This is a genomic window from Gordonia jacobaea, from assembly GCF_001186365.1.
GTDB lineage: Bacteria > Actinomycetota > Actinomycetes > Mycobacteriales > Mycobacteriaceae > Gordonia > Gordonia jacobaea.
Map to the genome: position 1 here is coordinate 1 of NZ_LDTZ01000024.1, position 115,343 is coordinate 115,343.

General features: G+C 63.3%; 98 protein-coding genes and 2 pseudogenes (1 of these 100 running past the window's edge). 54 read left to right on the forward strand and 46 right to left on the reverse strand.

What is annotated here, in order from left to right; translation table 11 throughout:
• Nucleotides 1-474 precede the first annotated feature (474 nt).
• On the reverse strand, nucleotides 475-1,560 hold the full coding sequence (locus ABW18_RS20070; RefSeq protein ID WP_082937919.1) for an HAD family hydrolase: 1,086 nt from the start codon (nucleotides 1,558-1,560) through the stop codon (nucleotides 475-477).
• A 257-nt stretch (nucleotides 1,561-1,817) separates the two neighbouring features.
• On the opposite strand from ABW18_RS20070, the gene ABW18_RS20075 reads away from it, so the two are divergent.
• The 9 genes from ABW18_RS20075 (at nucleotide 1,818) to ABW18_RS20115 (ending at nucleotide 10,760) form a co-directional block, all read left to right on the forward strand.
• Nucleotides 1,818-2,075: a glutaredoxin family protein gene (locus tag ABW18_RS20075; protein ID WP_049700770.1), complete on the forward strand. Its 258-nt coding sequence runs from the start codon at nucleotides 1,818-1,820 to the stop codon at nucleotides 2,073-2,075.
• Between the two features lie 131 nt (nucleotides 2,076-2,206).
• Entirely contained in the window at nucleotides 2,207-3,013 is an 807-nt protein-coding gene (locus tag ABW18_RS20080) for a redox-sensing transcriptional repressor Rex (protein WP_049700771.1), read from the forward strand.
• Nucleotides 3,014-3,047: 34 nt separating this feature from the next.
• Nucleotides 3,048-4,442 carry a glutamyl-tRNA reductase gene (locus tag ABW18_RS20085; protein WP_049700853.1) on the forward strand — a complete coding sequence of 465 codons (1,395 nt, stop codon included), beginning with the start codon at nucleotides 3,048-3,050 and terminating at the stop codon, nucleotides 4,440-4,442.
• A complete protein-coding gene (gene hemC / locus ABW18_RS20090) occupies nucleotides 4,439-5,365 on the forward strand; it encodes a hydroxymethylbilane synthase (protein ID WP_049700772.1) in 927 nt (308 codons plus the stop codon). The genes ABW18_RS20085 and hemC overlap by 4 nt, the downstream gene beginning before the upstream one ends.
• A gap of 52 nt (nucleotides 5,366-5,417) precedes the next feature.
• Entirely contained in the window at nucleotides 5,418-7,088 is a 1,671-nt protein-coding gene (locus ABW18_RS20095) for a bifunctional uroporphyrinogen-III C-methyltransferase/uroporphyrinogen-III synthase (RefSeq protein WP_049700773.1), read from the forward strand.
• 11 nt (nucleotides 7,089-7,099) lie between these two features.
• Nucleotides 7,100-8,077, forward strand: a complete 978-nt coding sequence (hemB, locus tag ABW18_RS20100; protein ID WP_049700774.1) for a porphobilinogen synthase — start codon at nucleotides 7,100-7,102, stop codon at nucleotides 8,075-8,077.
• 361 nt (nucleotides 8,078-8,438) lie between these two features.
• Entirely contained in the window at nucleotides 8,439-9,488 is a 1,050-nt protein-coding gene (locus ABW18_RS20105; RefSeq protein ID WP_049700775.1) for a DUF998 domain-containing protein, read from the forward strand.
• Nucleotides 9,475-10,044 (forward strand): hypothetical protein, encoded by a 570-nt coding sequence (locus ABW18_RS20110; protein ID WP_082937907.1) that lies wholly within the window; start codon nucleotides 9,475-9,477, stop codon nucleotides 10,042-10,044. Before ABW18_RS20105 ends, ABW18_RS20110 begins: the two co-directional genes overlap by 14 nt.
• Nucleotides 10,041-10,760, forward strand: coding sequence for a hypothetical protein (locus tag ABW18_RS20115; protein WP_049700777.1), 720 nt, complete (start codon nucleotides 10,041-10,043; stop codon nucleotides 10,758-10,760). The genes ABW18_RS20110 and ABW18_RS20115 overlap by 4 nt, the downstream gene beginning before the upstream one ends.
• A gap of 16 nt (nucleotides 10,761-10,776) precedes the next feature.
• Here the strand turns inward: ABW18_RS20115 and ABW18_RS20120 are convergent, their stop codons facing one another.
• The gene (locus ABW18_RS20120; protein WP_049700778.1) at nucleotides 10,777-12,828 is read right to left on the reverse strand and encodes an acyl-CoA dehydrogenase family protein; all 2,052 of its coding nucleotides are present in this window, start codon (nucleotides 12,826-12,828) and stop codon (nucleotides 10,777-10,779) included.
• A gap of 57 nt (nucleotides 12,829-12,885) precedes the next feature.
• Nucleotides 12,886-14,457 carry a hypothetical protein gene (locus tag ABW18_RS20125; protein WP_064866542.1) on the reverse strand — a complete coding sequence of 524 codons (1,572 nt, stop codon included), beginning with the start codon at nucleotides 14,455-14,457 and terminating at the stop codon, nucleotides 12,886-12,888.
• Between the two features lie 216 nt (nucleotides 14,458-14,673).
• On the opposite strand from ABW18_RS20125, the gene ABW18_RS20130 reads away from it, so the two are divergent.
• A complete protein-coding gene (locus ABW18_RS20130; protein ID WP_416259122.1) occupies nucleotides 14,674-16,359 on the forward strand; it encodes an AMP-binding protein in 1,686 nt (561 codons plus the stop codon).
• A 13-nt stretch (nucleotides 16,360-16,372) separates the two neighbouring features.
• On the opposite strand, the gene ABW18_RS20135 is transcribed toward ABW18_RS20130, so the two are convergent.
• The gene (locus ABW18_RS20135; RefSeq protein WP_231894150.1) at nucleotides 16,373-16,948 is read right to left on the reverse strand and encodes a hypothetical protein; all 576 of its coding nucleotides are present in this window, start codon (nucleotides 16,946-16,948) and stop codon (nucleotides 16,373-16,375) included.
• A 198-nt stretch (nucleotides 16,949-17,146) separates the two neighbouring features.
• Between ABW18_RS20135 and ABW18_RS20140 the strand changes: the two genes are divergently transcribed.
• The 3 genes from ABW18_RS20140 (at nucleotide 17,147) to ABW18_RS20150 (ending at nucleotide 20,389) form a co-directional block, all read left to right on the forward strand.
• Nucleotides 17,147-17,836, forward strand: coding sequence for a TetR/AcrR family transcriptional regulator (locus ABW18_RS20140; RefSeq protein ID WP_049700857.1), 690 nt, complete (start codon nucleotides 17,147-17,149; stop codon nucleotides 17,834-17,836).
• A 157-nt stretch (nucleotides 17,837-17,993) separates the two neighbouring features.
• Nucleotides 17,994-19,103, forward strand: coding sequence for a GGDEF domain-containing protein (locus ABW18_RS20145; RefSeq protein WP_064866540.1), 1,110 nt, complete (start codon nucleotides 17,994-17,996; stop codon nucleotides 19,101-19,103).
• Nucleotides 19,104-19,225: 122 nt separating this feature from the next.
• Nucleotides 19,226-20,389, forward strand: coding sequence for an acyl-CoA dehydrogenase (locus ABW18_RS20150; RefSeq protein WP_049700780.1), 1,164 nt, complete (start codon nucleotides 19,226-19,228; stop codon nucleotides 20,387-20,389).
• An 82-nt stretch (nucleotides 20,390-20,471) separates the two neighbouring features.
• Here the strand turns inward: ABW18_RS20150 and ABW18_RS20155 are convergent, their stop codons facing one another.
• Nucleotides 20,472-21,062: a YdcF family protein gene (locus ABW18_RS20155; protein ID WP_049700781.1), complete on the reverse strand. Its 591-nt coding sequence runs from the start codon at nucleotides 21,060-21,062 to the stop codon at nucleotides 20,472-20,474.
• Nucleotides 21,063-21,450: 388 nt separating this feature from the next.
• On the opposite strand from ABW18_RS20155, the gene ABW18_RS20160 reads away from it, so the two are divergent.
• Nucleotides 21,451-22,305 (forward strand): endonuclease domain-containing protein, encoded by an 855-nt coding sequence (locus ABW18_RS20160; RefSeq protein ID WP_231894151.1) that lies wholly within the window; start codon nucleotides 21,451-21,453, stop codon nucleotides 22,303-22,305.
• Between the two features lie 146 nt (nucleotides 22,306-22,451).
• Here the strand turns inward: ABW18_RS20160 and ABW18_RS20165 are convergent, their stop codons facing one another.
• Genes ABW18_RS20165 through gabT form a run of 3 tightly spaced genes read right to left on the reverse strand, consistent with a single transcriptional unit; the run spans nucleotide 22,452 to nucleotide 27,281 of the window.
• Nucleotides 22,452-23,918, reverse strand: a complete 1,467-nt coding sequence (locus ABW18_RS20165; RefSeq protein WP_049700782.1) for an NAD-dependent succinate-semialdehyde dehydrogenase — start codon at nucleotides 23,916-23,918, stop codon at nucleotides 22,452-22,454.
• Nucleotides 23,896-25,866 carry a primary-amine oxidase gene (locus ABW18_RS20170; RefSeq protein WP_197494495.1) on the reverse strand — a complete coding sequence of 657 codons (1,971 nt, stop codon included), beginning with the start codon at nucleotides 25,864-25,866 and terminating at the stop codon, nucleotides 23,896-23,898. Before ABW18_RS20170 ends, ABW18_RS20165 begins: the two co-directional genes overlap by 23 nt.
• Nucleotides 25,867-25,901: 35 nt before the next feature.
• The gene (gabT, locus tag ABW18_RS20175) at nucleotides 25,902-27,281 is read right to left on the reverse strand and encodes a 4-aminobutyrate--2-oxoglutarate transaminase (protein ID WP_049700860.1); all 1,380 of its coding nucleotides are present in this window, start codon (nucleotides 27,279-27,281) and stop codon (nucleotides 25,902-25,904) included.
• Nucleotides 27,282-27,385: 104 nt separating this feature from the next.
• Here gabT and ABW18_RS20180 point away from each other — a divergent pair, with 104 nt between their 5' ends.
• The 9 genes from ABW18_RS20180 (at nucleotide 27,386) to ccsB (ending at nucleotide 37,413) form a co-directional block, all read left to right on the forward strand.
• On the forward strand, nucleotides 27,386-28,888 hold the full coding sequence (locus ABW18_RS20180) for a PucR family transcriptional regulator (protein WP_197494496.1): 1,503 nt from the start codon (nucleotides 27,386-27,388) through the stop codon (nucleotides 28,886-28,888).
• Nucleotides 28,885-29,811, forward strand: coding sequence for an SGNH/GDSL hydrolase family protein (locus ABW18_RS20185; RefSeq protein ID WP_049700784.1), 927 nt, complete (start codon nucleotides 28,885-28,887; stop codon nucleotides 29,809-29,811). Before ABW18_RS20180 ends, ABW18_RS20185 begins: the two co-directional genes overlap by 4 nt.
• Before the next feature lie 132 nt (nucleotides 29,812-29,943).
• A complete protein-coding gene (locus ABW18_RS20190) occupies nucleotides 29,944-30,879 on the forward strand; it encodes a type IV toxin-antitoxin system AbiEi family antitoxin domain-containing protein (protein ID WP_049700785.1) in 936 nt (311 codons plus the stop codon).
• 439 nt (nucleotides 30,880-31,318) lie between these two features.
• Nucleotides 31,319-32,653 carry a glutamate-1-semialdehyde 2,1-aminomutase gene (hemL, locus tag ABW18_RS20195; RefSeq protein WP_049700786.1) on the forward strand — a complete coding sequence of 445 codons (1,335 nt, stop codon included), beginning with the start codon at nucleotides 31,319-31,321 and terminating at the stop codon, nucleotides 32,651-32,653.
• Nucleotides 32,653-33,279: a histidine phosphatase family protein gene (locus ABW18_RS20200; RefSeq protein WP_049700787.1), complete on the forward strand. Its 627-nt coding sequence runs from the start codon at nucleotides 32,653-32,655 to the stop codon at nucleotides 33,277-33,279. The genes hemL and ABW18_RS20200 overlap by 1 nt, the downstream gene beginning before the upstream one ends.
• Before the next feature lie 14 nt (nucleotides 33,280-33,293).
• Nucleotides 33,294-33,899, forward strand: coding sequence for a TlpA family protein disulfide reductase (locus tag ABW18_RS20205; protein WP_049700788.1), 606 nt, complete (start codon nucleotides 33,294-33,296; stop codon nucleotides 33,897-33,899).
• A gap of 5 nt (nucleotides 33,900-33,904) precedes the next feature.
• Nucleotides 33,905-34,684 carry a cytochrome c biogenesis CcdA family protein gene (locus ABW18_RS20210; protein ID WP_049700789.1) on the forward strand — a complete coding sequence of 260 codons (780 nt, stop codon included), beginning with the start codon at nucleotides 33,905-33,907 and terminating at the stop codon, nucleotides 34,682-34,684.
• 13 nt (nucleotides 34,685-34,697) lie between these two features.
• On the forward strand, nucleotides 34,698-36,359 hold the full coding sequence (gene resB, locus ABW18_RS20215) for a cytochrome c biogenesis protein ResB (RefSeq protein ID WP_049700790.1): 1,662 nt from the start codon (nucleotides 34,698-34,700) through the stop codon (nucleotides 36,357-36,359).
• Nucleotides 36,360-36,405: 46 nt separating this feature from the next.
• Nucleotides 36,406-37,413 carry a c-type cytochrome biogenesis protein CcsB gene (gene ccsB / locus ABW18_RS20220; protein ID WP_049700791.1) on the forward strand — a complete coding sequence of 336 codons (1,008 nt, stop codon included), beginning with the start codon at nucleotides 36,406-36,408 and terminating at the stop codon, nucleotides 37,411-37,413.
• Nucleotides 37,414-37,449: 36 nt separating this feature from the next.
• Here the strand turns inward: ccsB and ABW18_RS20225 are convergent.
• Nucleotides 37,450-37,740, reverse strand: a pseudogene (locus tag ABW18_RS20225) (helix-turn-helix domain-containing protein); the annotation flags it as partial.
• A gap of 105 nt (nucleotides 37,741-37,845) precedes the next feature.
• Here ABW18_RS20225 and ABW18_RS20230 point away from each other — a divergent pair.
• Entirely contained in the window at nucleotides 37,846-39,120 is a 1,275-nt protein-coding gene (locus tag ABW18_RS20230; protein ID WP_003946207.1) for an IS256 family transposase, read from the forward strand.
• A 32-nt stretch (nucleotides 39,121-39,152) separates the two neighbouring features.
• On the opposite strand, the pseudogene ABW18_RS23250 reads toward ABW18_RS20230, so the two are convergent.
• From ABW18_RS23250 to ABW18_RS20240, 3 genes and pseudogenes are all read right to left on the reverse strand, one after another.
• Nucleotides 39,153-39,344 (reverse strand): annotated as a pseudogene (locus ABW18_RS23250) (helix-turn-helix domain-containing protein); the annotation flags it as partial.
• 125 nt (nucleotides 39,345-39,469) lie between these two features.
• Complete coding sequence (locus ABW18_RS20235; RefSeq protein WP_049700792.1) at nucleotides 39,470-39,673, reverse strand: hypothetical protein; 204 nt, start codon at nucleotides 39,671-39,673, stop codon at nucleotides 39,470-39,472.
• A gap of 69 nt (nucleotides 39,674-39,742) precedes the next feature.
• Nucleotides 39,743-39,964, reverse strand: coding sequence for a BldC family transcriptional regulator (locus ABW18_RS20240; protein ID WP_049700793.1), 222 nt, complete (start codon nucleotides 39,962-39,964; stop codon nucleotides 39,743-39,745).
• Nucleotides 39,965-40,130: 166 nt separating this feature from the next.
• Here ABW18_RS20240 and ABW18_RS20245 point away from each other — a divergent pair, with 166 nt between their 5' ends.
• Nucleotides 40,131-40,493, forward strand: coding sequence for a DUF4229 domain-containing protein (locus ABW18_RS20245; RefSeq protein WP_082937908.1), 363 nt, complete (start codon nucleotides 40,131-40,133; stop codon nucleotides 40,491-40,493).
• Nucleotides 40,494-40,530: 37 nt separating this feature from the next.
• On the forward strand, nucleotides 40,531-41,682 hold the full coding sequence (cds1, locus tag ABW18_RS20250) for an L-cysteine desulfhydrase Cds1 (protein ID WP_049700794.1): 1,152 nt from the start codon (nucleotides 40,531-40,533) through the stop codon (nucleotides 41,680-41,682).
• 8 nt (nucleotides 41,683-41,690) lie between these two features.
• Here the strand turns inward: cds1 and ABW18_RS20255 are convergent, their stop codons facing one another.
• The 3 genes from ABW18_RS20255 to ABW18_RS20265 are packed head-to-tail and all read right to left on the reverse strand — an operon-like array spanning nucleotide 41,691 to nucleotide 45,532.
• The gene (locus ABW18_RS20255) at nucleotides 41,691-43,439 is read right to left on the reverse strand and encodes an alpha/beta hydrolase family protein (RefSeq protein ID WP_049700795.1); all 1,749 of its coding nucleotides are present in this window, start codon (nucleotides 43,437-43,439) and stop codon (nucleotides 41,691-41,693) included.
• A gap of 3 nt (nucleotides 43,440-43,442) precedes the next feature.
• Nucleotides 43,443-44,387, reverse strand: a complete 945-nt coding sequence (locus ABW18_RS20260; RefSeq protein WP_049700796.1) for an amino acid--[acyl-carrier-protein] ligase — start codon at nucleotides 44,385-44,387, stop codon at nucleotides 43,443-43,445.
• A gap of 5 nt (nucleotides 44,388-44,392) precedes the next feature.
• Nucleotides 44,393-45,532: an acyl-CoA dehydrogenase family protein gene (locus ABW18_RS20265; RefSeq protein WP_231894152.1), complete on the reverse strand. Its 1,140-nt coding sequence runs from the start codon at nucleotides 45,530-45,532 to the stop codon at nucleotides 44,393-44,395.
• Between the two features lie 208 nt (nucleotides 45,533-45,740).
• Between ABW18_RS20265 and ABW18_RS20270 the strand changes: the two genes are divergently transcribed.
• The 7 genes from ABW18_RS20270 to ABW18_RS22265 all read left to right on the forward strand — a co-directional run bounded on the left by ABW18_RS20270 (nucleotide 45,741) and on the right by ABW18_RS22265 (nucleotide 52,058).
• Nucleotides 45,741-45,995 carry an acyl carrier protein gene (locus ABW18_RS20270; protein WP_064866531.1) on the forward strand — a complete coding sequence of 85 codons (255 nt, stop codon included), beginning with the start codon at nucleotides 45,741-45,743 and terminating at the stop codon, nucleotides 45,993-45,995.
• Entirely contained in the window at nucleotides 45,992-46,366 is a 375-nt protein-coding gene (locus ABW18_RS20275) for a holo-ACP synthase (protein WP_049700798.1), read from the forward strand. Before ABW18_RS20270 ends, ABW18_RS20275 begins: the two co-directional genes overlap by 4 nt.
• A gap of 46 nt (nucleotides 46,367-46,412) precedes the next feature.
• Nucleotides 46,413-47,090 carry an ABC transporter ATP-binding protein gene (locus ABW18_RS20280; RefSeq protein WP_197494499.1) on the forward strand — a complete coding sequence of 226 codons (678 nt, stop codon included), beginning with the start codon at nucleotides 46,413-46,415 and terminating at the stop codon, nucleotides 47,088-47,090.
• Entirely contained in the window at nucleotides 47,080-49,593 is a 2,514-nt protein-coding gene (locus ABW18_RS20285) for an FtsX-like permease family protein (RefSeq protein WP_152930155.1), read from the forward strand. Before ABW18_RS20280 ends, ABW18_RS20285 begins: the two co-directional genes overlap by 11 nt.
• Nucleotides 49,594-49,653: 60 nt before the next feature.
• Nucleotides 49,654-49,884, forward strand: coding sequence for a hypothetical protein (locus ABW18_RS20290; RefSeq protein WP_005208515.1), 231 nt, complete (start codon nucleotides 49,654-49,656; stop codon nucleotides 49,882-49,884).
• Nucleotides 49,885-49,906: 22 nt separating this feature from the next.
• Nucleotides 49,907-50,821 (forward strand): Clp protease N-terminal domain-containing protein, encoded by a 915-nt coding sequence (locus tag ABW18_RS20295; RefSeq protein WP_049700800.1) that lies wholly within the window; start codon nucleotides 49,907-49,909, stop codon nucleotides 50,819-50,821.
• Nucleotides 50,822-50,993: 172 nt separating this feature from the next.
• The gene (locus ABW18_RS22265) at nucleotides 50,994-52,058 is read left to right on the forward strand and encodes a type IV toxin-antitoxin system AbiEi family antitoxin domain-containing protein (protein ID WP_053117530.1); all 1,065 of its coding nucleotides are present in this window, start codon (nucleotides 50,994-50,996) and stop codon (nucleotides 52,056-52,058) included.
• 423 nt (nucleotides 52,059-52,481) lie between these two features.
• Here ABW18_RS22265 and ABW18_RS20305 read toward each other — a convergent pair whose 3' ends face one another.
• The 3 genes from ABW18_RS20305 to ABW18_RS20315 form a co-directional block, all read right to left on the reverse strand.
• Nucleotides 52,482-53,351, reverse strand: coding sequence for a 1,4-dihydroxy-2-naphthoate polyprenyltransferase (locus ABW18_RS20305; RefSeq protein ID WP_049700801.1), 870 nt, complete (start codon nucleotides 53,349-53,351; stop codon nucleotides 52,482-52,484).
• 124 nt (nucleotides 53,352-53,475) lie between these two features.
• The gene (locus ABW18_RS20310) at nucleotides 53,476-54,255 is read right to left on the reverse strand and encodes a hypothetical protein (protein ID WP_049700802.1); all 780 of its coding nucleotides are present in this window, start codon (nucleotides 54,253-54,255) and stop codon (nucleotides 53,476-53,478) included.
• A 60-nt stretch (nucleotides 54,256-54,315) separates the two neighbouring features.
• Nucleotides 54,316-55,419 (reverse strand): lipase family protein, encoded by a 1,104-nt coding sequence (locus ABW18_RS20315; protein WP_235434462.1) that lies wholly within the window; start codon nucleotides 55,417-55,419, stop codon nucleotides 54,316-54,318.
• Nucleotides 55,420-55,568: 149 nt separating this feature from the next.
• On the opposite strand from ABW18_RS20315, the gene ABW18_RS20320 reads away from it, so the two are divergent.
• The 3 genes from ABW18_RS20320 to ABW18_RS20330 are packed head-to-tail and all read left to right on the forward strand — an operon-like array spanning nucleotide 55,569 to nucleotide 59,742.
• Nucleotides 55,569-57,272, forward strand: a complete 1,704-nt coding sequence (locus ABW18_RS20320; RefSeq protein ID WP_049700803.1) for a glycosyltransferase family 2 protein — start codon at nucleotides 55,569-55,571, stop codon at nucleotides 57,270-57,272.
• Nucleotides 57,269-57,466: a hypothetical protein gene (locus tag ABW18_RS22815; protein WP_049700804.1), complete on the forward strand. Its 198-nt coding sequence runs from the start codon at nucleotides 57,269-57,271 to the stop codon at nucleotides 57,464-57,466. The genes ABW18_RS20320 and ABW18_RS22815 overlap by 4 nt, the downstream gene beginning before the upstream one ends.
• A complete protein-coding gene (locus tag ABW18_RS20330) occupies nucleotides 57,463-59,742 on the forward strand; it encodes an acyltransferase family protein (RefSeq protein ID WP_049700867.1) in 2,280 nt (759 codons plus the stop codon). The genes ABW18_RS22815 and ABW18_RS20330 overlap by 4 nt, the downstream gene beginning before the upstream one ends.
• Nucleotides 59,743-59,762: 20 nt before the next feature.
• Here ABW18_RS20330 and ABW18_RS20335 read toward each other — a convergent pair whose 3' ends face one another.
• Nucleotides 59,763-60,746: a glycoside hydrolase family 26 protein gene (locus ABW18_RS20335; protein WP_235434463.1), complete on the reverse strand. Its 984-nt coding sequence runs from the start codon at nucleotides 60,744-60,746 to the stop codon at nucleotides 59,763-59,765.
• 9 nt (nucleotides 60,747-60,755) lie between these two features.
• The gene (locus ABW18_RS20340; protein WP_152930156.1) at nucleotides 60,756-63,020 is read right to left on the reverse strand and encodes a hypothetical protein; all 2,265 of its coding nucleotides are present in this window, start codon (nucleotides 63,018-63,020) and stop codon (nucleotides 60,756-60,758) included.
• 237 nt (nucleotides 63,021-63,257) lie between these two features.
• Here ABW18_RS20340 and ABW18_RS20345 point away from each other — a divergent pair, with 237 nt between their 5' ends.
• Nucleotides 63,258-63,746 carry an excalibur calcium-binding domain-containing protein gene (locus ABW18_RS20345; RefSeq protein WP_083444482.1) on the forward strand — a complete coding sequence of 163 codons (489 nt, stop codon included), beginning with the start codon at nucleotides 63,258-63,260 and terminating at the stop codon, nucleotides 63,744-63,746.
• Nucleotides 63,747-64,033: 287 nt separating this feature from the next.
• Here ABW18_RS20345 and ABW18_RS20350 read toward each other — a convergent pair whose 3' ends face one another.
• Both ABW18_RS20350 and ABW18_RS20355 read right to left on the reverse strand, forming a co-directional pair.
• A complete protein-coding gene (locus ABW18_RS20350) occupies nucleotides 64,034-64,423 on the reverse strand; it encodes a DUF5313 family protein (protein WP_049700807.1) in 390 nt (129 codons plus the stop codon).
• 378 nt (nucleotides 64,424-64,801) lie between these two features.
• Nucleotides 64,802-66,175, reverse strand: coding sequence for an HNH endonuclease (locus ABW18_RS20355; RefSeq protein WP_083444476.1), 1,374 nt, complete (start codon nucleotides 66,173-66,175; stop codon nucleotides 64,802-64,804).
• A 354-nt stretch (nucleotides 66,176-66,529) separates the two neighbouring features.
• Here ABW18_RS20355 and ABW18_RS20365 point away from each other — a divergent pair, with 354 nt between their 5' ends.
• Nucleotides 66,530-67,189, forward strand: coding sequence for a CHAP domain-containing protein (locus ABW18_RS20365; RefSeq protein WP_152930157.1), 660 nt, complete (start codon nucleotides 66,530-66,532; stop codon nucleotides 67,187-67,189).
• Between the two features lie 241 nt (nucleotides 67,190-67,430).
• Here ABW18_RS20365 and ABW18_RS20370 read toward each other — a convergent pair whose 3' ends face one another.
• Both ABW18_RS20370 and ABW18_RS20375 read right to left on the reverse strand, forming a co-directional pair.
• A complete protein-coding gene (locus ABW18_RS20370; protein WP_049700810.1) occupies nucleotides 67,431-68,027 on the reverse strand; it encodes a thymidine kinase in 597 nt (198 codons plus the stop codon).
• Between the two features lie 198 nt (nucleotides 68,028-68,225).
• Entirely contained in the window at nucleotides 68,226-68,876 is a 651-nt protein-coding gene (locus tag ABW18_RS20375) for a TetR/AcrR family transcriptional regulator (RefSeq protein ID WP_049700811.1), read from the reverse strand.
• A gap of 1,358 nt (nucleotides 68,877-70,234) precedes the next feature.
• Between ABW18_RS20375 and ABW18_RS20380 the strand changes: the two genes are divergently transcribed.
• From ABW18_RS20380 to ABW18_RS22565, 8 genes are all read left to right on the forward strand, one after another.
• Entirely contained in the window at nucleotides 70,235-71,746 is a 1,512-nt protein-coding gene (locus ABW18_RS20380) for a sugar transferase (RefSeq protein ID WP_049700812.1), read from the forward strand.
• 1,558 nt (nucleotides 71,747-73,304) lie between these two features.
• Complete coding sequence (locus ABW18_RS20385; RefSeq protein ID WP_049700813.1) at nucleotides 73,305-74,570, forward strand: nucleotide sugar dehydrogenase; 1,266 nt, start codon at nucleotides 73,305-73,307, stop codon at nucleotides 74,568-74,570.
• Nucleotides 74,571-74,581: 11 nt separating this feature from the next.
• Nucleotides 74,582-75,796 carry a glycosyltransferase family 4 protein gene (locus ABW18_RS20390; protein WP_049700814.1) on the forward strand — a complete coding sequence of 405 codons (1,215 nt, stop codon included), beginning with the start codon at nucleotides 74,582-74,584 and terminating at the stop codon, nucleotides 75,794-75,796.
• A gap of 47 nt (nucleotides 75,797-75,843) precedes the next feature.
• Entirely contained in the window at nucleotides 75,844-76,878 is a 1,035-nt protein-coding gene (locus ABW18_RS23530; RefSeq protein ID WP_083444478.1) for a glycosyltransferase family 4 protein, read from the forward strand.
• A 101-nt stretch (nucleotides 76,879-76,979) separates the two neighbouring features.
• Nucleotides 76,980-77,936, forward strand: a complete 957-nt coding sequence (locus tag ABW18_RS23380) for a glycosyltransferase (RefSeq protein ID WP_083444479.1) — start codon at nucleotides 76,980-76,982, stop codon at nucleotides 77,934-77,936.
• An 83-nt stretch (nucleotides 77,937-78,019) separates the two neighbouring features.
• Nucleotides 78,020-79,144: a hypothetical protein gene (locus ABW18_RS22820; RefSeq protein ID WP_152930159.1), complete on the forward strand. Its 1,125-nt coding sequence runs from the start codon at nucleotides 78,020-78,022 to the stop codon at nucleotides 79,142-79,144.
• Between the two features lie 417 nt (nucleotides 79,145-79,561).
• Nucleotides 79,562-80,476 carry a hypothetical protein gene (locus ABW18_RS20400; protein ID WP_152930160.1) on the forward strand — a complete coding sequence of 305 codons (915 nt, stop codon included), beginning with the start codon at nucleotides 79,562-79,564 and terminating at the stop codon, nucleotides 80,474-80,476.
• A 31-nt stretch (nucleotides 80,477-80,507) separates the two neighbouring features.
• Complete coding sequence (locus ABW18_RS22565) at nucleotides 80,508-81,932, forward strand: polysaccharide biosynthesis tyrosine autokinase (protein ID WP_083444480.1); 1,425 nt, start codon at nucleotides 80,508-80,510, stop codon at nucleotides 81,930-81,932.
• 1,116 nt (nucleotides 81,933-83,048) lie between these two features.
• Here ABW18_RS22565 and ABW18_RS20410 read toward each other — a convergent pair.
• Together ABW18_RS20410 and ABW18_RS20415 are read right to left on the reverse strand one after the other, a co-directional pair.
• Nucleotides 83,049-84,896 carry a DUF4012 domain-containing protein gene (locus ABW18_RS20410; protein WP_235434466.1) on the reverse strand — a complete coding sequence of 616 codons (1,848 nt, stop codon included), beginning with the start codon at nucleotides 84,894-84,896 and terminating at the stop codon, nucleotides 83,049-83,051.
• A gap of 129 nt (nucleotides 84,897-85,025) precedes the next feature.
• Entirely contained in the window at nucleotides 85,026-85,448 is a 423-nt protein-coding gene (locus ABW18_RS20415; protein ID WP_049700818.1) for a hypothetical protein, read from the reverse strand.
• 462 nt (nucleotides 85,449-85,910) lie between these two features.
• Between ABW18_RS20415 and ABW18_RS20420 the strand changes: the two genes are divergently transcribed.
• A complete protein-coding gene (locus ABW18_RS20420) occupies nucleotides 85,911-86,684 on the forward strand; it encodes a hypothetical protein (protein WP_049700819.1) in 774 nt (257 codons plus the stop codon).
• Nucleotides 86,685-86,909: 225 nt separating this feature from the next.
• Here ABW18_RS20420 and ABW18_RS20425 read toward each other — a convergent pair whose 3' ends face one another.
• The gene (locus tag ABW18_RS20425) at nucleotides 86,910-87,191 is read right to left on the reverse strand and encodes a hypothetical protein (protein ID WP_049700820.1); all 282 of its coding nucleotides are present in this window, start codon (nucleotides 87,189-87,191) and stop codon (nucleotides 86,910-86,912) included.
• A gap of 130 nt (nucleotides 87,192-87,321) precedes the next feature.
• Between ABW18_RS20425 and ABW18_RS20430 the strand changes: the two genes are divergently transcribed.
• The gene (locus ABW18_RS20430) at nucleotides 87,322-87,744 is read left to right on the forward strand and encodes a hypothetical protein (RefSeq protein ID WP_049700821.1); all 423 of its coding nucleotides are present in this window, start codon (nucleotides 87,322-87,324) and stop codon (nucleotides 87,742-87,744) included.
• Nucleotides 87,745-87,766: 22 nt separating this feature from the next.
• Here the strand turns inward: ABW18_RS20430 and ABW18_RS20435 are convergent, their stop codons facing one another.
• Entirely contained in the window at nucleotides 87,767-88,135 is a 369-nt protein-coding gene (locus ABW18_RS20435; RefSeq protein ID WP_049700822.1) for a histone-like nucleoid-structuring protein Lsr2, read from the reverse strand.
• Nucleotides 88,136-88,295: 160 nt separating this feature from the next.
• Here ABW18_RS20435 and ABW18_RS20440 point away from each other — a divergent pair, with 160 nt between their 5' ends.
• Nucleotides 88,296-88,850, forward strand: a complete 555-nt coding sequence (locus ABW18_RS20440; RefSeq protein ID WP_049700823.1) for an arsenate reductase/protein-tyrosine-phosphatase family protein — start codon at nucleotides 88,296-88,298, stop codon at nucleotides 88,848-88,850.
• Here the strand turns inward: ABW18_RS20440 and ABW18_RS20445 are convergent.
• From ABW18_RS20445 to wecB, 4 genes are all read right to left on the reverse strand, one after another.
• On the reverse strand, nucleotides 88,844-90,205 hold the full coding sequence (locus ABW18_RS20445) for a sugar transferase (RefSeq protein WP_049700824.1): 1,362 nt from the start codon (nucleotides 90,203-90,205) through the stop codon (nucleotides 88,844-88,846). The genes ABW18_RS20440 and ABW18_RS20445 overlap by 7 nt on opposite strands.
• Before the next feature lie 28 nt (nucleotides 90,206-90,233).
• Nucleotides 90,234-91,547 carry an FAD-dependent oxidoreductase gene (locus tag ABW18_RS20450; RefSeq protein WP_049700825.1) on the reverse strand — a complete coding sequence of 438 codons (1,314 nt, stop codon included), beginning with the start codon at nucleotides 91,545-91,547 and terminating at the stop codon, nucleotides 90,234-90,236.
• Nucleotides 91,544-92,419 carry a glycosyltransferase family 2 protein gene (locus ABW18_RS20455; protein WP_083444481.1) on the reverse strand — a complete coding sequence of 292 codons (876 nt, stop codon included), beginning with the start codon at nucleotides 92,417-92,419 and terminating at the stop codon, nucleotides 91,544-91,546. The genes ABW18_RS20450 and ABW18_RS20455 overlap by 4 nt, the downstream gene beginning before the upstream one ends.
• Nucleotides 92,420-92,561: 142 nt before the next feature.
• Nucleotides 92,562-93,716: a non-hydrolyzing UDP-N-acetylglucosamine 2-epimerase gene (gene wecB / locus ABW18_RS20460; protein ID WP_338043853.1), complete on the reverse strand. Its 1,155-nt coding sequence runs from the start codon at nucleotides 93,714-93,716 to the stop codon at nucleotides 92,562-92,564.
• A 364-nt stretch (nucleotides 93,717-94,080) separates the two neighbouring features.
• On the opposite strand from wecB, the gene ABW18_RS20465 reads away from it, so the two are divergent.
• Both ABW18_RS20465 and ABW18_RS20470 read left to right on the forward strand, forming a co-directional pair.
• The gene (locus tag ABW18_RS20465; protein ID WP_049700827.1) at nucleotides 94,081-94,635 is read left to right on the forward strand and encodes a hypothetical protein; all 555 of its coding nucleotides are present in this window, start codon (nucleotides 94,081-94,083) and stop codon (nucleotides 94,633-94,635) included.
• Nucleotide 94,636: 1 nt separating this feature from the next.
• Nucleotides 94,637-95,602 (forward strand): polysaccharide deacetylase family protein, encoded by a 966-nt coding sequence (locus tag ABW18_RS20470; protein ID WP_049700828.1) that lies wholly within the window; start codon nucleotides 94,637-94,639, stop codon nucleotides 95,600-95,602.
• On the opposite strand, the gene ABW18_RS20475 is transcribed toward ABW18_RS20470, so the two are convergent.
• Nucleotides 95,545-96,945, reverse strand: coding sequence for a glycosyltransferase family 87 protein (locus ABW18_RS20475; RefSeq protein WP_049700829.1), 1,401 nt, complete (start codon nucleotides 96,943-96,945; stop codon nucleotides 95,545-95,547). The two genes, ABW18_RS20470 and ABW18_RS20475, sit on opposite strands and share 58 nt — an antisense overlap.
• Nucleotides 96,946-97,124: 179 nt before the next feature.
• Between ABW18_RS20475 and ABW18_RS20480 the strand changes: the two genes are divergently transcribed.
• Nucleotides 97,125-98,342: a lipopolysaccharide biosynthesis protein gene (locus tag ABW18_RS20480; RefSeq protein ID WP_235434468.1), complete on the forward strand. Its 1,218-nt coding sequence runs from the start codon at nucleotides 97,125-97,127 to the stop codon at nucleotides 98,340-98,342.
• A 32-nt stretch (nucleotides 98,343-98,374) separates the two neighbouring features.
• On the opposite strand, the gene ABW18_RS20485 is transcribed toward ABW18_RS20480, so the two are convergent.
• From ABW18_RS20485 to ABW18_RS20510, 6 genes are read right to left on the reverse strand one after another with little or no spacing between them, the layout of a single operon-like run.
• A complete protein-coding gene (locus ABW18_RS20485) occupies nucleotides 98,375-99,433 on the reverse strand; it encodes a glycosyltransferase family 4 protein (protein WP_049700831.1) in 1,059 nt (352 codons plus the stop codon).
• Entirely contained in the window at nucleotides 99,430-100,494 is a 1,065-nt protein-coding gene (locus ABW18_RS20490) for a glycosyltransferase (protein ID WP_049700832.1), read from the reverse strand. Before ABW18_RS20490 ends, ABW18_RS20485 begins: the two co-directional genes overlap by 4 nt.
• The gene (locus tag ABW18_RS20495; RefSeq protein WP_152930161.1) at nucleotides 100,491-101,534 is read right to left on the reverse strand and encodes a right-handed parallel beta-helix repeat-containing protein; all 1,044 of its coding nucleotides are present in this window, start codon (nucleotides 101,532-101,534) and stop codon (nucleotides 100,491-100,493) included. Before ABW18_RS20495 ends, ABW18_RS20490 begins: the two co-directional genes overlap by 4 nt.
• A 50-nt stretch (nucleotides 101,535-101,584) precedes the next feature.
• Nucleotides 101,585-102,937 (reverse strand): O-antigen polymerase, encoded by a 1,353-nt coding sequence (locus ABW18_RS20500; protein WP_049700834.1) that lies wholly within the window; start codon nucleotides 102,935-102,937, stop codon nucleotides 101,585-101,587.
• Nucleotides 102,934-103,791 (reverse strand): glycosyltransferase, encoded by an 858-nt coding sequence (locus tag ABW18_RS20505; RefSeq protein WP_049700835.1) that lies wholly within the window; start codon nucleotides 103,789-103,791, stop codon nucleotides 102,934-102,936. Before ABW18_RS20505 ends, ABW18_RS20500 begins: the two co-directional genes overlap by 4 nt.
• 5 nt (nucleotides 103,792-103,796) lie before the next feature.
• The gene (locus ABW18_RS20510; protein ID WP_152930162.1) at nucleotides 103,797-105,119 is read right to left on the reverse strand and encodes a GumC domain-containing protein; all 1,323 of its coding nucleotides are present in this window, start codon (nucleotides 105,117-105,119) and stop codon (nucleotides 103,797-103,799) included.
• 463 nt (nucleotides 105,120-105,582) lie between these two features.
• On the opposite strand from ABW18_RS20510, the gene ABW18_RS20515 reads away from it, so the two are divergent.
• On the forward strand, nucleotides 105,583-106,893 hold the full coding sequence (locus ABW18_RS20515; protein WP_049700837.1) for an ISL3 family transposase: 1,311 nt from the start codon (nucleotides 105,583-105,585) through the stop codon (nucleotides 106,891-106,893).
• Between the two features lie 151 nt (nucleotides 106,894-107,044).
• Here the strand turns inward: ABW18_RS20515 and menE are convergent, their stop codons facing one another.
• The 5 genes from menE to ABW18_RS20540 form a co-directional block, all read right to left on the reverse strand.
• Nucleotides 107,045-108,358, reverse strand: a complete 1,314-nt coding sequence (gene menE / locus ABW18_RS20520) for an o-succinylbenzoate--CoA ligase (protein WP_416259118.1) — start codon at nucleotides 108,356-108,358, stop codon at nucleotides 107,045-107,047.
• 10 nt (nucleotides 108,359-108,368) lie between these two features.
• Nucleotides 108,369-108,713, reverse strand: coding sequence for a DUF3349 domain-containing protein (locus ABW18_RS20525; protein ID WP_049700838.1), 345 nt, complete (start codon nucleotides 108,711-108,713; stop codon nucleotides 108,369-108,371).
• Between the two features lie 140 nt (nucleotides 108,714-108,853).
• Nucleotides 108,854-109,180 carry a DUF3349 domain-containing protein gene (locus ABW18_RS20530; RefSeq protein ID WP_049700839.1) on the reverse strand — a complete coding sequence of 109 codons (327 nt, stop codon included), beginning with the start codon at nucleotides 109,178-109,180 and terminating at the stop codon, nucleotides 108,854-108,856.
• A gap of 44 nt (nucleotides 109,181-109,224) precedes the next feature.
• Complete coding sequence (locus tag ABW18_RS20535; protein ID WP_049700840.1) at nucleotides 109,225-109,512, reverse strand: hypothetical protein; 288 nt, start codon at nucleotides 109,510-109,512, stop codon at nucleotides 109,225-109,227.
• Nucleotides 109,513-109,557: 45 nt separating this feature from the next.
• Nucleotides 109,558-110,790: an inorganic phosphate transporter gene (locus ABW18_RS20540; protein ID WP_235434470.1), complete on the reverse strand. Its 1,233-nt coding sequence runs from the start codon at nucleotides 110,788-110,790 to the stop codon at nucleotides 109,558-109,560.
• Nucleotides 110,791-111,300: 510 nt separating this feature from the next.
• On the opposite strand from ABW18_RS20540, the gene ABW18_RS20545 reads away from it, so the two are divergent.
• Nucleotides 111,301-112,371, forward strand: a complete 1,071-nt coding sequence (locus ABW18_RS20545; protein WP_049700874.1) for an LLM class F420-dependent oxidoreductase — start codon at nucleotides 111,301-111,303, stop codon at nucleotides 112,369-112,371.
• A 25-nt stretch (nucleotides 112,372-112,396) separates the two neighbouring features.
• Here ABW18_RS20545 and ABW18_RS20550 read toward each other — a convergent pair whose 3' ends face one another.
• Nucleotides 112,397-114,157, reverse strand: a complete 1,761-nt coding sequence (locus ABW18_RS20550; RefSeq protein WP_049700841.1) for an endo-1,4-beta-xylanase — start codon at nucleotides 114,155-114,157, stop codon at nucleotides 112,397-112,399.
• A gap of 505 nt (nucleotides 114,158-114,662) precedes the next feature.
• Nucleotides 114,663-115,343, reverse strand: partial view of a GDP-mannose 4,6-dehydratase gene (locus tag ABW18_RS20555; RefSeq protein WP_049700842.1) — the 3' portion only. It continues 312 nt past the right edge of the window; only the last 681 of its 993 coding nucleotides appear in the window; its start codon lies beyond the right edge, outside the window; it ends in the stop codon at nucleotides 114,663-114,665.

The window sequence follows — 115,343 nt, forward strand, 5'->3', positions numbered from 1 at the left end:
AAGGGTTTTTCCCCTAGTTTTGGCCGTCGAGCCCGCGGGTGGTTTCTAGGGGAAAGGTTCTTTCCTCGGGTTGTGGCGCACCGGCCGGCGGAAGTTTCTAGGGGAAAGGTTTTCTCCTCGGGTTTTGTACTCGTCCCCGCGAAGTTTGCGGGGGAGAGGTCAGGAAGTGCCGGAAAGATTCCTTCCCCTACTTTCTGCGGGCGGGGCGTCGACGGTGCGGCGCGCCGTTTCGACGGTGCGGCAGGCTGTTTCGGGAGCTGCTGGCCCGAAGTTTCTAGGGGAAAGGTTCTTTCCTCGGGTTTCGTACTCGTCCCCGCGAAGTTTCCGGGGGAGGTGTCAGGAAGTGCCGGAAAGATTGCTTCCCCTACTTTCGACGCCCCGGCTGGCAGGAGGTTTCTAGGGGAAGAATCCTTCCCCTACTTTCCGCCGGCGCGCGCCGAAACCCGAAGCCCGACGCCCGACGACCCCTCGGCGTCAGCCCTTGTTGCGCAGCAGCTTCACGGCGCCGGCGCTCGCGGCGCCCGCGGCCCCGACGACCAGTGCCGTCGACGCCCCGTACTTTGCGGCCTTGCGGGCGGTACGGAAGTCGTACATCTCCCAGCCGCGCACCTTTGCGACGTCGCGCAGGTCAGCGTCGGGATTGATCGCGACGGCGCGCCCGACCAGTGACAGCATCGGGACGTCGTTGTGTGAGTCCGAGTACGCGGTGCACCGCTTGAGGTTCAGTCCTTCGCGAATTGCCAACGCGCGCACGGCATGTGCCTTGCCCGGGCCGTGCAGGATGTCGCCGACGAGTCGTCCGGTGAACTTGCCGTCGACGCTCTCGGCGACGGTGCCGAGTGCACCGGTAAGGCCTAGGTGGTCAGCGATGGTCTGTGCCAGCTCGACCGGAGTCGCGGTGACCAGCCACACCTGCTGACCGGCGTCGAGATGGCGCTGAGCCAAAGCCCTTGTGCCAGGCCAGATCTTGTCGGCGATGTACTCGTCGTAGATCTCCTCGCCGAGTCTGGCGAGCTCGGCTGTCTCGCGACCGGCGATGAACGACAACGCCTTTTCCCGACCCTCTGCGACGTCTTGGGCGTTCTCTTTGCCCGTGATGCGGAACTTCGCCTGCGTCCACGCGAAGTCGAAGATGTCGGAGTACGAGAAGTACTTTCGCGCGGCGAGTCCGCGCGCGAAGTGCACGATCGACGCTCCCTGCACCAGCGTGTTGTCGACGTCGAAGAACGCCGCGGCGGTGAGGTCGACGTCGACGTCGGGTTCGGTTTCGCTCGGTGGCCGGGCGCGCAGCGAATCGACGGCCGCCTGCGCCGACGCCTCTCCCGCGAGGGCCTGTCGCAATTCCTGCGCGGTCTGCCGGAACCGTCCGGTGGCCGCGGTAGCTCGCTCGGAGATCCAGGTCGTGACCCGGCGGGATTCTTCGTCGTCGAACTCGTCGTCGGCATGGATCTCGTCGTCATCGTCGCCGACGGAACCGTCGACGTCGTCGGCGTGCGACTCCCAGTCCTCGCCACTGCGGACCGGCCGCGCCTCGGCATCTGCGGAATCGGACGCGCCCACGCCGCCCGAAGGGGCCTCGCTACCTGGCGTTCCGCCGTCTGAGGCGCCCTTGTGCGGAGTGTCGCCGACGTCGGACACCTCGGACCCGGAATCGGGAACCTCGCCGTTCGGCTCCTCGCCCTCAGAGGTCACGCCCACCCTCCACCTCTCACGAATGCACAACCACTCAACGAATGCCGCCTCGCTCAGGCCTGCTCACCAACAGAGTAGTCATGGTGTCAGACTGTTCTGGCACCAACGTCGAAGGAGTTCGTTCGATGTCCATCACGCTGCTAACCCGCGACGGCTGCTCGGCCTGCGAGGCCGCCCGCGCCGACCTGGATCGGATCTGCGGCGAGCTGTCCGTCGAGTTCGACATCGTCGACGTCGACGCCGCCGCGAACTCCGGCGACGTCGAGCTACGCGCCGAGTACGGCGACCGTCTGCCCGTCGTCCTGCTCGACGGCGAAGAGCACAGCTACTGGGAGGTCGACGAGCCGCGGTTGCGCGCCGACCTCGACGCCGCCAAGCGCTGAACGCCCGAGCGCGCGGCGAAACCCTGAACCCGCGAACTCCCCGAACTCCCGCCGCGGGTCGCGTGCCGAGCGTCGAAGGCCGCGTATTACGCTGATCCTTCGGTCGGGTTAGTCGAAAGTGAGTGTGCGCAATGGCTATCGGGTCGGCGTCTGATCGCATCCCCGAGCCGTCGGTGACGCGCCTGGCCACCTACCTCCACGTTCTGCGCTCCCTGGGGCAGCGGGGCATTCTGATCGCCTCCAGCGGCCAACTGGCGACCGCGGCGGGAGTCAACCCGGCCATCCTCCGCAAAGATCTGTCCCATGTCGGCGCCAACGGCGTACGCGGCGTCGGATACGACGTCGGACGCCTCACCGCCCGCATCGCGCTCGCACTGCACACCGACACCGTCCACACCGTCGTGCTCGTCGGCGCAGGCACCCTCGGTCGCCTACTCGTCGCGCACACAGCCACCGACCGCACCTTCCGGGTCGTCGCGATGTTCGACGACGATCCGGACGTCATAGGGACCGTCGTCGACGACGTGGTGGTCTCCCCGTGCGCCGGTCTCGCTTCTCTTGCGAACGATCCGTCGATCGGCCAGGTCGACATCGGGGTGATCGCCACCGGTCCTGACAAGGCACAACGCGCAGCTGACGCGTTGATCGCCGCGGGAATCCGGCAACTGCTGAACGTGACCGCCGCAACGTTGTCGACGGACTCCGATGTCGTCGTCAGACAGGTTGATCTAGCCTTGGAGTTGCAGGTGCTGACGTTCCACGCGTCACGCACCCCGTTGTCTGTCGGGGAAGATGGGCAGCAGGGCCATGTCGACCTGCCTGTGGACGTGCCGCTCAGGGCCAAGGGGCCCGGCGACGATCTGGCTGTTGACCAACTGCCGGGGGTCGGCGTCGCGGACGTGCCCAGAACAGACATACGGAGTGTGGGTCAAGGATGATGAGTGCGAGATCTGCGATGGAGACGGTGACGCGGTGAGTGTTCTGCTGTTCGGAATCAGCCATCGGAGCGCACCCGTCGACGTTCTGGAGCGACTCGCGGTCGCCGACCATGACCGGCCCAAGCTCGTCGACGACCTGCTGTCGTCGCGTGCGATCTCCGAGGCGATGCTCGTCTCCACCTGCAATCGCGTCGAGATCTACGCCGTCGTCGACGCATTCCACCCCGCACTCGAAGCCGTTGGTGACGTGCTCGGCGACCATTCCGGGCTTTCCATCAACGACCTCACCCGCCACGCGTACGTCCGCTACTCCGAGGCCGCCGTCGAGCATCTGTTCACCGTCGCCGCAGGCCTCGACTCGATCGTCGTCGGCGAGCAGCAGATCCTCGGTCAGATCCGCAACGCCTACCTCGACGCCGACGCCAACAAGACCACCGGCCGTACCCTGCACGAGCTCGCCCAGCACGCCCTGCGCGTCGGCAAGCGGGTGCACTCCGAGACCGGAATCGACCGCGCGGGGGCGTCGGTCGTGTCGGTTGCGCTGCATCGCGCCCAGCATCTGCTGCAGAAGGCGGCGCCAGAGATCGATCCCGAGCAGTCGCTGCGCAGAGCCGTAGTCATCGGCGCCGGCGCCATGGGGGGTCTTGCGACCGCCCAGTTGGCCCGTGAAGGCGTCCGCGAGCTTGTCGTGGTGAACCGGACCGTCGCCAACGCGGAGCACCTCGCAGGCAATATCGCGGCCAATCATCCCGGAGTCGCCGTGCGCGGCGTCGGATTCGACGATCTGCCTGCCGTAATGGCCTCCGCGGACGTCGTCGTCGCATGCACGGGTTCCATCGGGACCGTCGTCGGCGTCGGCGAGGTGCATTCGGCACTGGCCGCACGTACCGCTGTGCAGCCGCTGATCATCTGCGACCTGGGGCTGCCCCGCAACGTCGATCCCGCCGCGGCGCGCCTGCCCGGCGTCCACGTCATCGACATCGAGAGTCTGCGCGGCGATTCCGAGGCACAGGCCGCGCACGACGACACCGCCGCTGCCCGCTCGATCGTCGGCGGCGAGCTCTCCGACTACCTGACCCTGCAGCGTCAGGCCGAGGTCACGCCGACCGTCGCGGCGCTGCGTCAACGCGCAGCCGACGTCGTCGAGGCGGAGATTCTCCGGCTCGAGACCCGCCTGCCCGACCTCGAGGGCGCTCAGCGCGACGAGGTCGCCAAAACTGTTCGACGCGTCGTCGACAAACTGCTGCATGCCCCCACTGTCCGGGTCAAACAACTCGCGTCGACGCCCAACGGCGACCACTACGCCGAGGCGCTGCGTGAACTCTTCGAGCTCAAGCCGGGCGCTGCCGAGGCCGTCTCGGCGCCGGAGAGCGGTCTGGGCGACAAGCATGGCGTCGGCGAAACGTCGGCCGATCAGGGAGAGCGTTGAGCCCCATTCGCATCGGTACGCGAGGCTCGCTGCTCGCCCGTACCCAGTCTCAGACCATCGCCGACGCCCTGACCGCCAACGGGCATCCCGCAGAGCTGGTCATCATCAAGACGGCGGGTGACGCGTCGGCGGCCCCGGTCGCCGAGATCGGCGTCGGAGTGTTCACGACGGCCATCCGCAACGCGCTGCATGCGGGCGAAGTCGACGTCGCCGTCCACTCCTACAAGGACCTGCCGACAGCACCCGATCCGGGCCTGGTAGTCGCGGCCGTCCCGCCCCGGGAAGATCCACGAGATGCGCTGGTCAGCAGGGGTAACCTCGTACTCGGGGCGCTTCCTCCCGGCGCGACGATCGGCACGTCCTCCCCGCGAAGGGCGGCACAGCTTAAAGCATTGGGTCTCGGTTTGGAAATCCGCCCCCTAAGAGGCAACCTAGATTCTCGGTTGGGCAAAGTCGCCGGCGGCGAACTCGACGCAGTCGTTGTCGCCCGTGCCGGACTCGTCCGCATCGGCAGGGCCGAAGAGGTCACCGAAGCGTTCGATCCCGTGGTGCTGTTACCAGCACCGGCGCAGGGTGCACTGGCAGTTGAGTGCCGCTCCGACGATGCCGAACTGGTGAGAATTCTCGCCGAGTTGGACGACGAGGCCACCCGCGTGGCGGTCGACGCCGAGCGTGCGGTATTGGCGGCTCTCGAAGCCGGATGTACCGCACCGGTCGGTGCGATAGCCGAAGTGGTCGAGTCGATCGATGAGGACGGGCGCATCTTCGCCGAACTGTCGCTCCGTGCGGCGGTGGCGGCCGAGGACGGATCCGATGTGATCCGCGCTTCGGTGGTGGGTCCGGTCGACAACGCCACACAACTCGGACGAGGCCTCGCCGCCGAACTGCTGGATCTGGGAGCGGGCGAACTCGTCAACTCCTGAGCAGCAGAGAAGAACTGCAGCCCTCTCGACGAGGGCAGGAGAGTGCGAACGCATGAGCCGTACGAAGAAGGCCAATCCGGGTCGAATCCTCTTCGTGGGATCGGGTCCCGGCGATCCCGAACTGCTAACCGTGCGTGCGCGGACAGTGATCGCGAATGCGACGACCGCCTTCATCGATCCCGACGTTCCAGCAGCCGTCGTGGCGATGATCGGCTCCGCCCACCGGCAGGAGCTCGCGGAATCCGCGCGTAAGAGCACCAAGAACGACACGAAGAAGGCCGACGAGGCCACCGACGAGAACGAGTCCGACGACTCGGCGACCGCCGCGGACGACACCGTCGAGGAGCAGGACCAGATCGTCCATCCCGCACTCGGCGATCCCGCTGAGGTCGCTCGCACCCTCGTCGCCGCGGCGAAGGAGGGCGACGACGTCGTCCGCGTCGTCTCCGGTGATCCGCTGACGACCGATTCGGTGCTGTCCGAGGTCAACGCCGTCTCGCGCACCTCGGTCGCATTCGAGGTGCTGCCAGGACTGCCTGCGGCTTCCGTGGTCCCGAGCTACGCGGGCATGCCGCTGGGTTCGAGCCACACCGAGGCCGACGTCCGCGCCGAAGGCGTCGACTGGGCCGCGCTCGCCGCAGCACCGGGACCGCTGGTGCTGCACGCGACGTCGGGCCATCTGGCCGAGACCGCGAGCGCACTGACCGAGCACGGTCTCGCCCCACAGACGCCCGTCGCGATCACGATCAACGGCACCACCTGCGCACAGCGCACCATCGAGGCGACGCTGGCCACGCTCAACGAGCAGGGCAACGCGCTGAGCGGACCGCTGATCCTCACGATCGGCAAGGTCGTCAGCCAGCGCGGCAAGCTCTCCTGGTGGGAGTCGCGCGCACTCTACGGCTGGACCGTGCTGGTGCCCCGCACCAAGGACCAGGCAGGCGACATGAGCGAACGCCTCGTCAGCCACGGCGCTGTGCCCAAGGAAGTGCCGACCATCGCGGTCGAGCCGCCCCGCAGCCCTGCTCAGATGGAGCGCGCCGTCAAGGGACTCGTCGACGGTCGCTACCAGTGGGTCGTGTTCACCTCGACCAACGCGGTGCGTGCCGTGTGGGAGAAGTTCGCCGAGTTCGGACTCGACGCCCGCGCGTTCTCCGGGGTGAAGATCGCCTGCGTCGGCGAAGCGACGGCCGAGAAGGTCCGGACCTTCGGCATCAACCCCGAGTTGGTTCCGTCCGGCGAGCAGTCGAGCCTCGGACTCCTCGAAGACTTCCCGCCGTACGACGACGTCTTCGACCCGGTCGACCGAATCCTGTTGCCACGCGCCGACATTGCCACCGAGACCCTCTCGGAGGGTCTGCGCGATCGCGGTTGGGAGATCGACGACGTCACCGCGTACCGCACCGTGCGGGCAGCACCGCCGCCCGCCGAGACGCGCGAGATGATCAAGACCGGCGGATTCGACGCCGTCTGCTTCACCTCGAGCTCGACGGTCCGCAACCTGGTCGGCATCGCCGGAAAGCCGCACGCGCGCACCATCGTTGCGTGCATCGGCCCCAAGACTGCCGAGACCGCAACCGAATTCGGACTGCGCGTCGACGTTCAGCCGGAGTCGGCGTCGGTGACCGAACTGGTCGACGCCCTCGCCGAGCACGCCGCTCGCCTGCGGGCCGAGGGCGCGTTGCCTCCTCCGCGCAAGAAGTCGCGGCGGTCGCGGTCGTAGAGGTGGGGCGTATGGCACCGGTTATTCGTCCCCGCAGGTTGCGCACCACACCGGCGATGCGTCGGTTGGTCGCGCAAAACGCGCTGCGCCCAGCCGATCTCGTGCTGCCGATGTTCGTCGCCGACGGCATCGACGATCCGCGTCCGATCGGATCGATGCCCGGCGTCGTGCAGCACACGCTCGACTCGCTGCGTAAAGCGGCCGACGAAGCCGTGCGCGCGGGCGTCGGCGGGCTGATGCTCTTCGGTGTTCCCAAGGCCGAGGACAAGGACGCGATAGGGTCCGGCGCTGATGATCCGGACGGCATCCTCAATCGCGGATTGCGTGTTCTCGCAGACGATCTCGGTGATTCGACCGTGCTGATGGCCGACACCTGCCTCGACGAGTTCACCGACCACGGGCACTGCGGCGTGCTGTCCGACGACGGCCGAGTCGACAACGATGCGACGCTCGAGCGCTACGTGTCGATGTCGCTCGCGCAGGCTCGTGCCGGTGCGCACCTTCTGGGTCCGTCGGGGATGATGGACGGCCAGGTCGCCGAGATTCGTGCCGCGCTCGACGCCGAAGGTCTCACCGACACAGGCATTCTCGCGTACTCGGCGAAGTATGCGTCCGCGTTCTACGGCCCGTTCCGCGAGGCTGTCGGCTCGTCGCTGCAGGGCGATCGTCGTACCTACCAACAGGATTCGGCCAACCGCACCGAGGCGCTCCGCGAAGTGCACCTCGACCTCGACGAGGGCGCCGACATCGTGATGGTCAAGCCCGCCATGAGCTACCTCGACATCGTCCGCGACGTCGCCGAGATCTCCGACGTTCCCGTCGCGGCCTACCAGATCTCGGGCGAGTACTCGATGATCACCGCCGCCGCCGAGCGCGGCTGGATCGACCGCGACGCCGCCATCCTCGAGTCACTGACCTCGATCAAACGCGCAGGCGCCTCGATCATCCTGACGTACTGGGCGACCGAGGTCGCCGCCAAGCTGGCCTAGGCCGCTTTACCGCTGGTCGCGCGGCGCGCGCTTTCTCGCTGGTCGAGCGGGCCCGAGCGCAGCGAGGTCCCGAGTCGAGACCACACGCGCCGGCCGCCGGACCCGTCCTCGCTGGCTGGACGGCGCGGCCACAACCGCTGGTCGAGCGGGCCCGAGCGCAGCGAGGACCCGAGTCGAGACCACCTCGCGCAGCCGTCGGGTATCGGCGCCGGTCGTGGTCTGGCGTGCGTACACAATCGTGACGTCAGCGGGGGGTGATCGAAATTATTGTCGTGGCCTCGCGCTGGCGTCCGAGTTGTGTACGCGGCCGCGCTCCGCAGGTCCTCATCGCGCACCAAGCTGCGTTCATTACGCTGGAGCTATGTCGCATTTTCTCGATCCGCGTCGCGACCCCGCGTCCGCGCAGCCCGACGGGCAGAACAAGCGCCCGAAGCTGCCCGACTCGGTGGCAATCGCGTGTGAGCTGTGGATTGTCGTGGTCATCGCCAGGATAGTCACGGCCGTCGCGCAGTATCCGACCCTGCGCGACATGATGAACCAGCGAGCCTCCGACCTCCCCGCCGATACCCCGCGCGCAGAGGTAGACCTCATGACGTCCTCGGGCTTCCTGATCGCGATTACGGTGATCACCGCGGTGGTCCTGTCCGCGATCTCGTTGACCTTCGTCTGGTTTGTGCGCAAGGGATACAACTGGGCGCGGGTCCTGCTTGGTGCGATGGGAGTTTTCGTTCTCATCGACATGGCGTTCTCGCTGATCGGGGGCGTCGATCCCTGGTGGACCGGAATCCCCCTGACCATCGGTGGCATCGCTGCGCTGGGCGCGACCATCCTCTTGCTGAGACGTGAGTCCGACGCCTACTGCCGCGCGATGGCCGACTACCGCCGACCGCAAACCACGCCGCCCGGGTACCCCGCGCCTCCCGCGTACCCACCCCAGTACCCGCAGGCCCCGCCTTACTCTCAAGCTCCGCCGTACCAGCAGACACCGCCATACCAGCAGACACCGCCGTACCCGCAGGTCGCGCCTCCGTCGTACGGACAAGCACCCGACCAGCCTCCGGCCGGTGGCCAGTATCCCGACAACGCCTACTATCCCCAGAACTCGCCGACGCCGACGTCCTGGGAAGAAGAGGCGCGACTCCGGGGCTGGCAGCCGCCGACGACCACCGAGGCGGCATCACCCCAAAGCACGTCACCCCAGAGCACGTCACCCCAAAACGCAACACCCCAGACCGGATCGCTGCAGAAAGATCCGAATACAGTCGGCACGCCGTCGGGAACGGGCCACGGCGACTACGCTTCCGAAGAGGGGGACCGATCCGTCGAGGCGCGTCTCCACAGCCGCGAGAACGAGTCGACGCCGCACAGCGAGCCGTCGACAGACAGAAAGCAAAGCAGTGACCCTTCCTGACGCAAGTAAACGCCCGAAGATGGTGACCTGGGCGTATCGATGCTGGATAGCGTCCGGCGTTCTGTTGGGACTGCTCGGTGTCGTCTACATCCTGGCAGGCATCTTTGCCGACGGCCCGACGCTGCTTCCGATCGGGATCGGGATCATCGTGATCGCGGTCGGCGTGGCGTACGTGCTGCTCGGCAGCAAGGCCTACGTCGGGGATGCTCGTTGGCGCTCCTCGTTGGCGGCGCTGACGCTGGTCGTGGTGATCATGCTGGTGTTCCTCAGTTTCGGCGATCCTGCCCTGGCGTTCACGCTGCTCGCAGCAGTCATCGGACTCTTGGGATCGTTGTTCGCCTACCGGCCGGAAGCCGACGCGTGGTTCAACGCCGGCAGCCCACCCGAGTGCCCGGAGAAGTCGACGTCGGGCAAGGGTAAGTCGGGCGGCAAGGGTCGCGTCGCGAACGGCAAGAGCAGGCCGGGCGGTAATACACGCCCCGCCGAGAACCGATCGGGCGCCAACGGCGCCGCCTCCGCGCGGAACAAGCAGGACCGGAAACGGGACAGAGCGTGAGCTCTGCCGCTGACGATCCCGCCGATGGCAGCGCAGAACCCGCAGAGTCAGCGGATAGCAGCGTCGAGCCTGAAGGCGATGTCGGTAGCGAGGAATCGACCGACGGCAACAAAGCCCCCACCGACGAGTCCGAAGAAGCCGCACAACCCGAACAGACCGCAGATCTCGCCGACCCCGAGGAACCCGCCGAGCCCGAGGACCCCGCAAACCCGATCCCGGCGCCCGAGGATCGTGGCGAGACGTTGTTCGTCGAGCAGGGCGGAAGTTGGTGGGTCGTGGCGATCGGTCCGGTGCTCGCGGGTGCCGTGCTCGCGATGGACATCGCAGGCCCCGGCCGCGTGCACTGGCTGTGGATTTCGGTCCTCGGAGCGATCATCACGCTGTTCTCGATCGTCCAGGTGTATGCGGCGCGCCGTCACGTCGGCGTCGAACTGACCGAGACCACGCTGCAGCAGGGGACACTGCTGATGGCGCTCGCCGACATCGAGAAGATCTACCCGGCCAACAATGGCGCCGAACACGAGAAGTGGGAGAGCGCTCCGGCGCTCGGAGAACTCGCGGGTGTTCCGCGACGGCGCAAGGGCGTCGGCGTGAAGCTCGTCGACGGCAAGCTCGCCCAGGCGTGGGCCCGCGACGTCGAACGATTCCGGCAGGAACTCACCGAGGCGCACCTCGCGGTGCAACTCGGTGTGTCCCCGCGGGGGCCGAGCAGCTAACCCAGCCCCCGACCACTCAGTGGTTGTCGATCATCGGCGCGCCCATGAGTTCCTCGGGGATGCCGAATGCGTCGACGAGCGTCGCCGCGTGGGGACGAAGGTCTTGGCAGAGTTCATTGACGCCGCGTCGAATCGCCTTGGCGCGCTCCACGGAGATGTGGCGATGCATCATGAACCAGCCGAGGTCGGCCTCGAGGGCCGAGTAGACGAACAGATCGCACACCTTGCCGAGTACCTCGGCCGCGGCGCGTGAATCGCAGTCGTTGATGGCTTGTACGAACGCCTCCAGCACGATCCGCTCGGTGCGAGCCTGCCCGACCTTGAGCAGATGGTCCTGCGCGTTGTTGAACACCTCGAACGCATCGTTGTCGTCGTTGGTAGCTCGACGCAGACGCTGCGCGCAGGTGCGCACCAGATGGTCCTCGCGGTTGCGGAAGAGTCGAAGCTGAGTACCACGGTTGGTCAGCGCCGACTTCTCGGTGTCTTCGTCCGAACTCTCCAGGAGTGTCTGAACCACTTGTCGCGCAGCGGTTTTCTCGACGACGACGTCGCGCGCCATCGACGCGATGAACCGCACCCAACCGCCTGCCGACAGGCCTTGGACGTCGTCGGCGTAGGCCGAAAGCACTTCCTTGGCGATGAGCTGGGTGAGCACGGTGTTGTCGCCCTCGAACGTGGTGAAGACGTCGATGTCGCCGCGGATGATCGAGATCTGGTTCTCGTCGAGATAGCCTGCGCCGCCGCATGCTTCGCGAGCGACATTGATCGCGTGAGATGCGTGCCATGTCGCGTACGCCTTGAGTCCTGCGGCGTTGGCTTCGAGCTCGCGCTGGCGACCCGCCTTGGAATCGTCGGCAGAGCCGTCGGGCGATTCGGCCGGGGTGTCGGACTGCACCTCGTGAAGTTCTTCGGTGAGCTCGTTCTGTGCGAATGCGATGGCGTACGACTTCGCGATGAGCGGCAGCAGCTTTCGCTGGTGACCGAGATAGTCGAGGATGACGATCTCTTCCTCGTCGCCCGGGGCGTCGAATTGCCTGCGCACCAAGCCATATCGTGTGGCGATCGCCAACGCCTTACGCGACGCGGCTCCGGCGGTGGCCGCAACCGTGATCCGACCGCGGATGAGTGTGCCGAGCATGGTGAAGAAGCGTCGGTTGGGGTTCTCGATCGGCGACGAGTACGTGCCGTCGTCCTCGACGTCGGCATAGCGGTTGAGGAGGTTGTCCTTCGGTATGCGCACCTCGTCGAACATGATGCGTCCGTTGTCGACGCCGGGCAGTCCGCCCTTGTAGCCGCAGTCGCTCGTCGTCACACCGGGAAGGTCGTTGCCGTCGGCGTCGCGGATCGGCACCACAAAGCAGTGCACGCCATAGCTTTCCGGCTCCTGGCCGGGACCGGCAGTGATCAACTGCGCGAAAACCGATGCCATGCGGGCGTGTTCGGCAGCGCCGCCGATGTAATCCTTGCGGGCCGACGGTGTCGGCGAGTGGATCACGAATTCCTTGGTGGCTGCGTCGTACGTCGCGGTCGTCTCGAGTTCCTGCACGTTGGAACCGTGCCCGGTCTCGGTCATGGCGAAGCAGCCGAGGAGGTCGAGGCTGATGGTGTCGGCGACGTACTTCTCGTGATGCCTTGCGGTGCCGAGGTTTTCGACGGCGCCGCCGAACAGTCCCCACTGCACTCCCGCCTTGACCATCAGGGACAGGTCGGCGTAGCCGAGCATCTCGATCGCGGTGATCGACGCCCCGACGTCGCCTGTGCCGCCGTGGTCGGCGCCGAATCCGGCAGCCGCGAATCCTTCGTCGGACAGTTCGCGCATCTCCTCGAGGATGCGCGCACGCGCCTGTTCGAGAGTTCGCGACGGATCGGGAAGCAGGTCGGCGCGGTTGGCGCGTCGTCGAACTTCATCTCGGGTGGCTCGCCAGCGTCCGTCGAGTACGTAGCGCAGGTTGTCGACGAGCAGACCGCGTTCGGCTTCGGACAGTTCGCTGGTGTCGGCGACTGCCGTGTCGATGCTGGGGTCGTCGTCGGTTGCTGGCGTCGAGGGACTCTCGGTTGGGGTCGACATGAGCTCTACGTTACGGATCGATTCCGACCGTGGGGGTCGATACCCGCGAGGACAGGCTTATGACGCGCGATGAACACCGACGGCCCGGTGCTTTCCGCCTGCGAAACCGTCGACGGCAGCATGTTTGCCCGGCGCCGCGTGAGCGCTCGAATGCTGGCCGAACGGCAACAGCGGGGCGACCGCGTCGGACACCTGCTTGCTGACATCGGCGACCTGCGTCCGGAGCGTCGAGAACGGGTCTGTCGGGGCCGGACGCGTTGCCGGCTTGGCGTGAGCAACCTGTGGCGCGGCGGAGTTCGGTGCCGTCGAGGGAGCCACGCGCTCGTCGTAGCCCTGGGTGGCACGCGTGCTGCTCATCGTGACCTGGCTGCGTACCTCGACACGAGGTTGACTCGACGCCGACTTTGGCTGCGCGCCAAACGATTCCGCGATTTGATCGAGGAAATCCTGTCCGGACTCCAGCGTGACCCCGAATGCCTTCTGCAGGCCCTCGATGTTGATCGCGATGTTCTCGTTGATCTGCTTGCCGACCGCGTCCATGTTCTTGTAGAACTCCGCGGTGCTCTCGCGCAGAGCCTCCGGTGTGGTCGCGGCGCGGGCGTCGGCGAGCAATTGCTGCTGGACCTTCGGGTCCTGCCCATTGCGCACCTCGATGTAGTCGAGGCGTGACTTCTCGTCGTAGTCGGGTCGGTTGTACACCCAGTTGTGCTCGGTCTGTGGTTGCCCGAAATCGAAGAACGAGTAGTAGTTGCCGAACAGATACTGTTTCGGCAGCGAATCCGGCGCGCCCTTGATCCCGCCGAGCTGGCAGGGGAGGCAGTACGTGCCCTCGACGTTGGGGTTCAGACCGATCCACGACGCCTTGCCCAGGCGATTGAGTGCCTTGAGCCACTGGTCGGCGGTGGGCGCGGGTCGATAGCCGGTCGGGTCCTGCGTCAGCGTTTCCCAGATTGCCTTCTGCGGTCCCCACGGGTCGAGCTTGTAGTACTTGCCGGACCAATCCGGCTGGATCTCGACAACCTTGCCCTCGGGAGTGGTGTAGGTCTCGTGGTTGGGATCGATGGTGTTGCGGATCTCCGGGAAGCGATAACCCAACACCAACTGCCAGGTGGGCACCTGCCCGTACTGGTCGAAGTAGAAGACGTCCGAACACGGACCGGGGATGCCGGTGCAGTTCTCCGTCATGGGCGCGTTGGCGGCCATGGTGATCCACCACTGTTCGAAATTCGCCTGTGCGACAAGCGGAATCGGCACCATCATCAGGGTGGTGCCTTCGAGCTTCTGCTTGTCCTGCTGGTCGAACCCGATGACGTTGGTCGGGATGTAGAGCCACCAGTTACTGGAATTCTCGAGCGCTTCACTCGTCTTGTTCATGCCCTCGTACTCGACGGCAGGCATGTTGGCGATCGTCTGAAGGAGGTTCGTCGGAATGTTCGCCACGGAGTTCCCGGCGAGCCGCACGCCGTTGTCGGCGGTCACAGTCGGCACCTGAACGTCGGGGGGAGTGGGCGTATGCGACGCCAACGCCGAGACGACGCCGACTCCGACAAGTGCAGCCCCCAACGCGGTGACCGGTCGCGACCCGCCGGTCCGTCGAGACATGCTTGTGGCGTCGACGTCGGTTTTCATCAGATGCGTCCCCCCATGGAACTCCGTCTGGCTTTGAGTAGCGATTGACTGTTGTCGTGTTGTGCCCTGCCTGGCGTGAGCATCCGCGACGTTGCGACCCCCGATGCCACCTCCTTCCGGGGGTGGCGTGCACACGAGTGTGGTCCATATCGTAGGAGCACGTCAACGTCGCGGGCCTCACCCCGCGTGTCATCGATGCCAAGCAGGGAGAACACTGTGTCGTCACAGACAACCGATGTCGCTGTCACCGCGCAACTCGACGCCGAATTCGGGCGCATCGACTCCGGGACCGCCAATCGCTCGGAAATGACGCCCCTTCGCTTCCTGCAGCGCTCGGTCGAGGTGTTCGGCGATCGCACCGCCATCCGTTACGGGGCGCGTTCGGCGACCTACTCGGAGTTCGGCGACGAGGTGCAGCGCCTTGCCCGGGTCCTCGAGTCGACGATCAGGCCAGGTGAGCGGATCGCCTACCTGGCACCCAACGTGCCCGAGTTGCTCGTCGCGCACTTCGCGGTGCCGCTCGCAGGCGGAGTTCTCGTCGCACTCAACTCACGCCTTGCAGGCCCCGAACTCGTCTACATCCTCAATCACGCCGGCGTCACCACACTGTTCTTCGACGCCGAGTTCCGACACACCGTCGCTTCCATCGCCGACGAAGTTCCTGACGTGACGTCGTACGTCGAGATCACCGACCTCGAGTTCGGTCCAACGCCGAGCGACGTCGAATCGTCGGGCATCAGTGGACTTCGCTCGTACGCTGACTTTCTCGCAGGCGCCGAGGAGCTTGATTCGACGCCGCTCCCGTGGACTGTCGACGACGAAGACCGTGTCATCAGCATCAACTACACGTCGGGGACGACGGGCAAGCCCAAGGGTGTGATGTACACGCATCGGGGCGCCTACCTCAACTCGCTGGGCGAAATGCACCACAACCAATTCACCGGCAGCACAAGGTATTTGTGGACGCTCCCCATGTTCCACTGCAACGGCTGGTGCACGCCCTGGGCGGTCACCGCTGCGTCGGCGATGCACGTGTGTCTACGTCTGGTGCGCGCAGACGCGGTGTGGGACGCCATCGATGACCTCGGAGTCACGAATCTGTGCGGTGCGCCAACGGTTCTCATCACGATCGCCGGATCGCCACGCGCGCATCGCCTCGACGCGCCGCTCCGGATCACCACGGCGGGCGCACCGCCGTCTCCGACGGTGATCGCAGCGCTTGCGGCGCTCGACATCGGTGTCGTCCACGTATACGGCCTCACCGAAAGCTATGGCCCGTACACGATCTGCGAGTACCAGGAAGCCTGGGACGATCTCGACCCCGCCGACAGGGCCGCGAAACTATCGCTGCAGGGTGTCGGAATGGTTCAGGCAGAACCCGCGCGTGTCGTCGAGCGCGGCGTCGTGCCACTTGTCGACGTGCCCGCCGACGGCTCGACGATCGGTGAGATCGTGTTGCGCGGCAACAACATCATGGCCGGGTACTTCAAAGATCCCGACGCGACTCGACAAGCGTTCGAGGGTGGATGGTTTCACACCGGCGACCTCGGCGTCATGCACCCGGACGGCTACATTCAGCTCCGCGATCGAGCCAAGGACATCATCATCTCGGGCGGCGAGAACATCTCGACGATCGAGGTCGAACAAGCGCTCGTCAGCCACGACGCGGTGCTCGACGTCGCGGTCGTCGGTGTCCCCGACGAGAAGTGGGGCGAACGGGCGAGGGCGTATGTGCTCCTGAAAGAGGGGCGGTCGCTGAGCTCCGACGAGTTGATCGAGTATGCACGAACTCTGTTGGCGGGCTACAAGATTCCACGCGACATCATCTTCGCCGACGAGTTGCCGCGCACGTCGACAGGCAAGGTGCTCAAGTTCGAGCTACGCAAGAACGCCGCGAATTGACCTGCGCCGCCGATCACATCGCGTAGCGCGCGAGCAGGTCGGCGCCGACGGCAGGCGGTACGAGTTCTTCGGGGAAGACCATGGCGGGTGTCGCGAACTGGCGGGTCCTCACCACGAACATGGTCCCGAGGTGTGCGACTCCGGTGATTGCCGACGCGTGCACAGAGTTCGTCGTCGGGCCCGCCGTCAGGGTGAGGCGATCGAACGAGAACTCACTCGACATCGGCGTGCCCGCAGGAGCGAATCTCGCCCACACGGCGATGATCCGACGGTAGGCAAAGAACGGCAGCGCGAGCGTGAGCACGAGGAGTGCGCAGCCATAGATCAGTACCGAGGACGACGAGTCGTCGCTTGCCGCCATGAACGCACCGAAGACGACGAGCAGAACGCCGAACCCGCCGAAGACAGCAGCCTGGACGACGAGCTGACGGCGCAGACCGAGCAACAGGGATTTCGCCGCCCGCGACGACATGTCGGGTCCTGCGATCATCTGGCTGCGCACCACACCCGGGGGTGGAGGCGGCGTCGTCGCGTCGAAGCGGGGGATTGACGGCAAAGTGTCGGGTCCTTGCGACGACGGAACGGTCACGCGATCTCCTCTGACTGGCGAGTGGTCGTCGAAAATGTAGCCGAGAACACCCGGGTCGACGCCGTCGTCGGCCCGGGTGTCGTTCGGCTGACCAAGCGCGAGGTTCTCCGCCGACCATCGGACAATCGGTGTTCCTTTCGCACACGTCGGACGGCCGCGTGTTGGCACAACGGGATGGCCACCAGCGATACTGAATCCATGGCACCGAGTGACACAGCGGGCGGATCGGTCGATCTCCGAACCCAGGTCGTCGCGGCGTCGATCCGTCTGTTCAGCGAAAACGGCTACGAGTCGACGACGGTCGATCAGATCGCGGCCGCCGCGGGCGTGTCGCGCCGAACCCTGTTTCGACAGTTCCGGTCGAAAGAGGACATGATCTTCGCCGACCATGAGGAACTGCTGACCGACGTGGCCGCGCAACTCGCCGACAGCGACGACGTCGACCCGCCGACTGCGGTGTGCGCAGCAGCCGAGCTGGTGTTCACGCACTTTCACAACACCCGTGACCTGGCGGTTCGACGCATGGACGTCGTATCTAAGGTGCCGACTCTGCGCGAGCGCGAGTTGGTTACGACGTATCGGTACCAGCGGGTTTTCGAGGAGTATCTGCGCAGTCGGCTACCCGACGAGTCGCCGGTCGACATCGTCGCGTTCGCCGCAGCGATCACCTCGGCGCACAACTACCTGCTGCGGTCGATGATCCGCGGCGACGCGGACGCGACGCTCGGTCGGTTGCGTCGAGACCTCGAACGGATTCGGATGGCCCTCGGTGCCAGCGGACGACCCGAGGTAGCTGTGATCACCTTCCCCGCAGGCGCGTCGGCACTCGAAATCTCGCGGGCGGTCAGCGAAAAGATCGGCTCGACGATCCCCGACTCCGGCACCTGACACTCTCCGATCGCCTGATCGGATGAATACGAGCGGGTCGCGAGTGATTCAAGCGCGAAATGGTCGCTGAAGTGCCATGATGTGGTCCGTGGTCGGCGTTGCCTGCCATGTGCTGTAGGTGGCGCGGCACCCGGGGGAGCAGTTTCGAGGAGTCTCCGTGAGTGTTCAGACTCAGCGGTACTCGCACGCGCTGCGTCGGGCGTGGATGGCGCCCGACGGTTACGACGCCGTGGTTGCGTCGATCAAATCCAGCGGGATGGGCGCACTTGTGCGCGGCTGCGTCGGCATGAGCGTTGTGCTCGTGGCGATCGGCGCAATGCTGTTGCTCGCGGTCGATGGTGGACCTGACACCACCATCGCACGAGCGGTCCTCGTCGCCGACAACGTGATTGCCCTGATCATCGGGATCAGTTGGCTGATCGCTCCGTCCTGGCCGTCGCGTCGGGGCTCTCTCATTCGCGTCTACGCGATGTGCATGTTGTACGGACTCTCGCTGTTCGTGATCGGGATGCCGCTCGTCGGGTTGGTCGGCTCATGTGCGTATGCGGCACTGGCCGCGTATGTCTCGCTTTTCCACAGTGTCCGACATCTGGCGGTGATCCTGGTTGTCGCGGGCGTGTTCATCTCCGTGCTGTATGCGCTGGTTGTCGTCGATCATCACGCGATGCTCGGTCTATTCATCTGCATGATCGCGGCGGTCACGATCGTCACCGTTCCGTTCGGCCAGCAGGTGGCGGTACTCGTCTTGCGCGACGACGCCGCCGAGTCCGACCATGACCCGCTCACCCGCGCGCTCAATCGGCGGGGTCTCGAGCGCCGATTCGACCTGCTCATTCGCGATCTCTCCACCGAAGTCGAACGCCGCGCGATCTTCATCGCCATCGACCTGGACAACTTCAAACGCATCAACGACACGTTCGGCCACGGCACCGGAGACAGAATTCTCTGCGACGTCGTACGTGCGATCGGGGACGTCGTCTCGCCGCGTGCCCTGGTGGCTCGGACCGGCGGGGAGGAATTCGCCGTCGTGTGTCCGCAGCCTTCGCTCACACGAGTGGAGCAGATCGGCGATCTGATACGGCAAGCGATCGCACAGTCGTCGCCGCAGTACGACGTGCGCGCGAGCGTCGGGCTGTGTCTGGTGACGCTCTGGCCGACATCGACGGTGTCGTCGAGCGCCGACGTGCTCTGCGCTGCGCTCAGCTCGTCGGATGCGGCGATGTACCGCGCGAAGCGCGCGGGCGGTGATCGCGTCGAATGGACGTAAGGGTGGCACCGAGTGTCGACAATGGGCTTGGAGGGCGAGTAATATGACACTCAGTGTCGCGTTCATGGGAACGCATCATCATCCTAAAATCATGTCATCGTTGACTGAATGAGGAGGCTCTCATGGGGTATGCCAACCCCGATTTCGATCTATTCCAGCTGCCAGAAGAGCATCTCGCGCTCCGCGAGGCGATTCGAGCACTCGCGCTCAAGGAAATTGAGCCGCACGCGGCAGACGTAGACGAGCGTTCACGATTCCCCGAAGAAGCGCTGAAGGCGCTGACGACCTCGGGGTTCAACGCGATCCACGTACCTGAGCAGTACGGGGGCCAGGGTGCAGACTCGGTGGCCGCATGCATCGTGATCGAAGAGGTGGCCCGAGTGGACGCTTCTGCTTCGCTGATCCCGGCGGTGAACAAGCTCGGCACGATGGGCCTGATCCTCAACGGATCGGAAGAGCTCAAGCAGCAGGTCCTGCCTTCCATTGCCTCCGGCGAAGCCATGGCGTCGTACGCCCTGTCGGAGCGTGAGGCCGGTTCTGACGCAGCGGCGATGAAGACGCGTGCGCGCAAGGACGGCGACAACTGGGTCATCAACGGCACCAAGTGTTGGATCACCAATGGCGGCAAGTCCACCTGGTACACCGTCATGGCGGTCACTGACCCCGACATGGGTGCTCACGGAATCTCGGCGTTCATGGTGCACAAGGACGATCCGGGTTTCACGGTCGGGCCGCTTGAAAAGAAGCTGGGCATCAAGGGTTCGCCCACCGCGGAGCTGTACTTCGAAGACTGCACCATCCCCGCCGACCGCATCATCGGCGAGCCCGGTACCGGCTTCAAGACGGCACTCGAGACCCTCGACCACACCCGCCCGACGATCGGCGCGCAAGCCGTGGGTATCGCACAGGGTGCCCTCGACCAGGCCATCGAATACACAAAGCAGCGTCGCCAGTTCGACCGCCCGATCAGCACGTTCCAGGGCGTCGAGTTCATGATCGCCGACATGGCGATGAACATCATGGCAGCGCGCCTGATGGTCTACACCTCGGCCGCTCGCGCAGAGCGCGGCGAGAAGAACCTCGGCTTCATCAGCTCGGCATCGAAGTGCTTTGCCTCCGATGTCGCGATGCAGGTCACCACCGACGCCGTGCAGCTGTTCGGCGGCGCGGGCTACACGCGCGACTTCCCGGTCGAGCGCATGATGCGCGACGCCAAGATCACGCAGATCTACGAGGGCACCAACCAGATCCAGCGCGTCGTGATGAGCCGCGCGCTGCTGCGCTGACCTCCAATCTCGTTCGGCTACAACAGAATCAACGACGACGCCCCGCTCGGTTCGTGAGCGGGGCGTCGTCGTATCAGTGTCGTCAGCCTGCGTAGGCCGGTTGGAACAGCAGGTTGGCGCGCTGTGCCTTGGCGGCGTCGCGGAAGTTCTTCATCGCGCGCGGCATGTGGAAGTTATTGGTGACGACCACCGCTCCGGTGGCGCCCAGCGACTTGAGCATGCGGACAGTGAACTCGGCGTTCTGGACTGTCGAGGTCGACGCCGACTCGTTCACCATCTGCCACATCGGGACCCCGCGATGGATCAGGCCGATGTTCATGAACTGCGCTTCGGACACAGGCAGCCACCAGGTGTCGCCGCCGGACACGATCACACGGTTGAAGGGATGGGTGCGCGCAAGCCGGGCACCGACATTCATGCGCTGCTGCAGGATCGCGGGCGGCTGCCCCAACACCCCCTGCTTTGCGCCGAGCACCACGATGTATCGAGTCGGCGGACTCTGCCACAGGAACACACTGTTGGCGCTCAACAGGTCTGAGCTGCCGAGATCTACGCTGCCCGCGTTGATGTCGGCGTGGGCAGGAGCAGCGGCGACCGCGCCGCCCGCGAGAGCTGTCGTCAGGGCCAGCAGCACCGCGGCGCTACGCAGTCGGAGATCTGTTCGTAGACGCATGCGGCCATCCTACGGAGAAGGTTGTACGCGCTAAAGGCCACAAGGATCACTTCAGCAACAATTCTCACGAATGTAACGTTGCGATTGGGCGTGTCGACTGCGCGTTGCGTAGTGCCCACTCGACGCTCGGGAGCGTCGAGTGGGCGTCTCGTAGTGCCGAGTGGGCGCTTGAGATTGCCGAGTGGGCGTCCCGTAGTGCCGAGTGGGCGCTCGAGAGTGTCGACTGGGCGCTTGAGAGTGCCGAGTGGGCGTTGCGTCGTGCCGAGTAGGCGTAGCCAGGGGGCGTCGACTTGGACGCGCCAGAAATCGGATGGATCTAATCGCACTATCTCTGCGTCCAAGCACCATGACTCCATTTGATGCATCACCCGTAGATTCGCCTGAGGTCGTGAAGCGCAGGGCAACGCTCAGCGTCACCGGTATCAGCGCCAGCGAGTTCGACTCGACGTTCCGTCGACTTCGTGGCAGCGGCTACATACTCAAGTCGACGCTCATGACGGCTCGACAACGAATCGTCGCCGTTGCGCAGCAGGCTCAGGGCGACGTCGTGGTCGCTGGCATGGCAGCACTGATCATGCACGGAAGTGTTTGGTACGACGAGGATTTCACCATCGAGCTGATCCGCGGCACGAGCTGCTCCGGCCGACCCGCGAAGGGATCCGTCACTCATCGCCTCGACCTCGACCCTGCAGACATCGTGACCATCGACGGAATCAAGGTCACGAGCGCGATCAGGACGGCCTTCGACATCGGCCGCATTCGGTTCGCGTCACGCGCGCTCGGATACCTCGACGCCCTGGCACGCGCTACCGACCTCGACGTCGCCGCGCTGGAAAAGTACACAGCTACGCAGAAGGGTAGGCGCAACGTGGTGCAACTGCGGCGACTGATACCGCTGATCGACAGCCGAATCGAGTCGCCCACCGAGGCATGGCTGCTCTTGACCATTCTGGAGGGCGGACTACCGGCGCCCGACCTCCAGATCGAGGTTCGCGACGGAACAGGGGAGATCTACGCGCGCATCGACATGGGATACGAGGCACTCAAGATCGGCATCGAGTACGACGGCGAGTACCACACCAGGCCTGGTCAGCAGGTTCGCGACGCCGAACGTCGCGCACGGCTGCACGACGACGGATGGCTGATGATCTACGTCGACAAGGCCAAGCTCCGCGACAACCCGTACGCCGTCCTAGCCGAGATCCGACAGGCGCTTCACCGGCGAGGTGCGTATTTCGACTAGACCGGAGCGCCCAGTCGGCACGACGAGGCGCCCGGTCGACGCTCTCGAGCGCCCAGTCAACGGTCTGGAGCGCCCAGTCGACGCTCTGGGGCGCCCAGTCGACGCTCTGGGGCGCCCAGTCGGCACGACGAGCCGCCCAGTCGACCTCAGAGCGCGACGTACTTCGTGGTCAGGTACTCGTCGATGCCCTCGGAGCCGCCCTCGCGGCCGATGCCCGACTGCTTCACGCCGCCGAAGGGTGCTGCGACGTCGGAGATCACGCCGCGGTTGACCCCGACCATCCCGACGTCGAGCTTCGACGCGACGCGCATGCTGCGGTCGAGGTCGCGGGTGAAGAAGTAGCCGGCGAGGCCGTACACGGTGGAGTTGGCTGCGGCGATCGCCTCGTCCTCGGAGTCGAAGGTGCTGATCACCGCGACGGGGCCGAAGATCTCGTCGCGGGTGACGGGCGCGTACGCGTCGACCTGATCAATCACCGTCGCGGGGTAGAAGTACCCCTTCCCCTCGGGAGCCTTGCCGCCAAGGCGAACCCGACCACCATGTGCGACAGCACTTTCCACCGCTGCGGCGACCTTGTCGCGCTGCGCTGCGGTGACGAGCGGTCCGAGCGTCACGCCCTCCTCGTAGCCGGGTCCGAGTCGTACCGCCGACATCTTCTCGATCAACTTGTCGGTGAACTCCTCTGCAACCCCGGACTGGACCAGGAAGCGGTTCGCCGCGGTGCATGCCTCGCCGCCGTTGCGCATCTTCGCGAGAAACGCGCCTTCGACAGCCTTGTCGATGTCGGCGTCGTCGAATACGACGAACGGTGCGTTGCCGCCTAGTTCCATCGATGTCCGCTGCACCCGCTCTGCGGCCTGTGCCATCAGATTTCGACCCACCGGCGTCGAACCGGTGAAGCTGATCTTACGGATCCGGTCGTCGCTGATGATGGCCGACGCGACGCCGCGCGCGTCAGTGGTCGGCAGCACCGACAACACGCCCGCAGGCAGTCCTGCTTCGGCGAAGATCTCGGCCAGTGCCAGCATGGTCAAAGGTGTCTCGTGTGCTGGCTTGACCAGCATGACATTGCCGGCAGCCAATGCCGGGCCGATTTTGCGCGTGCCCATCGCCAGCGGGAAGTTCCACGGCGTGATCGCGAGCGACGGTCCAATAGGACCGTGGCTCACCAGGATTCGACCGGTGCCCGCCGGTGACTGCGTGCAGCGACCGTCGATCCGGACAGCCTCTTCGGCGAACCAGCGCAGAAACTCGTTGCCGTACTTGGTCTCCGAAAGGCTATCCGGCAGTGCGCGACCCAGTTCGAGCGTCATGAGCATGGCAAGGCTGTCGGCCCGGTCGGCGACCAATTCGAAAGCGCTACGCAGGATCTCGCCACGCTCGCGTGCAGGCGTCGCCGCCCATGAATCCGCGACGGCGACAGCGCGGTCGAGTGCGTGCACGGCGTCGTCGACGCTGGCGTCGGCAACCGCGGTCAGCGTCTCCTCGGTGGCCGGGTTGATGACGTCGAATGTCTTGCCGCCCTTGGCCTCGACCTCCTTGCCGTCGATCCAGAGGCCGGTAGGTATTCCGTCGAGTACGGCCTGCGGGTCAAGCACCTGGGTGCTGGTCATGCGAGTTCCCTTCGTGATGGCAGTGAGTCGGGGGCGACGCCTCGACGTCGAGAGAGGGGTTGCGATCGAAGAAGCCGAATGGCTTGAGCCAGAACGACACCGTGTCGGCCGGCATCACCGGCCAGTCCTCTGGACGGGTGATGTGATGGATTCCGAACGTGTACCACAGCACGACGTCGGTGTTCTCGATCGGTCGATTTGCCTTGGTCCACTCGCCGAGTCCGGTGTCGCGCTCGGACTGATTGACGAATTCGCCTGCGGGCCAACGCTCGTCGGGATGGTTCGGGGTCACCCAGAGCGAGTGTCCCATGACGGTTGCACGCTGGAAGATCGGCGACGCGGGGTCGAACATCGCCGGGAACGCGCCTGTCGGAACCAGCTTGTACGCGGGATTCAGGCCCAACGCTGTTGTCTTGTTGGGATTGGCGATCTTCCACGATTTCTGCGTCGCGAAGTTGGGGTCCTGCATGCCTTCCGACTCGGTCAGCAGCGGCGTGTTCCGTTGCACCAGGCCGAGACCGAGCGGATTGTCGGGGCCCATCGGCTCGACGAGAGTCTCGCTGGCGTAGACCGTGTTGTCGGACCCGTCGATGTCGAGATCCATTCGCGCAACGAGGAAATGCTGGTGGAACGGAGCGTACGTGCGGTTATCGACCGTCGTGCCGTGCGGATTCGACGTCAGGCCCGGCGGCATTGGTGTGGTCACCATGATGCCGGTGGCGCGTACCTCGCACTCGATGTTGCCGTCTTGATAGAAGCGCCAGTAGACGAGGTACTCGTAATTGGCAACTGTGACATGGAAACTCACCGTCAACCGACGCATACGACGCACCTCTGCGCCCGCGTCGTGATCGACGTGCTTCCACAGCACGGCGTTGTCTTCCTCGTGTATGCAGATCGCGTTCGTGATGGTGTACGGCTCGCCCGCACTGTTGTGCAGTGTGGCGTCGAGGTATCGGATCTCGCCGAGGCAGTCACAACCCAGCTCGAGCGACGTCGTCATGAAGCCGAGGCCCCACTCGCCGATGTCGAAAGCCGTACGGCGGTAATGGTCTTCGCTCGGATCGCGGTAGGGGACGACCATCTCGGCGAAGGAGAGACGATGCGCGATCTTGCGCACGTTCCCGCCGTCGTCGTAGGTGACGGTGTGCAGGGTCATGCCCTCGCGATAGTTGAAACCCACACGCAGCGACCACTTCTGCCACGTGAGCTGATTGCCGTCGAGCGTGAACGACGGCCCGTCGGGCTGGGTGATCTCCAGTGGCTTGAGCTCGGGCCGGTTGAAGGTGTCCCGAATGCGTTGTGGGATATGGCGCGGAACGTACTCGCCCATCACTTCCGGCTGGTCGAATCCGCCGGTGTCCTCGATGCGTAGCAGTTCCATCGTGTTCACGTCGATCACACAGTGCAGCCCCGACACCGGGTTCGCATACGGGTTGGAGCCCTCACTGTTGCGCACCCAGGTGTCCGACCAGCCGAGGCGTCGACCGCGGTACTCGTCGGGGATGACCGCGCCACCATAGGTCCACGTATCCATGAAAACGCCGTCCAGATCGGTGATCCCGCGTCGAGCCAGCGCCGCCTGGACGTCGGGGTGCGCGCGCAGGACGCGGTCGCATTCCTCGAACTCGTCGACGGTGAAGTTCGCCTGGACGTCGGGAATCAGCTCGAACGAGTCGACGCTGCCACCCGAGATCGACACGAACGACTTGTACGTCGTGTTCTCTCCTGTGTTGAAGCAGACGACCACCGCTCGACGCGGCGGAAGCGTGCCGTCGGCGTCGAATGCGGCGAGTTCGGTCTTGGTCGGCTCCGCGAGTTCGATTGACGCATAGCGCCAACCGTCGCCGACGCCCTGCTCGCTACCGAGTAGGGCTGTGACGGAACGGAATTCGTCGGCGGTCAGCGGATCGAGGGGATGCGGTTGGTCCAGGGGATGCGGGGACACGACTCTCCTTAGTGATCTGGCAACGAACTAGCAGGTCAGGCGTTGTCCTTGAGTGCCTGGCACAGCACCGCCAGGCCATCGCGCAGCAGGTCGTCGCCGATGACCAGCGGTGGCAACAGACGTAGCACGTTGCCGTAGGTGCCGCAGGTCAACGCGACGACGCCCTGGGCGAGCGCCGCTTTGGCCACCGCGGCGGTGAGGTCGGGATTGGGTTCGCGAGTCGCGGTTCCGTCTTCAGCGGGCGTCACCAGTTCGACGGCCATCATCGCGCCGCGACCGCGGATGTCGCCGATCACGGGCAGGCCCGCACCGTCGAGTTCGTCCTTGGTGGCCGAGAGTGCTTCGGTGATGATGGTCTCGATGTGTCGCGCACGGCCGCACAGGTCGAGCGATTCCATCTGGTCGATGGCTGCCAGCGCCGCAGCGCACGCAACGGGGTTGCCGCCGTAGGTGCCGCCGAGTCCGCCGCCGTGCACCGTGTCCATGATGTCGGCGCGTCCGGTCACCGCAGACAGGGGCATTCCGCCTGCGATGCCCTTGGCCATCGTGATGAGGTCGGGCGTGACGCCCTCCTGCTCACACGCGAACCACGTTCCGGTACGGGCGAATCCGGCTTGCACCTCGTCGGCGATGAACAGCACGCGGTGCATCGTGCACCACTCGGCAAGCGTCGAGAGGAATCCCGGTGCCGGAACGATGAATCCGCCCTCGCCCTGGATCGGTTCGATGACGATCGCGGCGGTGGTCTCCGCGCCGACCTGCTTCTCGATCATCGAGATCGCGCGCTTGGCCGCAGCCACACCGTCGCTGCCGAGTTCGTCGCGGTACGGATAGCTCATCGGCATCCGGTACACCTCGGGCGCGAACGGACCGAAGTTGCGCTTGTACGGCATGCTCTTGGCCGTCATCGCCATCGTCAGGTTGGTGCGCCCGTGGTAGGCGTGATCGAAGGCGATGACAGCGTTGCGTCGTGTCGAGAGGCGGGCAATCTTCACCGCGTTCTCGACGGCCTCGGCGCCCGAGTTGAACAGCACGGTGCGCTTCTCGAAGTCGCCCGGGGTGATCTCGTTGAGCTTCTCGGCGACGGCCACGTAGCCCTCATACGGCGTCACCATGAAGCAGGTGTGCGTGAAGTGCGCTGCCTGCTCGGCGACGGCCGCCGCGACGGCCGAGTTGCTCGCGCCGACGGATGTGACGGCGATGCCGGAGCCGAGGTCGATCAGAGAGTTGCCGTCGACGTCGACGATCACTCCGCCGTCGGCGTCGGCCGCGAAGACGGGAACGCTGGAGCCGACGCCCGCGGCGACGGCACCCAGTCGGCGCTGCCCGATCTCCATCGAGCGTGGGCCGGGCAGTTCGCTGACCAGCTTCCGCTCCTGGGGCAGCCGGTAGACAATGTCGGTTGCTGTGGTCATGGACACCAGTGTTCGCCTGCCACCCCCACCTGCGGACCTGACAAGTTGTACAGCCTTTCGGCGTCGCACTGCCACAATGTCCAGTCGGCGGTTACGGTGGGTGGGTGACCACCGTTCGATGGCTGATGGCCCAGCGTCGACTCGAACTCTCGCTGCGCGCCGGGGCCGAGGGCCTCGACCGCGACCTCGACTGCGCGGTGAGCTCCGAACTCGTGAGCACCGCCGACTGGTTGCAGGGCGGCGAGGTGCTGTTGACCACCGGCATGCGACTGAACGCCGACGACGCTGCCGCGCAGCGCGAGTTCGTACGCAGCCTCAACGCCGTCGGTGCCGCCGCGATCGGGTTCGGTGTCGGTCTCGGATTCGACGAGGTGCCCGACGGCCTGCTCGCGGCCGCCGACGAGTTCGGTCTCCCGCTGTTCGAGGTTCCGCTCGCGATACCGTTCTCGGCCATCACGCGGGCAGTCCTCGATCAGATCGCCGCGCAGCGGTCGGCGCGGCTGGTGTCCGCGACGCGTGCGCAACCTCGCATGACAAGGGCGGCAACGGTATCGGGGTCGAAGGGACTCGTACGGGAGCTCGCCGATGCGGTTGGCCAGCGGGTGATCCTGCTCGACGCCGGGCACTCCCCGGTTGCCGAAGCTCCCGGACAGGCGAATTCCGTTGAACTCGAGCAGCTTCGCGCGATAGTGATGCGCGACCCCGCATCCGCGGGCGCCGTCCGCGTGACTGACGACTCGGTACTCACCGTCGCGCGAGTCGGTTCGGGGGCAACGACCTTCGGACATCTCGGCGTCATCGGTTCGAGCCCACTCGACGACGTCGGCCGCATGCTGATCGGCCACGCCGTCTCGCTGCTCGTCATCGAATATGCCAAGCCGCAAGAGGTTCGACGCGACGTCGGCGAACTGCAGGGTGAAGTGCTCGCGCTCGCCATGGACCGCCACGTCGGGGAGCGATCGCGCGAGATGCTGCTTCGGGCAGCCGATCCCGAGGGTCGGGTACGCGCGGTGGTGTTCCGTTTCGAGAGTGTCGACGATGCACAACACGGCGCTCGACGCCTCGCCGTCGAGTTCGAGCGCCGGTGGCGGCCGGTGTTCGTGCACCGTCGCGGCAACGAACTCGTCGGCCTGATCCGCGGCGACGATCACATCCAATTCGCCACCGGTCTACTCGGAATACTCAGTGCGACAGGCACAGTCCGCGGCGGGCTGGGGCCCGCGGTTCCGGTCGACGACGTCGCAGACTCGGTACGACAGGCCCGCCTCTCGTGTCGTTCGGCAGCTGCGGGTCAGCTCCTCGACCTCTACGACCTACGCTCACTTCTCGCCAGCGACACCGTGCGAGAGGTGTTGCGCGACAGCTACACCGAGCGCATCGCCCCGCTCGTCGCATACGACGCCGCGAACGCCGGACATCTCCAACAGAGCCTGCTGGCCTACCTTGAGGCCAACGGCAACTGGGGTGCCGCGGCGAGTGCGCTCGGCGTGCACCGACATACATTGCGCGGCCGTATCGAGCGGGTCGAGGACATGCTCGCCGTCGACCTTTCCGACGCCCGCACTCGCGCCGAACTGCTGCTGACACTGCTGAGCGAGAGCGCGTGAACTCCCGCCGCCCTTGGCTTCTCGTGGTCGTCGCGACGCTGCTGTTGGCGACGGCGTGCACCGACGGCGGCTCGAATTCGGCGGAGAGTTCCGGGACGACCGCGAGTGCGGGGACGTCCGACGGCGCGGGAACAACCGGTAGCAGCGGAACAACCGTCAGCGCCGCGTATGTCAACCTCGGCGACAGCTACAGTGCGGGAACGGGGGTGCGTCCGCTCGTCGAGGATTCGCCGCTGCAGTGCCAACGGTCGTCGTCGAACTATGCCCACGTGCTTGCGCAGCGACGGGGGCTTGCACTCGACGATGTCAGTTGCGCGGGTGCGACGACGTCGGATTTCTTTGCGGCGCAATACTTCGGTGTCGATCCGCAGCTCGACGCGCTCGGGGAGAGAACGCGGATCGTGACGCTCATGATCGGCGGCAACGACGGCGATATCTTCTCCGGAACCATCGCCGACTGCGGTGAGGTGGCCGCCGACGACCCGACCGGGGCGCCGTGTCGCGTCCGGTATGGCGACAGCTTTGTGCGCAGGGTGCAGTCGAGCACCTATCCGGCACTGGTGAAAGCGCTGAACGCCGTTGCCGACCGCGCCCCGAACGCGCGCGTGGTCGTCGTCGGGTATCCGTGGATTCTGCCCGATACGACCGGCTGCTATCCGACGATGCGCATTGCCGCGGGCGACGTCGCGTACATCCGCGACCTGCAGGCGACGCTCAACCGCGCGGTCGCGCGAGCAGCCACCGAGACCGGCGCGACGTTCGTCGATATGTCGACGGTCTCCGAAGGTCACGACGCCTGCCAACCCGAGGGCGTGCGCTGGATAGAACCGCAAGTGGGGTCGTCGGCCCCGGTGAAGGTGCATCCCAACGTCGACGGCCAGCGCGCCATCGCCGACCAGGTGGGCGCCGCCCTGGGCCGGTGAGCACACCGAAGGCTGGCGGTACACGACCTTTACGTCATCGAACAATCCACAGCCCGCCGCGTATCCACAACATCGCCCATCTCGCCGGCTTCACCACTTATTCGCAGCGATCCGCGCGAGACGCTGTGGTTCGTGACCGGACTCGAGCACAGCGACCAGTGGCGCGGCGTCTTCTCCTGGGCTGAGCTGACCCGCCGCGACTTCAGCCAGGCGCAGGTACGGCGAATGGTCGACGCTGGAGACCTGCGCCTTCTGCGTCGAGGTTGGTACGCCACTTCGTACGCGGACCCGACGGTCGTCTCGGCAGTGAGCGCGGGCGGAGTCTGCACCTGTGCCAGCGCACTCGATCTGCACGGCGTGTGGGTTGCCCCGTATGGCGACCTCGTCCACGTGCGCGGTCGCAACGTCGCCGCGCGCGGATCTGCCGGCACACACCACGCGTGTACTCGCTACGGACGGCCGTCACGGGAGGTCTACCCGCTCGACGACGTGGCCACGGCGCTGCACTACGCGGTCCGTTGCCTCGGCGACGAGGGCGTCGTTGCCGCGTGCGATTCCGTGCTGCATCAGGGGCTGCTCGAGTTCACCGACCTGCAGGCGTTGTTCTCGTCGATGCCCGTCCGGATCAGGCGCCTCCTCGACCGGTGCGTCGACTGCCTCGACTCCGGGGCCGAGTCCATCTTCGGGTTCCGCCTGACCACGCTGGGGATCGCGTTCGAGAGTCAGGTGGAGATTCCCGGGATCGGCAGGGTCGACTTCTTGATCGGAAAGAGGCTGATCGTCGAGGTCGACAGCGTCGCCTACCACGACAAATCACCGGAGCAACGCGAGAAGGACAGGGTCCGAGACGAGACCGCTCACCGTCTCGGCTACATCCCGTGGCGAATCTCGTACAAGCGGCTGATGTTCACCTGGGACGAAGTGGTCGACACGCTTCTCGCGATGATCCGCCGACGCGACCACCTCAAATCGCTGGCCGAGCCGCCCGAGCTGACGCGCCAGGCGGCCGACTCCGGCGCCGATCACGCCCTCGGCTACTGGGACGATCCCGACTTCACGGGATGCTGAACCCCGCGGAGGCCGGTTCCGTACACAACTGTGACGTCAGCGGGGCGCCGAGACAATTATTGTCGTGGCCTCGCGCTGACGACCGGATTGTGTACGCAGATTGCGGCCCGCGCCTCGGCCGTAATTCCCGCGCCCGCGGCTCCGCGCTGCCGCGGCCGCCGCGCATAACTGGCACGTCTCCTGCGGAACCGGCACATGCAACGCAGAACCGGCAGCCGCCGGTCGAGGGGTGCGTACACAACTGTGACGTCAGCGGGGCGTCGCGACAATTATTGTCGTGGCCTCGCGCTGGCGACCGGATTGTGTACGTAGTTTGCGGCCTGCGGCCCGGCGAGTTTCTCCATCCCGGCGCCGCGCGATTGCAGCGGCTACCGCGTGCGTGTGCGGCCTGACCAGGGCGAATTGTCGCCGATCGTTGCGGTTTGGAACACTGTAGGCCGTGAGGAGTTCCGCTGAGGTCGCAGCCCGTTCCGCTGAATTGTTCCGTCGGGCCCAGGATGCGACGCCCGGTGGGGTCAATTCGCCCGTGCGCGCGTTCTCGGCGGTCGGCGGCACTCCGCGTTTCATCGCCTCGGCGCAGGGTTGCCATCTGACGGATGTCGATGGCAACGACTACGTCGACCTCGTCTCCTCCTGGGGGCCGATGATTCTCGGCCACGCGCATCCCGCGGTCGTGGAGGCGGTGCAGAAGACGGCAGCCCACGGACTTTCCTTCGGCGCGCCGACCGAGGGCGAGATCGAACTCGCCGAAGAGATCATCGACCGCGTCGATCCGGTCGAGCGTGTCCGCTTGGTCAACTCCGGCACCGAGGCCACGATGTCGGCGATCCGCCTCGCGCGCGGCGCAACCGGACGCTCAAAGATCATCAAGTTCTCCGGCTGCTACCACGGTCACGTCGACGCGCTGCTCGCCGACGCGGGCTCTGGTATCGCGACGCTCGGCCTGCCGACGACGCCCGGCGTCACGGGTGCGGCGGCACACGACACCATCGTCCTGCCCTACAACAATCTCGACGCAGTAGCCGAAGCGTTCGCCACCTACGGAGACGAGATCGCAGCCGTGATCACCGAGGCCGCGGCCGGCAACATGGGCGCGGTCGCCCCTGTCGACGGTTTCAACGCCGGCCTGCGCGATCTCACCAGACGCCACGGAGCGCTCTTCATCATCGACGAGGTCATGACGGGTTTCCGTGTCAGCCCCGCAGGCTGGTACGGCCTCGAAGGCGTTGCTGCCGACCTCTACACCTTCGGCAAGGTGATGAGCGGCGGACTGCCCGCTGCGGCGTTCGGCGGTCGCACCGACATCATGGAGAACCTCGCACCCACTGGGCCCGTCTATCAGGCGGGCACGCTCAGCGGTAACCCCGTCGCCGTCGCCGCGGGACTCGCGACGCTCCGCCACGCCGACGCCGACGTCTACACCGCACTCGACGCCAACGCCAACAAGCTGGCCGCGCTGTTCACCGAAGCGCTCACCGACGCGGGCGTCGGCCACCGGGTGCAGATGGCGGGCAACCTGCTCAGTGTGTTCTTCACCTCCGATACCTCGACGCCCATCACCGACTATGCCGCGGTCAAAAACACCGAGACCTGGCGTTTCGCACCGTTCTTCCACGCGCTGCTCGACGCGGGCGTGTACGCGCCGCCCAGCGCATTCGAAGCCTGGTTTGTCTCTGCGGCGCTGGACGAGGATGCTTTTGGTCGAATCGCTGACGCGCTGCCGGCCGCAGCCCGCGCTGCAGCGCACGCCACGCAATCGGGGGAGTCCGACTGATGCACACGATCGTCCACATGATGCGCCACGGAGAGGTGCACAACCCGGACGGCATCCTCTACGGCCGTTTGCCCGGATTCCGTCTGTCGACGACCGGCCGCGCTCAGGCGGAGAAGGTCGCGGGCACGCTCGCCGACCACGACATCACCGCGGTCTTCGCCTCCCCGCTGCAGCGCGCACAGGAGACCGCCACCCCGATCGCCGCAGCACACGGACTGCCGATCTTCACCAACGATCAACTCATCGAGGCCGAGAACGTCTTCGAGGGCCTCAAGGTCTCCGTCGGCGACGGCGCGCTGAGCAAGCCCCGACACTGGGTCAAGCTGCGCGACCCGTTCACCCCGTCGTGGGGCGAGCCCTACATCCAGCTCGCGCACCGCATGCTCGCGGCCGCCAACAAGGCGCGCGACGCCGCTCGCGGCCACGAGGCCGTCTGCGTCAGCCACCAATTGCCCGTCTACACCCTTCGACGCTTCCTCGAGGGCCAGCGTCTCTGGCACGACCCCCGCCGTCGTCAGTGCTCACTGGCATCGCTGACCAGTCTCATCTACGACGACGACGCTCTCGTCGACATCATCTACTCCGAACCCGCCGGGCATTCCGACCCGCTCGCCACCGGGGCATGAGCCGGATTCGACACATGCGCAGTAAGACCTTCACCGCAGCTCTGTTCGCCGTGCTGACCGCGCTCGGCGTGCTGCTCAGCGGCTGCAGCGGAGGTAATGACGCAGTGGCGCAGGGCGACACCTTCCAATTCGTGTCGCCGGGGGGACAGACGACGATCACCTACCCCGAATCCGAGCGCAAGCCGATCGCCGACCTCATCGGCCCCGACCTCGTGACCGACAAGCAGATCGACGTCGACAAGGACTTCGCGGGCAAGGTCACGGTGGTCAACGTGTGGGGCTCGTGGTGCGCTCCGTGCCGCGCAGAGGCCGACGACCTCGAGACCGTCTACGACCAGAACAAGGACAACGGCGTCGCCTTCGTCGGCATCAACCTGCGCGACGACCGACAGTCGGCCAAAGACTTCGTCGCCGACCGCAAGGTCGGGTACCCCTCGATCTACGACTTCGATGGCGCGACGCTCGCCTCGATGACCACACCCACCTCGGTCGTCCCGACGACCGTCGTCCTCGACCGGCAGCACCGTCCGGCCGCGGTCTACCTGCGCACGGTCAGCGCCGACGAACTCGACGCGATGGTGAAGAAGATCGCCGCGGAAGACTCCGGAAAGCAGCCGTGAGCGGAATGGGACAAACTTTCGCCGACACGGTCACCAGCGGTCCGCTGCTGTTGGCGCTTGCCGCGTGCGTGATCGCCGGGCTCGTCTCCTTCGCGTCCCCGTGCGTGGTGCCGCTTGTCCCCGGCTACCTTTCGTACCTCGCAGGCCTCGTCGGGGCAGAGGCGCCCGCGGTGACGGTCGGTGAGTCGCCCAAGCGGGGACGTTCACGGGTGGCGATCGCGGCGGCGCTGTTCGTCCTCGGCTTCACGGTGGTCTTCGTCGCCGCGACGGCGACGGTCCTCGGTATCACGAGCACCGTGATCGTCAATCATGATGTGCTGCAACGCATCGGCGGGGTGGTGACGATCGTGATGGGCCTCGTCTTCATCGGACTCGTCCCGATGATGCAGCGCGAGTTCCGCTTCGCGCCGCGCAACGTCTCCAACATCGTCGGAGCCCCACTGCTCGGCGCGGTCTTCGCGCTCGGCTGGACCCCGTGCCTCGGTCCCACACTCGCCGCGGTCATCGCCACCGCGAGTGGCACGCAGGGCGCGACCGCTGCGAAGGGCGTCGCGCTGATCATCGCGTACTGCGCAGGCCTCGGCATTCCGTTCGTCATTCTCGCGTTCTCGTCCGCGTGGGCACTGCGCAGCCTCGGCTGGTTGCGCACGCACGCCCGACTCATCCAGATTGTCGGCGGCATCATGCTGATCGCGGTCGGAGTGGCTCTCGTCACCGGCTTGTGGGACCAGTTCATCGTGTGGGTCCGCGACGCTTTCATCTCCGACACCGAGCTTCCGGTATAGAAGCAGGGCGAACATGACACAGACCATCGACCGACCGTCCACCCCCGCGCCGCAGGCCCCGCAGCGTCCGCACTGGGTCAAGCGTCGGGTGCTGTGGCCGCTGCGCAACCTCTGGCGCAGCCTCACGTCGATGCGTACCGCGTTGGTGTTGTTGTTCCTGCTCGCGCTCGCCGCGATCCCCGGTGCACTGCTGCCGCAGCGAGAACTCAACGAGCAGAAGACACTTCAGTACATCTCCGACCACGGCTGGCTCGGGGAGTGGATGGACAAGATCCAGCTCTTCGACGTCTTCAAGAGCGCGTGGTTCACGGCCATCTACGTCCTGCTGTTCATCTCGCTGGTTGGTTGTCTCACCCCGCGCATCATCGAGCACGCCAAGAGTCTTCGCGCCAAACCCGTTGCCGCACCTCGCAATCTGTCGCGCATGCCGCGACACATCACCGAGACGGTCGACGGCGAGCCCGCCGAACTCGCCGAACGCATCTCGGGCAACCTGCGTGGCTGGCGACGCGAGATCACCGTGCGCGAGCCGTCGAAGGCATATCCGGACGGCTGCGTCGAAGTGTCGGCCGAGAAGGGATACCTGCGCGAATTCGGCAATCTGGTCTTCCATTTCGCGCTGTTGGCGCTGCTCGTGTCCATCGCGGTGGGCAAGGTGTACGGCTATGAGGGCACGCGCAGTCTCGTCGCCGACGGCGAGCAGGGATTGTGCAACACGTCGACGGCGGTCTACGACTCGTTCCGTGCGGGCGCGCTGGTCGACGGCACCAACCTCTCACCGTTCTGCATCCGCGTCGACGACTTCTCCGCGACCTTCCTTCCCAACGGTCAGCCGTCGATGTACGACGCGAAGATCCGCTACACCACCGACCCGCGCACACCGTCGTCGCAGTGGCAGGAGCGCTCGGTGCGCGTCAACGATCCGCTGCGCGTCTCGGGCGATCGCGTGTACGTGCTGGGCAACGGCTTCGCGCCGACCTTCACCGTGACCTTCCCGAACGGGGAAAAGCGCACGCAGACCGCCCTGTTCATCCCCGAAGTGATGCAGACCATGCTGTCGTCGGGCGCTGCCCGCTTCGACACCCCGGCTGGCCTGTATCCCGACGAGGACACCCGCCGCAAGAATCAGATCGCCCTCGAGGGACTTTTCGCGCCGACGGCGAGCTACGACGGCACGCTGCTCAGTTCGTCGTCGCCGGAGCCGAACGACCCGCAGGTCGCGATCCGTATCTACCGTGGTGACACCGGCCTCGACACCGGCCGTGCGCAGAACGCCTACTCGCTGGACCCCACGATGATGCACCAGGGCAGGCTCAACCGTGAGGCCCAGGCGAACCTGAAGATCGGCGAGAGCGCGAGCCTTCCCGACGGCACCAAGGTCAGCTTCGACGGCTACAAGCGCTGGATCTCCGTCCAGGTCTCGCACGATCCGGCGCAGACCTGGGTGCTCGTGTCGTCGATCGTGATGCTGGTCGGGTTGGTGGTCTCGCTGATCGTCAAACGACGCAGGATCTGGGCGCGTCTGGTGCCCGACTCGGACAACGGCGACCGACGACGTACGGTAGTAGAGATTGCCGGACTGGCTCGCACCGACCAGGCCGGCTGGGGCGAGGGCTTCGACGAGCAGGCACGCGGCCTGCTCACCGACGACAACAGGAGACTACGACGCCTGTAGTCGCGGACGCTTCCAGCAGACTGCAGCAGTAGAGATAGGGCCAGCGATGGGTAACGGAACAGACCAGATCGACGAAACGTTGGCGCGCTACTCCGACCTTCTGTTCGGTACGGCGATCACCATCTACGTCCTGGCGATGCTCATGTTCCTCGCCGCACTCGCAGGAGCACGCTCTCGAAAGCTCACCGCGGCCAAAGAACTGGTCGCAGCGGGAGGCGGTTCGACGACGCAGCGCGCCCCCGGCAAGATCGAGGGTCCCGCTCCGCGCACGCTGTCGGAGAAGATCGGCAACATGGCCTATCCGGTCGTGTTCGTCGGACTCATCGCGCACATCGCGTCGATCGTCACCCGCGGACTCGCCACCGACCGCGCCCCCTGGGGCAACATGTACGAGTTCATCTCGCTGACCTGCGCCGCGTGCGTGGTCGCCGGGCTCGTCATCCTGCGTAAGCAGATCAACCGCCCGCTACTGGCTTTCGTGCTGCTCCCGGTCACCCTGCTGATGTTCATCGCGGGCCGGTGGCTCTACACACAGGCCGCGCCCGTCGTTCCAGCGCTCAAGTCGTACTGGCTGGCCATCCACGTCTCGATCATCTCGATCAGCTCGGGTGTGCTGCTCGTCTCCGGCGTCGCCAGCATCCTGTACCTGGTCAAGATGCGCTGGGGAGCGTCGGCCGAGAACGTCTCCGAGACCGGTGGCGGCGTCGTCGGCGGACTGCGTCGACTTGTCGCCCACATCCCGACCGCAGAGGCACTCGACCGTCTCGCCTACAAGTGCGTGGTGTTCGGGTTCCCGCTCTTCGGGCTGGGAATCGTGTTCGGCGCCATCTGGGCCGAGTCGGCATGGGGCCGCTTCTGGGGCTGGGACCCGAAAGAAACCGTCTCGTTCATCGCGTGGATCATCTACGCCGCATACCTGCACGCCCGCGCAACTGCCGGATGGCGCAACAGCACCGCGGCATGGATCAACGTCGCCGGATTCGTGGCGCTGCTGTTCAACCTGTTCATCATCAACCTGGTCGTCTCCGGCCTGCATTCCTACGCCGGCCTGTGACAGCGCCCGCCTACGCGAAGCGGTGAAGTAGCCCGCCTAAGCGGAACGGTGCCCACCGGTTGTCCGCGCGCTGCGCTCTGACAACGCTTGTGCGCGAACCATTTTGAGCAGATCGATCATGACGTCGATGGTGTCGGGGCAGAGGCTTGCCAGGTCGACCCCGGACAGATGAGTCTCAGTCGTGGCGAGCATCTCGACGTAGTCGCGCTGCCGCTGCACACGGTCGAGGTCCTCGGAAGGATTTGAGAGGAAGTACGTCACGCTGACCTCGAAGGCGCTCGCGATGGCCTCCACTGTCTTGAACGACGGCGTACGCGCCTTAGAGGAATGATCAAGACCTGTGGATCAGGGAGGGCGTGCCTTCCCGTAAATATGATCCTGGTAGTCACTTGATCAAGTCAGCGTTGCAGCGCTGGCGGAAAGGCACGCCTCGTGCTCACGGTAGTCAACTCCAACGAAGGTTCCAACCCGGCTGGCGAGGACCGCTCCATCCTCGATCAGATCGTCCGAGACGGTGCTCGGCAGATGCTCGCCGCGGCATTGCGCGCCGAGGTCGCCGCCTACATCGACCAGTTCACCGATCAGGTCGATGAGAACGGGCACCGTCTGGTGGTGCGTAACGGCTCCCACAACGAGCGGGAGGTGATGACCGCTGCGGGTGCGGTTGCGGTGAAGGCACCGCGGGTCAACGACAAGCGCGTCGACCCAGACACCGGTGAGCGGCAGAGGTTCTCGTCGAAGATTCTGCCGGCGTGGGCACGCAAAAGCCCGGAGATCTCCGCGGTCCTGCCGCTGCTGTACCTGCATGGACTGTCCACCGGCGATTTCGGGCCGGCACTCGAGCAGTTCCTCGGTTCCGGCGCTGGGTTGTCGGCGGCCACCATCAGCCGACTCACTGCCCAGTGGCAGAAAGAAGCCGCAGCCTTCGCCGACCGCGACATCACCGCCGACTATGTGTACGTGTGGGTCGACGGCATCCACCTCAAGGTGCGCCTGGAGCAGGAGAAGCTGTGTCTGTTGGTCATGATCGGCGTCCGCGCCGACGGCCGCAAGGAGTTGATCGCGCTCGCTGACGGCTACCGGGAATCGACCGAGTCGTGGGCCGATCTGCTGCGCAGCTGTAAACGCCGTGGCATGCCGTCCCCGACCCTGGCGGTCGGGGACGGCGCGCTCGGGTTCTGGGCCGGGGTCCGCGAGGTGTTCCCCGAGAGCCGGGAACAACGCTGCTGGTTTCATAAGCAAGCCAATGTGCTTGCGGCACTGCCGAAATCGGCACACCCCAACGCTATCAAAGCGATGCAGGAAATCTACAACGCCGAAGACGAACAGCATGCCCGTCAAGCCATCGCTGCATTCGAGAAGACCTACGGTGCCAAGTATCCGAAAGCCGTGGCCAAGATCGTCGACGACACCGACGTGCTCCTGGAGTTCTATCGGTATCCCGCTGAGCATTGGATTCATCTGCGGACCACCAATCCGATCGAGTCGACGTTCGCGACCGTGCGGCTACGGACCAAAGTCACCAAAGGCCCCGGATCCCGCGCGGCCGGCATCGCGATGGCCTACAAACTGATCGAGGCCGCGCAGTCGAAATGGCGGGCGGTCAACGCACCACATCTGGTGAAACTGGTCCGTGATGGCGCCACCTTCGAGAAAGGCAAACTCGTCGAACCCGACGCCACCTCAGGCACCCAGGAGGCCGCCTGAAAACCGCTCATCCACAGGTCTTGACAATATCTCCGCGCCTTACCTGTGCGCAACTGCGAAATGTAGGCGTCGCTCAACGAGTGGCCGTGCTGATTGGCTTTCTCCGCGATCCGCTTACCGGTATACCGTCGGCCGTCTTCATCGCGAGAATGCTCAAACAGTTCGGCCAGTTTGGCGGCGAAACTGTCGTCGCCGTCGGGAGCCGTGCCCGGGCGAGTGGTCATGATTCAGAACTCGCCCGACGTGTCGATGTCGATGACGCTATTCCCCCTGGCGCTGTGTCTGCTACGGACCGCAATCGTACCCACACCATGTAGGTGTGCGTCGTGCATCCCCGGTGCAGGGTGCGTCACAGTTCGTCGTTGGGTCCTCGCGTGCGCCTGTCGAGATCGCGAAGGAAATCCGCGTCGTCGTCGGGCCCTACGGGTCCGTGGCTGCGAGACGTCGGCCTCCCCGTCGTCGTGTCACGTCGTTCTGCCAGAGCGGGCCCAAACGCGCGCCACAACAGAAAACCGATCGCGGCCAAGCCGACGATGGCCAAAAGAAACGTCATGGCAACCTCCCATCAACCAGGGTACGCGCCCCGGTGTGGGAGATCGGTGAGCCCAGCGGCGCGTGGTGACTATCCGACGCGACGATTGAGAAGTGCGACGACGTCCTCCTCGCGGAAACGACGATGGCCGCCGGGGGTACGAATCGACCCGAGAATGCCCGAGCTCGCCCACCGTGCGACGGTCTTGGGGTTCACGTTGAACATCGCGGCAACCTGGCCGGGGGTCAGTGTGTGCTGGCTTGCGAGGCCGGGGGTGATGACGGTGGCTACACCAGGGCTGAGAGCGGTCATTGTTCTCCCCTTCGGGTTTCTCTTCCAAAGACGCGCGGTGATTGCGCGTTGAGACATGAATACACGCAAAACGCCCAGGTACTCGAACCGTCATTACGAGGTAAAGAGAGTCAAAAGGTGCCTGTGACCTGCAAACACCGATTATGCACCCAAGTATCCTGAACATGTGACCGACAAGCAGGAGCCCACTCAAGCGGGTACGCACAAACCAGACAACACAGACATCGCAGGTCAGAGCCGTGTGGGCATGGGAACGTTGCTCGTCTCGATCCTTCTCTACACCGTGGCGCGACTGCTACTGGTGGTGGTCGTGGCCGCGATCATCATGGGAATCGGTGCGCTCGCGGGCGTCACCGTGCCGCTGTTGGTAGCCGCGGTGTTCGGTGTCCTCATCGCGCTTCCGTTGGGCATGGTGTTGTTCAAGAAACTGCGCGTGCGCGTCAACACCCAGATCGCCGCGGTCGACGCCGAGCGCCGTCGTAAACACGACGACCTCCAGACGCGCCTGCGTGGGGCAGACGGCAAATGAGCCCTAGACCACGGCCCCTAGACCCGCCGAACATCCGATGAGTGCCACTCTCGACCCGGCGCGAACCGTCGACCATCGCACAGATCGACGCTGGGCCGACAACGCCGTGCGACTGATCGAGGCCGACGCACGGCGCAGTGCCGATACGCACCTGCTGCGCTGCGAGCTTCCGGGATGGTCGCGCTGGATCGACGACGGAAGCAACGGTGCTCCGGGCACCGAGGTCGGCGTCGACCTCTATCTGAAGGACGAAAGCACACACCCCACGGGCTCGCTGAAGCATCGGCTGGCCCGTTCGCTGTTCCTGTATGCGATCTGCAACGGGTGGATCACCGAGGGCACCACGGTGATCGAGGCGTCATCGGGATCGACGGCGGTCAGCGAGGCGTACTTCGCGCATCTGATCGGGGTGCCGTTCATCGCCGTGATGACGTCGGGAACGTCACCCGCCAAGACAGCGCTGATCGAACGCGAGGGCGGTCGCTGCCACTTCGTCGAGCGTGCGTCGGATGTGTACGACGAGGCGCTGCGGCTCGAGGGCGAACTCGGCGGACATTTCATCGACCAGTTCACGATGGCCGAACGCGCAACCGACTGGCGTGGGAACAACAACATCGCGGAGTCGATCTTCGCGCAGATGGCCACCGAGGATCATCCGGTGCCCACGTGGATCGTGGTGGGTGCCGGTACGGGTGGAACGTCGGCGACGCTTGGCCGCTACCTGCGCTACCGCAGGCATCCGACGTGGCTGGCCGTCGTCGACCCGGAGAACTCGGTATTCCTGCCCGCGTACGAGACCGGCGACGGATCGCTGCGATCGGAGACCGGCTCGCGGATCGAGGGCATCGGTCGGCCGCGCGTCGAGCCGTCGTTCGTGTCGCAGGTCATCGACCGCATGATCGGCGTACCCGACGCCGCGTCGATCGCGGCCACACGCCATCTGTCGGATCGCCTCGGGCGTCGCGTCGGCGCGTCGACGGGAACCAACATGTGGGGTGTCGCGCAGGTGATCTCGGAGATGGTCGCGCAGCGCCGTGCTGGCAGCGTTGTCTCGCTACTGTGCGACTCCGGCGACCGTTACGCCACAACCTATTTCGACGACGACTGGGTCGCAGCGCAAGGCTTCGACCTCGCGCCGCCCACCGCAGTTCTAGACGAGTTCTACCGGACTGGGGAGTGGACGGGCTGATCGCCGCGTCACGCCGACTCGGGGCCGGCGATCTCTCTCGAGGTGTTGTCGTGCAGTCCGAGAGCTCGAAGTGCGTTGGCTTTCAAGAGCTCTCGTGTCGGCATGTGGTAGCCGCTGTGATCGCCGTAGGCGAGATCGGCGACGGGTATCGAGATGCCGAGGCGGGCTAGCGCTCGTGGCCCACCCAGACGCGTGAACTGCCGATAGTCGTTCGGAGCGAGGATGAGTCGAACGTCGGCACCGGCGCGTTGCACATGAGCGATCATCGTCTCCGGCATCTGGAAGACCCGCAATCGCGCTAACGCGGCACGCAAGCGGATGGACCGAATCCTCCCGGATACGTCAGTGAGGTCCCGTATTCCACGGAAGACCACCCGCTGCCGCTGGAGTTCCAGCCTTGCTGCAGCCGAGTTCGACCCGTGCAGGAACGGTAGTGGCACGTTGGGCCAGACATCCCACCGGTTGACGTTGGCGATCACGGCAACGGTTCGCGATCGCGCCGACTGTCGATGTGCCGTCTCGATCGCGGCGTGGGCCGACATCCAATTTCCGGCGCAGATCCCCAGGTGAGCGATGACGTGAATTCGAGAGAGGTTGAGCTCGTCCAGAATTCGGTTACCGTCGCGGATGTATGAACGCGTGAACAACTTCACGAACGTGTCGTCGGTCGACGTCGTGCCGGACTCTCCGACGCCCCGCCTGTCGAAACGGACGGTACGGCCGCCTCGGGCCGCGACGTCGTTCGCGAGCTCGAGGTACAACCTGGCTGGGCCGCTGCGGATGTCGTGGCCGATCGGGTGGGGGATGAGTACGCGGTCGGCGGTTCCGTGGGTACCTGCCAAAGCGGTATCCCACACGACGATGCCGTCGCGGGTCGTGCGCACCCGTGTCTGTATCGCGCGACCGTCTGGCGTCGTTGCCACAACCGCCTCGGTGACCGGAACGGGTTCGACTCGCCTTCGCTGCGTGGGCATGTGTCGGGACACCCACTGTTGGATGTGTTCGAGTTCCTCCGGGAAATCGATGAGAAGTGCTTCGGTTGCCTGGATGAACGGGGCTTGATCGCTCAGCCCTGTGACCGTGCCTCCTGCAGCGGTGATTGTCTGCGCCAGCGACGAATCCCGTTCGTCGTCCGGAATCAACGCGAGAACGTTCCCCTGTCGCTGGCCGAGAACTGCCGCAGGATCGAGGGTCTTACGGGAGAACGCGCGCGCGGCATCGCGGTGGAGCGTCAGCCCGGCCAGGTGAACCAATTCTTCGGAACCCGGGGTCGGTGCATCTTGGCCTTCAGCGAGGACCGCGTAGAGCATCTGCTGCGTCCGGATGAAGTGCCGGCCGCGCTGGATCGGATCCCAGAGCACGAGGCTTTGCGCGCCCTGCTGGACTCGTTCGTTGGACGGCGCCAAGAGCGCGCCACTGCGGTGTGCAATCACGCAAATCGGTCCGGCACCCATTCGCACGAGATGATCGAATGCCGTGGTGATGCTGTCATCCCAGAGGTCCACGGCTGACGGATCTTCTTGAGAACCCGCGGACTCACCCGTCCCCGTGTAGTCGATTCGGAGGACAAGCAGGCGCTGTGCTGCAAGGAACTCGGCCAGCCGTTTGAAGCCACGCCAGGTGTGGTTGAGTTCCTTCCCCAGCGGTGGGCACACCAGTACCGCGCCGCGAACCAGCCCGTCCTCGGGGTAGGTATATACGCCGAAGAGCGGGCCGGCATCTGACGACAGGTAGGTCGGTGCGTTGACGATCTTCATGGACTAGAGCGCAAGTGCTGCGCGAACTTCGACAGGCCAATCGGAGCTGTCGATCCCATGAATAGCAAACAGCGCCAACGTAATCCGGTCCATGCCAATACCGACGCACGCGCTGTGTGCAGGCTCGCCGTCTGCGGTGGAGATGTCGAAACCGGTTCCGAAGTGGTCCTGGTGGTTGTTGCACGACAGCAGGGCGGTGCCGTCGTCGAGGTCGCCGTACAGGCGCACGACCAGTTCGGTTTTCAGGTTCTCCTCGAGCTGATTCGACGCGAGCATCTTGCCGGTACGGCCGAAGAACGGGTCGTTGGCGGGAACGTCGTCGGCGAGCAGGTGAAGTTTGACGAAGATCTCGTGGGCCACCCGCGTCCAGGTCGCGCGGTGTTCTTTCGCGCCCTCGGGGTCGCCGACGTACACGAACTCCTGCATGCGGAAGGCCTGCATGCGCAGCGGGTCGTCGGACGGCTCGTGGCGGAAGCAGTATCCGTGCACGTTGTAGCGAGATCCGCCCTCTGGCAACGTGTTCGGCAGCGTCGAGTACAGCGGGTGGCACGCCGCCGAGACGAGCATGGTGCCCGCCGACGAGAGGTGGCCGTCCCACGGCAGGCCGGCTTCTCGGTCGAGAAGCAGCGAACGGTGCTCTGCCGAGCCGCCGGTGAAGGTGGAGATGGCCCCGGTCAGCTGCGGGAACGACGCGATGTAGTCGGTCTTCTCGTATGCCTCCCGAGGGAAGATCGGCGGGAACCGGAAGCGCGTGATGTTCTCCTCGCCGTGGGCGTCGACGCCCGCCTGCCACATGATGCGGTCGACCCCGGCGAAAGCAGCCTCGTATTCGGCACCGCGGCCATATAGGCCGTCGAGGCCGGAGGGAATGAGATGTCCCGCTGCGATCAGTTGATCACGGAACTGGCGATGCGCGACCGGAAGGTCGACGATGAGTTGGTCAGTCAATTGGATTACCCCCGTAGTGCGAGGACCAGTTGCGAATTGTTCGCCCGGATCCGGTCGTTGGAAACCATGAGTGCTGGTCCGTATGAGTCGCGAAGCAAACGCCCCATCGAGGCGCGGTGATTCTCGCGGTAACCGTTGATGCCGCAGATGGTCAGTGCACCTGCAACGATTTCGACGACGGCCGTCGACGCAGTCAGTTTGAGATTATTCATCGTGACCGAGAATCCGATGGTCGGTTCGAGGTGTCCGGCCGCGAGGAATTCTTCGTATTGTGCGATGCCGTCGGAAACCGAGCTCTCGAATCGCTGATGCAGTTCGAGGAGGTCGGCGAGTCGAGTCGCTTGGGGCGGCGTCGTGCCAGGCGTCTTGCGCGCGGCGGCACGAACTTCGGTGCGCGCCTTGGCTATTGCGGCGTCGGCCATGCCGAGCCACGCCGCAGCCCACAACGTATGCGACGACGGCTGCATGGTGTGCGCGGAGATGATGGAGTAGTCAACGGGAATCACGTTATCGACGCTGGTGTCGGCCGTGAGGATGAAGCCGGGGCTGCAGGTACCGCGGAAGCCGAGGGTGTCCCACTCCGAGGTCTTGGTGAGCTCGGTCTCGGCGCGCGGACAGACGACAAGCACCTGGTCTCCGGGCGGACTGTCGCTGTTGCGCCGCGCGGTGGTGCAGATGTAGTCCGCATACTCGCCGTAGGAAATGACCGGTGCATTCTTTTCGAGATGGACACGATCGCCATTTGTCTGTACGGCGCAAGTCGAGGACCGCACGTCACCGCCCGTGGTGATCTCAGTGGTCGCGGAGGCGAGTAGCGCTTCGGTGCGTGCGACTTCGCGAGCCAGATCGGCCGCAGCGGGTGTCGCGGCGTGGAAGCGAAGAGTCAGTGCCTGCGAGTGGTGCATGGCAAAAATCATCGCGGTCGAACTGCAGGCAGCTCCGAGTTGTCTTGTCACTCTTGCGAGTTCGCTGATCGAGCTTCCACGTCCGCCGAACTCTACCGGCAGGGATGCCGACAAGAGCCCGTTCTGGCGCAGTGCGTCGACGGCCTCGCGTGGAAAGCGTCCATTGCGATCGACATCATCGGCAGCAGCTGCGGCAACCTCGACGACCGTCGAAGCGTCCAACGCGCATGCAGAATCCAATTCTCCTGTGGTCAACACATTCCTCCCAAAATGCGAAAACGGAGCGGGATTCACGGACTGATAAATCCCCCAAATGCACGGACCTGTCTTTCCCCCTGTGGTCCATTTTTCAATGCGCCTGTAGTATACGAGCACGATGTGACATCTGCAACGCCAGGTTTTGCAGCTTAATCATCGGTGGGGATCATGTTCGGCTCGGGAGGGAACAATGGAAATCAACAAAAGCGACATTCGGGGCATACTGGACAAGTATGGAAAACTAACGGTCGCAGCAGAAGAGGTGTCGGACGATACCGACCTATTCACCGTCGGCTTGACGTCACACGCAACCGTGAACGTCATGTTGGGACTCGAAGATCTTTACGACGTCGAGTTTCCCGAGGAGATTCTGAAGAAGTCGACCTTCTCCAGCGTTAACAGCCTTGCCTCGGCGCTGAGCACCCTCGTCGCTGCCGGAGTATGAGCCTCGTCGTCGGCTGCGACCTTGTCGACGTCGCTGATGTGAGTGTCTCGATCGAAGCGTTCGGAGACCGCTATCTACGGCGCGTCTTCACCGATGCCGAGCTCGCGCGATGCGAAGGGCCCACGCGCGCACAGCGTCTCGCGGCACGCTTCGCTGCAAAGGAGTCGGTCATCAAAACGTTGATCGACTCCGACGCTGCGACCCCGCTGCATGAGATCGAGGTCGTCATGAACGGTCCGGTGCCCGGTATTCGGCTGACCGGAAGCTTGGCTGCTGTCGCCGAACGAAAGAACTGGCGCGAGCCGTCGCTGTCGCTGTCGCACACGTCGACGCATGCGATGGCGACGGTTATCGCCAACGTTGGGGTGTGATGCACCGCACGTCGCGTCGCATACCATCGGTCGCGTGGCGCAATGCGTGGTGCAAGCCGATGACCTGGTCAGGGAGTATCGCCTCGGCGACGAGCGGGTTCGCGCGCTCGACGGGGTGAACCTCACGCTCGACGGTGGGCAGTTCGTCTCCATCGTCGGGCCGTCGGGCGCGGGTAAGAGCACGCTGCTACACATCATCGGGGCACTCGACACCCCGACGTCGGGATCGATCGAGGTCGACGGCGTCGACCTCGCGAGCCTCGACGACAACGCGGCGTCGGCCTTCCGTAGGCATCGCGTCGGGTTCGTGTTTCAGTTCTTCAACCTCGTGCCGACGATGTCGGCGTGGGAGAACGTCGCGCTACCAAGGCTTCTCGACAGTCAGTCGCTGCGACGCGCAAAGCCGCGGGCCGTCGAGCTTCTCGACCGCGTCGGGCTCGGCAACCGTATCGATCACCGACCGTCGGAGTTGTCGGGCGGACAGATGCAGCGCGTCGCGATCGCGCGCTCGTTGATGATGGAGCCGTCGATCCTCCTCGCTGACGAGCCGACCGGCAACCTCGACTCCCACACCGGAGACTCTGTCCTCGAACTGCTGTCCGAGGTTGCGCACGACGCGCCGAATCGCTTGGTGATCATGGTGACTCACGATCCGCATGCTGCCGATGTCGCCGATCGGACGATCGTCGTGCGCGACGGCAGGGTCGCAACCGATGGTGACTAAGCTGTTCGCCGCGCTCACGCGTGTGCGGGTCCTGAACCTGCGTGAGCTGCGTGATCACCGTCTGCGCGTGGTCACCTCGCTCATCGTGGTCGCGGTCTCGTCGGCGCTGTTGATCGCGGTACTCGGTACGTACGGGTCACTGAGCGAGTCGATCCGCGACTTCGACGCCGCGATCAACGGTACGGCCCAGCTCGAGGTGGCGTCGATCGCGGATTCGGGAATCGACGAGTCGGTTGCGGGAGATATCCGCGCACAGGTTCCCGACGCCAAGTCGGTGGTTCCTGTCATCCGCGGTACGGCGGTCGTCGACGACAAACGAATTGCGCTGGTGGGATCTGACTTTCGGGCACGTGCCCTTGCCGGCGGTGTCCAGGAGGCCGCAGCCACCGGGCTGAGCCCGGGCGACCTCGACGACGGCGTCATCGTCGGGTCGGGTACGGGTTTGTCTCTGGGGCAGCGACTCTCGGTCAACGGAGTCGACGTCCGGGTGGTGCGGGTAGTCGACGGTGCGGGACTCAACAACGGCGACTTCATGTTCGCCTATCTCGGCTTGGCTCAACGCCTCACCGGGCTGAGCGGCAAGGTGTCGTCGATCCTCGTCGTCGCAGCGCCGGGCGTCGATGTCGGCACGCTGCGTGACGAGGTGCGGCGCGTCGTCGATGGGCGTGCTGTCGTGGTCGATCCGGGGTTCCGCGCGAAACAAGCTGAGGTTGCCGGGTCGGTGACCCGTGATTCGACGCTGCTCGTGTCGCTCATCTCGCTTGTGATCGCCGCATTCCTCGTGTTCAACACGATGAACATGGCTGTGGCGTCACGCCGGGCGTCGTTGGCGATGGTTCGCGCGTTGGGCGCCAAGCGATCCCATCTGGTCTCTGACCTGCTCGCAGAGTCTGCGGTCTTCGGGTTCGTCGGCGGCTTGATCGGCGTTCCGATCGGAATCCTCGCCGGCCGCTGGGCCATTTCACGGGTTCCGACGACGAAACGGGATTCGGTCTCGATCGTCGTTGACTATCACCTGCCGTCCTATGCGCCGGTCGTCGCGGTGATCGCGTGTGTGCTTGCCTGTGTTGCCGCGACCTCGCTCGCCGCGCGATCGGTGTTCGCCGTGTCGCCGGTCGAGGCGATGGTGTCTGGACAGGTCGCCGACACCGGTCCGCAGCGCGGACCGCTGACTGTGTTGGCAGCGGTCGCTGGTGTTGCGCTGCTCGTCGGATCGTGGTTCATCGCCGTCGATGTTCCGGGACGCCCGGCCATCGTCGCCGGCGCGGTGTATGCCGTTGGCGCGCTTCTGGTCTGCTTCGCGCTGACCCGCCCGCTTGTGCGGCTCGTCGTGTCGGTCGCCCGACGATTCGGCGGTCCTGGACAACTCGCTGCGGTCAACACGGAACGCGCTCCGCGACGCGCCTGGGCGACGCTGATGACCGTTGCGGTCGCCATCGCGGTGGGAATGGGCACGTCTGGTGCGCTCGACAATCTCGTCGCGTCGATCTCACATTCGCTCGACGGACTCGGCGACCCCGACTTCTACGTCTCGTCGACGCCGCGCGACGAGATCCCTGCGGGCGCAGCGTTACCCGGCGCGATCGCCGACGAGGTGCGCGCGGTGCCGGGAGTGTCGCGGGTTGTCGGAGCGCAGTGGGCCAACGTCAATGTGGGTGAGGCTCGGATTCTCGTCCAGGGACTCGAACCGGGATCGACGGCGCCGTTCACCAAAAAGACGACGCCGCAGGCACTTTCCGACGTTCTCGACGGTCGTGGAATCATCTTGTCGAGCGTGCTCGCCCGGTCCCTCGACGCCGACATAGGTTCGACGCTGCGCCTGGCAACACCAACCGGCTATCGCGACCTCGTCGTACGCGACATCGTCGATTACATCTCCATCGACTCCGGTACCGCTGCAATGTCGAATCCGCTTCTCGCGCAGTGGTTCAACCGGACCGGCGACACGTACCTACAGATCGATGTCGAGCCGAGCACCGACCGCGCCGCGGTGCAAGAGCAGTTGCAGCGCATCGTCGACGCGCATCCGTTGCCGCTGTCGGGGACCGCATACGTCTACACCGGAGCACAGGCGCTGGCGGCAACCCAGCAGCAGGCGCAGCAGGCGGGTGCCTTCACTGTCGCCATCCAGTGGATCGTGTCGGTGGCCGCCGCGATCGCATTGCTCAACACACTGTTGTTGTCGGTCCTCGAACGTCGTCGTGAGCTCGGTGTGCTGCGCGCGATGGGGGCGTCGCGTCGATTCATCTCCCGCATGGTGGTCGCCGAGGCCGGCGCAATAGCGGTGGTCGGCACGGTCACCGGGCTCGTGATGGGTACTGGCCTGCACTTCTTGGCCGACAAGATCCTGTCCGCGACGACGTCGCTGGACATCACCTACTCGCCTCGACCGTCGACTCTGCTCTTCGTCGCGGTGTCGATCGTGTTGTGCCTTGTAGGGGCGTTTGTGCCCGCGGCTCGCGCTGCTCGGATGAACATCACCGAGGCGATCGTCGAGGAGTAGCGTCGAATTGGATTGTCAATAATTGTTGACAACGGGCTGGTGTCAACATAACCTGACATCATGCACGACGAACCAACGACACCAGAGCAAGATCTGGCCGGAGCCGCCGCGAGCGACGACCCGGCCATCGGCCTCGCCGCTGTCCGCGCACTGCGGACCCTGGCTGACCGGCTCGAGGAAGTACAGGTTGCGAACGCTCGATCCAAGGGCTGGAGCTGGCAGGCGATTGCAGAGATTCTGCAGATCAGCCGCCAGGCCGTGCACCAGAAGCATTCACAACGTGAGGCCTGAGAGGGCCGAAAGGAGAACCATCATGTTTGGACGATTCAGTCGAGACGACAAGATGATGCTGGCATTTGCCACGCAAGAAGCCGCCGACCTGGGACATCGCCAGCTCGGCAACGACCACCTCATCCTTGGCATGCTGTGCAACGCGCGTTCGCCGTTGTTCGGGCTGCTCGGTGAGCAGGGTCTGAAGCTCGACGCGGCGCGCGACGTCGTGCGGGCTTACCACGAAGAAAACGACGCCGACGAGGAGCAAGCCGCCGAGCAGAGCGCCGCCGAACGCTACGAGGAGGATCGCGAGGCTCTTAAGAGCATCGGGATCGACCTCGACAAGGTTCGCGCCGCCGTGCGCGACCGCTTCGGGGACGACCTCTCCGAAGGCTGGGCCGAGCGACCCGAGCGTGGCCGTGGTTCGCGTGGACGCGATTGCGGTCCGCGTGGAGGCGGTCCGCGTGGTCGAGGCCGTGGACACGGTCACGGTCACGGCCGTGGGCGCGGTCGGGGCTTCGGCCCTGGCTTCGACCCGCGCGAGGGTTTCGACCCGCGTCGCGGAGGGCCCGGGGGCTTCCCGGGTGGTCCGTTCCCGGGTGGTCCGTTTGGGGGCCCCTTCGGGCCCGAGGGTCCGTTCGGTGCCGAGTTCGGTCCCGGGCAGTTCGACGGCGAGTCCGACGGTCGGGGCCCCTGGGAGCCCGGTCGTGGACGGCGCGGCCCGCGCGGTCGTGGTGGCCGACCCCGCTTCGCGGCCGAGACCCGCGACGCGTTCCGGGCTGCGGTCGAGATCGCGCGTGAGCGCAACGACCAGCTCCGCGCCGAGTATCTACTCCTGGGCATCCTGGAGGTGAACGACCCGGCGTCGCGCGCCGTCGTCGAATCTGCCACGAGCGCAGAGGATCTCAAGGCCGCCGTCCTGGCGAGCCTGCCGGAGGTCGACGCGGAGGTTTGATCTCTCGGGGTCTGATCTCGGGCCTGTCCGTGCGCAGAAAGTTACGCGCCAGGGGTGGTTCGCCTGTACCGGTACAGGTGGACCACCCCTGAGTCGTAGGTTTCTGCGCGCGCCGGAGGCCCTGTGGAGAGATTTCCCGCGCGTGCCCGAATCCGGTGCACACTGTGTCGCCATGGATGACTTCGGTGTGTATCGGGTTGCCGAGCTGCTGCGCGACGGAATGTCGCCGAGAGATGTTCGACGCGGCGTCGAAGAGGGCCAACTACTGCGACTGCGCCACGGCTGGATGGCCACCGATGGTGCCGACCCGCTGGTCGTCGAGGCGGTCCGCGCGGGCGGCTGCCTCACGTGCGTGGCGGCGCTCAAGCTGCACGGGTTCTGGATTCCCCCGCGCGTCAAGGCATTACACGTGCGCGGGACGGCCTCGGCGCATCGTCGACATCCCCGACGATTCTGCCGCCAGTACGGCGGGCACATGAGGGTCGACGCCGCGGTCGACGAGCCGATAACAGCGTTGCGTCACGCACTGCGATGCCTCACCGAGGAGCAGACGATCGTCGTCACCGACTCGATGCTCCACCGCCGATACCGTTTCGACGCTGGCAAACCCGTCGGAAAACCCAGCGACGCGGGCGAGCTTGCGGGCAAGTCCGACGGCGCGGGCACGCTCGCGGGTAAGTCCGACGGCGCGGGCACGCTCGTCGGCAAGCCCGGTGGCGCGGGTTCGCTCGTCGGCCAGTCCGGCGGCGACGACGAGGTGGAGTCCGACCTCGTCGTGCCCACCGTCGAAGAGATCCACTCGGCGTTCGACGGTGCGCCGAAGTCGGTGTGGCGACTGCTCGGCGAGTGTGACCCCAAGGCTGCGTCGGGCATCGAGTCGATCACGCGGGTTCGTATCCGCCGCAAGGGTGTACGGCTGACGACGCAGGCACACATTCCGGGCGTCGGGCATGTCGACATGCTGATCGGAGACAGGCTGGTCGTCGAGGTCGACGGTTATGCGTTTCACTCCGAGAAGGAGAGTTTCCAAGAGGACCGTCGTCGAAACCAGGTGCAGGCCGCGGGCAACTACGTGTACATGCCGTTCACCTACGACGACGTCGTCAGCCGGTGGCCCCACGTCGAGGCGACGATCATGGGCGCCGTCCACAACGGGGTGCACCTCAATCCGCGGCGGCGCTCGACGACGATCCTGACGTCCGACGAGTTCTTCGAGCAGATCAACTCGCGCAGATAGTTACGACTCTGGGGCCCTTGGCCTGTACCGGTACATGCGCGCCGCCTATGGGCTGTAGTTTTCTGCGGTCCGGTCGGGGTCCGGGCCCCGGGTCGCTGCTCGACGACGATCCTGACGTCCGACGAGTTCTTCGCGCAGATCAACTCGCGCAGATAGTTGCAGCTTTGGGGCGCTTGGCCTGTACCGGTACATGCGCGCCGCCTATGGGCTGTAGTTTTCTGCGGTCCGGTCGGGGTCCGGGCCCCGGGTCGCTGCTCGACGACGATCCTGACGTCCGACGAGTTCTTCGAGCAGCTCGACTCGCGCAGATAGTTGCAGCTTTGGGGCGCCTCGCCTGTACCGGTACATGTGCACCGCCCATGGGCTGTAGTTTTCTGCGGCTCTGGCCGCCCGCGCGCACCCCGACAGCCCGCGCCCCGCCCGCTACCCGACCGCCAGCCCGACGGCGGTGAGCACGGCCCACGCGAGCATGGCCATGCCCGTGGCGCCGAGCGACGGAATGAGTCCCGGGCCGACGGCTCCCGCGCGGACCGCCTGGTATGCCTTCCACAGCAGGGGAGCGGCGAGCAGCCCGAGCAACGCCCACGGGGTGGCCGCGACGAGCACGACGCTCATCACGAGCGGAACCAGCAGCAGCACGCCGTAGAAGCGTCGGGTTGCGGCGTCGCCCATGCGCACGGCCAGGGTGTTCTTGCCCGACTCGCGGTCGGTGGGGATGTCGCGCAGGTTGTTGACCACGAGCACCGCCGTCGAGAGCGAGCCGACCCCGACAGCGCACGCCAGTCCCACCCAGTCGACGGTCCCGACGGTGACGTACTCGGTCCCCAGCACGGCGACGAGCCCGAAGAAGACGAACACCGCGACCTCGCCGAGTCCGATGTAGCCGTACGGCTTCGACCCTCCGGTGTAGAACCACGCCCCGGCGATACAGATCGCTCCGACGATCACGAGCCACCAGGCCGTCGTCGCGGCGAGTACCAGACCGCACACGGCCCCGATCCCGAAGCACAGGAACGCCGCGCGCTTGACCGACTCCGGTGATGCAGCGCCTGAGCCGACGAGGCGCATCGGGCCGACGCGCTCGTCGTCGGTGCCACGGATGCCGTCGGAGTAGTCGTTGGAGAAGTTCACGCCGATGATGAACGCGATCGCGACAACTGCGGCCAGCGCAGCCTTCCACCAGTTCACGCCGCCGATGTGCAGGCCTGCGCCGACACCGGCGACGACGGGTGCGATCGCGTTGGGGAGTGTGCGGGGTCGCGCCCCGGCGATCCACTGCTTTGGGGTTGCCACCCTAGAACCCTAGACCGACGGTGAGCTCGGACGCGGGGCACCACCGGCCACGCGCCCGATCACGGCGAACTCGTCACAGCAGGCACACGCTACAGCAACCCGCTTGTCACAGGAGCGCACCCGGCTACTGGCTCGACAACCCGAACGCGGTGAGCACAGCTTTGGTCGCCTGGTCGGACGGGAACGCGCCGTGGACGTCGATGACCTGGATGCCCTCGGCGTCCATGGCGGCGGCGTATCCGGCGCTCTGATCCGACGACGCGCCCTCGACGCTCTGCTTGATGACGGCGATCTTGGCCTTCGGATACTTCTTGGTGAGCTGATCGATCAACGGTTGGACCTGCGCGGCGAGCGGCGTGCCCTGATCGGGTGAGCTCGCGTAGTTGAGCAGGATGAGATCGGGTGTGACCTCGGGGCGGATCAGCTTCGCGAGGTTCTCCTGCGCATACGAGGGGCCCTTACCCGCGGTGCTTCCGTTCCAGTAACCGATCGGACCGTTGGTGCCCTCGCCGAGGCCGGTCATGGGTCCGTAGGCCTCGGTGGAGGTGTTCCAGTACTTGGTGGCGACCGGCCGGTCGAGTGCCTTACTGATCGCCGAACCGAGCGCCGGCGCCCAGCCCTGCTGATCGGCACCCGTTGCATCACCGAGCAGCACAATGGTCTTGGGGGTCTTGGGCGACGACTTCGCGCTGTCCATGAACGCGACCGTCGCCGGGGTCGCAGTCGGTGCGGTACTCGACGGCGCAGCATCCGATGGCGTACCGCTCGACGCAGTCGAACTGACGCCGCTTGTGCGGTTCCCCGACACCACAAGTCCGACGATCAGCACGACAACACAGACGATCATGACCACCCAGGCCCAGATCGGTGCGGAAGCCCAGATTCGCTTCAGCAGACTTCCCATGCGACTAATCACTCCATCTTCTCGCCCACGCCCCGAAGGGTCACAATAGCGGCCCGTCGGTCAACAGTCGCTTTGTACGTGCAAACCACGCATTCGCGCGCCAATCCACTCGCCGAGAATGGGGCCCGGATCAAACGAGTGTCCGAGTCCTTCGCGCCGATCGCGCGCGACTTTATCTCCGACGCTGCAGGCTCGCGCAAGTGCGGCCTCGGTCACGTGCACAGGGTTGATCTCGTCGGCGCTGCCGTAAAGCGCGAGAATGGGCACGTCTGTTCGTGCCGACGGTAACGCGAAGCGCTGCAAAGTGTTTCGAAGCAGCGCAGTAGCGTCTGATGAGTCCTGCGCCGCCGCAGAGCCCAATGCCTGCGCGTCGGGGCTGTGCGACTGTGCGGCCAGAGCGGTCCGACCGCTGGCACAAGACATCCTGGCGTCGACGTCGGGCGTCGAGAGTCCCGGCAGATACGTGCCGGGGTCGATGCGCGAATCCGCCCGCGACGCCCCGACGACGATCAGGGGATAAAGGAATCGCTGGGCGGTGTTGAGTGTGCCGTCGGCTGCGGCGTCGGCGTAACCGGTCATGTCCAGAACCGGCGACATTGCGACGGCTCCGACGAGTTCGCCTGTCTGCGTTGAGTTTTCGTACTTTCCGTACTGCTCGGCTGTTGCCCACGCCGCTGCGCCTCCCTGCGATGGGCCGACGACGACCCACTTCGCCCCGATCGTCGGCTCGACCGAGCGGGCAGCGTGTACGCCGTCGATCACGTTGTATGCGGCGGTGCGCGGCTCGAGGTAGGGGTGCGGCGGGGCGTCGACGCGGGTGCTCAGCCCCTGGTAGTCGACGGTCACCACGGCGTATCCGGCGCGGACGAACGAGCCGATCAGCGAGACCTCGCCGAACATGTCCGGATGGTCGGACGGACCGCAGTCGCGTGCGAGCCCCGTCGTGCCATGCGCGAACGCGATCAGTGGCCACCCGCCGGCGGGCCATGAGCCACCCGGGACGAACACCGCCCCGGTGACCGCGGTCTGCGAGTCGTCGACTCCAGACGTCGACGAGTAGTTCAACCGGGTGACACGGGTGTGCGGCGGGAGCGCTGCCGTCCACGAGTTGAGGCCGGGCGACGTCGTGAGCACGTCACCGCGTGCTTGTGTGGTCTTCGTCACTGATGAAGGTGATGCGTCGTTTCCGCAGGCAGTAGCCACGCACAGCGTGACCACGCACGCGCACGCGAAGACCAACGCTTTTCTCACACGGAGAATCTAGCGGGTCGTGCGAACACGGTGCCGTCTGCTTGCGCGGGGGTGCCCCGTCCATGATTCTGTTTCGCGTGGGAGTGCAGATCAGCACGCGTGACGACGCGGCAGCAACGCGGCGCCGTCATGGCACTCCGCCCACACCTCTGCGCGACCCCAATGTGGTGACGGTTCCGCGCGACGGCGAGGTCTACGCCTATCTCGGTCCGCAGATGAGGTGGGTCCAGCTGTTCCTGATTGCCGCGTTCGTCCTCGCGGGCGCGTCGTTGTTCGTCTTCGCGACGGCTCACCCGCTGCTCTGGCCCGCGCTGATCGTGCTCGCGCTCAACGCGGCGAGTGTGGTCTTCGCAGCATGCACCGGAATGGCCCGACGCCGCGTGCAGTGGCGTTCGCACCAGACACTCGCGGCGACCTGGGAGCCGGACGACGCCCGGTACCCACGCGTCGACGTCTTTCTGCCCACGTGCGGCGAAAGTCTCGCCATTCTGCGCAACACCTACGAGAACGTCTCGCGCCTGTCGTGGGGGAGCCGCATCAAGTTCTACGTCCTCGACGACGCCGCGCGGCCAGGCGTCGAATTCCTCGCCGAGGAGTACGGCTTCACCTACATCGTCCGGCCCAACCGCGGTGAGCTACGCAAGGCGGGAAACCTCAGACACGCGTTCGGCATCAGCTCCGGGCATCTCATCGTGATCTTCGACGCCGACTTCTGTCCGCGCCCCGACTTTCTCTGGCATCTCGTGCCCTACCTCGACGATCCGCGAGTGGGGGTGGTGCAAAGTCCGCAGACGTTCGCGACCACCGAATCAATGAACTGGATTCAGCGGACTGCGGGGGCGACGCAGGAATTCTTCTACCGCTGGGTGCTGCCGTCACGCGACGGCTTCGATGCGGCGACGTGTGTTGGCACCTCTGCGGTGTATCGGCGGTCGGCACTCGAGGCCGTTGGCGGGTTTGCGCCGATCGACCACAGCGAGGATCTGCACACGGGCCGGCATCTGCAGCAGGCCGGTTACCGGGTGAGCTACGTCCCGGTGGTGCTCTCGCGGGGGTTGTGTCCCGCGGATCTCGCCGGATTCCTCAACCAGCAGTACCGCTGGTGCATGGGATCGCTGTCGCGCCTCCCGAATCCGGCGCTGACCACGGCTCCCGTCCGTCCGACGATCCGGCAGCGCCTCGCGGCCTTGGCAGGTGTGTTCTATTACCTGACGACTGCCATGAACGTCTTCATGCTGTTCATTCCGGGGATCGTGATGGTCGCGTTCTATCCGGCCGATGTGCATCCGGCGCAACTCGTTCCGTTCCTGCTGGGACTGTGGGTGTACGTGGTTCTTTTTCCGTTGGTGTCGCGCAGCAGGTGGCGATTCGAGGTGCTCCGAATTCAGATGGCGTACAGCTTCGCGCATACGGTTGCCATCTGGCACAAGCTCACCGGACGCGAGAAGAGTTGGGTACCCACAAGCGTTGTCGGAAAGACGAATTCACTTGCGCGGTCGATCAGTCTGCTCGGAGTTGTCGCACTCGGCGGATCACTCGCGCTCTTCTGGGTTCTCCTCGTGCGTGACGTGCGCGAATACGGGCTCTGGGAATTCTTCATGCTCGTCGGATTCGTGGGGGCCTACACCTATCTCGCCCTGCCGCTGCTATCCGAGTTCATCAAGATACTCATCTCACATCAGCGTGCATCATCGAAGGTGTCCGACGAGATAGGCGCTGCCACCGCGACTGCTGACGCGTCCGACGTCACGGAGCGCGCGGCATGAGTGAACCCGAGTTCGGGCCGCAGGCTCCTCAGCGTCGCTCTCCTGAGCGGCCCGAGGTGACGGAACGCCGCCCCACCGAACCCAATTGGAACCGCATCACTGTGTTCGAGGTGGTCGGCTACACGCTCGCGATTGTCTTCATCGGGGTGCTCGCGATGGGCGTCTTCGACATCATGCTCCCGTGGTCGACGTGAGACTGACCGACATCCTCGCGCCTGCCACCCCCGCGGTTCCCAAGCGACAGTTCTTCGATGACATCGCGGGTCTGCGCGGCATCGCGGTGCTTGTCGTCGTGGCGTTTCACTCGCGTATCCCGTTTATCCCTGGCGGATTCGTGGGTGTCGACATCTTCTTCGTCATCTCCGGATTCCTCATCACCCGGCTGCTCGTCAACGAGTTCGAGCAGACAAAGACGGTGTCTTTCAAGGGCTTCTATGCTCGACGCTGCCGCCGCATCATTCCGGCGGCCTCATTGGTGATCGTCGTCTCGCTCGTGGCCGCCATCATCACGATGCCGCTACTGAAGGTGTTCAAGCAGTCGCTCGATCTCCTCGCCGCGGCAGCGAACGTAGCCAACTGGCACTTCATCGCGCAGAACGCCGACTACCTCTCGGGTGCGATAGACGGCAGCCTCGCGACGCACTTCTGGTCACTGTCGATCGAGGAGCAGATCTACCTCGGCTGGCCGTTGATCATCTTTGCCGCGGCTGTTGCGGTGTCGAGAACCGCTCTGCGCCGACGTCTTTCGCCCCGAGTCTCGATCGGCGTGGTCGTCGGTGTGATCACGGTGGTCTCGCTCGTCTGGTGCATCCAGACCACCGCGGCCGACCCCGCGTACGCCTACATGGCGACGCAGACCCGCATCTGGCAGTTCGGCGTGGGCGCCCTCATCGCCGTCGCATCGCCGTGGCTCGCCACCCTCGCCGGTCGAGCTGGTCGAGGCGCCCCTACCGCTGGTGGAGACGCCCCTACCGCTGGTGGAGACGCCCCTACCGCTGGTCGAGACGCCCGTACCGCTGGTGGAGGCGTCCGTGCTCGCTGGTCGAGCTTGTCGAGACCACCCGCCGCCGGTCGAGATGCCCCTACCGCTGGTCGAGATGCCGCTACCGCTGGTCGAGCTTGTCGAGACCACCCCGCCGTAACGCTGCTCGCCGTCGTGCTCGGCTGGGCGGGTTTCGCGGGCATCGTCGCGGCGTGTGTGCTGATCGATTCGCGCACGCCCTATCCCGGAACCGCGGCACTACTGCCGACCCTGTCGGCAGGACTCGTCATCGTCTCGGGACAGCTCGCCGGTACGGGTCTGCCGCTCGTCGGCAGTCTGCTGTCGCTTGCGCCGCTGCGCTTTCTCGGGCGTGTGTCGTATTCGTGGTACCTGTGGCACTGGCCCGTGCTCGTCATCTTCGAGGCGCAGACCGGCATCCGCTCATGGCCGGTGCTGGTGGCCGTTTCGGTGGGATCGCTTGCGATAGCGACGTTGTCGACGCTGTACTTCGAGGAACCGATCATCGCCAACGCCGAACTCCGCCGCAACGCGTCGGCGTCGATCTCTGTCGGACTCACCGGACTGGTCGTCGCGCTGTCGGTGTCGCTGACTGCCGGTGTCCTCGTGGTGAAGGCGGCGAGCCGCGACACCGTCGCGCACGCGTCGTTGAACTACGACGCCGTGTTCGGCCAGGCGCGCTCGACGATGAGTGGGCCGGTGACGCCCAACCCGTTCCAGGCATACGACGACAGGCCATCGCCCACCGAATGTCTTGTGCCGGTAGGGCAGCAGAACCCCACGCGGTCGTGCGTCTTCGGGCGCGCGGATGGTATTCCGGTGGCGCTTTTCGGTGACAGCCACGCCGAGCAGTGGTCTGAGGCCCTCCGCAGCATCGGTGATGCGCACGGCTGGCAGATACACCAGTTCACCAAGGCCGCCTGTCCCGCACAGGATCTCACTCCTCGACCGCGCCAGCAGGATCCGTTCAACAAGCAGGACTGTCTCGACTGGCGTTCGTCCTCCCTCGATGCGATCGACGAACTCCACCCGAAGATCATCATCATCTCGTCGCTGTCGACCTACGTTCCTGATTACCCATCGTCGCAGGAGGCGTGGGACCGCACGCTCGCGAGACTCCGCGCCACCGGCGCACGCCTGGTGTACATCGAGGACACACCGTATCCGGGATTCCAGATCGCCGACTGCATGTCGGGTGCGCTGGACAACTGGCACAGGTGCGATTTCGGACTCGACGGCTTCATCCGCATCGAGCCGATACTCGACGCCCAGGCGCGTGGCAAGGACACCGACATCACCTCGATCGGTGTCAATGACCTGCTGTGCGAAGGCAATACGTGCTTCCCGGCGCGCAACAAGATCATGTTCTACCGCGACGACTCACACCTGACGAACACGGCCGCAACGGTTCTCGAGCCTGCGCTCGTCAGCAGACTCGACGAGCAGCGATTCGACTACACGGCCCGCTGAGTGCCCCACGGCACCGCCGGCTAGGTGCGCTGGAGTTTGGCAATGGCCTCGCGAAAAGCGTTGAGGCTCTGTGGCGTCGAGTTGAATCGCCAGTCACGTTCCTTGTCGACCTGGAACCACAGTGCTGCCTCGAGGCGATCGGTGGCTTCGACGATGCCGAAAAAGCGTCGTATCCAGTCGGCCTTCGCGTCAGGTGTCGTTCCGTCGGTGCTCGCCGCCTCGGTGATGAGGATCGGGCGGTCGGAATCGAGGCGGGCCAGAGTGCTCAGGCTGTCGGGGAACAGTTCCTCGGGCCACTGCCATCGATGTCCGGAACCGTCGCCCCAGTTGTATCCGTCGAGGCCGAGGTAGTCGACGTGGTCGTGGCCGGGAAACGCAGACGTGAAATCGGTTGTGCCAGCGGTGAGTACGTTGGGTGCCCAGACGAAACGAACGTTGTCGGCGTGCGCGTCGTCGAAGATCGAGTGCATCCGGAGCCACGCTGCCCGATACTGTTCCGCGGTGTTGCCGCTGACGCCGATCGACCACGGATACCAGGTGCCGTTCATCTCCTGCGCGAAGCGCAGCAGGACCGGTTTGCCCCACGAGGTCAGGCTCGACGCCCATTTGCGCAGTTCGCCGTCGAACACTCCGGACGCGATGCGTGCCAACGAGAAAAGCGGCTGCACAGTGCCGCCGCCCGGGTCCCAAGGCTCCAGGCTCAGTAGCGGAACCGCACCCGACGCCGCGATGGCGTCGAGGTCTGCGGTGGGTAGTGAGTCGCCGAAGGAGACGAACCGGTGCAGATAGCGCGGGGCCCTGCCCGCCAATTCGGTGAGTCGCGCGATCGGCGTCGACGCCACGCCCTCGCGGGGGAGGACCTCGGGAATGAATGCGCCCCACTGTCGCTGCGAGGTAGGCGATGTCGGCTGTTCAGGTGTGGAGGTGCACGCCGCCACGGCGGCGAGTCCACCCAGCGCGGCCAGACGCAAGATGTTGCGTCGGGGCAGCGGTATCGGGGGCACCCCGCAATGTTAGGCCCCAGGCCCAGGGTCGAGCTTCTTGATCCAGACGTCCCACGTGATGTCCGACGTGTACGCCGAGTGCTGGTGGACCGCGTCGTGGGGATAGTCGTCGGGTGATGGATCGGGAAGCCAGGCTTCGACGATGCGACCATTCTCTCTGACCAGATAGCACCCGCTGAACACTTCTTGTGGAACAACGGATCCGTTGTCGTAGCGCTTCAGTTCGCCGCCCTCGGTGTAGCTGACCACGCCATCGCCGATGTAGTCGGTGAAGCGGACGAGGTTGATCCATCTGCCGCCCAATGCGCGTCGGAGCGTCGCGTGGGTGTTATGGCTCAATGCCGCGGGGAATGCTCTGCCGTAAGCCCACCCCAGTTGCGAGCCGTACGTCAGCAGCGAGAGCCGTGTGCGTTCCGGGCCTTGCTCCCGTGTGATGCGGTACGCGAGGGCGTACATGATCATTGAGCCCTGGCTGTGCGCGGCCAGGATCAACCGCCGATGAGGTCTCGTGCTCAGGAATCGTTCCAGATCGCGAATCGCGCGCGGTGCGTACGCGGGTGGCACGAGTGGATGTGCCTCGCGGGGCCAGAAGGATGCGAGGTCCCACAGCACGCCCAGGGATCGGCCCGCCTTTCGTGGTTTCTGTGCGGCGTTGAACATCGCACGCAGAAGCAGCAGACCGACCAGACCGAGTGCGCCGATGCCGACCCACTGCAGACCTTCGCCGCGGCGGACAAGGCTGGTGCTGGCGGTGGCCACGATGCCCGCGATCATCGCGCAGAGAGCGAGTGTGCCAACGCAGACCGGGATGCGGAGCTTTGCGGAGGCCACGCCCCACCTGATGCGCCGGCCGAAGGAGCGTCGTGGCGACGTGTCGAGCAACTTGAGATCGGCCAGTTGTGGACCAGCAAGTTTCGCTCGTGCTCGACCGTCGACGACGATTACCCCGCCCAGAAACGCGGCGGTTACCAGACCCCAGATGAGGACGGTAACTCCCCACATCCAGGCAGTACTGGCGTACGAGTCGGGCAACGGCACCGGGTTCTCATGATCGGGTTTGTTGTGATCGATAACGAGCGCGGCCAGTCGGGTGAACCCGACGCCCAGCCCGACTCCCCACAGCACGCCGATCGCAGCGACGAGAGGAGCGTGTAGCCCGTTGAGCCAGGGCGTCGACGGCTCTTCGCGAGCACCCCACCACGTCTTCAGATTGTGCGGTAGCACCAGCGCGCCGACGGTCGCGAGAATGGCTGCGCCGACCAGCGCGGCGTCGAGCCAGAACAACCAGGTAATGGCATCGCCGACGATGTGCTGTGGCTTCGCGGCGAAGTTCGTCACGACGAGAAGCGTCGACGATGCGACGACCCAGAGCACCGCAGGCCACGACACGAATGCCTTCGTCCACGGTTCGGGCGTCGATGTCGCGCGAGGGTCGACGCACAGAGCTGTGGCCACGACGACCGCGGCGAGCATGGCGACGACGAGTCCCCAGATCACGCGCGGTACGGTGTGGTCGCCCAACACAATTGTGGCAGTGCAGATTCCGGCAACGGCGTGTGTGGTGATCAACACCGTTGCCCTGCCGTCCGATGGCGAGACGAACGCATCGGTCGCAATGAGCGGAACCTCGGCGGGGTCGGTGGCTGAGGGCGATTCGTTGAAACGCGCTGGGTTGGTGGGCGCCGAATCCGCGGGCACGGAATCAGTGGGCACGGAATCAGTGGGCGCCGAGTCAGTTGGCGCGTCCACGTCTTTGTCGTTGTCGCCGTACAGACTGACGAAGCCGCCGACGAGGAAGATTGCGACGAGGCAGCCGAGGACTGCCCAGTCGCGCCAGGCGCCGTCGTGCATCCGGCGAAACAGCACGCCGTCGATCAGGAATGTCAACTGCGCAATCATCGTGACAGTCAGGGCAAGTCCGAGTAGTCGTAGCAGTGCACGCAGCACGACGACGCAGCTCTGCGCGATCGGGTTGTCCTGTGCGGCTTTCGGATACATCCACCCCGCAACATTGACCAGTGCGAAGGGGCCGAAGAGTGCCCAGATTGCCTGTATTGCCATGCCGGAGGTCATGTTTCCCCACCGGTACGCCACACGGTTACGGGGGCGTCGGACGTGGGCTGGTCGTTCGGGATATGTCGTGAAGACGCCCTTGAATCCCTCGCCGGGGACTTCGACGACCCGCGCGCTGTCGAGGATGACTGCAGATTCGGTTCCGCTGACCCCGTGGGTCAGGAGCACGAACGGTTCGGGAGCCCGGTCATCGTCGGCCATGAAAGGGAATTGTCCCACCTCCCGCCTGGCCGAGTATGTCGTTCGGACGACGCGACTTTCCGCGTGCATCGTTCCCGAGGTGAGTTCCGCGACAGGACCTTTCCTGTCGCGGACGGCGGCCGCAGCCACTAGTCCGGGTGGCGTAGTCCGAACGGTCGAACCTCGCCATCGGACGCGTTGGCGGCCGCCGTGGGGCGCAGACTGTGCAGGCCTTATTGTCGATCACAGGCGGTGACCATGACCGGACGCTATCCCTATCAACCTGCTCCTACGGGGCAGTCGTCGAAGATCAGTCGCAAGGCGATTGTCGGGGGAGGCGTCGGGGCGTTGTTTCTCATGATGGCCAGTTGCGGTATCGGTGCGGCGCTCGGTGGTGGTGGCGACAGCACGCAGGCGGCACCGACCGTGACGTCGACGACGACGCTGACCGAGACCACCACGGCGGCGTCGAACGAGACTGTTTGGCGCACCACAACAGTCACGCCATCTCCGACGGAGACCACCACCGAGGTCGCCGATCAGACCGACGATTCGGCCAATACGCCGCGCGGACTGCTGGGGCCGAGGACCACGACGCCAACCGCGAACTCCGATTCCGGGGCCGGTAGCGCGTCTTACGGAAGCTGCTCGGCAGCGCGAGCGGCCGGCGCGGCTCCGTTGTACGAGGGACAGCCGGGCTACTCGTCGAGTCTCGATCGTGACGGCGACGGGGTTGCCTGCGAGTAGATCGGCTAGCTGACGACCAGGCTCCCGATGATCGGTCGGGCTAGTTTGTTCTGCGGCAGTTCGGATTTCGAGTCGTGGGGGCGAGGGGATGCACGCGAGGTTGAGCGTGCCGCCACTCAGGAGAAGACGAGCACCAGAATGGTGCCCATGTGAGCCGACGCGACGACGTGGTGTTGCCGGTCGAGATCTGGGCGACCTGACGTAGCGGGCCTTCACTGATCTCGCCGCAGGCGCGGCATCGGCCACGACGGAAGTCGCCGAAGTGTGAACGCTTAGGCGAAGCGGATCTATCGAGCGCTGCCGCGGTACTTCCGGTGGTACTCGTCGTACAGGTCGGCGTTGCGAACCCGCTCGTTGTGCTTGACCAGATCGGGATTCAATCCGTGCTGCTCGAGTCGATGCCTGCGGTAGATGACGTTCAGGGCGATCGAGAAGAAGATGTACGCGATGGGGATCGGCGAGAACATGATGAACCGGACGCCCCAGTCGGCAGGAACGAAGAGCATCGGCAGCATCAGGATGATGCAGGGAATGGCCCAGCGGACCACCATGCGCATCGGGGCGCCCTTGCCTGCCAGGTCGTTGGCGACCCACGCACGCATGGAGTCCGGCAACACTGCGCCATAGCAATAGCGGACGTACTGCCAGCCCCTTGGTCGAGCCGCGGTGTCTGCCATGGTTTGCGCCCTTCTCGAAATTCAATCGCGTGCTACTGAATTCTACGCGAACGCACATACCGGACGTCGTCGAGGTGTTGTGACGTACGACGTATGCGCGGAGTGAAGCGTGAAGCCCCGGGTAGCGCTCGGTGTTGCGGCAAAGCCTCGTGGGGCAGCCAGCCGCGTGTCGGAAGGCTGCCCCGCGTGTTGCCGCGCAGAAGTATGGAGTTCTCAAGGTTCGTGCGCGGTCCCGCGATGCGGGTGCGCAGGGTTGTGGTCTCGGGTGCGGAGGTGTGTGGTCTCTGAGGGCGGTGTCGGGTCAGTGGTGGCGGTGGGCCAGGGTCAGATGGATCGTGCTGGGTCGGATGACGCCGGTCTCGCTCATGTCAGGCTCGGTCATGCCGCGGCGGGCAGGTTGTCGAGGTTCATGGTGCGTCGGTGGTAGGACATGATCGGTCTGCGTTGGGGGTCGACGGTGGTCGGTGGAATGAGCCAGGGGTGGCGGTCGTGGCCCATGACCACGTCCCAGCCGCGGTGGTGCACGTCGTCGTGGCACGAACTGCACAGCAGGCAGCCGTTGTCGAGGTCGGTGTCGCCGCCGTCGGCCCAGTGCGTGATGTGGTGAGCGCGAGTCCATGAGGCGGGTGCCCCGCATTTGATGCAGCAGTGGTCGCGCTTCTTCAGCGCTCGGCGTTGGGTGCGGGTGAAGAGGCGTTTGGTGCGGCCGACTGCCAGTGGGACTTCTTCGCCGTCGGTGATCATGACGGTGACGTCGGCGTCGCAGGCAAGACGTCGGGCGGTGGCTTCGGTGACTGCGCCCATGAACGGCAGCGTCGACAGCTCGGGGGTTGCTGCGGGAATGGTCAATCCGAGTTGTGTGGGGGAGGCCAGGCCGGCGAACGGTTGACTGATCACGTTGTCGCCGTTGATGTTCGACGATGCGTCGGTGGCCGCGCCGTTGGCGGCGAGATCAAGGATGATCTCGAGCGCGTCGGCGCAACGGCGTTCGGGGCCGCGCGGGTCGTGCGACCCGTCGGGTTGCGGTTGCGGCGCCGAGAACTTGTCGATAGCGGTCATCAGTTTCTCGCCGACGACGGCGTCGAGATCGGCTTTGACGCGGAGTCGGCCGTCGACTTTGGTGGTGGTCACCGAGTTGATGCAACGGTCTTCGGCGGCTGGCAGACCGCCGGTGTCGTCGGATCGGATATTGCCGACTGTGCGGGCGTACTCAAAGATGTCGGCTGGGGTTGTAGTCGAGAATGCTTGAGCGGCAAGCGAAGATGCGAACTGCCGCCGCTCGTCGCTATCGATGGGGGTGGCGCTGCGTTGCTCGATATGGGCTAGTCCGCGCACTATGGCGTCGACATGTGCCGACGAGAACGCGCCGTCTGCGGAGAACCCGTCGACAGTGCCGAGGCTGCCGAGCGCCCGACCTATGCGTACCCATCGGTGCGCGTCGGCGGGAGCCACTCCGAGTTCGCCCAATAGTTCAGTCATCCTGCGGCCCTGGCGTTTATCGACGCCGAGCCTACATAGCGTGGCCGAATGTGCGGCGAGCTGGTGCTCGGTGACGTTGCGCAATTCGACCAACGCGCGGATGGTGTCGCAGGCGAGAGCGGCGTCGTCATGGTCGGCGCTCACGGCATCGCGAACCACGGCAATAGCGTCGCGCAGCGCGGCGGAAACAGAGTGGGTGGAAACAGGGTCGGCGAGAACGGAGTCGGCAAGAACGGAGTCGGTTAAAACGGCGATTGGCGACGAATCGGGCATGGCTCCAAGGTACACGAATGAACGTTCGAATCAAGGGTTATTTTTGCTGGTAGAAGGCCTGTGGATAACTCAGCTTCAGGCGGCGAAGTTGTCGGTGGCGAGTGGTATAGGCGACCAATTACGTGCCGTAGTTCGAGCACTCGCTCGCGCCGGACCAAAGCGAACGTGGAGGAGTGCGTACGGTCCACTGCGCGACGTCGTATCAGCAGAATGCGCTCACGAGCGGCAATGCGACGCAGCGGCGAAAACCGTCGGTCATTGGTTCATCGGGCTTCGAGGTCGCCGGTGTTCACGACGAAGCAACGGTGTGCACGCCGACTCTGATCCGGCTGGGTTCAACGCTCAGAGGTCGGAGTGCAAAGACGAAGGGTGAACAGGTGGGAGTGGCGTACGCGGCCCAGTTGTACGGGAGCGCGCCGTCGTCGCACTACAACAAGCTCGGACCAGACGCCGGCTGCGAAAGGTGATGTCGCGGTGTGGGGTTCGGGATTGCCGAACGGTACCGGGGGAGCGGGTCATGTCGCGATCGTGCTCGCTGACCAGGGTGGGTCGTTGCAGATTCTGACGCAGAATCCAGGTGCCACGCATATCGGATCGATGAGCAAGGCCTACTTGACCGGTCTTCTGCGTCCCAAGAACCTGACGCCACCGTCGAACAATCCGAACGGGTCGATCGATGAAGTGGCGTCGCCGCGTGCAGGAGTGGTGCGGATACGAGGTTGGGCACTCGACTGCGACGATGCCGGCGACAGCATTCAGGTGCATGCTTACGTCGGTGGACAGGCGGGTGCGCCGAACACCGAGGGACATCTGTTCGTCGCGAATGGTGCTCGCCCGGACGTCAATTCGACGATCGGAGTGCCTGGAAACCAGAGCTTCGACGCGACCTTCGCCGTGAGCAAATCGGGAAACGTGCCGGTGTGTCTGTGCGGGGTCAATGTCGGCGGCGGCATTAATGTTCTTCTCGGTTGTCGCACGGTGATCCACACCCACGCGGCAGCCAAGACGAGGTGAAGGCGCTCGGCTTTGGCGCAGTCAAGGTGCGCGGGTGGGGATTTGACCCGAGTGACAGCGGCAGAAACGTCGACGTCCACGTGTATGTGGGACCGCAACCGAGCCAATCGGAGCTACGCGAATGTGCTGAAGGCAACTAAGTCGCGACCCGACGTCAATACCGCGTACGGAATCACCGGCAACCACGGGTTCGAGACCACCGTCTACACGAAACTAGTGCCCGGTGTGTGTCGTACTCGACTCACTTCGCCACCCTGCCCTCCACGAAATGCCGCCGGCACAGCGCTCGGTACTGCATTGGCCCGTCGGCGGTATCACCGACGGCGACCACGTCTCCGGTCCGCACCATCACGCCGTCGACGATGCGTGCGTTCATGAATGCTGTTCGGCCACACCAACACAGCACGACGGCTTGCAGCCGATGCATCTCGTCTGCCACCTCAACGAGACGTGCAGCGCCGTCGAACAGCTTCGATCTGAAGTCGGTGAGGAGTCCGTAGGCGAAGACGTCGAGACCGCTCTCGTCGACGATGCGCGCGAGTTGATCGACCTGCGCGACGCTCATGAACTGCGCCTCGTCGCAGACGACGTAGTCTATTCGCGAACTGGGGAAGCCCTCGACGAGCGCAAAGACGTCTGTGTCGTCGTCGACCAGCACGGCGTCGGCGACAAGTCCGATCCGGCTAGTCACCAGCGACTGGCCCGAGCGGTCGCGCTTGGTCATCAGCACACCGACTCGGCCCTGCTGGCCCTGATTGAAGTGCGTCTGCAGCGCGAGCGTCGTTTTGCCCGCGCCCATCGGACCGTAGTAGAAGACGAGACGACCCGGCTCACCCATTGTGCAACCTCCAGACGACGACCGTCACATGATGCTGCAGACGCGGCCCGACCGCACCACTCGTGCAGAAGTATTACAACGACGCCGTCAAATACGAAGGTGAACAGCTCTCCGAGGCGGCCGAGTCGCAGATCGCGATGCTGAGTCTGTCCTCACTACAGAACATCGAGGCTGTCCGCTCTGGGTGAGTCGCGGGCGTCAAGTGTCGTCCGACGCTTCACCCGCGTACCGCGCGATGGTCCCGTCGACGAGAGCTGCGATGTGCGTCCGCACGTCGTAGCTCGCCGCGTACGAACTCCACACGGGAAGCACGCGCGCAAGCGCAGGGTACTTCTCTTCGACGGTGCCCGGATCGATCGTCTCCAGCCACGACTTCTTCTCGGCATACGCGCGGTTGACTTCGTGCCACTGAAGCTCGAACCCGATGAGCGACCACACCGCCCGCCATAGGTCGTATGCCTGCTCGTCGTTCAGTCCCATGTCATTGGCGTTGGAGATGAAGGCGTCGATCATCGCGTACGGCGGCACACCCGTGCTGGCGCCTTGATGAAGGAGCTCGGGTAACCACGGGATCGCGGCTAGGCCCGCATACGTGTCGTAGAGCTGAGCTAGCAGGCGGTCACGCGGGCCGCCCCTAGGCCTGTGCCACTTCACCCTGCTGGTGACCTCGGCAATGACCATCGACAGCAACTCGGCCTTGCTGCTCACGTAGTGGTAGACCGCCATCGGCCGCAGGTCCATCTCCTCGGCGAGCAGCCGCATGTTGAGCGCGTCGGCGCCGTCGCGATCCAGGATGCGGATGGCGGCGTCGACGATGCTTGCTCGGCGTTGCTGCGGTGTGACAGTCACTGAATCCAGATTCACACAAGCCAAGCGGGCCCGCCAGCCGTGGTCCGAGGCAGAGCGGTGGTGACATCTACCGTCTGTGGGGGTGAGCCGGGCGCTCTGTGGCGGTTAAACGTTTGCTGGTTACGTTCAATTCCTTGTGCGGGAAGCAAAGGAAAAATCAGTAAATCGAAATCGTGCGGATTCCTCTATTCGCTACCCGAACGTTTCGAACAGTTCGTCTCGTCTGAGCCGACGTGCGTCGACGATCCGCTCGGGCACGTTCGTCCGCAGGTCAGGGCTAGTCATCGGACTGCGGGTCCGAGCTGGCGCGTGACCTCGCTTACCTTACTCACAGGTATGAATTGCGTGCTGCGTTGACTCAGGTTATGTTTCTCGCATCGATCGCAGCGTGGCGTCGTACGCGTAAGAAAATCTCTTCATCTGATGTTCACAGAACGGTGTTGAAATCATGCTTCGGTGTAAACCGGGGGAAGCATGGGGGGTTAGGGGCAGGTCGAGTCCACGGCTTGCTGAACGCTGCGACGGTGCCGCCGATCAGTGTCCTGGCGTAGGTGAGAACGTCGTACCCCGACGTGTACTCACGCCAGCGGGGCACCGCGCTGACGATCGTCGGGAGGTCGCACATCGCATCCGGGCCGATCGCTTGGTGCCTGCGCGTGTCGACTGGCCAGCGTCGAGTCGCATGGTCCACTCCAGTACCGAGCGGATCAGAAGCCACACCGAATGCTTCTGCCCGCGCGTGCGCACGTCCCGTTACCCCAACGCAGTTGCGGCCGGATATGTCGACGCTGGCACGCCGCGGCGGCTACTCGCTGGTCGTCCGGACCACGCTTCCGCACATCCGTCTGGTTACGCCACTACGTCTAGTTACCGAAAGCAATAGATGCCGATCGATGAAGTCGGTGCCCCAACCGTGAACCCCTAGGACTGAAGGACGTGCCGAACAGTGTGTAGTCCGATCAGATGAATTACACACCAGCAACCGTTTCGTACACGTGCGGTTTACATGCACGAACAACTTAAGCAACACGCACATGTGACGGTCAGGGCGCTCACAGTGTCAGTGGGATCTGTTGTAGTGCAGACGTGTTCGCACAACGCTGTGACCGCAGTCACATCCATGAAACACGCACACCGAGCGAAAGAGACCCCCGAATTGTGTCGCAATTACGAGCATCGTATCTTTCTCGTACGCGTGCGAAACACTCTGAACGTATGCGCTCCACCGTCGGGGTTGGTTCTGTCGTGAGTACCTCACGCGTCGAGAAGGAGAAGGAAGTGTTCCTTCGTTGCGTCGAGATCGATGCTGGCCGCTTCGGGCGGTCGACGCCACACTCGTCTAGCGACCGGGTGGCGTCATGACCGCCGAACGGGAGCTTTCATTTGGCAACGGGTCGCGTAGGTTTTTCCGTATCTCGGCGAGGACGTCTTTCGCATCGCCCCGAGCATGGGTGACGGCATACCTGACACGGGTCAGCTGGAGCGACGCAGTCGTGGTGACCGTCGCTGTGCTCGCCGCGCAGATCTTCCGCTTCGGGTCCGACGACCCGTTGCAGCCGAATGGCGGATGGGGCCTGCCTGCGACCTTCGTGTCGATCGCGCTCATCGTCTGCTGGCTCTTCGCGCTACGAGCGACTCAGTCGCTCGATCGCCGCATCGTGGGCTCGGGACCGCAGGAGTACAGCCGAGTGATCACTGCATGCCTATCACTGTTCGGCGTGCTGGCAATGCTTGATCTTGTGTTCCGACTCAACATCGCACGCGGCTTTCTGCTGGTCGCCCTACCTGCCGGGACTTTGGGTCTCCTCCTCACGCGCTGGATGTGGCGTAAAGACCTGATTCGGCAGCGCGCCAAGTCGCAGAACCTCGAGCGAGTGCTGGTAGTGGGAGCGGTCAGCCCGTCCAAACCTCTCGTCGAGCGCCTACTTAAGAGCCCGACACTCGGCTACGACGTGGTGGGCGTGTGTCTACCGCCGAGTCGACGCGGAACGCCCGAAGAGCTCCGGGTAGCAGAGCAGATGATCCCAGTATTCGGCGACTTCGACGACGTACGCGACGCGGTGCTGCACACGGGAGCGACGACAGTCGCGGTGACGAGCGCCGAGGCGCTGGGCCATCAGGCCATGCAGGATCTCTCCTGGGACCTTGAGGGCATTCACGTCGAAATGCTTGTAGCGCCCGGTGTTACGGATGTGGCGGGACCACGCATGATGGTCCGCCCGGTCGCCGGCCTGCCACTGCTACACATCGACAAGCCCCGCTACGAGGGAGCGAACAAGTTCCGCAAGGGCTTCTTTGACCGCTTTGGCGCGAGCCTCGCGCTGTTGCTCGCGGCGCCGGTGATGCTCTGTGTGGCGGTGGCGGTCAAGCTCGATTCCCGCGGACCGATTTTCTACAAAGCCACGCGGGTCGGCCTCAACAACGAACCGTTCAGCATGTGGAAGTTCCGGTCGATGGTGCAGGACGCCGATCAGAAGAAGGCGAAGCTTGCGCACCTCGACCAAGGGGCGGGCGTGTTGTTCAAGATGCGCGACGACCCGCGCGTGACGAGAGTCGGCAAGTTCATTCGTCGATACAGCCTGGACGAACTCCCACAGCTTTTCAACGTGCTCGGGGGCTCGATGAGCCTCGTGGGACCACGACCACCGCTGCCCGACGAGGTGGAAAAGTACGACGGCCGAGTGTCTCGACGGATGCTCGTGAAACCAGGGGTCACCGGGCTGTGGCAGGTGTCGGGCCGATCTGATCTCACATGGGAAGAGTCTGTGCGGCTTGATCTCTCGTATGTAGAGAACTGGTCGATGATGCAGGACATCGTAATTCTGTGGCGCACCGCGCAGGCGGTAGTCGCGAAAGAGGGGGCGTACTAAGTATGTATGCGCCTAAAGAACGGTTCTCGCGACGAGCTATGTGCGACCAGATACGACATGATTCTCCAAGGTGCGCCTATCGCCAAACATCGGTTCAGGGTAGTGCGAGTAAAATATGAAGGGTATCAACGAAGGTCAAGTTGATAACCGGAAGACCTCTGAGAACAGCGATACCTACGCCCCAGTACTTAATGAACTACATCCGCAGTCAGCACCATCGCGTGTCTTCGGCAAGTTCCGCCACTTGGGCGAACACTTGGACCTGTTCGCAGTAATGACCGCAGCAATCGTAGCTCTAGCGATCGCGGGTAGCGCAACAGTCGGCAAGCTCGTTACGTCAGCGGGTCGTGACCAAAGAGACTTCCATTACCCAGACGTCACAAAAATAGTACGAGACTTTCCCAGTTTTGATCTGAACGGACTATCAACCGCAACGGGGCCGCTCTATCACGTCGCGGTTGCAACTCTAGCCGGGCCGTTGCACTTAAACGAGGGTGGAACCCAGTTCGTAGCTGGCCTATTCTCCGTAGCGCTCGCATTCGCGGTAGCTCGATACACCAGAAGCCTTCCATCATTCGCACTCCGAGTAATAGGAATTCTGCCACTCTTGACTTCGGTCTACTTCTGGCAGTCGGCACTCTGGATGTTGACCGACAATGCTGCTCTGCTCTTTGTCTTCTGTGCACTAGCAGTGATCATTGGGAACCGAAACGGTGCGAGTAGGCAGATTTTAGTAGGCATTCTCGCAGCATGTGCCGTAGCGACACGGCAGAACAGCGTGTGGATTCTAGTGCCAATATTTGCACTTTACGCTTTTGCCTATTGGTCTGATCGTGAACCTCGGCGATTAAAAACCTTCGTACGTGCTGTGGCTAGGACCATCGCGCCGTCAGTGGTGACGCTCGCACTCCTCTTATGGACATGGCGCGGATTAACGCCGCCCGCCGCAGCAGCATATAACGCTCAGTCCATCAGTCTTGTCGCACCATCATATGTAGCGGCTGTAGCTGCGATATTCTTCGTACCGATACTCTTATGCTGCAGCGAGCGTCCATTGAGTCGCCGAAGTTTGCGGCTTGCGTCTGTGTCAGCAATATGTGCTGCTCTACCTGCGGCAATTTTCCCGAGTATGCCAACGTCTGACTCAAGTCGCCGGGGCGGACTGATCTGGAGTGCAGTTGACCATATGCCAGCGATAAGCAGTAGGTCGGTAGGGCTCATTGTTCTTTCGGCTGCCGGAGGCGCGTCACTATATCTAGTTTGCGCCCGCTTGGACCCGGCACTAAAGGTCATAGTTGGAACTTCTGCGGTTGCGATGTCCGTGACCGGATTGGCAGCAGCACAATTGTTTCAAAAATACGTTGAACTACCAATGGCTGGACTATCAATTCTCGTAATTGTCGCAATATTCGGCAGCAACCGGTGGTCTAGGAAATACCCATTGCTATTGCTATACGCCGCTCAACTAGCTGTAGTTATCGAAGTTGTTTTGAAGCCGCTGATCAAAAGTTGATTCCGTGATGGCCCGAAGTATTACGCAAAGGGAGAGTTGAAAAGAGTGAAAATCGCGATCGTCGGAATGGGTTACGTCGGTGTCACGGCAGCTGCCTGTCTGGCCGCGGCCGGTAACCGCATCGTCGGAGTCGACCCAAACCCAACTAAGGTTCGTGCCATCAATGCTGGTGCGAGCCCAATCTCCGAACCCGAAGTGGATCGTATGATCGCACTGGAGGTTGCGCAAGGAAATCTAGAAGCCAGCGAAAAACTGCCTACTCTGGACGACGATTTTCAGTTGGTAATAGTATGCGTCGGCACACCGAGCGCACCTGACGGATCACACAACATGACCTATATCGCAGAGGCAACTCGACAGATTGCGACTGCGATCGATTCGGAGCGTAGGACCCCGATTACCGTGGCGTTCCGATCAACATTCAGGCCTGGAACAATGGAGGATATGATCGCCCCATTATTCGAAAAAAGTATAGGGGAGACGCTGAAGGAAAAAGTAGAACTCGTCTACTATCCAGAATTCCTTCGCGAAGCAACTGCAGTAAAGGACTTTTACAATCCACCGAAAATCGTCGTAGGCACGAAGCGCGGAACAGGATCCAAGACGTTAAATGAACTGAACAAGAACATTTCTGCACCCTTGTTTAACGTCACCTTTCCAGAAGCCGAGATAACAAAATTTGTTGACAATACATGGCATGCACTCAAAGTATCATTTGCTAATGAGATCGGAAGAATTGCCTACGCGCACGACATTTCGGCTCAGACTATCGCCGATATATTTACGTCAGATACTCAACTTAACATCTCTGCGAAGTACCTTCGGCCAGGCGGAGCATTCGGTGGATCGTGTCTGCCTAAGGATGTTCGAGCTTTTGTAAATCTAAGCGACACGAAGGCAGTATCCGCGCCGATAATATCAGCAGTGATCGGCAGCAATGAAGCTCACAAGTCGTTCCAATTCGAACGTGCGGTTAAGGATCTAGACCCGGGTTCATCCATCCTTCTGCTCGGCCTAGCTTTTAAGGCAGGAACGGACGATCTACGAGAAAGCCCTCATGTTGATCTTGCGGCTTCCCTCATTGAATCCGGATTCCATGTCCGAATCTATGAGCCGCATCTTAAGACGGCAGATTTAGTCGGCCAGAATCTAGGCTACATCTACGGAAGGATACCCGGGATAGACGAGATGCTGGTTGACGCAGATCACGCAAAGTCGAGCAGGTTTGACCGAGTCATCGAGTGCACGCAAGGGTTGTCTCACCAAATAGAGTTTCAGAAAGACACTGTCGGCATCTATGAGATTGATTAGGAGTTGCAACGATGTCTAAAACGCTTTCTGCAGCCAACGTACTAATCGTAGTCCAGAACCTTCCGGTTCCCTTTGACCGTCGCGTGTGGCAGGAGGCGCTAGCGCTCGGCGCTAAAGCGCACTCCGTCACGGTGATCTGTCCGGCAGACGACAAGCATCCGGTAGGCACATTTCATATAGATGGAATCGAGATTGTCCGATACCCGGCACCGCCTGAGGGAGGTACCGCCCTCGGCTACATTCGCGAGTATGCGCTGTCGATGACCAAAATCTACATGCTGTCGCGCAAGATTGCTCGGATGCGGTCCATAGATATCGTGCATATATGCAACCCACCCGACTTTTTGTATCTCTCCGTGAGGCACCTAAAAAAGAGGGGAACAAGGTTGATCTTTGATCAGCACGATCTCGGACCGGAACTAGTTGAGGCGAAGGAAATGCCACTAGTCCGAGTCCTCAGACGCGTGTCACTGATCTTCGAAAGAATTACGTACTCCGCAGCCGATCACGTAATCGCAACCAATAGCAGCTACCGAAGTATCGCACTCACTCGCGGAAAAAAGAATACTAATGAGGTCACAATTGTTCGTTCGGGTCCACGTGCTGAATGGGTTCAGGACGGGAGAGTAGACGACGCATGGCGTCGCGACAGACGATACCTGATCGGATACGTCGGAGTGATGGGAAAGCAGGACGGAATACAATATTTGCTACGGGCAGTTAAGCATCTCATCGAAGAGTCGTGCGATGTACAGCTTGCACTTGTTGGCTCCGGGCCTGATGTCGAACGTCTGAAGAACCTCGCTGGTGAACTCGGGATAGCAGATCGAGTTGAATTCCACGGACGCTTAAGTGACGAGGATCTTCGTAGTGTACTGGCCTCGGCCGACGTGTGTGTAAACCCCGACGAGGTAAATAAGATGAATGATTTGTCTACGATGAACAAAATCGTAGAGTACATGGCGATGGGTCGCCCAATTGTTCAGTTCGACGTGATGGAGGGAAAGTACTCGGCGCAGAGTGCCGCGCGGTATGCGAGGCCCAATAGCGCGGTTTCGCTTGCCGAGGAAATTAAGTACGTCTTAGAGGATGAGACAGAAGCCCGGCGAATGGCGAAAGAGGGTCGCGAGCGTTTCTCCGAGTTCCTGTCTTGGGAGGCCCAGATTCCCTACTTGTACCGAGCGTACGAGACCGTACTCTCGGTGAGTCCAAGGTATGACGCGTGAACAATCGTCCGATCTTTGTCGCTGACCGTCTGGTACCAAGGCTCGGCATGGAGCGTGCGGTGCTCGACTTGTTGCGCGGATTTGGGAAGGACGACGCAATGCTTGTCGTGATCAGCGGCCCAGATTCACCCGATCTAGCCTGTGAGACGATTTGTCTCTCGAAGCCGCCGGGCTGGAAAGGACGGATAGATGCGGTACCCAGTCTTTATCGCAAATTTCGTGACGCTCCTAACCAGGCTCCCATCGTAGCTGTGGGCGTGTGGTCCTTCGCTGCCTGCGCTATAGCCTGCATATTTGCGCGTCGGAGAGTTATACTTTGGGAGCACTCAATTCTTACGTGGAGGTTGCGCAACGAGTTGCGTGTCTTAGTTGCGGCTCTGATGTTGCGACTATTCTCTCCTGTCTTGGAACACGTGGTTTGCGTTAGTGCTGCATCGCGTGTGGCAGTCAAGTATTTTGTATGGCCATTTAGTGCTATAACTATAATTCCTAACGTCGTGGATATAGATCATTCACATGGTGCTGGTGGGACAAAGAAGCGTGCGCCTGGGCAAATACGTCTAGTCGGTCTAGGTAGTCTGAGCCAACGAAAGAACTGGGGCCTTGCAATAAGGGCCTTAACCTACTTGCCCCAGGCCTACAGGTTGCAGATCGCTGGGGAAGGCATCGAGCGAGAGGGCCTGGAGCGCCTAATTCGCCAACATGGGCTTAGTGATCGCGTCGAACTGTTGGGTCACATTCCACGTGCGTCGCGTCTTCTAGCTGATGCGGATATAATGGTGCATCCGTCTCACGCGGAGACCTTCGGGTACTCGTTGTTTGAGGCATGTGAGTTTGGGGTGCCAGTAGTTGCCCTCGATAAGCCTGTGATGAACGAGGTTATACCACAGGTGATATCGGGTGCCTGCGCAAGGAACTCCCCGGCTGACTACGCTAACAAGATTCTAGAGGTCGCAGCGCAGTCTGTCCCTCTAGATCAAGGCTCGATCGGAGTCCGCCTTCAGCCGTTTTCGCGAAACCAGATTCGTGACCTTTGGCGAGAACAGCTCGAAGACAGCCGAAGAAGTCCTGGGTCGCCATGAGCGGTCGGTATTTGCCGGGGCGCGGTCGTCGGAGTTTTGACGCGTCTACTCTCGCTGAGATACGTCATGCGCTGGTGCCCGAGCTAGGAAGTAGCCGCTAAATGAAGCCCATTTTGTCGATCCTAATCATAAACTGGAACGGTGCATCCGACACCGAGAGTCTAATTTCTGATCTTGAACCCCAGCTCTTGAAGTTCCCACTTGGTGAGATCGAGGTTCTGCTCCTTGACAACGGATCAGACTTGCCCGTCCCGACTTCTTGGAGGCTTTGGCGACATGTCTCTCTGCTGGAAACCGCCGAGAACTTGGGATACTCGGGCGGTATGCGACTCCTTACCGACAATGCCCAGGGTGAATACTGTTGGTTGGTAAATAACGACGTTAGACTCACAGATGACGCGGTGAGCGGAGTAATGAAGGGAATAGGCGCAAGTGGCGCCGACGTCTTGTTCCCAATGGTTCTTAATCCTGATGGATCAGTTCAGAGCCGTGACTGCTGGTGGAGCGGACTAAGGGGATGGCGGATGCCCCGACCACGGGCAGATGAGGTCGATCGTTACCCAATTTTTGGGGATCTTTTCGTGGCGCCGGTGATTCGCAGCAGTTTGTTCGAAGAGCTAGGAATCCTGCCGCCCCTATTTCACACCTATGGAGAGGATATTGATGCGTGCTACGCGCTCGCCGCTCGAGGTTTGAAAGTTCTACGCGATCCCCATATCGTTCTGAAGCATCGAAAGTCATCGAGCAAGCCTGTCGATGACCGGCAAAGGTTTAAGTTCGAAACACGAGGCGCAGCGAATCTAATTGCGTCAATTATTTTGAACTATCAAGTGTCCAGCTTCGTTCTTGCGATTCCTGTCGCTGCCAAGGTATTGCTCTACGACATGCTACTCAAGCGACGCAGAAGCTTCAGGCATGCCTGGGCTTGGCGCTTCTGGTTCAATATCCCGGTGAGGGCCTCTATCGTTGCTTGGCAACTCCGCGACGTGCGCAAGCTACGTCAAACGCATAGAGCTTTGTCGGATGTGGCCACTTGGGGTCGGCGGTGCGAAGAGTGACGGATGCGTGCCAATCTAGGCAGTGGCCTCTACTCGGACGCCTTCTTTCTATTGTCAATAGGCGCTCGGTAGCTACTAGTGTCTTGTATCTTGCTCCTCGCGCGCTGCCACTCGCGTTAGTTGTTGTACTCACCCTCAGGTCCGGGGTTTCTGGTCTCGGTGATGCGGCGCTCGCGCTTAGTCTTTGGCAGTTTCTGCTCATTCTGACTGAGTTCGGAGTTTCGCAGTGGCTGTTGACAAAAGACGATGTTTCTTCGGGCGAGTTGGTCACCTGTTTCAAAGGGAGACTTACTCTCAGTCTAATAGCCGTACTGTGTTTGTGTGGTTTGGTAGCATTTGGCGTTCTGCATTTGAGCTGGACAATGTGCCTGCTTTTATCGATCGGTCTACTTTTGAGTTTCGGCCAGATGGCTTTCGCCTGGGAGCTTCAAAGGGGTAGGCAAGCCAGGGCGTTCGCTTTTGGCTTCGCTGAGTTTGGGTTACCGGTCGCATTCGTTGTGGGAGTTTCGAGTTCGACGTGGATCGTAGCGGTTTGCATTGTGTCCAAGTCTCTTATTGGTGTTGCGCTTACCGTCAGAGCCATGCGGAGCTTTCCCACGGTTCAGGCAAGTCGAGGCCTTTCGCCACGGGACTTCGGAGTTCATTATGCGGCATGGGCACTTACATCCGTTGCATCAGGTACGGGCGAGTTGGTGATCTTGTCTGGCGCGGTTTCAGCTGCGCAGTTGGGTGCTTTTAGGCTTTTCCAGACTATAGCTTCGCTTGGCAGCATTGTCGGAGCCGCTGTTTTGCCACCACTGATGGCTCGCCGTGGTGCCTCACGATTCTCAAGCGGCGCCGTCATGGCAATGTTGGGTTTGGTCGCCGGCGTACTGCTGTTTGTTGGAGATCTTATAGGACTGATGTTCTCAGCGCGGTCTGAGGCGAGTGATTTCGATTGGCTTGTCTTTGTGGCTATCGCGCTTGGCGTTGCGGCGGTGATTAATACGATGTCTGTGGTTCCGCTTGCGGAGGTGTCACGGGTGCGCGGCGCGCGGTTCGCGTTCCGCATCGGTTTGGCCAGCGCGGCTGTATACTGGTCGATTATTCTAGTGTTGGGTATGCTTGGTGGAGCTCTTCTTGCACCGCTTGCTACTTTAGCAGCAGCCCTGGTCGGTATGAGTGGAAATATGCTGGCGTTGTTTCTGTTTCGACGCGGAAGGCTGTGATTTGAGGTGAGCGCGGTTTCTCGGGAAGCAACGTCTGGGAGTTCGTCATTGCCTACTGACGAGCTTGCAGGAGCCAAGGGTCAAGCTGATCGCCTAGGATCGTCCCCGGTTCTGCGCGCGCGTCTCCGGTTGTCAATGATAACTGGTGTCTTGGCGTTGGCTTGGATCTTTGAAGCACTCGTAGCGCGTGGTCCGATGTCATTTGCGTTCAGTTCTGCGACTTCGGTTGTTGTATCTATCTGCGGCTTTGTTGCCGCATTTATGGTGGGTCTTTGGTTTGTTCCAATTCCACTGCGCGCGTCTAGAGCGAGTTACAGGTTCTCGCCTTCGTTGCTCAGTTGCGCGCGGGTGGGATGTGTCTTATCGCTGCCTCTAATTGCAGCGGGATTTGTTAGCGGCGCAGCTCGGTATAATCCTGTGCTCGGCGATTCGTCACGCAATGAATCTTTGATCGGTGCGGTATGGTCACCCGTTTCTCTTGGTTCGGTTGCGGTGCTTTTGGCTGTGCAGAGGCAGAAGCTGTGCAAGCGCGACCTATTTCTGGTGGGCGCGATACTGGTTACTACCGCAATCTTAGGTGGCCGTACGGTTCCCGGACTCATAATCCTCATGCTACTGGTACGACGGATGTTCTTTGTGCTGGCGGATGATGGTATTTCACTGAAGCCCTTCTCGCGCAGGGAAGTCGCTATTCTAGTCGCTTTGGTCGTCTTGTTAGTTGGCGCATTGGGTCTGCTCGCACAGTTCCGACAGCCGGAACTCAACACGGCCCCATCTTCAAATTCGGAATTTATTTACTATGGAGGCGTCCGCCCGGCTGCTCTGCAGTACCTCGTGGCGACTGCCGGAATTATCGGCGAGTCTGCGCGAGTTGCGCATTTTGCGGTGCCTGTTTATCACGCGGAGTCGGGTTTCGGGCTACTTTTTACTGATGTCTTTAGCTTCCTGCCATGGTTCTCATCAACTGTGACAGCTGAGACAGTTGATGTATATCGTTCGGCTGGTTCGACGGTCATGGTGAGCAGACCCGGCGGAACGCCTTCGACGTTGTACTTTATCGGCGGTGAGTCGGGCGTCGTTGTAGGCGGGTTCGTTTATGCGCTCATTTTCAGTTGGCTACTAGTTAGATATTACACATCGGGCCGTCTGTTTTACTCGCTGATGCTGCTAATGATTCTTCCGGTGTTTATTCTGGGAATATACGGGACCGGGACTCCGACATCGCTGACCGTGCTCACACTACTTGTCGTCGCTGCTTTGGTTCTATCTTCATGGATTCTGGACTCGTTTAGATTGCGACGGAGTGTGATTGGTGATCGAAGGCCTTACTGACCAAGTTTCGAATTGAAGGGTAGTCCTGTTTATGTTTTCGCAAAGTAGCTCTCGGCTCCCAAGTACCGGTGCGGTTGCGCTGCAGAGGTGGGCGCGGTCGGTGCTTCGGTACTGGTGGTGGATCGCTCTGTTCTCTTTGGCTGGAGGAATTGTTGGCCTTGGGATAGGCATGATTCAAACTCCGACGTACTCCGCGACGGCGACTGTGTATGTGACTTCGGGCTCGGACGCAAATTCACAGAGTGCCTATCAAGGTTCACTCGCGTCGCAGCAGCGTGTAACGTCCTATACGCGCCTGGCGACTTCTGATGCAATTGTTTCTTCTGCGTTGGCAAGGATTGGTTCGCCGTTGTCAGTGGAGGACGCACAGCGTGACCTTGAGGCGACGGCAACGCCTGCTACTGTCCTCATGTCAATTACCGCTCGAAATCCTAACCCCGAGATAGCTGCGAGCTTGGCGAATGGTGTGGCCTCGGCGCTTGCCGACTATGTTCGAGATCTCGAGAAGCCCTCCGACGGAGGTGACGCTCTGGCGAAAGTGACTTTAGTAAGTCCGGCTACAGTGCCATCTGCTCCTGTTTCGCTAAAGAGCTGGCAATTCTGTGGATTAGGAATTCTCGCGGGCGGACTCCTTGGTTTGTTTGTGTGTTGGGTGCGCGACTTGTTCGATTCTAGAGTTAGGTCAGCGGCCGAAGTTGAGGCGATTGTAGGTGCTGCAACGGTTGCGGAGCTGCCCTTTGATGCGGAACTTGACGGCACAGGCGTGGCAAACCTCGCTGAAGGTGGCAATCTGCTGGCAGAGGCTTGTCGGAAGCTTAGGTCGAATCTGGCTTTTATAGGGGTTGATTCACCCCTGCGGACGATCGTCGTGTCCAGCGGGTCTGCGGGGGAGGGAAAGACTACAGTTTCTGTTGGCCTCGCACTTTCGCTGGTCGAAGCGGGGTTCTCGGTTGTGGTGGTTGATGCTGACTTGCGGAGACCGCGGGTGGCTCGGGTGCTGGGCGTGAATGGGGCCATCGGGCTCACGACGTATCTGAGAGGCGATGTGTCTTTGGCCGATGCTCTGCAAGCTACTGACTTCGCTGGTTTGTCGGTTATGTCGGCGGGAGAGATCCCCCCCAATCCTTCCGAGATGCTTGGTTCTGAGGCTGCGGAGTCGTGCATTGCTGATTTGCAACGTGAGTTTGATTTCGTAATCTTAGATTCGGCGCCTTTGTTGCCTGTATCAGACAGCCTTGTGCTGGCGCATCGAACGGATGGCCTTCTCCTGGTGGTGAGGTCTGGCGTCACGACGTCGCATGCTCTCGAACGGGTTGTGAAGACGCTGAACGTGGCAAATCTGTCAGTTCTCGGTACTGTCATGAATTCGGTAGAGGCTTCGAGTGGCTACTATGACAAGTACTCGCAGGATACGTCCGACAGTTCCGGACGATCCTCGCTTTCATCGAGGGACTGATTATAGTCTGTGACGGCTTTCATGATTCGATGAAGCATATTCGGTTAGGATGCGAGTGCATTATTCGAGCTGTTGTAGCGGAAGGCCGGATTTCAGGGGCTTGGTCGCTTTCACTTTATAATTGTCTTGCTGCCCCAGTAGCGTCCGTCTCCTTCGACCTCGACGCGCGCGTGGCAGGTTCATCGATCGGCGGGTTTGTAACGGCGCGACCGTCGCCCGATGGGGCTGAGAGCCTCGTATGAACAAGTTGCCGTCGGCGGTGTCGGTGAGAATGCTGGTGTCGAGCTCCGCGATGTGCTGACAGATGTTGTGGATCGTAGGAGGGGTGCCGAGATCAAATTCGGTCGTAGCGGAGCGTGTAGGTGCGCGTGGAGAACGTCGCAGTCGAGTCGCTTCTCCGTGTGATCTCGGTGCCGGCGCATTCTGCTCAGGCAGAGGTTGCGCCGGCGAGTCCGACTGTCGCACTTGGTGTATGCGCTCGTTCTACGCGGAGTGCTGTGCCGTGCGATGCACCGCTGTGACCGTTGTGTTGGCCGAAGGCGTATACCTCGTTGGCGTTTGGGTGGGGCGAGGAGAGCGGCGCGCCACCAGCAAGGGGAGGTTTAGAAGCGACTACAGCCGTATCACTGAGTTGGCCCCATGGGCGCTAGATGGCGATGATCACGAAACCCTGGATCGAAGCAGCGACTAAGCACGATTTTGATCGCGTCAATCGTGCAACAGGTCGCCGCCAAAACGCGCGTGAGGCCCGACGCCGACGACACGTAGCAGCACATGCGCGATGCACTGAATCGACCCGTGCCAGCTTTACTGTCTGCAGTATCAGAAGCGGATGACGGCTTTGCGGCAACGAGAGAAGTGATCGCGTTAGTTGGTGGTGGCCAGTCGTCAGCGACGGTTTCAGACCGAGCGACGAGTTGCAGGTCGGCGACCGTCGAGCACATACCCCGACGGTCTGCTCGCAATGGTCACCGATCCGGGTCGTGCGGGGTTGTGCGATGACACTCGAATCGTGTTCACGAACTCAATACTTGGGGAACGGTACGACGTAGTTCGCCCGGACTGGTTGGCGGTCCTGAGTGCTGTTTCGCGGCAATTCTGTAGCGGTGTTAGCCGCTAATCTGAGCACTCAGGGACGTACACCTTTGGAGTCGGATTGTCGATGAGTGGCTGCACCGGGACCTGTGCCTCGCCGGGCGTGCTGGGTTCGGTCAGTTCGAACGTCAATTCGGCGGTCTCGCCGGGTGGCACGGCGAACGTGGCTTCAAACGTGGGGTGTCCGCGTTCTGATGAGCCGATGACCTGCACGGGCGAGCCGTTCACCTTAACACTGACGACCTCGGCGCCCGTAGTGGCGAGGAGACGCACGGAGGTGATCATCGAACCGCGCGGTACGCCTGAGGCCAAGCCCGGTAGAAATCCCATCTTGCCCACTACATAGTCGGGTAGTCCCGACGTGTCTTTGATCGTGTTGGTCAGCCGGATAGTCGCGGTCGACCTTCGTGTGCCGGGGGTGCAACCCTCTGCGCTGTACTCGATTTGGCGAGTCAGGTAGTAATCCATCTTGTTGCCGCCAAGATTGTTGACGACGAACTGCGCGTGCGGAGCTCTGTCGTTGGCAACGGTGTTGGCGAGCGGGGTCTGCTCGAGTTGCTCCTGCTCTTCGGGCGACGCGCTCCACACGGAGATCCGGTGTTCGCCGACGCCGCGCCCGAGCGCGCGCAGCACCTCCTGCGGAGACTCGAGGGGCCCGGTCACCTTCTTGACGACCTCGATTGCGATGCCCTGCAGGTACTGCTTACGGGCTGCCTGGTCATCGGGATACCGGGTGTATGCCGTCGACTCCGTGAGTTCGACGACGTTGTCCTTGGTGATCACCTCGCCGTCGGGCATCTTGACCGGTCCGGTGGCACCGAGGATGTAGCTCAGCGCAATGGGGTCCAGGGCGATGACGCCATCGACGTCTGTGCCGGACTGCTGCTTCCACATCGACTTCCAGATTTGAGCTGCGTAGGGAAAATGCGCGCTCTGATTGCTGTTTCGGAAGTCGGTGCTCGGGTTGGTGTAGCCGTACTGTTCCTCGTACTCTGGCCCGAGGGAGATCGGTGTGAACGTCTTGTTGAGCTCGCTGTTGGCGCCCAGGTCGTCGACTGTCGGTTTGCCGTCGTTGAATCGCAGGATGCCGAATCCGCCCAGGAGGCCGCCCGTGCCGCGCGCCTCGGCATTCGTCTGGAATGCCATGAAGTATGACCGCGGACCGTCGGCGCCGAGCATTGCAGGGCCGATGTTTGCCGCAATCGAAGTATTCTTCAGCAGCGTCGCTATGTCGGCAGTTTGCGATTGCACCTGAGACCGTGCGGTATCGAGAGCAGAGACATAATGCGGATTCTGTATCGCTTGTGCGTCTTTATCGAGTCGGGTTGCGGCTGCGGAAATTTGTGTGAGTTCGGGCGCTTCATCGCGTAATTTGGCGACGTCGACGCGCCCGCCGGCGAGCAGTGAACCGGGCGCAACGGTGGCGCCCATCTGCGCTGCAGGCTTCAGGACCTCGGAGGTCAAGCCGGCGGCGACGTCGGATATCTGTTGCCCGGTCTTGAGCGGACTGCCGAGCCACGGCACGGCTGCTGCAACGCTCCACGACACCGAGTGAGTGGTGTCTTTCGCGTCCTGTGCGTGCTGCTCCGCCTGACCAGCCAGCTTCGACGCCGACGACATGTCTTCATGCAGCAGAGAATCTTTGGACTGTTGCGACAGCGTGCGGGCCTGCTCGAGGTTGCTCTTGACCGACTGCGCCTGAAACACGAGCCACACGCAGTACGCCGCGACGATGACGAGCACTGCTACCCCGGCAATCACGAGATTGCGTCGTCTGAAGATGTCGCTCGTAGTCGTTGTGTTCTCGTCGGTCGCCTTAGAACCGTCGGTCGAGCCGTCATGAGTCGACCGACGCGGGGAGAGTCCCACTGAAGTTAGTTCCCTGCACTAGGGCGCCGTCGAAGTTTCGGCGCATGATGAGCACAAATCGTGAAATCCGCATAAAAATACTCGCCAGTCCACGTGGTCACGTGAACTGACGAGTATTTTCACATCTGATTACGTGCCGTACGGACCGACCCTGGTGATCCTCGCAATGGTGTTCGCGATGAAGGTGAAGATCGAGCCGATACGGTTGAGGCCGATGGCCTTGAAGACCTGCCCGGTTGCTGCAGTGGTCACGTAAGTGACGGTGCCGACGACGCTGGCTACGCCCCGCGTCCAGTAGGCCGCACCCTGCCTGAACTGCTGGCCGGCGGTCCTCAATCCTTCAACGAGGTAGCAGCCGAAGTTGTTCGGTTGGCAGTTGCTGAGGGGCTGTGCCGCTGCCGTGGGTGCAGCAGACGCCTTGACGACGTAAGGAACACCCTTGGTGATGTATGCAACCTGCGCCGCGGGCGCTGCGGCGGCGATGGGTGCTGAATGCACAACTGCGGGAGTGAACGCGGCAGCGGACGCGACTGCCACGGCCGCAGCGCCCATACGCATCCTTGAGGAGAATCTGGTCTTGACTGTGGGCGCAAATGCAGTAGCCATGAGGCCTCCGGGTGAGCTCTGATCAGGGGGGCGCCCACAGCGGTGTGGACTCGCCTTAGCGGCAGCTAAGAATTGCACTCAGATTGTCATAGGGCCCCTATGTTGTCAACACGGAAACCGCCGGTCGAAAGCATTTCGCACGTGTACGACTCGCATGCTGCCCTGAGGTTCTCGCGAACGGTTTGCTCGGCTTCGCAAGGGTGTCCTCCAAAGGGGCTACACGGTGTAGGCCGGCCGCTGCGGTAGTGAGCAGGCTATCGATTCGTTTGGCGGCCTAGGAATCCTCAGCTACTCCATTCTGTTGCACTATCTTCGCCTTTCTGATGCGCGGCACTGCCCATGCGTGGCGGTTGCGATGCCTACCCTGCAACTAAGCCGACAACCCGGGGCCAGGCCGAAGCCGAAGGGGTGATCGTCGTGGCGCAGAAGCATCGCGGAGTGATCGCAACGATGTCGGCCGCCCTGTGCGTTTTGTTCGCGCTGGTCGGATGTGGAGTGACCACCGAGTCAGGGACTGCAGTCTCGGCGGCGCCCGCGCCCAGCGACCACGTTCCGACAGACTTCAACACGACTTTCCGGTGGATCCCGGGTGGTGCGCTCGACCTCTCGGGCCCCGAGGGCACGTTTGTTCGCGCCTTCGTCGAATCGTTCGAGATCGCGAACGCCGCGCAGTCGACGAGCTGGGGGTACCCGGGGTTCTCCGAGGCGGCGCCGTCGAACATTGATCAGATGATCACGGTGTATCCGTCGAAGGTGTCGGATGCCAAGCCCTCGGTCGGGACTGTGTTCTTCTCGGCGCTGCGTCGAGAAGACAGTGCGTATGGGACGCGAATTGTGTTGTGCCGGTACGGGTATTCGTCGGTGCGCAGCGGCAGCGGGGCGTCGCCGTGGAGCTCGCGGGTTGATACGCCGCGACCGGTTGAAATCGACTTCCGGCAGCAGGCCAGCGCGCCGCCGGTCAGAGTGCGGGGATCGCAACGGACGCCTGGGGGCAACGTCTTTGGCGGGTGGTACGTCTCGCGCTACGACTTTGCTGCGGTCTATCCGAATCCGACTGCCGACCAGCGGGCGTGCGCGTCGAATGTTCCTGCGTCGGTGCCGAATCGGGCGGCGAGCCAGGGCGCGCAGCCGTGGGCGCCTATGACTCCGAGCCCCGGGTGGTCGGCGAGCAACGATCTTTGAGGTGGTCTCGACAGGCTCGACCAGCGGGGTGGGGCTCGACCAGCGGGGTGGGGGCTCGAGCGGTGGCGGGTGGTCTCGACAGGCTCGACCAGCGGGGTGGGGCTCCGATCAGCGGTGGGGTGGTCTCGACAAGCTCGACCAGCGGTGGGGCGCTCGACCAGCGGCGGGGGTCTCGACAAGCTCGACCATCGGTTAAGGCGCTCGACCAGCGGTTAAGGCGCTCGATCAGCGGGTGGGCTCAGCCGAGTTGCGGCGCATGCGCTCGTAGGAGGAGCCGGCGATCCAGAATGCGACCAGCGACAGCAGATCGGACTCGGTGACGCCGTGTCGCGAGGAGAATGCGATCAGGGTGGCTCCCTCGATGGGGCCGTTCCAGATAATCCAGGCGACCGCGACGCCTGCGAGCACCAACGACGCACGCCCCGATGGCCTCATGAGCGCCCACAACCCGCAGGCGAACAGAAGATTGAGAAGGACAAGGGCGTGGAAGAAGTCGGGGACGCGCACTCGATAGATTCTGCCGCGTAATGATAACGACGAGCCGATCTGACGTCGGTAAATGCTGTGAATCCCCTATGTGTCTCACATAGTCGATAGTCTGAGCGCGTTGCACCGCCGATACGCATGGGGAGAGTGAATGGCACGCATTACGCGACCAGTTTCGATGATCCGTGCGGCGGTCGTTGCCCTGATTACGGCGGGAGCGTTGGTCGGCGTCATGCCTGCACATGCTGACGCCGCGGTGCGCACCTTGACGGTCGCGCAACCCGGCGGAACCGGTAAATACGGCGCGGGTTGCACGTACACACTCACCGCGCGGGTGACAAACGACGACCCGGTGACATTCTCTGTCCGGCAACCGACGCGGTTGGCCAATGGAAAGCTATTGCGATTCACCTTCGACGTCGTGCCACGCAGACACGTCGCGATTTTCCACTGGAGTCCTGTTGTGGAAGGACGCTTCGTACTTGGTGCGCGGCAAGGGAATTCACCATGGAAACTGCACGGAGCCGACGTCGGACGGCGGTTGGATCTGGGAAGTTCGTGCTCGGGGATCTGAGCTGATCCCCGAGCGTGATGGCTCAGTGAGCGGCTTCGAACGCTTCTACGATTTCCTTGGGAAGCCGACCACGCGGGCCCACCTCGTAGCCTTCTTCGATTGCCCACTCCCGAATATCGCTCGTCGACGCCGCCGACTTGGACGAGCCGGATGACTTCTTGGTGGTCACCCGAGGCGCCGTGGACTGCTTGCGGCCGCCGATCCTGGTGGAAGCCTCAAGGAGTTTGGCGACGGTGACACGGCCGTTCTCGACCTTGTCGAGATTTGCGCTGGAAATATCGAGCTGATATTCAACGCCGAGCCAGGACCAGAGAACCGTGTGGACGTCGTCGAGGTCGATCTCCCGACCGTCCAGATCATCAACAAATGCGACTGAGCGGATGGTTGCCATGCGTTGAGGTTAACTGATGCTGTCGGACGTTCGAGCGACAGACACGTGAGTCGCGCACAAATCTACGGGAGTAATCGTCCGAGAGATCCGAGTTTACCGACGACCACGCGGCAAGATTTACGATCAAAAACCCCGTATGCGGAGACGATAGGCTGAGCGCATGGACGCGCTTTTCGTATGCACCGGCAACATCTGTCGTTCGCCGATGGCGGAGCGGATCTGCCGTGCTGTGGCCGTAGAGCAAGGGGTCGAGTTGACGGCTTCGAGCGCAGGTGTCGGAGCACTCAACGGGCAGGCGATGCACCCCTTCGCCAGCGAAGTACTCGCCGAAAATCGCGTCGATGCAACAGGTTTCGAGTCCCGATATCTGCAACCGCGCATACTGGCGCCCGCAGACATCGTGCTCTGCATGACTCGCGAGCATCGTGCCGCCTGTCAACGAATGCTGCCGGTCCGTTGGAAGCGGATGTTCACGCTCATCGAGTTCGTCGAATTGGTGTCGGTGCTCGACGGCGACACCCCGACGACCGACGCGTCGCCGAGTATCGACGCGATCATGGCGGCACGTGGGCGAATCGACACCAACTCCGCGCACCTCGACATCCTCGACCCGATGGGTCAACCGAAAGCCGATTTCGAGCGCGTCTATCGTGAACTGTCGCCGCAAGTCGGTGCCCTTGTGCAGTGGGCTCGGCGGTCGGTCGTAGGTCAGTAGGCTCCTTCGCCACGGGCAACCGTGACGACGGTACGCAAGAGAATTCGGACGTCTTGCTCGATCGACCAGTTCTCGACGTAGTACATATCCAACTCGACACGCTGCTCGTCGGTGGTGTCCGAGCGGCCGGAGACCTGCCACAAGCCGGTCATTCCGGGTTTCACGAGTTGGCGTCGCTCGACGAACCCAGGGAACGTGTGTCCTTCGCCGTGCACGAGTGGCCGCGGCCCGACAAGACTCATCTCGCCGAGGATCACGTTGATCAGTTGTGGGAACTCGTCGATACTCGTTCTGCGGATGATGCGGCCGACCGGGGTGATCCGCGGGTCCTTCTTCATCTTGAAGAACATGTCATCCGCTTGGGGGCCGCTGCCGCGCAACTCGGCCAGCCGCTTATCGGCGTCCTGATACATCGAACGGAACTTCCACATTCGGAACGACTCGCCGTCACGGCCGATCCGTTCCGGACGGTAGAAGACAGGGCCGCGATCGGAGACCTTGATAGCAATCGCGATTGCCAGCAGTATCGGCGAGAGGATGAGAAGTCCGGTCGCGGCGACGAATCGATCGAACAGCGCTTTACCCCACCCGGAACGACTGCTGTAGCCAGGCTCGTCGACGTGGATGAGCGGGACGTCGGCAATGGATTCCAAGGTGATCTTGGGACGTGCCAGTCCGACCAATGACGGAGCGATCAACAGGCCGATACCGGCTTGGGACAGGCCAAAACGCAGCGCGCGCAGCCATTCTGTTTCCAGCGGGGTCGACGAGGCGATGACGATGTAGTCTGCTGCGGCACTCAGGGCGGCATCGACGATATAGCCGGGATCCTCGATCATCGTCGGATCCTGGATGGCGGGAGCGGGCGGCTCGACAGTTCCGACCGGAATGTAGCCCAACGACGGGTTCTTCGTCATCGTGTCGCTCATTCGGACCGCGGACTCCGGGCCGCCGACAATCAACACACGCGTCGACGACGCCCCGTCGCGTCGGCGCCGCGAAGCGATGTACAGCGAGCTCACTGCGTGCGCTGTCATACACCCCACGAAGCCGGTGATGATTGCGATCAGAAGCGTCTGGCGAGGAATCGGAACCCCGAGTACGAGTACGACCACGGCGACGACCGCCAATAGTTTGGCGGTGGCCACGAACACGCGAACGAACTCTTCGAGACCACGCCCGAGTATCCGTTGGTTGGTCGAATCCTCGCGTGCCATCAGCAGCACCCAGCAGGCCCCCATGCCGATACCGAACACCACGCGCTCGACGACGGACTTCGCCACCGGAACGTCGTTGCTGATCGCGACGGCGAAGGCGATCCCCCCAGCGATGGAGAGTATCTCGGCCGCTCTCACTACACGTGCGTGAAAGCGGGTGGTGACGTTACGGCGTGCCGACCGAGACTGCGGCCGTTGCGACTCGTCGCGCGACGCTCTCGGCAAGGCGAGTCGAAGAGTTCCAGCTCGTGACGTCTGGATAGAGCTGAGTGGTTGTGGCGATACTGAGTCTTGTGTTTGGTACATGGCCATCCGAAATCTGTTGTGACTGACCGACAAACGGGATCGGCTCTACGAAGGGGGCGGCGAAGACCTTGGCTGCCAGGACGTCGTCGCTGGCGATCCGGTCTGGATATAGGGCGCATAGCTGGCTTGTCCAGCGGGCCGCAATCGCATCGGAATCCTCGCTGAAGAGAGGCGAGTCTCGAGTGGTGTACTTCATTGTGTAAACCAGCGAATGGTCGCCGTAGCGATGGGTTCCGGACAGCGCGGACATCTCGATGACGCCGTCGAACTCTGTGTCGCAACCGATCACAGGGCTCCAGTAGTGTCCGTCGAGCGGCTTGCGAAGCAGGAACGCAGCGTTGACGACGCCCTGATAAGTGTGCTCGGCCGGGGGAAGAGCTGCTCGGAGGCTCTCGTCAGCGAGCTGATGGAGCACCGGAATGGGAACGGTCGACACCAGGAAGTCGCTGGTGATCACGCGGTCATCCAGCGCTACCTCGACGCCGCTGGAGGTCTCTGTCACGGCGGTTACCCGAGCGGAGGTCTCGACGATGCCTCCGCGGTCGCGTATCGCCTGACAGAGCGCTTCGACGATTGATCGGTATCCGCCACTCGGATAGCCGCGAACGGCGACGTTCTTCTCTCTGCCCAGGCGCTCGTAGATGTAGCGAGCCGGCACGAGTGAGAACGCATCCCCGAACTTCGCGCCGAGCATGGGCTTGAGCAGCTTGGCCCAGACAGCGGGGCCGTACAGTTCCGATAGCCATGCCTCGGTGGTCATGTGGTCAAGGTCTTTGCCTCGCCCGAGGTATCGGAGCGTCACCGACACCGCACCGAACCTCACTCTCTCGAGAATGCTCAAGGCGCGGAACCTGAGCAGATCGAGCGGAGTATTGAACGGGTAACGGTGACGATCTACCAGCATCCCCATGGTGGTGGAGCGCCATTCGATCGATTCGCGAAGGCCCAGGTCGTCGAGGAGCTCGAGCAACGCGTCGTCGCTGGGCATGATGCAGTGGTAGAAGCGCTCGATCGGATGACCTCCGATTTCGCCCTCAACGCCGAGTCCGCCGAGCTGCGTGCCCTGTTCGAGCACGGTCACCGGAACGTTGCGTTGGGCCAACCGGTACGCGACAACCAGACCGGCGATGCCTCCGCCGATGACGGTGACGCCGGTCGAACTCTGGGAGATCAATTTCGTGCTGCCAGATCAGGCACAGGCGTGATCTGTTCGCGCAGTACGAGTTTCGCGTACTGTCGCAGCGTCAGCGCGAGTTTGAGTTTGGAGGCGCCCTGTTTGAGGTCGTACTGCAGCACCATCGGGACCTCGACGACGCGTGGCTGGAGATGCCGAAGTTTCATCAGCAACTCCACCATGCAGGCGAAACCTTGCTCGGTGACGAGACTGTCGCCCCAGTACTCAGTTGCACGGCGCAGCAGTGACACTCGATAGGCCCGGTACCCGCAGGTGAAGTCGTGGAGATCCTCGATCGCGATCAACCGGGAGAACACGGTCGCAGCTCCGCGCGAAAGCAGACGCCTGAAAGGCGGTGCTGTGGTGTCGTCGCCGCCGGGGGTGAACCTCGATGAAACAGCCAGGTCGGCACCGGCGTCGATCGCTGCGATCATGGCATCGAGCAGCGCAGGATCGTGAGTGTTGTCGGCATCCATGATCGCGATGATGTCGTCCGACGAGGCGACCCGGAGTGCTGCACGGATGCCCGTCTGGACTGCCCGCCCCAAACCTTGATTGACCGGGTGCTTTACGAGTTGAACATCGAGTCCTTCGAGCCCTTCGGAGGCGATGGCGGCTGTTTGATCGATCGACCCGTCGTCAATCACCCACGCCTTCAGGTGGATTGGCAACTCCGTTCGGCGTAGCCGCTCGAAAAGTGGTCGAAGAGAGTCTTCTTCGTTGTAGGCCGGCAGGACCAGATGGAGCGTTCGTGTCTGAACCAGGCTCTTAGGGCCACGGCTCTTGAGACCCACGCTCTGGGCGCTGTTCGAATGAATGTCATCCGAATGAATGACACTCGTGGTCTGATCCGGAAAGGATTCAATGACCATACTTCCCCCCAAGGAATGATCCGACTTCCCCGTGTCGGATAACGAATGGTGGATTCACATTAACACCACTCTGTCCGGAATGCCATGGCGGCGTCTATTGGCCGATCGACGAGTGATGTACGTTTCTTCGGTTTGCGAAGAGTTATGTGACCTGCTGCGCGTTCATTGAAAACTCGGGTGGGAGCTCGACCCGTGCATCGAATAACTGCGCGATCGCCTTCGCGCTCCGGAATGCTGCCAGTCCGTCGCCGAAGGGGTTTCCGCGAGATGCCATGGAGGAGCGCAAGTCTGGGCTGTCCAGCAGCTTGCGTGCGGTCGAGAGAATGGTGTTCGTGTCAGTTCCCACCGAGATGGCGCACCCGTGCTCGATCGCTTCGATTCGTTCCGTAACCGTCCGTGCCACGAGGACGGGCACACCGAACGTGGGTGCTTCCTCTTGGATCCCGCCGGAGTCGGAGAGGATGACCGTAGCGGCTTTCATCACTCCTACGAGCGCCTCGTAGGGGAGTGGCTCGGTGAGCGTGACACGGTCGTGTCCGCCAAGTACCTGGTGAACCTGTTGCCGGACAGAGGGGTTGGGATGCGTTGGGCAGATCACTTCCAGGTCGGGGTACTCGGTCAGCAGCTGCGCAACCGCCTTCAGTACCTGGTCGAGGGGCGAGCCCCAGGACTCGCGGCGGTGCATTGTCAGCAGAACCACGGGCCCAGTGGTTGCGCTGGCCTCTGGAAGATCTGCCGCGATGCGGATCACGGCGTCGACGACTGTGTTGCCGGTCACGTAGATCCGGGCTTCGGGGACTCCGTCGGAAATGAGATTGTCTTTTGCTCGCTGCGTCGGCGCCAGGTGCAGATCCGCGACTTGTCCAATCAGCTTGCGGTTTGCCTCTTCGGGAAACGGCGAGTGGAGATCATGTGACCGCAGGCCTGCCTCCAGGTGTGCAACCGGGATCTTTGCCCAGAACGCTGCAAGTGCTCCAGCCAAGGCTGTCGTGGTGTCGCCCTGTACCACAACAAGATCGGGACGCTTCGCCGCCCACAGGTCGGACAGGCCGGTGATCAACGCCGCGGTAAGGGTCGGTAGACCGCCGTCACCACGGTCGATCTCGAGTGCGAGGTCGGGGGTGATGCCGAACGCCTGCAGCGAGTCCCTCACCATTGTCGGATGCTGCCCACTTGCGACGAACTGCACATCGAACGATAGTTCGCAAAGCTCACTATAAAGAGGAGCCAGTTTGATGGCTTCCGGGCGGGTTCCGGCAACTAGATGAACGGTCGGCACGCGCGCTAGACTACCCACATTCCCGAGTTCGGGATAGTGAACGGGGCGGATTCGAGTTGACGTGATAATCGACTATTTCTACCTTGCTGCAGCGGTGGGGGCCTATGCAGCCGGGTTGCTTTGTCAGAGTGTGGGCGCAAGACGTTCCGCTCCTTCCGGAGCGGGCGTTCGTGGGCTCACCCGTCTGATCGGTGATCCGGTGTATATCGTCGGATTCGCCTGTCAGGTAACGGGTTTTGCACTTGCTTTTCTCGCTCGAGCGCATTTGCCCCTGTACCTCGTCCAGGGTGCCGTGTGCGCGTCTGTGGCCCTGGCGTCGCTCCTGGGATTCGTGCTTTTGCGGCGGCGAACCTCCGCAAGCGAGTTGGCGGTATTCGGCGTAATGGCGAGCGCGATCGTTCTGTTGTTGGTTGTCTCGCGTCCGTCGAACAGTTACGAGATCGGCGGTCTGGCACTTGTCGGTCTCGTGACTGTTGCGTTTGTAGTCGCTGGAGCGACGTGGTTTGCCTCACGGAGTGCCGGCGCGGTTCCGCTTGCGTGTCTGGCCGGTGTGAGCTTTGCGATTCTGGCGGTGGCGGGGAGACCCGTCGCGTCGCACGTCGGCTTCGGGCTCCTCGCTGATCCGCTCGCGTGGCTTGTGGTGGTGACCGCAGTGGTCGGGCAACTGCAGATGGGGCTCGCGCTGGCGCGGGGTTCGACGACCCTCGTCGGCTCGGTGATGGATGCGGTGACCCTCCTGGCTGCGTCGAGCGTCGGATTTCTGCTGCTCGGCGACCGTGTAGGCGATGGTTTGGCGGTGTGGGTGATCGTCGGTCTTGCGGCCTGTGTCGGTGGGGTCATAGCCATGGCAGCAATTGAGAAGAGCCAGGTACGCGCGATGTCGAAAGACGTTGCGGCGCGCGCTGGTCGACTTCAGACCTATGTGCCGGAAGGATGACATGAACTCGACAACCCTCGCGAGTGTGTCGGTCGATCTTGACAACGTGTGGTCGTACTTGAAGACACACGGAGATCCCGAGTGGGAAGCCCGACCGAGCTATCTTCACGTGGCGGTACCGCGGATCGTCGAGCTATTCGGTGAACTCAACCAGAGCACAACGGTTTTCGTCATCGGCGCAGATGCGGCTCGCGATGACGGCGCAGAAGCTGTCTCGTCGTTTGCTCGTTGTGGACACGAAGTGGGAAACCATTCGTACGAACATGAGCCGTGGCTGCAGAGGTACGACGCGCAGCGGCTTGCCGCAGAGGTCGATAGGACGCACGAAGCCATCGTGGCGGCAGGAGCCCCTGCGCCAGTTGGTTTTCGGGCGCCTGGCTACAGCCACACTCCGGAGTTGTTCAGGCTGCTCATAGAGCGGGGCTATCAGTACGACGCGAGTGTGCTGCCGACGTGGATCGGTCCACTCGCGCGGTATCAGCACTTCCGCAGCACCGAATTGTCAGACGAACAACGAGAAGATCGTGCCGACCTGTTCGGCGGATTCGGGCAGGCGCGATGGAGTCTGCATCCCCAGCGACTGCGGGCCGCAGGTGGTCAGATCGTAGAACTGCCGGTCACAACCTTTCCGGTTGCTCGTGTGCCCATGCACGGTTCGTACCTCATTCAGCTGTACTCGATTTCGCCGAGACTTGCGCGCGGCTATTTTCGTGCCGCGGTGCGCCTATGTAGGGCGCGCGGGGTCGGGATGTCGATGCTCATTCATCCCACCGACATCCTCGACCGGCGGGACGCGCCCGCGATGGAGTTCTTTCCTGGCATGGGCGTCGCGGCGTCGGACAAGGTCGCGTTCATCACCTGGGTGGTTCAAACGATGCAGGCGAATTTTGACGTGGTGGGTACCGGCGATCACGTGGCGGCGATGTCGGCGCCCGGGGTGTCGCTTGCCTCCGCGGAGATCGGGTGAGCATGCGTCGAATGAGCCCGAGGATCGACGTTATCCGCCGACGAATGCGGGTGTTGCCGCGTCCGGAATACTGTCCACAGTCCGGCGATCAGCAGTACCGCGCCCGCGTACAACGTCACGCGCATCAGCCAGATGGAGAAGTTCGCGACACCGAGTTCGTTACCGAGCCGATCGAATATGTAGTAGTGCGAAATGGCTGCCCCGAAGAACAACAGGGCCAATCCCGGTGCAAGTCGCTTGCGCAGTCGGGGATCGGACGCTACTTCGAGAGAACCGAGCACGATCGGCGCGATCAGCCACGCTGCGTCGTAGCTGAGGTGGTAGAGCGTCACCGTGACAAGTGTCAGGCCCAGCAGGACGGAAATCGATTCGAAACGGTACGACGTTCGTCGAACCAAGAAGTACGCGGCAACAACACCTGCGATGGCGATGGCGACTGTGGTCGCGGTCGAAATGCCCAATCCGGCGTGCTGGAGGCTCCCGACGATATCGATTCGCTCATCGAGCCAATCCGCCGTTCGTCTCGACGACGACTCGCTGATGTTTCCGACGAGGCTGTCGACCCAGCGCGGCACTCCGGAGACACCGCCGGCCATCACCAAAACTGCGGCGAGGGAGAGGGCTGCGCTCAATCCGACGCCGAGCAATGCTCGTCGCCATCTGCTTTGCGCAATCAGAACGACGACTACGGCCAGCCCGATATGTGGCTTCATGCAACACAATGCGACGAGTATCACGCCGATGTACTTGTTGCGCACCATGATTGCAGGGACTGCAAGCAAGACGTAGACGATACTGGGCTGACCGAGGTAGTAGGCCAGGCTCACCGGACGGGAGAGCAGAAGAAGAATCACTCCCCACGTCGCCAGCATCCCGCGCCTGATGGCGCCCTCGCGTCCGGCCGGGATCAGCGTCGCGGGGATGTTCTCGGCCACGCTCAATCCGAGCCAGCAACCGGTCGCGATGATCACGGTCATCCCGATCACGGCAGCGACGACGCTGGCGGTATTCCAATCGGCCCATCCAAGGGGAGCCCAGAGCAACAGATGGCCCGGTGCGTACGTCGGGTAATCGAGAGAGTTGGGGAAATGTTGAAGGTACGTCTGAGTGTCATAGGGATTGTTGCCCATGACGAACCAGGAAACCGGGCGCCACGTAGCGTCGCGGAAATCGACGAAGGACAGATGGCAGAGGTTTTTCCCGCAATCGACAGCGCCGTCGGCGTCGATCCGGTCTGCCAGCGCCTTCCTCACGAGCGAAACGGCGAGCGCAATCATTGCGACGATGGAGACTATGAAGAGAGGGATCTCCCAGCGGGCGTCGAATCGGCGTTTCAGCGGCATCGGGTCACCTCCGTCCGATCAGGGCGCAGAACTGCGTGCTCACTTTACACAGCGAATCCGCTCATGCACCTGTCTGGCTATACATGGTGACCGCCGCCGAGAAGCCCACGACCGAGGTGCGCCGTAGTTTCAGCCTCCGGTTCGTAGCCGCCGGCGCAGGTTTGTTATGCACCTTCTTGATGACCATCGTTGCGTATCGAGCGCTCGATGCAAGGCAGGCCGCCGTCTTCTTCGCGATCCTCGCAGCTTTGTCGATCGGCCCCATGGTCGGTCGATTGGGGTTGGGGCCAAACGTTATACGGCTACTACCGGCGGCCAAGACAGCAGATGAGGCCAAACAAATCGCCTCCGACCACTTGCGGGCAACCGCGGTGCTGTCGCTGATCACGGCACCCTTCATCGGACTGATCGCGACGTGGCCACTACGCGGTGATTCGCAATACTGGCCGGTGCTGCTACTCACGGTAGCGGTAGTGGTCGTCGAGTCGATGCGGCTGACCCTCAGCGATATCTTCGCCGCTCACGGGCGGGTGGGAATGGCCGTGTTGACCACTCACCATATTCGCAGCACGATCGTGCTCCCCGCGGTGGCCCTACTGCTTTTCGCGTTCGACAAATCATCGCTGACGGAGGTTCTCGGCGTATATACCGCCGTGGCCACGATCCAGTTGGCAATTGCGCTGACCGTGGGTCGCGCAGAAGTGTCGTTGACGACGCGTGGTCAATTGCGCGCCCTGCGCGATCCGATTCGTCATGGCGCCAAACTCTTCGTTCTCGACCTCTCCGCATTCGTGTGTCTTCCGGCTACGATTTGGCTCGCCAACTTCGCGTTCGCACCGCACGACGCGGCAATCTATGCGGCCGCAGCCACTTTGGCCCTGCAGGTCACGATTCTGGAGAGTCTCGCATCCCTCGCCGTGACGCCGGCTGTCGCGCGGGAATGGGTCTTGGGGAATCGTGAGCGAGTGGTGTCGATACTTGCGGCGGTGGCCACACTCGGTTCACTCGTGACGCTCGTGATCGTTGCATTTCTGGCGATTCTCGGAGAGACCGTTGTCTCGTGGGCTTACGGCCCCTCGATGGCCGCTGCGGGACCGTTGCTCCTGGTCCTCGCCGCGGGTGGGATCGCGAAAACAGCGTTGGGCGGGAACATCACGATGCTGGTCATCAGTGACAACATCGACCGCGCGGCGTGGTCGGCGTTCGCCGTGCTGGTAGTGGCCGTGCCCGCAGGTATCGCGGCGGCGTTCGCGGGTGGCCCGATGGCTTTGGCAATCGTCTCGGCGTGCGCGGTGACGTTGACCGCCGTAGTCCAATGGCTCAGCGCGCGTAGCGTTCTCGACGACACGCCACGACCGAGCCTCGACGTACGCGCATCATTGGCGACGTTCCGCTGACGGGTTGCCGGCTTGGCCGGTCAGCCGCGCTGTCAGCGGGACGAAGGTGAAATGGCCTCTAGTACGCGCTCTGCGGAGAGGTGCCACGAAAATCGCTGCGTGTTCTCGTGACCCATGCGAATCAGCTTCGCGCGTAAGCCACTGTCTTCTGAGATGCGGCGCACACCGTCAAGCATGGCCTGGGTGTCGTTGGGAGCGAAGTAGATTGCAGCGTCACTCGCAACCTCGGGGATCGCGGCGGCGTCACTGCAGATCACGGGACATCCCGACGTCTGCGCCTCGATAACGGGGAGACCGAAGCCCTCGTATCGGGAGGGGAAGACCAATGCGCGGCAGTGGCGATACAGGTATGCGAGCTCGGCGTCGTCAAGACGACCGGCGACTGTCGCGCCGGTCGCGAGTGGGGAAGCATCGCTGAAGACCTGGGGATTGCCGGACGCGCCCACGACGATGGTCGAATAGCCTTCGGAGACAAGCGCATTGACCGGGTCGGGAAGGTTCTTGTGTTGCGCCAGCGTACCGACGACGACGAAAGAACTGCTCACGTCCGTTGTGTCCGCCAGCTCAGGCGCCCGCTCTGCGACTGTGTCGAAACCGTCGGCGGCACAGTGCGCCACCGTGAAGCGCTCGGCAGGAACGCGAAGGTACTCGGCGAGCTCGCCCGCGCTGAAGCGGGACACCGTGACGAGATGTGCTGCCGTGCGTGACAGCAGGAAGTACATCACAGCGTAGAAGGCCACAAAGGACCGCCGGAAGGTCGCCGAAAACCGGAACGGCGTCGCGTCGTGCATCGTCACCAACTGCTTGCGTTTGAGCAGCGGTGCAGGGCCGGCGAAGTTGAGCAGAAGCGCGCCGCGACTGGCGATCGGTAGGTGAAGCTGTTCGAAAGCGACGCCGCTCCAGCGAGAGCGGTCCACCCGTGCACCGCTGTCTGTCAGCCACTGTGGAACCGATGCGTCGGCAGGAACGTCGACGACGAATCGGCGTTCTGGCGCAAGCGTCAAGAGCGCGCGGACCATCTCATTGGCATACCGCTGAGTACCCGTCAACGATTGCGCGAGCCACTTGCCGTTGATGTGAATCTCGTTCATGTCATGTTTTCAAATAGCGGATCGTAGAGTCGACGCAGTGCTGTGCGTTGCGCGTCGTCGGTGTTGTCGGCGATTGCGAGTCGCGTCAATTCGGTCTGCTCGGTGTAGGTTTCGGGATCGCCAAGAGCTTTCAGCAGAGGTCCGAGTTGCGACGGGCGCTCGATGGTCATCGGCATGTCGAATCCATGGATATACGGCTGAGCACGTGCGATCACCGGAAGTCCGGCTGCTGCTGCCTCGAGGATGGAGATCGGAAATCCCTCCCATCGAGCGGTGTGGAGATAGACATCACCCGAGGCAAGCGTCTTCAGCGCCTGTTCACGATTGAGCCATCCCGTCACATCGACCTCGGCAGCGCGCAGCAGGTCGACGTGCTCCTCGTCGCCGCCGCCGATCCACGTAGCCTCGACGTCGGCACCCGTCTCGCGAGCGGTTGTCACCGCTTCCGCGAAGAAGCGTGCGTCTTTCTGCGGACCCAACCTCCCGTTGCCGATGATGCGCAGACGTTCCGCTGACGTTCGATGATGACGTGGGATGTGCGCGGGCGTCACATTCGGCACCATGACGGCTCGCGGGCGCGAGATCGGCCATTGTGACAATTCGCGTTCGCGCGGCGAACATGCGCCAATTGCGGAGGTGTTGAAGGACAGAAGCCATTCGGCGAACCGGAATCCGGATCGAACTACGGTGGGTACGTCACGTCGCTCGAACGCGTAGCAATGTGGTGTGTAGACGATGGGTGAGCGAGGTGAGTTGCGCAGCGCCAACCGGACATACACCCCCGCCTTACTGGAGTGAGCATGAACGGCAGTTGGGCGCCCCTCGCGCAAGGTGCGGTTGAGGAACCGGATTCGGTTCGGGGTGCCCGCCGGAAGCTCTGTCGCTGAGGCGAACTGGGTCAACGACGCCGTGTCGACTGTTGCTTCGGCGCGTGTGGAGTACAGGAGGTGGTGCTCGATATCGGGATAGTTGCGCACGTAGTCGCCGATGGCGGCTGCCGTCCCGCTCGCGAACGACTCGGTGACGTGGAAGAGTCGCGCGGTGCTCGTGCTACCGGTCACGGAACCTCGATCGGGGTGCCGTTGCGCGTCCAGCCAGAGGTGGATGTGGCTGAACGGGGTGCATTGGTGACGAAGGGTTGAACCGAATCATTGACCAGCGTGATCTGTGTGAAAGAGATGTTGCTGACGGTTCCGCCACTGTCTGCGAGCACAGCAACGTCGCGTCCCGCTTTTGCCGGTGTCGACGTCACTGTCACACCGGATACCCGCACATTGCTCACACTGCGGCCGGCATTTCCCGAATAGACGAGGATCGAACCGTGCACAACGGTTCCGATATTGGCGGACGTTATCCGTCCGTTGGATGCGGACACCTGTGAAACCGACTGGGTGTAGTAGGGGTTGCCTTCGCTCGCGATGTACAAGCCCGCGCCGGAGGTGTTGGACACGTTGAAGCCGGTGATCGCGACGCGGGTGCCTCCGACAACTGTGATTCCTCGACCCCAGCGGTTTCCGTTGACGGTGATGTTCGATTCCTTGATGTCAGAACACAGGCCGTTATCGCCGTAGCTCACTACGGCGACCCCGTCATCGCCGGTGCCCGAGGTCGTCACGTTACTCACAGAGCCGCCACTCGCTCCGTTGGTCATGTGGACGCCGTCGGCGAGTGTGTCCGACACGTTCACCCGGTCGATGGTGAATCCCTTTGCACCGTCGACGAAGAGTCCCGCCGCTGCGGAGCCGCGGATGTTCACGTCGCGGACGGTGTCATTCGTGCCACTTATCACGAGCTTGTGCTGATCGAGTCCGGACTGGCGTGTGCCACTGGTCGCGCCGGCGAATGTGATTCCTGAGATGGACACGCCGTCGGCAGTCACCTGGACTGACGAAGTCAGATCATTCGTGGCGGCAAGGGTTGTGCCGTTACCTTTGATCGTCACGTTGGGCACTCGGATCTTGAGCACTCCGGAATGGCGATACGTTCCGCTGTCCAATTGGAGTGTCGAACCGGGGGCCAGCGCGTCGAACCTGTTCTGCAGTTCCTGGGTGTGGTCAGTATTCGGTGGCGCAGTGGCAGCCGAACCGCATCCCGTAATCATGAAGAGCACCGCCAAACCTACTGGTAGGACGGCACGCCGCCACGAAGCCCTCATCTCGTCACACCTCCTGGCTGAGAAACGGTCAGATAGGTTGACGAATCCGGGGCGTCAGATGGTCCCGGCTTTCTCGACTTGTTTACCCTCGTCGCGAGATACGCGACCAAAAGCAATCCCACCCAAGCGGGCGCCGCTCGGCCTTGAGCCCAGTAGAGGTAGCGGGGCATTTCGAGCAATCCTGTGAACATCACCGGGTACATGAGCATGCCAATCAGAGATCCGTTGCAGAAGGCGCGATATGTGACGCCGACAATTATGCCAGCGATCGCGAAATAAACGAGGCCTCCGAAATGTCCGTAATCGGTAAATGGTCCGGTATATCCACTGGGATTGTTGAACTCTGGATTGCCGTGCTGTGCGAGGAGGGGCCTGTAATCGGACGGACCGAGAGGGAAGGCGCTGCGGTGTGGAGGCAGCGTGCTGTACACGTGTTGGATACCAGGTGCCGTCCACACGACCTCGAGTGTGTCGTAGGGCACCCGCCCTGGCCACCGCATGTTGTCGTAGATGATCTGACCGTTGTTGATCGCGGTGGCGTAGTACCCGGCGAGTCGATCGGCGGCGAACTGGACGAAGCTGTTCGAGGTGCGTGTGCGATAGAACGACCACGATCGGAAATATTCGAACAATCCGAAAACGAGAAGCAGCACCGGAAGTGAGGCGAGCGGAATCCACTGGGCGAGGACATTTCCGCGCCGGCTTCGGTTCCCGAGATACGCACTACCGATGACAGCCAGCGGGACAACCAGCTCGAGCACGGCGAGTCTCTCGGAGAAAACGTAGGCGCGTCCGATCGCGAGAAGCATGACAGCCGTGATGATGCCGATCTGGCGTCTGCTTCTTCCCTGTGTCAGTACGAGTGCGGCCACGACCACCGCGGGCACGCCGAACTGGGTGAGAGTCGTGACCCCTGCGATTGTTCCGATCGCATCTTTTGTCGGTGTTCCGTCTGCTGCTGTCGCATTGAGGAGTTCTGCAGGCGTGATGCCCGATTTGGCGATCAGATAGCCGAAACCGAGATACCCGAACACTGTTAATCCGAACATCACCGAACTCGCTCGAACCAACAGAGCAAGTGTGTTCGGCTGCATCGGGGGCCACTCACCGCGCGCCACGGGCCGGCGCCGTACGAGTGTCATCCCGATCAATGCGGCCAAAGCCAACACGAGGACGCCCGAGCCGAACATCGCCACCGTTGCGTTATCTAGCGTCCGTGCAGACCGCCAGAGGGCACGGAACTCCTGATCGCTGATGAATACGGTCGGGATCAGTGAAAGCGAACCAACCACCAGCGCGATGGCGGTCGGCGATATCCACCAGACTGCCCGCGAACTCTGCGAACTCACCTGTCCCTACCGAAGTAGCCGACGAGTTCGCCCCTGAGATAGGCGAGATCGGCTCGCGCGTGGACTCGGTCACCCCGAACGTCGCGAACCGCGCTGCCCACCACTTTGCGCGCGCCGTGGTATCCGAACTGGGCAAGCGACAGCCGGTGACGACGCCAGAGATGGCCGTTGCCGACGCCGTACTTGAACATCTTGTCGACGAATGCCTCGGTGATCGCGTGACGATCATCGTCCTGCAGGATCTGTACCGACGGCTCATAGGAGAGCGAGTGCCCGGCGGCGATGAGGCGAAGGACGAGGTCTGAGTCTTCACCTGCGCCGCGGAGCCCGGGTGCACCGACGCCGATGCTCTCATCGAAGGGAGCGCGTGACGGCAGCGCCTCCGTGCGGAAAAAAAGGGTGCTCGAAATGCTGGTGCGTGGAAAATTCAGCCGTGTGACAGTCGTCGGTCGTCGAAGCCACCGCTGCATCGACGGCTGACCATCTTCGGTGACCTGCATGCCACTGACCCCGGCGAGTTCGGGCTGCTCGTCGAGAATCCGAGTCACGGCTTCCAACGTGTCCGGCTTGTACCAACAGTTGTCGTCCGGGTATGCGACCACGGGCGCGGTGACAACTTGGGTACCTGCGTTGCGTCCGGTCGAAACTCCCCGTGGGCTTCGCGCGGCATGGACAGGGCCCGGAAGCCCCGCAGATGTCAGCACGGCTGCGCATTCCTGCTCATCGCTTTGATCGACGACGATGAACTCTACGTCTTCGGCAATCGTCGAGTTGGCGACGGAGTCGAGTAATCGACCGAATTCACGCGGCCGACCAATCGTGCTGCACACGAGTGAAATTCTTGGCGAAGTCATTGCGATCAGATCGAATCTGCAGCTGCGACTTCACTACGGACACGGTCACGCAACGTGCGCACACCAGCCCCATTGGAGCCTTCTCCGTCTCCGTTGGACGTGTCGCGGAAATCTGCGTCGTCGTCGTCGTCGTTGTTGTCGCCGTCCGCGTGGGGCGAGACCTTTTCTTCGTGTGGGCCTTCTTCGTGCGGATCGATGTCGCTCCGGTCAGAAGTGACGTGGTCCTTCGACACCGCAGAGTCTGCCGACGCGGATGGTGCGGATACGACGCCGCTCGTCGTGGCATCGGTCGCAGTCTGGAACTGCTCGCCGTCGACGACCGCCGGCGGACGCGCGGTGGTCTCGTCGGTCCGCGTATCGGACTTTCGCGGCCACCATCGATGTCGCGTGATGGCGATGAATCCTCGCGAGGGGTCGGGCAACAAACTCAAAGTGGATGCCAGCGTCGGGAGGCGGTCGAGATACTGCTGGGCGACGACTACGACGTAGTCGGCATGGCTGAGGTGATCGGCGAGGTCGGGGTCGGTGCCGAGCGGTAGACACTCGAGTACCTGCACGGCGTCGTGATGCGCAGATGCGCCCGCGAGCAGTTCGCCGACGCGACGTGCTCCTGACCCGGTTGATAGCCCAACCACGGCAATTGTGCCGCTGTCGGGTGAGCCCAATTGTGCGAAGAGGCTTCTGGCCGCCTCTTTCTCAGCGTCCGAGGGAATACTTCCAGATCGCTGCGGCACGATCACGGGAGTCATCGTCTTGGCGTTATCGCTGACGTCGGACGCCGACGTGATGAAGCGCTTTCGGTTGCGCCAGATCAGTGCGCTGCCCAGCCCGAGGATGGCTCCGACTACACCGCCGATGATGGACATGACCGACCAGTTCGACGCTTTTCCTTCGGTTTCGGTCGCAGGCTGAACGACGGAAGCGGGAGCGCCTGCTGCCATCTGCAGTTGCAGCGCTGAGGCCTGGGTACGCAATTCCGGGATGCCTGCGGTACGACCGGCGTTCTGCTGTTGGGTGATCAGCGCATTGATCGAGTTCAGTGCCGCGGTATTGCGATCTCGTAGCTGCTGTGACGTGTGATCCAGGTAGGTCGAGATCGCGGTGTCGACGGTGCGTTGGGCTTCGCTTTCAGTCGGCGACGACGACGAGATGGTCACAACGGCAGAATTACTGTTCTGCACCGCGCTGATCGTCGGATTGGTCGCTGTTCCCAGCTTCGCTTTCACGCTGTCGCGGAATCCCGAACCCGAAAGATACGCGATCTCGCCACTGACATAGCTCTGCAGATCGTCGGTGGAAGTCGGCTGTCCGCTGATCACAGCAGACACGCTCGCAGGCTGTTCTAGTCGAACCATTGCCTCCGCCGACTGCGTGGTGTCCCCCGTCTGCGACAACGCTCCCACCAGCGCACCTAGCACGGCGCACACCAGAGTTATCGGCCACAGTGCGACGACCCCACGCGTCAACTGGGCACGATTTAATACGTGCATCAAACTAACTCCCCCTATTTACTCGATGCTACCTTATCCGAGATCGCCAACTACACCGAGAATAATCCCCCCAGGCGACGAAACTCACATCGATTCCCCAGGATTCCGTCGGATTCGTCGTTTTTGAAAGTAGGGGTTAAGGGGCTCTTCCGAATTGACGGTGCGTAGAACGGGTTCTAGGGACCACAAGATGTGGGTGAGCAAGATCGCGGGGTGTGGGCGGTGAGCCTGGGGATGTAGGCGGGTCCTGTGGTGTGAGGATGAAAGTTCCTACACAACCATCCGGACACCAACAGGACCCATGACGCAGCGTAGCGCTATTGCCGACACGATTTGCCGCACCATCGAGCTCGGGGTGACGATCACCGACGCCGCCCTTGACGGCGAGGACCGTACCCACGTGTTCTGCCATGTCCTGGCCCCGAACAACACGTGTGCCGGATGCGGGCAGCCGGGCCGGCTGCGTGATCATGTTGACCGGGAGGTTGCTGATCTGCCGATCGTGGGGCACCCGACGAGGCTGCATATCGCGGTGCCGCGCTACGTGTGCGCCAACCCCGACTGTGCCACCACGATCTTTCGTGCCGACATCTTCACGATGGTGGCGCCGCGGGCCCAGGTCACCCGACGGACCACGACCTGGATTCTGCGGTCGATGATCTGCGACAAAATGAGTGTCTCGGCGGCCGCGGCTGCGGTCGGGTTGAGCTGGAACACCGTGAACACCCTCGCCCTGGATGCGGCCCGCACGTTGGCCTCTGCGCCGGCACGCCTGGACGGTGTGCAGGTCCTCGGAGTGGACGAGCACAAGTGGAAACATGTTCGCGGCAAGGGTGATTCGAGTTTCGTGACCGTTCTGGTCGACCTGACGCCGATCGTTGACGGTACCGGCCCAGCTCGCTTGTTGGACATGGTCGCCGGGCGGTCGAAAGCGGCGTTGAAGGACTGGCTCGATGCCCGCGACCCCTCGTTTCGGGATCGGATCCGGGTCGTCACCATGGACGGATTCTCCGGGTATCGCACTGCGACCGCCGAAACCCTCGACAAGGCGCGTGCGGTGATGGATCCGTTCCATGTCGTGCACCTGGCCGCTGAGAAGCTGACGGTGTGTCGTCAACGCGTGCAACAGGATACGTGCGGCCATCGTGGCCGCACCGGTGATCCGCTCTACGGCATCCGCCGCCCGTTGCTGACCCGGATCGGATTGTTGACCGACAAGCAGAAGACCCGTCTGCGCACCGGCCTGGACGCCCGTGAGGAACACGTGGCCGTCGCGGTCACCTACGCCGTCTATCAGGAGTTGATCGACGCCTACGGCCAGCCGAACAAACGCGACGGGAAGATCGCGATGTACAAGCTGCTCAAGCGTATCCACACCGGCGTCCCGACCCAGTTGGCCGAACTCGCCCAACTCGGCCGCAGCCTATGGGCCCGGCGTGCGGAGATCCTGGCCTACTTCGACACCGGCGCCTCCAACGGACCCGTGGAAGCCATCAACGGGCGTCTGGAACACCTCCGCGGCATCGCGCTCGGATTCCGCAACCTCGGCCACTACATCTTGCGGTCACTCATCCACTCCGGCGGCCTGGCACAACACCTCGATGCACTCTGAATTCGGAAGAGCCGGTTAAGGACCTCAGTCTCCGCGTGTGAGGCTTGTTCTGTCCAGGCTTGGCACAACGGAGGGCGTCAAGGACTTCACCGGGAAAGGGTAAAGGCGAAGGCGACGAATCGCGGGCTGGGACGTCACGCCTGAACCCAGGTCAACTAAAGCGAGCGCGCAATGCGCGTCGGTCGATCTTGCCCGGACCGCGCAGCGGAAGTTCGTCGACTTCGATGATGTCGCGGGGAGCGGCGTAGCGGTCGAGTCGTTCGACGACGGCGACACGGATGCGCTCAGCGTCGAATCTGCTTGTGTCAGAGGGGATGACGAAGGCGACGACCTTCTCGCCGAGACGGTCGTCGGGTAGTCCGACGACGGCGCACTCGCGTACGGAGTCGTCGTCGAGGATCACGGCCTCGACCACCTGGGGTACCACTGTGAGTCCGCCGGTGGTGATGGCTTCGTCGGCGCGGCCGATGATGCTCAGGACGCCGTCGTCGACGCGGCCGAGGTCGTCGGTGATGAAAGTCCGTGCGCCGGGCGTGAGTGTGAAGGCCGGGTGATCGGGAAGGTTGCGGTATCCGTGGGCGACCATCGGGCCCGAGAGTGCAACGCGCCCAACGCCTTCGGGGTTCGGGTTGATGAGGGTGATGGTGACCCCGTCGAGCGGGATGCCGTCGTAGACGCAGCCGCCGCCGGTCTCGCTCATGCCGTAGGTACGCACGATGGACAGCCCGGCGTCGAGTGCGCGGCGCAGGAGCGGTGCCGGAGTCGCCGCGCCGCCGACGAGAAGCGCGTCGGCGGCTCGGAGCGCTGCGGTGGCACGTGGGGAGTCGAGGACTTTGAGGAGTTGGGTGGGGACCAGCGAGGTGTAGCGGCGCGGACCGTCGAGGGCGTCGAGGGCGTCGGCGAAGGCGTCTGGGTTGAAACCGGACGAGACGTCGAGGACGCCTGGCGTGAAACCTGCTGCGAGTGCGCGGAGGAGGACTTGGAGTCCGGCGATGTGGTGCGGCGCGAGCGCGAGGAGCCAATTACCCTGCCCGCCAAGGTATTTGTGCGTCGCTGCCGCAGATGCGGCGAGGGTGCGGGGCGTGTGTTGCGCACCCTTGGGGGTGCCGGTGGTGCCCGAGGTGGAGATGACGAGCGAGATGGCGTCGTCGATGGGGGTGTCGGCGGCGAGAGCGTCTGCGAGGCGCTTCGCGTGGGCGGGGTCGGCGGCCGGCACTGGCAGGGCGGCGGGGGTGGTCTCGACAAGCTCGACCAGCGGTTGGGGCTGGACCGGCGGGGAAGCGAGCTCGACCGGCGAGGGGGTGGTCTCGACAAGCTCGACCAGCGAGGACGGCTCGACCAGCGAGGACGGCTCGACCAGCGAAGCCGGCGGGGAGGGGGGCTCGACCAGGGCGAGCAGCTCGTCGCGGAGGTCCAGGACCGTCGCGTCGGCGGGCAGGGGGAGTGGTCGCAGGATGCGGGTCACCGCAGCAAAACTACTCCGGCTCGGGGACGTCGGGCGGTGGCGGGTCGAGGGGGTGGTCGTCGAACGGCCAGCCGCGTGACTCGAGGTAGGTGCGGACGCGATCGATGTCGGCCTCGTGGGGCAGCTCGTGGGTGACCTTGGAGATCTTGACCCCGGCGTCGATCTTGGAGATCGGTTCGGGCGGAGGCGCGGACTCGCGGATGAGCTCGCCCGAGACCTCGTCGACTTCTTCTTCACTGAGCTGTCGGCGGAGGAGGGCGACGAGGGGGATGTAGTCGTCGGTGGGGACGCCGTTGGGATATCCGGCGCGTAACCAGTCGATGATCTTCTTCAGAAATTGCGGCCGATCGGCCACGCGGTCCCCCTCTCGCACACGCAGACGCCTTACGCGTTCTGGTCTGCGATTCTAAGCGGTCCGCGCCTGCTCGGGGCAGGCGCGGACCGGTGTGACTTGTGATGGCTGAGCAGCCTCAGCTCACCGTGATCTCAGTTGGGTCAGTCCAGATCGTGAACCTGATCCTTTGACTCCGCTGCCAACGGCCAGCCAACCGCGGCAAGTCGAGACGCGACCTGATTGACCTCGTATTCGGTCGGTGGTTGGTCGGAGACCTTGGAGATTGCGTTCGAGATCTGCTCTTCGGTGAGCGGAGTCCCGATTCCCTGCTCGGCGGCGAGCTCCATGCAGATGCGCATGATCTGATCTTCGTCGAGCACCTTGGTCAGCAGTGCGAGCAACGGCGGGAAATCGGTGGCTGGGATGCCTTCGGGATAGCCCTTGCGAATCCAATTGACGGCGGACTCGAACAGCGAGGTGTTGGCCATGATGCCTTTCGGTTCGAAATCGAAGTGTCGAGTGGCGCGGGGGCCTACTTCTTATATGCCCACGAGGGGAAGATCTTGATATCGAAGTAGTAGTTGAGCGTCTGGCGGCAAATCCACAGCAGGCCGATCACGATCACGGCCGCGACGATCGCGAACAAGACGTAGCCGAGTGCACGTAGTGCCGGATTGGGTGCCGAGGTGGTGCCGTCGGCGTTGAGTCCGCCTTCGCCGCGCGACTCGCACACCATGCCGACAGCGAACAGAGCGGGCAGACCTGCGCCGAGAACCAGACCGATCGCGAAGACCTTGAAGATCGATTCGAGGATGTCCATGAGATTCAGCTTTTCCTTTTGTCGTCCGTCGTCGTCTCTGGTTGCCTACGTCATTGCTGTCGGATCGGGGAGCTGACGAGGTCCGTCCTGGCCGGCCGGCGGGATGATCGAGTTGGTCTCTTCGTCCCAATCGTCGTTCACGTTGTTGGAATCGACCTTGTTCTGCTGTGCGCGCCAGTACATGTAGGCCGACGCCGCGACGAGGACGAGGAAGATGACGACTGCGCCGAGGACATCGCCGAGCAGGTGGCCGAGGCCGTAGCAGATCGCACCGATGAGTCCGGCTGCCGGAAGGGTGGTGACCCATGCGATCACCATGCGTCCGGCGACGGCCCAGCGAACCTGTGCGCCCTTTTTGCCGACACCGGAACCGAGGATCGAGCCGGTGGCGACCTGTGTCGTCGACAGTGCCATGCCTGCTGCCGAGCTGGTCAGAATGATTGCGGCGGAGCTGGCTTCAGCGGCCATGCCCTGCGGCGAGCTGATTTCCACAAGGCCCTTGCCCAGCGTGCGGATGATGCGCCAGCCACCGAGGTAGGTACCCAGTGCGATGGCTCCGGCGCAGCTGACGACGACCCAGATCGGCAGGCCGTGTGACACCGACGACGCGCTCAGGTGACCGGTGCTGATCAGGGCGAGTGCGATGACACCCATCGTCTTCTGTGCGTCGCCGGTGCCGTGGGCAAGCGACACCAGGGAGGCGGTGACGATCTGGCCGCTGCGGAAGCCCTTCTCCTGCTTGGAGACGAGGACCGATGCGGTGATCTTGAAGATCAGCCAGGTGCCGACTGCGGCAACCGCGCAAGCGATGAACGGCGACGCGAGCGCGGGGATAATGACCTTCGACAGCACGCCGTGCCAGTCGATTCCGCTCATGCCGAGCGCCGCGATGCCCGACCCGATGAGTCCGCCGAACAATGCGTGGCTCGAGCTCGACGGTAGGCCGAAGAGCCAGGTGAAGAGGTTCCAGAGGATACCGCCAACGAGGCCGGCGAAGATGATCAGCAGCGCTTGGTTGACGTCGATGCCGGGGATCAGATTTCCGGACTTGTCTTGTAGGTGAAGGATGTTCTTGGTGATTGTCGCCGCGACCTCGACCGAGAGGAACGCGCCGACAAGGTTGAGGATGGCCGCGATTGTGACCGCAACCTTGGGCTTGAGGGCGCCGGTGGCGATGGACGTCGCCATGGCGTTTCCGGTGTCGTGAAATCCGTTGGTGAAGTCGAAGCCAAGTGCTGTGATGACCAGCAACACGAGGACAAGCATCTCTCCGCTCATGGGCAATATCATGCGACCCGCCTTAAGGTTTCGCATAAATTACGTTCGACTGCCGTAAGTTTGTGACCTGCGGGTTTGCCTACCCGCACACTGTGTTCACCTAGTGTTCACCGAACCGACCGTGGGCAGACACCATTTGCGCAGCTAATGTCCGATTTTTGTGTGTGGGGGTCTCGACAGGCTCGACCGGCGGAGGGGGCGCTCGACCGCGGGGCGGGTGGTCTCGACCGCAGGCGGGTGGTCTCGACAAGCTCGACCAGCGGGGGCCGCTCGACCAGCGGTGAGTGCGGCCAACCAGCGAAACCTCACCCCGCTGGTCGAGCGGGCGCGAGCGCAGCGAGCACCCGAGTCGAGACCACTCCCTGCGACGGGGTGGTCTCGACAGGCTCGACCAGCGCAAGCGATGCTCGACCAGCGGGCAGGGCGCTCGACCAGCGGAGCGGCGACGGTTGAACGAGCGCTCGGGCGGGCCTAGTGCGGCGTCGAAGCGCTGTGGAAGAATCCGAAACCATGACCGCTTCTGCCATCAAGCTCGGTATGCCCATCAACTACGCCGGCGATTTTCGCGAGACCATCGACAACCTCGTCGACTTCGAGGCCGCCGGTGTCGCTCGGATCGCGGTGCCTGAGGCATACAGCTTCGACGCCGTGAGCCAGCTGGGGTACATCGCGGCGCGCACCGAGAAGATGGAGCTGCAGTCGGCAATCCTGCCGATGTACTCGCGCACGCCGTCGAACTTGGCGATGACCGCCGCGGGGCTCGACTTCATCAGTGGTGGTCGCTTCGTGCTGGGCATCGGGGCGTCGGGGCCGCAGGTGATCGAGGGTTTCCACGGCGTGAAGTACGACTACCCGGTGGGGCGCGCGCGTGAGAACGCCGACATCTGTCGACTGATCTGGCGCCGGGAGAAGACGGAGTACCGGGGCAAGCACTACACCCTGCCGTTCACCAAAGAGGACGGTGGAACCGGGCTTGGCAAGCCACTGAAGATCATCAATCACCCTGTGCGTGAACGTATTCCGATGCTGCTCGCTGCTATCGGCCCCAAGAACACTGAAGTCGCGGCCGAGATGTTCGAGGAGTTCCAGCCGTTCCTGTTCCACCCCGAGCACGTCGACGTCGCTTTCGGTGAACCGCTGGCAGCGGGCAAGGCAAAGCGCGATCCGTCGCTGCCCGAGCTGGGCATCGTGGTGCAGGCGACCGCGCGAGTGACCGAGGACGCGGAGCAGATCGAGAACGCCTCGCAGATGGTTCGGCATCAGGCCGCGCTGTACATCGGCGGCATGGGCGCGCGCGGAAAGAACTTCTACAACCAGCTCGCCGTGCGTTACGGCTACGCCGACGCGGCCAAGGAGATCCAGGACCTCTACCTCGACGGTAAGAAGGTCGAAGCTGCAGCGGCGGTTCCCGCAGATCTGGTCGAGGCGATGAGCCTGATCGGTCCGCGTTCGCTGGTGGCCGAGCGGGTCGCGGCGTTCCGCGCGGCGGGTGTCACGTGCATCCTCGCGGCTCCGGTGGCGCCGACGCACAAGGAGCGGGTCGAAGACATGGCCCAGCTCGCGGAGATCTTCGCGAGCTGAGCCAGCCTTCGTCCGCATTCAGCGGTCAGTTGGTTTTCGTTGACGTGCCCGACGAGCTCTTGGTAGCGGTCGCCGTTGCCGTGGGCGTTGCTGTGGCAGTTGGCGTCGCGGTTGCCTTGGGCGTGGCCGAGGGTGTTGCGGTTGCCGTGGGTGTTGCGGTCGCTGTTGCCGTGGGCGTTGCTGTGGCTGACGGTGTCGCGGTTGCCTTGGGTGTGGCCGAGGGTGTTGCGGTTGCCGTGGGTGTTGCGGTCGCGGTAGCCGTTGGCGTGGCGGTTGCGCTCGACGACGCCTTGGATTGTGTCGTCGATTGAGTTGCTGCCGACGGCGTTGTTGTCGCGGTTGGTGTGGGTGTTGCGGTGGCCGTCGAGGTAGTTGTCGTCGCCGCCGTTGTTTTCGCCGTTGTCGTCGTGGCCGACGCGCTACTTGCCTGTGCGGCAAGCTTTGTGACAGTTGTGGTCGTGGCGGCATTGGCGCCGTAGGCGTTGCCCAGTGCTGCTGCCAAGTCGTTCAACATCTGCTGGAACTGGGCAGCCAATGCGGCCATCATCTGCTGGAAAGCATCATTGAGCGCTGCCCCGGGGTCCGTGGTTCCGCCGCTGTTGCCACCGCCAGTGTTTCCACCACCTGTGTTCCCACCGCCCGTGTTTCCGCCGCCGGTCGACGGTGTGCCCGAATTGGATCCGGATGCGTACTTCGCGATGAGCTCGGCCAGGACCTGTGCCGCGGGTTTCGCGGTCCAGTCGGTATGGAAGAGCCCGAAGTTCTCCTCAGTGCTACTGCTCCCGGTGTTGGTGTCGCGCGTTTCGTAGATATAGATAGGTCCGGCGCCGGCCTGCTTCTGCCAGGTCTCGATGAAGTCCCGGATGAACTCAGCTTGTCGTGCTTCGGTGTACGCGCCGGTCGTCGGCTGGCCGTATTCGGTGATCCAGATCTTCTTCGCGGAGTCGCCATACTGCGCCATGAGCGCGCGGATCGCCGCGATCTGCAGCGATGGCGCGTCGGGGTGGTCGTTGCTCGAGTACGACGCGTCGTATTGATACGGGTGGTACGAGAGGGCGTTGAAGTATCCCGCCGCGCCCGCCGCATACATCTGAGAGATGAAGTCGACCGGGTTCAGCGTGATGCCACTCGTAACGGCCGCCCCGACGACGCCGGCGATCACGACGGCGTTGGGGTCCGCCGCCTTGATAGCGGTGTAGGCGGCCTTGAGCATTGCCGTGTAAGCAGCGGGATCAATGGGGTTATAGAACAGTGTCGAATTGGGTTCGTTCCACACCTCGTAACCCGAAATCTTGCCCTTGTAGCGCGTTGCGACGGCAGTGGTGAAGCCTGCGTACACCGCCGGATCGGTGTGACCGCTGATGATGTTGCCTGCCCACCACGGTGTTGCGGCCACCGTCGCCACCAAGCTGATCCCTCGGGATTGTGCGGCGTTGACAAGTTGATCGAGCTGGGTCCAGTCGTACACGCCCTGACGATTCTCAACGCTGGCCCACGGGACGAGTACGCGCACGCTTGTCACGCCCAGCGATTGGATTTTGTCAAGGGTCGCGTTCAGGTCGGCGCTGCTCATCGAGTACAGCGATGAGTCGGCGATACCTATGGTAGTTGACGATTCATCGATAACCGCCGCCATAGTGTAAGGCAACGTGACGGTGCGAATCTGGGAAACGGAAGACTTTGCCGCCGGCGAGATGGTGGGAAACTCTGTGGCGACCAAACCTGTGCCGAGAAGTGCTGCGGCACAGAGTGTTAAAGACCTGGTGCGGAGACGTGATGCGGGCATCGGGCAGATTCCTGTCAGTTGCCCCCCTAAGCTACAGAGTAGATACGAAAACCGATTCGGCCGAGTTAATGGGGGGTTACTGAGAAATGTTGTGAGGATTCTACCGGCGGATTCACAGAGGGTTTTCAGGTTGGCTGCGCACTATACGCTTACGGCTCGCGGGGCGGTTCCGTAATCAGAACGTCGACATCGTGTTCGGCTCGACAGCCGCTCTGCGCGATGCGAGATCTGAGTCGGCAAGGTCGAGGTTCGCGGCCACAGCGCTCACGGCGGCCGACGCTTGGCCGTGACTGCCTGTTCGTCGACGCTTCCGCCGCGTCGTCGGGTTGGGTTGGGTTGGGCTCGGGCCCCTGCAGAAAGTAGGGGAAGGGTTCTTTCCCCGAGTTGTCGACGTTTCTCCGCGAAACTACCCACGGAAACCCACAAAACCCGGGGAAGAACTTCTTCCCCGGGTTTCTGCACTGGGCGGAGCCGTATGGCGACCGATGTGTCAGCCGACGAGGTGTCAGATGGCGACGGCGGGGCTGGGCGCCTCGATGGCGACGTCGGACTCCACCATCATCCGGACCAGCGACTTGAAGTCGACGCGAGGTTTCCAGCCGAGCTTCTCGTGCGCCTTCGTGGAGTCGCCGATGAGAAGATCGACCTCCGCGGGGCGGAAGAATGCAGGGTCGGTCTCGACGTAGCGCTCCCAGTCAGTGATGCCGACGGTCTCGAAAGCGACGTCGAGCAACTCGCGGATCGTGTGTGTCTCTCCGGTCGAGATGACGTAGTCGTCGGCCTCGTCCTGCTGGAGCATCCGCCACATGGCGTCGACGTAGTCTCCGGCGAAGCCCCAATCGCGCTTCGCGTCCAAGTTGCCCAGTACGAGCTTGTCCTGGAGGCCCAGGCTGATGCGCGCCACAGCCTGTGAGACCTTCCTGGTCACAAACTCGGGCCCGCGCCGCGGTGATTCGTGGTTGAACAGAATGCCCGAGCTCGCGTGCATCCCGTACGACTCGCGATAGTTGATCGTCATGTAGTGCCCGTAGACCTTGGCGACGCCGTAGGGCGAGCGCGGCCAGAGCAGCGTCGACTCACGCTGGGGTACGTCTTGCACCTTGCCGAACATCTCCGAGCTCGACGCTTGGTAGAAGCGCACGTCCTTGCCGGAGTCGTCGGAGTAGAAGCGCACGGCCTCGAGCAT

What these genes read in the sequence shown, in the direction of transcription:
- ABW18_RS20075 (WP_049700770.1), top strand. Translation starts at nt 1,818, where the DNA reads ATGTCCATCACGCTGCTAACCCGCGACGGCTGCTCGGCCTGCGAGGCC.
- ABW18_RS20080 (WP_049700771.1), top strand. Translation starts at nt 2,207, where the DNA reads ATGGCTATCGGGTCGGCGTCTGATCGCATCCCCGAGCCGTCGGTGACG.
- ABW18_RS20095 (WP_049700773.1), top strand. Translation starts at nt 5,418, where the DNA reads ATGAGCCGTACGAAGAAGGCCAATCCGGGTCGAATCCTCTTCGTGGGA.
- hemB (WP_049700774.1), top strand. Translation starts at nt 7,100, where the DNA reads ATGGCACCGGTTATTCGTCCCCGCAGGTTGCGCACCACACCGGCGATG.
- ABW18_RS20105 (WP_049700775.1), top strand. Translation starts at nt 8,439, where the DNA reads ATGTCGCATTTTCTCGATCCGCGTCGCGACCCCGCGTCCGCGCAGCCC.
- ABW18_RS20120 (WP_049700778.1), bottom strand. Translation starts at nt 12,828, where the DNA reads ATGTCGACCCCAACCGAGAGTCCCTCGACGCCAGCAACCGACGACGAC.
- ABW18_RS20125 (WP_064866542.1), bottom strand. Translation starts at nt 14,457, where the DNA reads ATGAAAACCGACGTCGACGCCACAAGCATGTCTCGACGGACCGGCGGG.
- ABW18_RS20140 (WP_049700857.1), top strand. Translation starts at nt 17,147, where the DNA reads ATGGCACCGAGTGACACAGCGGGCGGATCGGTCGATCTCCGAACCCAG.
- ABW18_RS20150 (WP_049700780.1), top strand. Translation starts at nt 19,226, where the DNA reads ATGGGGTATGCCAACCCCGATTTCGATCTATTCCAGCTGCCAGAAGAG.
- ABW18_RS20155 (WP_049700781.1), bottom strand. Translation starts at nt 21,062, where the DNA reads ATGCGTCTACGAACAGATCTCCGACTGCGTAGCGCCGCGGTGCTGCTG.
- ABW18_RS20165 (WP_049700782.1), bottom strand. Translation starts at nt 23,918, where the DNA reads ATGACCAGCACCCAGGTGCTTGACCCGCAGGCCGTACTCGACGGAATA.
- gabT (WP_049700860.1), bottom strand. Translation starts at nt 27,281, where the DNA reads ATGACCACAGCAACCGACATTGTCTACCGGCTGCCCCAGGAGCGGAAG.
- ABW18_RS20200 (WP_049700787.1), top strand. Translation starts at nt 32,653, where the DNA reads ATGCACACGATCGTCCACATGATGCGCCACGGAGAGGTGCACAACCCG.
- ABW18_RS20205 (WP_049700788.1), top strand. Translation starts at nt 33,294, where the DNA reads ATGCGCAGTAAGACCTTCACCGCAGCTCTGTTCGCCGTGCTGACCGCG.
- ABW18_RS20210 (WP_049700789.1), top strand. Translation starts at nt 33,905, where the DNA reads ATGGGACAAACTTTCGCCGACACGGTCACCAGCGGTCCGCTGCTGTTG.
- resB (WP_049700790.1), top strand. Translation starts at nt 34,698, where the DNA reads ATGACACAGACCATCGACCGACCGTCCACCCCCGCGCCGCAGGCCCCG.
- ccsB (WP_049700791.1), top strand. Translation starts at nt 36,406, where the DNA reads ATGGGTAACGGAACAGACCAGATCGACGAAACGTTGGCGCGCTACTCC.
- ABW18_RS20235 (WP_049700792.1), bottom strand. Translation starts at nt 39,673, where the DNA reads ATGACGTTTCTTTTGGCCATCGTCGGCTTGGCCGCGATCGGTTTTCTG.
- ABW18_RS20240 (WP_049700793.1), bottom strand. Translation starts at nt 39,964, where the DNA reads ATGACCGCTCTCAGCCCTGGTGTAGCCACCGTCATCACCCCCGGCCTC.
- cds1 (WP_049700794.1), top strand. Translation starts at nt 40,531, where the DNA reads ATGAGTGCCACTCTCGACCCGGCGCGAACCGTCGACCATCGCACAGAT.
- ABW18_RS20255 (WP_049700795.1), bottom strand. Translation starts at nt 43,439, where the DNA reads ATGAAGATCGTCAACGCACCGACCTACCTGTCGTCAGATGCCGGCCCG.
- ABW18_RS20270 (WP_064866531.1), top strand. Translation starts at nt 45,741, where the DNA reads ATGGAAATCAACAAAAGCGACATTCGGGGCATACTGGACAAGTATGGA.
- ABW18_RS20275 (WP_049700798.1), top strand. Translation starts at nt 45,992, where the DNA reads ATGAGCCTCGTCGTCGGCTGCGACCTTGTCGACGTCGCTGATGTGAGT.
- ABW18_RS20285 (WP_152930155.1), top strand. Translation starts at nt 47,080, where the DNA reads ATGGTGACTAAGCTGTTCGCCGCGCTCACGCGTGTGCGGGTCCTGAAC.
- ABW18_RS20290 (WP_005208515.1), top strand. Translation starts at nt 49,654, where the DNA reads ATGCACGACGAACCAACGACACCAGAGCAAGATCTGGCCGGAGCCGCC.
- ABW18_RS20295 (WP_049700800.1), top strand. Translation starts at nt 49,907, where the DNA reads ATGTTTGGACGATTCAGTCGAGACGACAAGATGATGCTGGCATTTGCC.
- ABW18_RS22265 (WP_053117530.1), top strand. Translation starts at nt 50,994, where the DNA reads ATGGATGACTTCGGTGTGTATCGGGTTGCCGAGCTGCTGCGCGACGGA.
- ABW18_RS20310 (WP_049700802.1), bottom strand. Translation starts at nt 54,255, where the DNA reads ATGGGAAGTCTGCTGAAGCGAATCTGGGCTTCCGCACCGATCTGGGCC.
- ABW18_RS20320 (WP_049700803.1), top strand. Translation starts at nt 55,569, where the DNA reads ATGATTCTGTTTCGCGTGGGAGTGCAGATCAGCACGCGTGACGACGCG.
- ABW18_RS22815 (WP_049700804.1), top strand. Translation starts at nt 57,269, where the DNA reads ATGAGTGAACCCGAGTTCGGGCCGCAGGCTCCTCAGCGTCGCTCTCCT.
- ABW18_RS20340 (WP_152930156.1), bottom strand. Translation starts at nt 63,020, where the DNA reads ATGGCCGACGATGACCGGGCTCCCGAACCGTTCGTGCTCCTGACCCAC.
- ABW18_RS20345 (WP_083444482.1), top strand. Translation starts at nt 63,258, where the DNA reads ATGACCGGACGCTATCCCTATCAACCTGCTCCTACGGGGCAGTCGTCG.
- ABW18_RS20350 (WP_049700807.1), bottom strand. Translation starts at nt 64,423, where the DNA reads ATGGCAGACACCGCGGCTCGACCAAGGGGCTGGCAGTACGTCCGCTAT.
- ABW18_RS20355 (WP_083444476.1), bottom strand. Translation starts at nt 66,175, where the DNA reads ATGCCCGATTCGTCGCCAATCGCCGTTTTAACCGACTCCGTTCTTGCC.
- ABW18_RS20370 (WP_049700810.1), bottom strand. Translation starts at nt 68,027, where the DNA reads ATGGGTGAGCCGGGTCGTCTCGTCTTCTACTACGGTCCGATGGGCGCG.
- ABW18_RS20380 (WP_049700812.1), top strand. Translation starts at nt 70,235, where the DNA reads ATGACCGCCGAACGGGAGCTTTCATTTGGCAACGGGTCGCGTAGGTTT.
- ABW18_RS20390 (WP_049700814.1), top strand. Translation starts at nt 74,582, where the DNA reads ATGTCTAAAACGCTTTCTGCAGCCAACGTACTAATCGTAGTCCAGAAC.
- ABW18_RS23530 (WP_083444478.1), top strand. Translation starts at nt 75,844, where the DNA reads ATGGAGCGTGCGGTGCTCGACTTGTTGCGCGGATTTGGGAAGGACGAC.
- ABW18_RS23380 (WP_083444479.1), top strand. Translation starts at nt 76,980, where the DNA reads ATGAAGCCCATTTTGTCGATCCTAATCATAAACTGGAACGGTGCATCC.
- ABW18_RS22565 (WP_083444480.1), top strand. Translation starts at nt 80,508, where the DNA reads ATGTTTTCGCAAAGTAGCTCTCGGCTCCCAAGTACCGGTGCGGTTGCG.
- ABW18_RS20415 (WP_049700818.1), bottom strand. Translation starts at nt 85,448, where the DNA reads ATGGGCGCTGCGGCCGTGGCAGTCGCGTCCGCTGCCGCGTTCACTCCC.
- ABW18_RS20430 (WP_049700821.1), top strand. Translation starts at nt 87,322, where the DNA reads ATGGCACGCATTACGCGACCAGTTTCGATGATCCGTGCGGCGGTCGTT.
- ABW18_RS20435 (WP_049700822.1), bottom strand. Translation starts at nt 88,135, where the DNA reads ATGGCAACCATCCGCTCAGTCGCATTTGTTGATGATCTGGACGGTCGG.
- ABW18_RS20440 (WP_049700823.1), top strand. Translation starts at nt 88,296, where the DNA reads ATGGACGCGCTTTTCGTATGCACCGGCAACATCTGTCGTTCGCCGATG.
- ABW18_RS20455 (WP_083444481.1), bottom strand. Translation starts at nt 92,419, where the DNA reads ATGGTCATTGAATCCTTTCCGGATCAGACCACGAGTGTCATTCATTCG.
- ABW18_RS20465 (WP_049700827.1), top strand. Translation starts at nt 94,081, where the DNA reads ATGGCGAGCGCGATCGTTCTGTTGTTGGTTGTCTCGCGTCCGTCGAAC.
- ABW18_RS20470 (WP_049700828.1), top strand. Translation starts at nt 94,637, where the DNA reads ATGAACTCGACAACCCTCGCGAGTGTGTCGGTCGATCTTGACAACGTG.
- ABW18_RS20475 (WP_049700829.1), bottom strand. Translation starts at nt 96,945, where the DNA reads ATGCCGCTGAAACGCCGATTCGACGCCCGCTGGGAGATCCCTCTCTTC.
- ABW18_RS20480 (WP_235434468.1), top strand. Translation starts at nt 97,125, where the DNA reads ATGACCATCGTTGCGTATCGAGCGCTCGATGCAAGGCAGGCCGCCGTC.
- ABW18_RS20485 (WP_049700831.1), bottom strand. Translation starts at nt 99,433, where the DNA reads ATGAACGAGATTCACATCAACGGCAAGTGGCTCGCGCAATCGTTGACG.
- ABW18_RS20495 (WP_152930161.1), bottom strand. Translation starts at nt 101,534, where the DNA reads ATGATTACGGGATGCGGTTCGGCTGCCACTGCGCCACCGAATACTGAC.
- ABW18_RS20505 (WP_049700835.1), bottom strand. Translation starts at nt 103,791, where the DNA reads ATGACTTCGCCAAGAATTTCACTCGTGTGCAGCACGATTGGTCGGCCG.
- ABW18_RS20515 (WP_049700837.1), top strand. Translation starts at nt 105,583, where the DNA reads ATGACGCAGCGTAGCGCTATTGCCGACACGATTTGCCGCACCATCGAG.
- ABW18_RS20530 (WP_049700839.1), bottom strand. Translation starts at nt 109,180, where the DNA reads ATGGCCAACACCTCGCTGTTCGAGTCCGCCGTCAATTGGATTCGCAAG.
- ABW18_RS20535 (WP_049700840.1), bottom strand. Translation starts at nt 109,512, where the DNA reads ATGGACATCCTCGAATCGATCTTCAAGGTCTTCGCGATCGGTCTGGTT.
- ABW18_RS20540 (WP_235434470.1), bottom strand. Translation starts at nt 110,790, where the DNA reads ATGAGCGGAGAGATGCTTGTCCTCGTGTTGCTGGTCATCACAGCACTT.
- ABW18_RS20545 (WP_049700874.1), top strand. Translation starts at nt 111,301, where the DNA reads ATGACCGCTTCTGCCATCAAGCTCGGTATGCCCATCAACTACGCCGGC.
- ABW18_RS20550 (WP_049700841.1), bottom strand. Translation starts at nt 114,157, where the DNA reads ATGCCCGCATCACGTCTCCGCACCAGGTCTTTAACACTCTGTGCCGCA.